At 69.8% G+C, this 87,367-nt stretch carries 77 protein-coding genes and 2 pseudogenes; 40 read left to right on the top strand and 39 right to left on the bottom strand.

The genetic code is table 11. The annotated features are described in order from the left end of the window. The 7 genes from AC559T_RS14985 to AC559T_RS14955 form a co-directional block, all read right to left on the bottom strand. The coding region (locus tag AC559T_RS14985; RefSeq protein ID WP_498869115.1) for an alpha/beta fold hydrolase at positions 1 to 692 on the bottom strand (692 nt) is incomplete at its 3' end. A gap of 8 nt (positions 693 to 700) precedes the next feature. Then, positions 701 to 1,012, bottom strand: a complete 312-nt coding sequence (locus AC559T_RS14980; protein WP_498869114.1) for an NAD(P)-binding domain-containing protein — start codon at positions 1,010 to 1,012, stop codon at positions 701 to 703. Positions 1,013 to 1,056: 44 nt separating this feature from the next. Beyond that, on the bottom strand, positions 1,057 to 1,269 hold the full coding sequence (locus AC559T_RS14975) for a carboxymuconolactone decarboxylase family protein (RefSeq protein ID WP_235013877.1): 213 nt from the start codon (positions 1,267 to 1,269) through the stop codon (positions 1,057 to 1,059). A gap of 123 nt (positions 1,270 to 1,392) precedes the next feature. Beyond that, positions 1,393 to 2,775, bottom strand: coding sequence for an MmgE/PrpD family protein (locus AC559T_RS14970; RefSeq protein ID WP_498869113.1), 1,383 nt, complete (start codon positions 2,773 to 2,775; stop codon positions 1,393 to 1,395). Further along, positions 2,775 to 3,227 (bottom strand): hypothetical protein, encoded by a 453-nt coding sequence (locus tag AC559T_RS14965; protein ID WP_498869112.1) that lies wholly within the window; start codon positions 3,225 to 3,227, stop codon positions 2,775 to 2,777. Before AC559T_RS14965 ends, AC559T_RS14970 begins: the two co-directional genes overlap by 1 nt. 58 nt (positions 3,228 to 3,285) lie before the next feature. Then, a complete protein-coding gene (locus AC559T_RS14960) occupies positions 3,286 to 4,374 on the bottom strand; it encodes a zinc-binding dehydrogenase (RefSeq protein ID WP_498869111.1) in 1,089 nt (362 codons plus the stop codon). 58 nt (positions 4,375 to 4,432) lie between these two features. Next, on the bottom strand, positions 4,433 to 5,845 hold the full coding sequence (locus tag AC559T_RS14955; protein WP_498869110.1) for an aldehyde dehydrogenase family protein: 1,413 nt from the start codon (positions 5,843 to 5,845) through the stop codon (positions 4,433 to 4,435). A gap of 424 nt (positions 5,846 to 6,269) precedes the next feature. Between AC559T_RS14955 and AC559T_RS14950 the strand changes: the two genes are divergently transcribed. After that, on the top strand, positions 6,270 to 6,860 hold the full coding sequence (locus AC559T_RS14950) for a MaoC family dehydratase (RefSeq protein WP_498869109.1): 591 nt from the start codon (positions 6,270 to 6,272) through the stop codon (positions 6,858 to 6,860). On the opposite strand, the gene AC559T_RS14945 is transcribed toward AC559T_RS14950, so the two are convergent. Beyond that, positions 6,747 to 7,787: an MBL fold metallo-hydrolase gene (locus tag AC559T_RS14945; RefSeq protein WP_112105883.1), complete on the bottom strand. Its 1,041-nt coding sequence runs from the start codon at positions 7,785 to 7,787 to the stop codon at positions 6,747 to 6,749. The two genes, AC559T_RS14950 and AC559T_RS14945, sit on opposite strands and share 114 nt — an antisense overlap. Positions 7,788 to 7,849: 62 nt before the next feature. Next, entirely contained in the window at positions 7,850 to 9,037 is a 1,188-nt protein-coding gene (locus tag AC559T_RS14940) for a CaiB/BaiF CoA transferase family protein (RefSeq protein WP_112105884.1), read from the bottom strand. Between the two features lie 482 nt (positions 9,038 to 9,519). Between AC559T_RS14940 and AC559T_RS14935 the strand changes: the two genes are divergently transcribed. The 3 genes from AC559T_RS14935 (at position 9,520) to AC559T_RS14925 (ending at position 11,694) form a co-directional block, all read left to right on the top strand. Further along, positions 9,520 to 10,455, top strand: a complete 936-nt coding sequence (locus AC559T_RS14935; RefSeq protein ID WP_306769431.1) for an NAD(P)-dependent oxidoreductase — start codon at positions 9,520 to 9,522, stop codon at positions 10,453 to 10,455. Between the two features lie 53 nt (positions 10,456 to 10,508). Beyond that, on the top strand, positions 10,509 to 10,886 hold the full coding sequence (locus AC559T_RS14930) for a carboxymuconolactone decarboxylase family protein (protein ID WP_112105886.1): 378 nt from the start codon (positions 10,509 to 10,511) through the stop codon (positions 10,884 to 10,886). Positions 10,887 to 10,959: 73 nt separating this feature from the next. After that, a complete protein-coding gene (locus AC559T_RS14925) occupies positions 10,960 to 11,694 on the top strand; it encodes a 2,3-bisphosphoglycerate-dependent phosphoglycerate mutase (RefSeq protein ID WP_498869108.1) in 735 nt (244 codons plus the stop codon). 105 nt (positions 11,695 to 11,799) lie between these two features. Here AC559T_RS14925 and AC559T_RS14920 read toward each other — a convergent pair whose 3' ends face one another. The 5 genes from AC559T_RS14920 to AC559T_RS14900 form a co-directional block, all read right to left on the bottom strand. Then, positions 11,800 to 12,969 (bottom strand): CaiB/BaiF CoA transferase family protein, encoded by a 1,170-nt coding sequence (locus tag AC559T_RS14920; RefSeq protein ID WP_498869107.1) that lies wholly within the window; start codon positions 12,967 to 12,969, stop codon positions 11,800 to 11,802. Continuing rightward, positions 12,966 to 13,952 (bottom strand): ABC transporter permease, encoded by a 987-nt coding sequence (locus tag AC559T_RS14915; protein ID WP_498869106.1) that lies wholly within the window; start codon positions 13,950 to 13,952, stop codon positions 12,966 to 12,968. The genes AC559T_RS14920 and AC559T_RS14915 overlap by 4 nt, the downstream gene beginning before the upstream one ends. Next, complete coding sequence (locus AC559T_RS14910; protein WP_498869105.1) at positions 13,949 to 14,794, bottom strand: ABC transporter ATP-binding protein; 846 nt, start codon at positions 14,792 to 14,794, stop codon at positions 13,949 to 13,951. The genes AC559T_RS14915 and AC559T_RS14910 overlap by 4 nt, the downstream gene beginning before the upstream one ends. 10 nt (positions 14,795 to 14,804) lie before the next feature. Beyond that, a complete protein-coding gene (locus tag AC559T_RS14905) occupies positions 14,805 to 15,857 on the bottom strand; it encodes an ABC transporter substrate-binding protein (protein ID WP_498869104.1) in 1,053 nt (350 codons plus the stop codon). A 508-nt stretch (positions 15,858 to 16,365) separates the two neighbouring features. Continuing rightward, positions 16,366 to 17,076 carry an IclR family transcriptional regulator gene (locus AC559T_RS14900; RefSeq protein ID WP_498869103.1) on the bottom strand — a complete coding sequence of 237 codons (711 nt, stop codon included), beginning with the start codon at positions 17,074 to 17,076 and terminating at the stop codon, positions 16,366 to 16,368. A gap of 329 nt (positions 17,077 to 17,405) precedes the next feature. Here AC559T_RS14900 and AC559T_RS14895 point away from each other — a divergent pair, with 329 nt between their 5' ends. Together AC559T_RS14895 and AC559T_RS14890 are read left to right on the top strand one after the other, a co-directional pair. Next, positions 17,406 to 18,821, top strand: coding sequence for an aldehyde dehydrogenase family protein (locus AC559T_RS14895; RefSeq protein WP_498869102.1), 1,416 nt, complete (start codon positions 17,406 to 17,408; stop codon positions 18,819 to 18,821). Positions 18,822 to 18,881: 60 nt separating this feature from the next. Beyond that, on the top strand, positions 18,882 to 19,898 hold the full coding sequence (locus tag AC559T_RS14890) for an NAD(P)-dependent alcohol dehydrogenase (RefSeq protein WP_498869101.1): 1,017 nt from the start codon (positions 18,882 to 18,884) through the stop codon (positions 19,896 to 19,898). 133 nt (positions 19,899 to 20,031) lie between these two features. Here AC559T_RS14890 and AC559T_RS14885 read toward each other — a convergent pair whose 3' ends face one another. From AC559T_RS14885 to AC559T_RS14870, 4 genes are all read right to left on the bottom strand, one after another. Beyond that, a complete protein-coding gene (locus tag AC559T_RS14885; RefSeq protein WP_498869100.1) occupies positions 20,032 to 21,153 on the bottom strand; it encodes an NAD-dependent epimerase/dehydratase family protein in 1,122 nt (373 codons plus the stop codon). Positions 21,154 to 21,292: 139 nt separating this feature from the next. After that, a complete protein-coding gene (locus AC559T_RS14880) occupies positions 21,293 to 22,882 on the bottom strand; it encodes a class I adenylate-forming enzyme family protein (protein ID WP_498869099.1) in 1,590 nt (529 codons plus the stop codon). A gap of 166 nt (positions 22,883 to 23,048) precedes the next feature. Beyond that, the gene (locus tag AC559T_RS14875; RefSeq protein ID WP_112105895.1) at positions 23,049 to 23,798 is read right to left on the bottom strand and encodes an N-acyl homoserine lactonase family protein; all 750 of its coding nucleotides are present in this window, start codon (positions 23,796 to 23,798) and stop codon (positions 23,049 to 23,051) included. After that, a complete protein-coding gene (locus AC559T_RS14870; RefSeq protein ID WP_498869098.1) occupies positions 23,795 to 25,165 on the bottom strand; it encodes an MFS transporter in 1,371 nt (456 codons plus the stop codon). The genes AC559T_RS14875 and AC559T_RS14870 overlap by 4 nt, the downstream gene beginning before the upstream one ends. Positions 25,166 to 26,048: 883 nt before the next feature. Between AC559T_RS14870 and AC559T_RS14865 the strand changes: the two genes are divergently transcribed. Next, the gene (locus tag AC559T_RS14865) at positions 26,049 to 27,230 is read left to right on the top strand and encodes an FAS1-like dehydratase domain-containing protein (RefSeq protein WP_498869097.1); all 1,182 of its coding nucleotides are present in this window, start codon (positions 26,049 to 26,051) and stop codon (positions 27,228 to 27,230) included. A 90-nt stretch (positions 27,231 to 27,320) separates the two neighbouring features. On the opposite strand, the gene AC559T_RS14860 is transcribed toward AC559T_RS14865, so the two are convergent. After that, positions 27,321 to 28,517: an acyl-CoA dehydrogenase family protein gene (locus tag AC559T_RS14860; protein WP_498869096.1), complete on the bottom strand. Its 1,197-nt coding sequence runs from the start codon at positions 28,515 to 28,517 to the stop codon at positions 27,321 to 27,323. Between the two features lie 49 nt (positions 28,518 to 28,566). Further along, entirely contained in the window at positions 28,567 to 29,517 is a 951-nt protein-coding gene (locus AC559T_RS14855) for an HpcH/HpaI aldolase/citrate lyase family protein (protein ID WP_498869095.1), read from the bottom strand. A 491-nt stretch (positions 29,518 to 30,008) separates the two neighbouring features. On the opposite strand from AC559T_RS14855, the gene AC559T_RS14850 reads away from it, so the two are divergent. Next, positions 30,009 to 31,205: a cytochrome P450 gene (locus AC559T_RS14850; RefSeq protein WP_112106738.1), complete on the top strand. Its 1,197-nt coding sequence runs from the start codon at positions 30,009 to 30,011 to the stop codon at positions 31,203 to 31,205. A gap of 303 nt (positions 31,206 to 31,508) precedes the next feature. Continuing rightward, the gene (locus tag AC559T_RS14845; protein WP_368955687.1) at positions 31,509 to 32,531 is read left to right on the top strand and encodes an NAD(P)H-dependent amine dehydrogenase family protein; all 1,023 of its coding nucleotides are present in this window, start codon (positions 31,509 to 31,511) and stop codon (positions 32,529 to 32,531) included. Between the two features lie 73 nt (positions 32,532 to 32,604). Here the strand turns inward: AC559T_RS14845 and AC559T_RS14840 are convergent, their stop codons facing one another. Beyond that, complete coding sequence (locus AC559T_RS14840) at positions 32,605 to 34,068, bottom strand: class I adenylate-forming enzyme family protein (RefSeq protein ID WP_368955688.1); 1,464 nt, start codon at positions 34,066 to 34,068, stop codon at positions 32,605 to 32,607. A 303-nt stretch (positions 34,069 to 34,371) separates the two neighbouring features. Here AC559T_RS14840 and AC559T_RS14835 point away from each other — a divergent pair, with 303 nt between their 5' ends. Next, complete coding sequence (locus tag AC559T_RS14835; protein WP_498869094.1) at positions 34,372 to 35,121, top strand: SDR family oxidoreductase; 750 nt, start codon at positions 34,372 to 34,374, stop codon at positions 35,119 to 35,121. A 21-nt stretch (positions 35,122 to 35,142) separates the two neighbouring features. Beyond that, complete coding sequence (locus tag AC559T_RS14830; protein WP_498869093.1) at positions 35,143 to 35,796, top strand: alpha/beta fold hydrolase; 654 nt, start codon at positions 35,143 to 35,145, stop codon at positions 35,794 to 35,796. Positions 35,797 to 35,831: 35 nt separating this feature from the next. On the opposite strand, the gene AC559T_RS14825 is transcribed toward AC559T_RS14830, so the two are convergent. From AC559T_RS14825 to AC559T_RS14780, 10 genes are all read right to left on the bottom strand, one after another. Then, the gene (locus AC559T_RS14825; protein WP_498869092.1) at positions 35,832 to 36,395 is read right to left on the bottom strand and encodes a DUF3558 family protein; all 564 of its coding nucleotides are present in this window, start codon (positions 36,393 to 36,395) and stop codon (positions 35,832 to 35,834) included. Between the two features lie 116 nt (positions 36,396 to 36,511). Next, positions 36,512 to 37,039: a PH domain-containing protein gene (locus AC559T_RS14820; RefSeq protein WP_235014067.1), complete on the bottom strand. Its 528-nt coding sequence runs from the start codon at positions 37,037 to 37,039 to the stop codon at positions 36,512 to 36,514. Positions 37,040 to 37,433: 394 nt separating this feature from the next. Beyond that, the gene (locus AC559T_RS14815; RefSeq protein ID WP_498869091.1) at positions 37,434 to 40,526 is read right to left on the bottom strand and encodes an ATP-binding protein; all 3,093 of its coding nucleotides are present in this window, start codon (positions 40,524 to 40,526) and stop codon (positions 37,434 to 37,436) included. A gap of 555 nt (positions 40,527 to 41,081) precedes the next feature. Further along, entirely contained in the window at positions 41,082 to 41,771 is a 690-nt protein-coding gene (locus AC559T_RS14810) for a DNA alkylation repair protein (RefSeq protein WP_071064227.1), read from the bottom strand. 94 nt (positions 41,772 to 41,865) lie between these two features. Beyond that, complete coding sequence (locus tag AC559T_RS14805) at positions 41,866 to 43,581, bottom strand: alpha-amylase family protein (RefSeq protein ID WP_498869090.1); 1,716 nt, start codon at positions 43,579 to 43,581, stop codon at positions 41,866 to 41,868. Next, a complete protein-coding gene (locus tag AC559T_RS14800) occupies positions 43,578 to 44,579 on the bottom strand; it encodes a TIGR03885 family FMN-dependent LLM class oxidoreductase (RefSeq protein ID WP_498869089.1) in 1,002 nt (333 codons plus the stop codon). Before AC559T_RS14800 ends, AC559T_RS14805 begins: the two co-directional genes overlap by 4 nt. A 173-nt stretch (positions 44,580 to 44,752) precedes the next feature. After that, a complete protein-coding gene (locus AC559T_RS14795) occupies positions 44,753 to 46,741 on the bottom strand; it encodes a pyruvate kinase (protein ID WP_498869088.1) in 1,989 nt (662 codons plus the stop codon). Positions 46,742 to 46,848: 107 nt separating this feature from the next. Next, on the bottom strand, positions 46,849 to 47,433 hold the full coding sequence (locus AC559T_RS14790; protein ID WP_083391056.1) for a SixA phosphatase family protein: 585 nt from the start codon (positions 47,431 to 47,433) through the stop codon (positions 46,849 to 46,851). Positions 47,434 to 48,486: 1,053 nt separating this feature from the next. Then, the gene (surE, locus tag AC559T_RS14785; RefSeq protein ID WP_071064231.1) at positions 48,487 to 49,251 is read right to left on the bottom strand and encodes a 5'/3'-nucleotidase SurE; all 765 of its coding nucleotides are present in this window, start codon (positions 49,249 to 49,251) and stop codon (positions 48,487 to 48,489) included. Continuing rightward, the gene (locus tag AC559T_RS14780) at positions 49,251 to 50,174 is read right to left on the bottom strand and encodes a PfkB family carbohydrate kinase (RefSeq protein WP_498869087.1); all 924 of its coding nucleotides are present in this window, start codon (positions 50,172 to 50,174) and stop codon (positions 49,251 to 49,253) included. The genes surE and AC559T_RS14780 overlap by 1 nt, the downstream gene beginning before the upstream one ends. A gap of 381 nt (positions 50,175 to 50,555) precedes the next feature. Between AC559T_RS14780 and gvpO the strand changes: the two genes are divergently transcribed. The 9 genes from gvpO (at position 50,556) to AC559T_RS14735 (ending at position 56,524) form a co-directional block, all read left to right on the top strand. Next, positions 50,556 to 50,861: a gas vesicle protein GvpO gene (gene gvpO / locus AC559T_RS14775; RefSeq protein WP_083391058.1), complete on the top strand. Its 306-nt coding sequence runs from the start codon at positions 50,556 to 50,558 to the stop codon at positions 50,859 to 50,861. A gap of 70 nt (positions 50,862 to 50,931) precedes the next feature. Continuing rightward, positions 50,932 to 51,456: a gas vesicle protein GvpJ gene (gene gvpJ / locus AC559T_RS14770; RefSeq protein ID WP_368954967.1), complete on the top strand. Its 525-nt coding sequence runs from the start codon at positions 50,932 to 50,934 to the stop codon at positions 51,454 to 51,456. Then, positions 51,431 to 52,777 carry a GvpL/GvpF family gas vesicle protein gene (locus AC559T_RS14765; protein ID WP_498869086.1) on the top strand — a complete coding sequence of 449 codons (1,347 nt, stop codon included), beginning with the start codon at positions 51,431 to 51,433 and terminating at the stop codon, positions 52,775 to 52,777. The genes gvpJ and AC559T_RS14765 overlap by 26 nt, the downstream gene beginning before the upstream one ends. Further along, entirely contained in the window at positions 52,770 to 53,042 is a 273-nt protein-coding gene (locus tag AC559T_RS14760; protein WP_498869085.1) for a gas vesicle protein, read from the top strand. Before AC559T_RS14765 ends, AC559T_RS14760 begins: the two co-directional genes overlap by 8 nt. Then, complete coding sequence (locus AC559T_RS14755) at positions 53,039 to 53,533, top strand: gas vesicle protein K (protein WP_498869084.1); 495 nt, start codon at positions 53,039 to 53,041, stop codon at positions 53,531 to 53,533. Before AC559T_RS14760 ends, AC559T_RS14755 begins: the two co-directional genes overlap by 4 nt. Then, positions 53,530 to 53,961, top strand: a complete 432-nt coding sequence (locus AC559T_RS14750) for a gas vesicle structural protein GvpA (protein ID WP_112106749.1) — start codon at positions 53,530 to 53,532, stop codon at positions 53,959 to 53,961. The genes AC559T_RS14755 and AC559T_RS14750 overlap by 4 nt, the downstream gene beginning before the upstream one ends. Before the next feature lie 3 nt (positions 53,962 to 53,964). After that, the gene (locus AC559T_RS14745; protein WP_498869083.1) at positions 53,965 to 54,816 is read left to right on the top strand and encodes a GvpL/GvpF family gas vesicle protein; all 852 of its coding nucleotides are present in this window, start codon (positions 53,965 to 53,967) and stop codon (positions 54,814 to 54,816) included. Further along, entirely contained in the window at positions 54,813 to 55,502 is a 690-nt protein-coding gene (locus AC559T_RS14740; protein ID WP_498869082.1) for a hypothetical protein, read from the top strand. Before AC559T_RS14745 ends, AC559T_RS14740 begins: the two co-directional genes overlap by 4 nt. Then, on the top strand, positions 55,499 to 56,524 hold the full coding sequence (locus tag AC559T_RS14735) for an SRPBCC family protein (RefSeq protein WP_498869081.1): 1,026 nt from the start codon (positions 55,499 to 55,501) through the stop codon (positions 56,522 to 56,524). Before AC559T_RS14740 ends, AC559T_RS14735 begins: the two co-directional genes overlap by 4 nt. Before the next feature lie 81 nt (positions 56,525 to 56,605). Here AC559T_RS14735 and AC559T_RS14730 read toward each other — a convergent pair whose 3' ends face one another. Continuing rightward, positions 56,606 to 58,081 (bottom strand): aminotransferase class I/II-fold pyridoxal phosphate-dependent enzyme, encoded by a 1,476-nt coding sequence (locus AC559T_RS14730; RefSeq protein ID WP_498869080.1) that lies wholly within the window; start codon positions 58,079 to 58,081, stop codon positions 56,606 to 56,608. Between the two features lie 907 nt (positions 58,082 to 58,988). Here AC559T_RS14730 and AC559T_RS14725 point away from each other — a divergent pair. After that, the gene (locus AC559T_RS14725) at positions 58,989 to 59,951 is read left to right on the top strand and encodes a Rieske (2Fe-2S) protein (protein WP_498869079.1); all 963 of its coding nucleotides are present in this window, start codon (positions 58,989 to 58,991) and stop codon (positions 59,949 to 59,951) included. Between the two features lie 307 nt (positions 59,952 to 60,258). After that, the gene (locus AC559T_RS14720; protein WP_020461522.1) at positions 60,259 to 60,672 is read left to right on the top strand and encodes a DUF2267 domain-containing protein; all 414 of its coding nucleotides are present in this window, start codon (positions 60,259 to 60,261) and stop codon (positions 60,670 to 60,672) included. Positions 60,673 to 60,963: 291 nt separating this feature from the next. Here the strand turns inward: AC559T_RS14720 and AC559T_RS14715 are convergent, their stop codons facing one another. The 4 genes from AC559T_RS14715 to AC559T_RS14700 form a co-directional block, all read right to left on the bottom strand. Beyond that, complete coding sequence (locus tag AC559T_RS14715; RefSeq protein WP_498869078.1) at positions 60,964 to 61,500, bottom strand: FHA domain-containing protein; 537 nt, start codon at positions 61,498 to 61,500, stop codon at positions 60,964 to 60,966. Positions 61,501 to 61,570: 70 nt separating this feature from the next. Next, positions 61,571 to 62,038: a Rieske (2Fe-2S) protein gene (locus tag AC559T_RS14710; protein ID WP_498869077.1), complete on the bottom strand. Its 468-nt coding sequence runs from the start codon at positions 62,036 to 62,038 to the stop codon at positions 61,571 to 61,573. Between the two features lie 84 nt (positions 62,039 to 62,122). Then, complete coding sequence (locus AC559T_RS14705; protein WP_112106758.1) at positions 62,123 to 62,692, bottom strand: DUF6529 family protein; 570 nt, start codon at positions 62,690 to 62,692, stop codon at positions 62,123 to 62,125. 140 nt (positions 62,693 to 62,832) lie between these two features. Next, on the bottom strand, positions 62,833 to 63,093 hold the full coding sequence (locus tag AC559T_RS14700) for a hypothetical protein (RefSeq protein WP_071064261.1): 261 nt from the start codon (positions 63,091 to 63,093) through the stop codon (positions 62,833 to 62,835). A gap of 129 nt (positions 63,094 to 63,222) precedes the next feature. Here AC559T_RS14700 and AC559T_RS14695 point away from each other — a divergent pair, with 129 nt between their 5' ends. From AC559T_RS14695 to AC559T_RS14650, 10 genes and pseudogenes are all read left to right on the top strand, one after another. Next, positions 63,223 to 66,321: an ATP-binding protein gene (locus tag AC559T_RS14695; protein ID WP_498869076.1), complete on the top strand. Its 3,099-nt coding sequence runs from the start codon at positions 63,223 to 63,225 to the stop codon at positions 66,319 to 66,321. A 131-nt stretch (positions 66,322 to 66,452) separates the two neighbouring features. Continuing rightward, on the top strand, positions 66,453 to 67,355 hold the full coding sequence (locus tag AC559T_RS14690) for a tetratricopeptide repeat protein (RefSeq protein ID WP_498869075.1): 903 nt from the start codon (positions 66,453 to 66,455) through the stop codon (positions 67,353 to 67,355). Next, positions 67,352 to 68,308, top strand: coding sequence for an MbnB/TglH/ChrH family RiPP precursor modification enzyme (locus tag AC559T_RS14685; RefSeq protein WP_498869074.1), 957 nt, complete (start codon positions 67,352 to 67,354; stop codon positions 68,306 to 68,308). The genes AC559T_RS14690 and AC559T_RS14685 overlap by 4 nt, the downstream gene beginning before the upstream one ends. Further along, positions 68,289 to 68,567: an Os1348 family NHLP clan protein gene (locus tag AC559T_RS14680; RefSeq protein ID WP_071064267.1), complete on the top strand. Its 279-nt coding sequence runs from the start codon at positions 68,289 to 68,291 to the stop codon at positions 68,565 to 68,567. The genes AC559T_RS14685 and AC559T_RS14680 overlap by 20 nt, the downstream gene beginning before the upstream one ends. Beyond that, entirely contained in the window at positions 68,564 to 69,661 is a 1,098-nt protein-coding gene (locus tag AC559T_RS14675; protein WP_498869073.1) for an MvdC/MvdD family ATP grasp protein, read from the top strand. Before AC559T_RS14680 ends, AC559T_RS14675 begins: the two co-directional genes overlap by 4 nt. Next, complete coding sequence (locus AC559T_RS14670; protein WP_498869072.1) at positions 69,658 to 72,528, top strand: cyclic nucleotide-binding domain-containing protein; 2,871 nt, start codon at positions 69,658 to 69,660, stop codon at positions 72,526 to 72,528. The genes AC559T_RS14675 and AC559T_RS14670 overlap by 4 nt, the downstream gene beginning before the upstream one ends. 80 nt (positions 72,529 to 72,608) lie before the next feature. Continuing rightward, entirely contained in the window at positions 72,609 to 72,773 is a 165-nt protein-coding gene (locus AC559T_RS14665) for a hypothetical protein (protein WP_198541332.1), read from the top strand. Continuing rightward, positions 72,770 to 73,675, top strand: a complete 906-nt coding sequence (locus tag AC559T_RS14660; RefSeq protein WP_498869071.1) for a hypothetical protein — start codon at positions 72,770 to 72,772, stop codon at positions 73,673 to 73,675. Before AC559T_RS14665 ends, AC559T_RS14660 begins: the two co-directional genes overlap by 4 nt. A gap of 52 nt (positions 73,676 to 73,727) precedes the next feature. Continuing rightward, a pseudogene (locus tag AC559T_RS14655) lies at positions 73,728 to 73,829 on the top strand (IS6 family transposase); the annotation flags it as partial. Continuing rightward, positions 73,828 to 73,905, top strand: a pseudogene (locus AC559T_RS14650) (IS6 family transposase); the annotation flags it as partial. The pseudogenes AC559T_RS14655 and AC559T_RS14650, both read left to right, overlap by 2 nt. A 353-nt stretch (positions 73,906 to 74,258) precedes the next feature. On the opposite strand, the gene AC559T_RS14645 reads toward AC559T_RS14650, so the two are convergent. Beyond that, positions 74,259 to 75,053, bottom strand: coding sequence for a recombinase zinc ribbon domain-containing protein (locus AC559T_RS14645; protein ID WP_498869070.1), 795 nt, complete (start codon positions 75,051 to 75,053; stop codon positions 74,259 to 74,261). A gap of 237 nt (positions 75,054 to 75,290) precedes the next feature. Then, positions 75,291 to 76,832 (bottom strand): helix-turn-helix domain-containing protein, encoded by a 1,542-nt coding sequence (locus tag AC559T_RS14640; RefSeq protein WP_498869069.1) that lies wholly within the window; start codon positions 76,830 to 76,832, stop codon positions 75,291 to 75,293. A gap of 195 nt (positions 76,833 to 77,027) precedes the next feature. Here AC559T_RS14640 and AC559T_RS14635 point away from each other — a divergent pair, with 195 nt between their 5' ends. From AC559T_RS14635 to AC559T_RS14600, 8 genes are all read left to right on the top strand, one after another. Then, positions 77,028 to 78,866 (top strand): SIP domain-containing protein, encoded by a 1,839-nt coding sequence (locus tag AC559T_RS14635; protein WP_498869116.1) that lies wholly within the window; start codon positions 77,028 to 77,030, stop codon positions 78,864 to 78,866. Positions 78,867 to 78,937: 71 nt separating this feature from the next. Next, positions 78,938 to 79,228, top strand: a complete 291-nt coding sequence (locus AC559T_RS14630; protein ID WP_498869068.1) for a transposase — start codon at positions 78,938 to 78,940, stop codon at positions 79,226 to 79,228. Next, positions 79,225 to 80,520 carry an ABC transporter substrate-binding protein gene (locus tag AC559T_RS14625; RefSeq protein ID WP_498869067.1) on the top strand — a complete coding sequence of 432 codons (1,296 nt, stop codon included), beginning with the start codon at positions 79,225 to 79,227 and terminating at the stop codon, positions 80,518 to 80,520. Before AC559T_RS14630 ends, AC559T_RS14625 begins: the two co-directional genes overlap by 4 nt. Then, entirely contained in the window at positions 80,517 to 81,563 is a 1,047-nt protein-coding gene (locus AC559T_RS14620) for a FecCD family ABC transporter permease (protein ID WP_498869066.1), read from the top strand. Before AC559T_RS14625 ends, AC559T_RS14620 begins: the two co-directional genes overlap by 4 nt. Before the next feature lie 176 nt (positions 81,564 to 81,739). Beyond that, positions 81,740 to 82,669 (top strand): FecCD family ABC transporter permease, encoded by a 930-nt coding sequence (locus AC559T_RS14615; RefSeq protein WP_498869065.1) that lies wholly within the window; start codon positions 81,740 to 81,742, stop codon positions 82,667 to 82,669. Next, positions 82,666 to 83,544 carry an ABC transporter ATP-binding protein gene (locus tag AC559T_RS14610; RefSeq protein ID WP_071064281.1) on the top strand — a complete coding sequence of 293 codons (879 nt, stop codon included), beginning with the start codon at positions 82,666 to 82,668 and terminating at the stop codon, positions 83,542 to 83,544. The genes AC559T_RS14615 and AC559T_RS14610 overlap by 4 nt, the downstream gene beginning before the upstream one ends. Beyond that, positions 83,544 to 85,298, top strand: a complete 1,755-nt coding sequence (locus AC559T_RS14605) for an ABC transporter ATP-binding protein (protein WP_498869064.1) — start codon at positions 83,544 to 83,546, stop codon at positions 85,296 to 85,298. Before AC559T_RS14610 ends, AC559T_RS14605 begins: the two co-directional genes overlap by 1 nt. Then, positions 85,295 to 87,034 carry an ABC transporter ATP-binding protein gene (locus tag AC559T_RS14600; RefSeq protein WP_165938835.1) on the top strand — a complete coding sequence of 580 codons (1,740 nt, stop codon included), beginning with the start codon at positions 85,295 to 85,297 and terminating at the stop codon, positions 87,032 to 87,034. The genes AC559T_RS14605 and AC559T_RS14600 overlap by 4 nt, the downstream gene beginning before the upstream one ends. Before the next feature lie 13 nt (positions 87,035 to 87,047). On the opposite strand, the gene AC559T_RS14595 is transcribed toward AC559T_RS14600, so the two are convergent. After that, on the bottom strand, positions 87,048 to 87,230 hold the full coding sequence (locus AC559T_RS14595; RefSeq protein ID WP_020460611.1) for a hypothetical protein: 183 nt from the start codon (positions 87,228 to 87,230) through the stop codon (positions 87,048 to 87,050). Between the last annotated feature and the right edge of the window lie 137 nt (positions 87,231 to 87,367).

Raw genomic sequence — 87,367 nt, 5'->3', positions numbered from 1 at the left:
GGGTGCGTCAGCATCGGCTCGTGGCATGCGGCGATAACCCGACGATGGAAGTGCGGGTCGGACTCGGCACGTGCGCGTTGACGTGCCACCTCCACTGCGGGAAGCCGACTCGGATTGCACTCGATCGTCGTACCTGGGTGCGACCAGGCCCGGCCTGTGGGGCCGATCTTGTCGAGGTAGGTCTTGATCGGCTGCGGAGTCGTCTTGGAGTTGACCCATGCGATCTGGTCGGGATCGCTCAGACCCCACCAACTGGCGTCGGATGTCGGCACGTACCAGCCCTCTCCACCCTCGGCGGCCATCGCCTTCATCTGTGCGGCTCGCTCGTCACCGATGAGATCGAAGACCGACTCGCCCTCACGTGGAAGATGTGCGTCCACCCAGACGACGGTGCGTACGCGGTCGAAGACCTGCTGCATCGCACCTGCCACAGGCATGCCGCCGTAGCTGTGGGCCACCAGGACGACGTCGCTCAGGTCCTCGTACTCGAAGACGCCGACCAAGTCGTTGATGTGTGTCTCGAGGCCAATCTCCGAGCGCAGAAGATGCGCTCGCTCACCGAGGCCGGTCAAGGTCGGCCTATACGTGGGGTAGCCGAGGTCGCGGAGTCGAGAGGCAACGTCGCGCCACGCCCAGCCACCGTGTCGGCCGCCGTGAACGAGGACGAAGCCCGTGGGCTGCTGCTTGGCCATGGGTCCTCCTAAGCGAACGTTGTAGGCAGCTCGACGTGTTGTGACAGCACAGCTGGGATGTCCTCTTCCGCCAGCTCGGCGACTCCGTCATACCCACGCACGACTGCTTCGACGTCCTGGGAAGTCGGCAACGAGGTTAAGATCAGCTCCACCCGGCTGGCGAGCTCATGCGGCGTCTCCGCCCAGGACCCGCCCCGGCCGAGACAGTCGGCGGCGGACTCCTTGCGCAGGTCGTTGACCACGAGGTCGTGGCCGGCGTTCTGCAGGCTCGCGGCCATTCCGCGGCCCATAGCGCCGAGGCTGATAAAACCGATCTCCATCTCTCTACCCTCTCGATCCCTCATACGAGTCCGGGTGCTCCGCGTCAGCCGATGAGGGCGCGCTCGCGGAGTACCTCCTCAGCAACGCTGAAGCCTTCGCCGGTGGCGGGGAGCCCGCAGTAGACAGCGGTCTGCAGTGGAATCTCCCGGATCTCGTCGACCGAGCAGCCGTTGTTGAGCGCACCCTCAATGTGGTGGCGCAGCTGGTTCGACTTTCTCAGCACGACGAGCAGCGCGATGTTGATGACGCTCCGCACCTTGCGGTCGGTACCGGGCCGCGACCAGGTCCGACCGAAGCAGACCTCAGCCGAGTAGTCCTGGGTGCAGCATTGAAGTCATTGCACTGTTTGGCGCGCCGAGGCAAGTAGCCCTCGGATACTTCATGCAGTACGTCGAGGAGGATCGAAGATCCGGAGCAGTTCCTCGACGTCGTCCAGCTCCTCGACAGCCTGGGAAAGTCGAACCAGGCGATCGACGTCGACTGTCGGCAGGGCTTCGACCCACTTGTCGCGCAAGTCGTCCCAACCAATGGGATCTCCCGCGCTGTGGCCCTTGGGCTGATCGACCCGATGTGAAAGCCTCGAGCCATCGCGCATCACAAAGGTCACACGGGCCCCGCGGCCGTTCGGCTGCTCGGTGTCCAGTTCAGCGTCAGACCGAAGCTGGATGCGTCGCCTCATCGACTGGAAGTCGGAGTCCGACAGAAGGAGCGGAAAGGGGCTCTCCCGCAACTTCAGCCCGTCCTGTACGATTGCCGCGCCAAGCATGTCCTGAAGACAGATGTTGTGCATGGCACGATTGTCGACTACGCGCAGCGCATTGGTAGGCATACCGACCTCGACCGTGTCGATCTCGGCCGCCTGAATTCGATGATCGTGCATCACCGTCATCGCTGCCTCGACCGCCGCGTGGATCGGGTAGCCCGCGTTGACGAACTTGAAGTTCGCGCCCATCACGGCGTAGTCGTGGCCGAGTCCGTCGGTCAGCGAACTCGCGCCGTCCTCAAGGCCCCACGCCGCAAGCAGCCCGTTCTCCGAGCCGAGCACGTCCTCGCATCCTTCCAGCCCGGCATTCGCCATCAGCGCGGCCGAAACGCCGGCGAAGGCGTACTGGCCGTTGCAGAACGACTTGCTGATGTGGCGCCGCTCCTGGAAGAGCGCGACCAGGCCGTTGGTCTGGAATGTCGCGAGGGCCATCGCGTTGCCGTACGCTTCCGGGCCGAGGCCGAGGATGCGGCACGCCGCGACGGTCGCACCGATCGCATGAAGAAAGTCCGCATGCATGTGAAGGCGCGACTTCACCCCGAAGACCCCACCGCACGCGCGGATGAGCCGGTTGCCGATCTCGTAGCCGAGAACGACGGCGTTGAGCAGAGTGCCGCCCGTCGCCCGCCGGTGCTCGGCAATCGCCGCCACGGCGTGGACGATCGTCGCCCCGGGATGCCCACCGACGACGTGAGCACCGTCAACCTCGTCGGCGTGCCCGGCCGTGCCGTTCGCGAGAGCCGCGTACGGCGCGGTTGTGCGGTGCTCAGTTCCGAGAATTCGGCACGCCCCCGCTCCGCCCATCGAGGCCGCGTAGCCGGTGGCTAGCTTCCCCGCTGTCCGAGTCTGTCCGAAGACCGCGCAGGCCAACTCATCCATAACGATGAGACGCCCATGTTCCCGAACGTCGGCAGGTAACGCGTCGATCGAGGTCGATGCGGCGTACTCCGCGACGATCCTCGTGAGGTTCACCAGGCCCGTGCGCCTCGTCTCGTTCATCAAATCCGCGCTTTCTGGCGCGCGAGTGTGCTCGCGTCGATCACTAAACGATAGCTTACGTCGATCTCGATGAGCGCGTCATTCTGCCCTACGTCGCGACGTCCGATGGTGACCGTCTCGAACTGGCCGGTCGCACACGCCATTGCGCGAGCCCTGCGGGTGATCATGTCACTCCTCTGTCCTCTATGCCGTAGCGACCCATCTCGCGGCCGAGACCAGAGATCTTGAAGCCGCCGTGGGGTGCCTTCATATTGATAGGCGTTCCGCCGATCCGGATCCGGCCGGTGCAGACCGGGTTCGCAACCGCTCGCGCGTGCTCTCACCATCTTCCTTAGGGGCAGCGAGATCGCGCCATTGAGCTCGTTCTTCTTCGCCTGGCCGGAATTCCGGCGGGTCCGGGCGCCGATACGGTCGGACAGCGTGCCGCCGAACAGCAGCAGGGCCGAGAACACGAGGGTGTAGCCGGTGACGACCCATGTGGGCCGGCAGGACCTGCCGTGACGACCGCGGTCACGCCGGGTCGCGCACGGTGACCACGGCACGGCCCCGGACCCGACCATGGTGCAGGGCGTCCACAGCCTCGTTGATCTGATCGAGCCCGAACCGGTCCGTCACCAGCAGGGCGGGATCGAAGCGGCCGTCGTTCGTCCAGTTCACGAAGGTCGCGAAATCGCGGATCGGATCGCAGCCGCCCCCGACCGAACCAGCCAGGCTCTTCTCACCGTTCAGCAGGTCGAAACTGTCGAGGCTGAACGGCTCGCGCGGAATGCCGACGAGAACATCGGTACCGCCGCGAACTCCTGCGCCGCGGATACCTGGACGCACGGCCGCGAGGCTCACCGGAATGTTGTTTCCGATGCCGGTGCAGTCCAGGCAGTAGTCGGCACCCGCGGTTCCGTCGTCGTGCCGGGTCAGCTGACGGATCGCCTCCACCGGGTCGGTCTCGCGGGCGTTGACGCCGTCGGTGGCGCCGAACTTCGCCGCCAGGGCGAGCTTCGCGTCGCTCACGTCGACGGCGATGACCCGTCCTGCGCCCAGAATCGCGGCGCCGGCGATGGCGCACAGCCCCACGCCACCCGCGCCCCAGACCGCGACCGACTGGCCGGCCCGGAGATCGATGCTGTTCATCACGGCGCCGGCGCCGGTCATCAGCGCGCAGCCGATGATGCTCCCGAGGTCGGGGTCGGTGTCCTCGGGCATCCGAACGACATACTGCTCGTCGACCAGGGCGTGGGTCCCCCAGGTGTGGCAGTTGTGCGACGTGGCCACCTCGCCGTCGGGGAACGTCAGCCGGGACGGCGAGGGTGGACGGCCCTCCCGGGGGCTGCGGGGGATCCAGGTGATGCACACCTGATCGCCCTCTCGCACATAGGTCACCTCTGCACCGACCGCGACAACCGTCCCGATCGACTCGTGGCCCAGCAGCATCGGGGCGGTCCGGGAAGGGCTGAAGATCCGGTCGAGCTGGCTGTGGCACACCCCGAACGCGCTCTGCTCGACCACGACCTCGAACGGGCCGGGCGGCGGCATGGTCAGTTCCCGAAACTCGAGCAGGTGGGTTCCGGGGGGTAGCACCGCTATCCGAGCACGCACCGACATGTCCTCTCCGCCCTTCTTCCCCGCCATCGCGTTCCCGGCTGGTCGCCTGCCCGCTCGCTCACCCGATCGACTGGTATTCCAGGAACTCCTCGATACCGAAACGGCCGTTCTCCCGGCCGATGCCCGAGAGCTTGAAGCCGCCGTGCGGCGCACGCGGGTTGACCGCTGAGCCGTTGATGCGGATCCGGCCCGTGCGCAGGCGGAGCGCGACCTCGCGGGCGCGCGCGGGCGAGGCGGCCCAGACACCACCGGCGAGACCGTAGTCGGAGTCGTTGGCGATCGCGACCGCCTCGTCCTCGGTGTCGTACGGGAGGATCGTCACCACCGGCCCGAAGATCTCCTCGCGGGCGATCCGCATGTCCGGTGTGCCGCTGAAGATGGTCGGCTTCACGTAGTAGCCGGTGGCCAGGCCCTCGGGCTGCTCGGGGCCGCCGGTCACCAGCGTGGCACCCTGGTCGATGCCCGACTGGATCAGTTCGCGGACGCGGTCCCGCTGGGCGCGGGTCACCACCGGCCCGAGGCTGGTCCCCTCCGCGAACGGATCGCCGAGCGCGTAGGACTCGGCGGCAGCACGCGCGGCGTCCTCGGCCTCGGCCAGCCGCGCGCGGGGCACGAGCACGCGGGTGAGGCCGCCGCACACCTGCCCGCTGTTGCGGAAGGCGTCGGCGATGCCGGCGGTGACCGCCCTGGCGATGTCGGCGTCCTCGAGGATGACGTTGGCGGACTTGCCGCCGAGCTCGAGCCCGACCCGCTTGACCGTGCGGGAGGCGATCTCCATGACGCGGCTGCCCGCGCGCACGGAGCCGGTGATCGAGACCATGTCGACCAGGCGGTGATCGGCGATGGCCTCGCCCACCACCGGACCGGTGCCGCTGACCAGGTTGACGACGCCGGCGGGCAGGCCGGCCTTCAGGGTGCCCTCGGCGAAGAAGAAGGAGCTGCGCGGGGCGATCTCGGTGCCCTTGAGAACGACGGTGCAGCCCGCCGCGATGGCAGCGCCGACCTTCATCGCGATCATCAACAGCGGCACGTTCCACGGCGTGATCGCGCCGACCACCCCGACCGGGGCCCGGTGCACGAGCGTGTCCCCGACCGCCACGTTGAAGTCGACCTCCGCCAGCGCGTCGGCCGTGCCGCGAAGGTGCTTGATCGTGGACAGCGTCTGATGACCGGTGGCGATGCTCAGCGGCTCGCCGATCTCCTGAACGATCGCCTCGGTGATCTCGTCGGCCCGGCCCTCCACGAAGTCGGCCAGGTTTCGCAGTACCTCGGCCCGCTCGTCGAGCGTCGAACGGGACCAGCCGTCGAAGGCCCGGGCGGCAGCGGCCGCCGCCCGGCCGACGTCCTCGGGCGTGCCGTCCGGAATCGTGCCGATGATCTCCTCGGTGACCGGGTTCTCGACGTTGATGACGCCAGTGCCGGAGGACGGGACCCACTCACCGTCGATGAGGATGAGGTCCTGATTGATCACGCCGCCACCCCTTTGTCGCGAAGTTCATTATTACGAACTAAAATTCGTAATTGCAATCACACTACGATGATCACATAGGGGTGTCAACGGGCCGGCTCCGCTCCCGCCGAGCCTCCACGGCCCAGCCGCCCGCCCGCAGCCACCCAGACCGACAGGGCGGCCACGAGCCGCTCGACCCCTGGGCCACCATGGCCGCCCCACAGCCGCCTTGACATGGCATCGGCTCGCTCGTAGCGTGCGTCCGCATATAAGGACATTAGTTCTTATATAAGAACGATGGACGTCCTCGGGTGGCGCGCGGCCACCGATCCGGAGCCGAGGAGACGATGCGGCCGTCCGGTGCGGGGTCATGTGCCCCGGCACAGCGAGACCCGATCCGCGGTCGTGCGGCGAGCCGCTCCTCTTCCTGCCGTTGGGAGCACAGATGCGGTTCGGGCGCTTCTACGAGGAGTTCGACCTGGGCGCCGTCTACCGGCACTGGCCAGGAAAGACGGTCACCGAGGACGACAACCATTTGTTCTGCCAGCTCACCATGAATCATCACCCCCTCCGCCCCGACGCCAGCTACGCAGCACGGACGACCCAGTTCAAGCGGGACGTCGTCGTCAGCAGCTACCTCTACTCCCTCCTCCTCGGAATGTCCGTCGCCGACGTCTCGGGGAAAGCAGTCGCGAACCTCGAGGTCCAGCCGTTACGCCACGTCGCTCCGGTCTTCCATGGCGACACCGTCCACGGCGAATCAACCGTGCTGAGCAAGGCGGAGTCCAGAAGCAGGAACGACCACGGCGTCGTGACCGTGGAGACCCGCGGCTACAACCAGGACGGAACTCTCGTCTGCGTCTATCGGCGCAGCCCCGGCGGGTCCGCTGAGACGCCGCCGCGGCTGAGCCGTGCGCAGCGATCAGTCGCACCGGCCTCTGGCGACCGTCCACCGCTCGGGCCGCCCGGCCCTACGGACCAGGCGCCCGTCCTCCGACAGCCGGGCGAGGTGGGCGTAGGTCTCGGCGAGCGCTGAGCGCAGCGACCGCGGGGTGAACGAGTCGAACGGCCGCGCCCACCGCACCGCACGGGACACATCCCAGACGGTCTCCCGCCCCTCGCGCACCGCCTGCTCGATCTCGCGCAGCCGCGACTGGTGATGCACCTCCAGCACGCCGAGCCGGTCGGAGAGACGGTCGAACGACCACTCGTGCCCGGGCAGGGCCAGCAGGTTGTCGGGAAGGTCCCGGAGGTGCCGCAACGAGTCGAGGAAGTCCAGCAGCGGGTCGGCGGCCGACCCGGGACGCAGTGCCACGTTCGGGGTCACCTTGGGCAGAACGTGGTCACCGGTGAACACCAGGCCTCGTTCACGGTCGTGGAAGCACAGATGGCCGGTGGTGTGCCCAGGTGTGTGGATCGCGATGAGGGCACCCCCGGTGCCCGGCACCGCCGCGCCGTCGAGGAGCTCGACGTCCGTCTCGATTCCGGGCAGCGCCGCCTCGAGCTCGGCGAGCTCCGACTCGAGGCCCGCCAGCCGCGTCGCAGGCACCCCGCTCACGCCCAGCCAGTCGGCGATCTCCACGACACGGGCCCGCCGTTCCGCGGCGCCCACGCGGATCTGTGCCCGTTCGGCAGGGTGCGCGGCGATCCAGGCCGTGGTGTGCTCCCGGATGCGGCGGGCGAGCCCGTAATGATCCGGATGCGCGTGGGTGACGACAGCCCCGATCACCTCGTCGAGGCTGTGACCGGCCCGGGCCAGCCCGGATCGGAAGGCGCTCCACGCCTCGTCCGAGTCCCACCCGAGATCCACCACGACGATCCCCTCGGCCGCCCGCACCGCGTAGGAGTACGAGTAGGCGAGCGGACTCGGGAACGGGACCGCCGTCGCCCACACCCCGCCCGCCACCGCGAAGCCCTCGATCCGTCGGGTCGGCGCTTCCGCGGCGGCACGCGACTCACCCACATCTCCCCCTCACGCAACAGGGTTCCCGTGGTCGCGACGCTCCCACCGGCCCACGGAACGCCTCAGATGACCCCGGCCTCCCGCAGCTTGGCGATGTCGTCGACGGACATGCCCAGCTCCGCGGTAAGGACCTCGTCGGTGTCGGCGCCGACCTCGCGCGCCCGCGACGGCTCCACCATGGGCGAGTCCGACAGGAACAGCGGACTGCCGAGCGTCATGAACGAGCCCTGCTCGTCGGTGACGGTGCGGAGCACGCCGCGCTCGCGTACGTGCGGGTCCTCGAGCAGCTCCGGCAGGGTGACGACCGGAGCGGAGGGGATGCGTGCCTCCACCAGCATCCGCGCCAGCAGGTCCTTGGGGCGGGCCCTCGTCCAGTTCTCGACGACCGCGTCGACGTCGTCTATGTGGGCGCACCGGCTGCTCATGTCCGCGAAGCGCGGGTCGTCGGTGGCGGGATTCCCCATCAGCTCACACAGCCGCCGCCAGTGCGCGTCGGTCGGGCACAGTACGGCGATCCACCCGTCGTTGGTGCGGTAGGCGTTGTACGGGGCGACGGCCAGCCCGCCGTGCCGGTTGCCCGTGCGTTCGTGGCTCTCGGTCGCGCTGCTCAGCAGCCCGGCGATGTTGGACGTCAGCGACGGGACGATGGCGTCCTGCAGGGCCACCTCGACATGCTGACCGCGGCCGGTGCGGGTGCGTTGGAACAGCGCGGCGAGCACACCCCCGAGCATGTGCGTGCCCGCGACGAAGTCGACGACCGACGGGCCGGTGCGGACCGGCGCCCCGTCGGCGAACCCCGTGGTGCTCATGATCGCGCTGCGCGCCTGGATCGTGAGATCCATCGCCGGCTCGCCGGCATACGGCCCGAACGATCCGAAGCCTGTGCCCGACGCCATGATCAGGCCCGGGTTGATCGCACTGAGCTGCTCGTAGCCGAGACCGCGCCGGTCCATCGCCCCCGGCGACAGGTTCTGGACGAGCACGTCGGCGGTCCGGACGAGGTTACGGAGTATCTCCTGCCCGGCAGGTTGTTTGAGGTCCAGCCGGATGGCGCGCTTGCCGGAGTTGAGGAACCGGAACTGGATCGGGAAGCCGTCGTGGTCGACGGTGGGCAGCCGGCGGTACGGGTCCCCCTCCGGCGCCTCGACCTTGATGACGTCCGCGCCGAGGCGCGCCATCAGCATCGAGCAATAAGGGGCAAAGTAGAACTGCCCCACACAAATCACCTTCACGCCTTCGAGCGCGGTCATCCAGGGCCTCCGTGGTCACTCGGGCGCGAGCGTCGCGGATCGCGCGCCAGTCCGGATGTGCCGCAGTGAACTGCTCGACGCGCTGAGCACCGACACCACGGCCTGTTCGCATTTACGCACAGGAGTACGCATTTACAGCCCGATGCTAGGAGCGACACATATGACTGTCAACGCCTCCGACGCGATCGCGCATCGAGGGACACACCCCCGCATCCCGCCCCGCGGGACGCCCGGGACGTTGACAGCCCCCCATACGAGACCCTACCGTGCTGTTCGCACATACAATCGATCATTCGTATATACGCACCGCGGTACCAGGCATGCAGCATCCGACACGCAAAGCGATGCGGACATCGAGGTCGGACAGGTCCCGCGAGCGGGGATCCACGGAGAACGATCTTTTGCAGAGGCGGTCCCGCCAGAGACGGCCGTCTGACGGTCGTGCCCTGGAGGGGCGCCATCGTCCCTGAAAACGGAAGGACATCTGCAACATGAAGGTGGGATTCATCGGGCTCGGCGCCATGGGCGCCGGAATGGCGCTCAACCTGCGCGCGGCCGGCTATGAACTGATTGTGCACGACCTCCACAGAGAGAGCGCCGCGGAACACGAGGCGGCCGGGGCGACCTGGGCCGACTCGGTCATCGATCTCGCCCGCCAGGTCGATGTGGTCCTCACATCACTACCGGGCCCGCAGGAAATGCAGGAACTGGGCCTCGGCGAGAACGGGCTGTGCAGCGGCCTGGGGGCGGGCACCGTCTGGTTCGACCTCACCACCAATTCGCCGACCGTGGTCCGCGAGGTGCACGAGACCTGCCGCAAGCACAGCATCGAACTGTTCGACGCGCCGGTGAGCGGCGGCCCCAAAGGCGCCCGGTCAGGCAAGCTCGCGATCTACGTCGGCGGCGATCAGGCGGCCTTCGAGCGCCACCGCGCCGTCCTCGACGCCATCGGCGACCAGGTGATCCTCGTCGGCGAGATCGGCGCGGGCAACACCGCGAAGCTGGTCCACAACTGCGCCAGCATGATGATCCGCTCGGCGATCGCCGAGGTCTTCACGATGGGAGTCAAGGCGGGTGTCGAGCCGGCGGCCCTCTGGCACGCAATGCGTCAGGGCGCGATCGGCCGGGCCCGCACGTTCGACCGCATCAGCGACCGCTACCTGCAGGGGGCTTTCGAGCCGCCCTCGTTCGCCCTGGCGTTGGCGAACAAGGACCTCCGACTGGCACTCGAGCTGGCCGACGAGTTCGACGTCCCCATGCGCGCCGCCCGTCTCGTGCAGGAGGACTTCGCCGAAGCGCTCGAGCGCGGCTGGGGCGGTCGCGACTCGCAGACACCGCTGCTCCTGCAGAACGAACGAGCGGGCGTCGAGATCAAGCTCTCGGCCAGCGAGGTGCAGGAAGTTCTCGACCGCGGCTGAGACACCGAGCCGGACCGACGCACACCCGACACCGACGCAGGAGGAAAAACAGCGTGACCGACAAGGAGAACGGCCGGCGCGTCCTGAGTGAGCTCATGGGTGCCGACTATGTCGCGGCAAAGGACAAGAAGCGCAACTCCTTCAACGAGGTGATCCAGGATTACTCAGAAGAGGTCTGCTTCGGGCGGATCTGGTCCCGCGAAGGAATCGACCGCAAGCAGCGCAGCATCATCAACGTCGCGATGCTCACCGCGTTGAACAGGCCCGCGCAGCTCGCTCACCACATCGAGGGCGCGATGACCAACGGCGCCACGGTTGCCGAGATCCAGGAGATCCTGCTGCAGACGGCGGTCTACTGCGGGCTGCCCGCGGCGGGCGAGGCCTTCCGGATCGCGGAGGAGGTCCTGCGCGAAGGCGGACACCTCGACTGAGACTGTCTCGACCGTCACCCGGGGCGCGGCGCCACGCCGCCACCGGGCCGCCCACCTGGAGGAGCCCGCCCGGATGACCGGGTCCCGCACCCTGCTGCTGCTGCGGCACGGGGAGAGCTCCTGGAACGCCGCAGACCGCTTCGCCGGCTGGGTCGACGTGCCGCTGTCCGCACTCGGCCGGGTTCAGGCCGGCCGGTGCGGCGACCTGCTCCGCGACACCGGCCTCTTCCCCGACGTCGTGCACACCTCCCTTCTGCGCCGGGCCGTGTCGACCGCGGACCTCGCGCTCGACGCCGCCGACCGGCACTGGATCCCGGTCCGGCGCAGCTGGCGGCTCAACGAGCGCCACTACGGCGCACTGCAGGGCCGTAACCGCATGCAGGTCCGCGCCGAGTACGGCGCGGACCTGCTTCGTTTCTGGCGCCGCTCGTTCCACGGAACGCCGCCGCCGATCGCCCCGGGCAGCCTCTTCGGGCAGGACGACGACGCACGGTACCGGGAGCTGGGCGTGCGCGTCCCCCGGACGGAGTCCATCGCGGACGTCCTCGACCGGCTCCGCCCGTACTACGAGTCGGAGATCGCGAACGATCTGGGTGCCGGCCGGACCGTTCTGGTCGTGGCCCACGGCAACGTCCTGCGTGCCCTGATCCGCCACCTCGGCGCCCAGGCCGGCGACCCGGCCGGCGACGACCTGAGCGAGGTGTGGCTGCCCACGGGCGCCCTGCTGCGCTACGACCTCACCGACGTCCTGCTGCCGGTCCGGTCCGGCGGTGTCCTGCTGAGCGCGTCGGGAGCGACGCAGAAATGACGGTGCCCACCGGCACAACTGCCGGTGGGCACCGTCGCGGGCGGATCGCCGTGGGGAAGCGGATCGCCGTTGGTCCGGGTCGCCATCGCCGCGATCGCGCCGCCGCTACCGGATTGCGCCGTCCCGGTGCAGCGTCTGCAGTTCGTCGTCGGTGAAGCCCCAGTCCGCCAGGGCTTCCCGGGTGTGCTCCCCGGGCCTGGGCGGGGCCGTCCGGATGGCCGCCGGGGTCCGCCCGAACCGGGGCGCCGGCGCGGGATGGGGGATTCCGTCGAGTTCCGGGAAGCCGTCACGCGCCTGGTGATGGGGATGTGCGGACACCTCCCCGAGGGACAGCACGGGCGAGTAGCAGCCGTCGACGTCGGCGAGCAGCTTGGTCCACTCGTCGCGGGTGCGGGTCGCGAAGACCGTCGCGAGCCGGCGCCGCAGTTCGGCCCAGTCGGTACGGTCGATCGTCGACACCGGCATGGTGATGCCGTCGAGGTCCACGCCGATGGCGTCGAACAGCACCCGCTGGAACTTCGGCTCGATCGCGCCGATCGCGACGTACCGGTGGTCGCTCGTCTCGTAGACGTTGTAGAACGGCGCGCCGGAGTCCACGTAGTTCGTGCCGCGTTCGTCGCTCCACGTGCCCATCATCCGACGTCCGTGGTACAGGGTCATGAGCAGCGACGCCCCGTCCACCATCGCCGCGTCGACCACCTGGCCCCGGCCCGAGCCGCGCGCCTCCAGCAGCGCGCACACGATGCCGAAGGCGAGCATCATGCCTCCGCCCGCGTAGTCACCGATCAGGTTGAGCGGGATGGCGGGCGGCCCGCCCGCGTAGCCGAGGGGGTCGAGCGCCCCGGCGAGCGCGATGTAGTTGATGTCATGGCCGGCCTTGTCCGCCAGGGGCCCGGTCTGCCCCCAGCCCGTGCCGTGCCCGTAGACGATCCGCGGGTTTCGCTGCAGGCACGCGTCCGGGCCGATCCCGAGACGTTCGGCGACGCCGGGCCGGTACCCCTCGTAGATCGCGTCCGCCCGTTCGACCAGACGCAGCACCACCTCGGGGCCGGCTCCGTGCTTGAGATCGACGACCACGGAGCGCCGTCCGCGGTTGTACAGCTCCAGGCGGTGGTCGGGCGCCTGCGGACGGACGGGGGGATCCGGCCGGTCGATGCGCAGGATCTCCGCTCCCATGTCCGCCAGGAGCATGCCAGCGAAGGGCCCGGGGCCCCGGCCCGCGATCTCAAGGACGCGCGTCCCTGCGAGCGGGCCGGAGCCGACGGGCGGGCTCATGGTGCTCCGACGTTGGTCAGGTTGCGCGGCTTCCACCGCAGCAGGCGCTTCTCCAGCAGCGTCACGAGCGCGTTGATGATGGTGGAGACCACCACAAGCACCGCGATGCCCGCGAAGACGCCGGCGGTGTAGAAGTTACCCGCCGACCGCTGGATCAGATAACCGATGCCGGTGTTGGCGCCGATGATCTCGGCGGTGACCGCCGCGACGAGCGCGTAGGGCACCGAGACACGCAGGCCCTGGATGATCCAGGTCGCGGCCGAGGGTATCCGGACCTTCAGCTGCACCGTGAGCCTGGACGCGTTCATCACCTTCAGCACGTCGATAAGGCGCTGTTCGACGTCACGCACACCTTCGTAGGTGCTGTAGAAGACGAGGAAGAAGACGATGAGGCTGACCAGCGCCACCTTGGAACCCAGGCCGAATCCGAACCACAGGATGAAAAGCGGCACCAGGGCCAGCCGCGGGACCGCGTTGAGCGCGACGATGAACGGCTGGAAGATCTCGCCGAGCATCGGGCTGCTGCCCAGCACGATGCCCACCAGAACGCCGAGCACCGCGCCGATGGCGAACCCGTACACCGTCGCGATGACAGTCGCCTGGATGCTGTCCAGCAGCACACCGTCATCGACCCAGCCGGTCAGCGCCGACCAGATCTCGGACGGCTTGCTGACGTAGAAACTGTCGATGAGCACGCCCGACTCGGTCGCGGGGTCCCCGCTCGCGGTCTCCCAGAGTGCCAGCACCCCGACCGGGAGTACCACCCGCGAGATGAGGACGATCAGCCGCTTGATGTCCATCGGGCGGCGCGGCTTGCGGGCCGCGGTGGTGGACGACTGCTCATCCAAGCCGGTGACGGTGGCCGCCACGGGGCCGCCCAGCACACCGCCCTGCGCGCCGACGCCCTGCGCGCCGACGCCCTGCGGCCCGGCCGGCACTGCGGCCTGCACTCCGGCTGTTGTCGACACCGGCGTCGGGTTCACGATGCCTCCTTGGCGGGTGAAGAGTGGTCCAGCAACTTCCACAGTCGTTCCCAGAGCTCGCCGTAGACCGGGCTGAGCCGCAGGTCGGCGAGGTCACGCGGCCGCTCCAGCGGCACGTCCTCCACGTGGACGACGCGGCCCGGGCGGGTTCCGAACACGACGACCTTGTCTGCCAGCAGAAGAGCCTCGTCCAGATCGTGCGTTACGAAGATGATGGTTTTGCGGTCCCGTTCCCAGATCCGCAGCAGCTCCTTCTGCATCGTGAACCGCAGCTGCGCGTCGAGCGCCCCGAACGGCTCGTCCATGAGCAGCGTCGAGGGGTTGTACACCAGGCCCCGCGCGAGCGAGGCACGCTTCTGCATGCCGCCCGACAGCTGCGAGGGGTACCGCTGCGCGAAGCCCTTGAGCCCCACCAGCTCGATCACCTCGGCGACCCGCTGGCGGCGCTCCTTGCGGGGCACCCGCTCGATCTCGAGGGCGATCCCGACGTTCTTCTCCAAGGTGCGCCACGGCAGAAGATTGTCGTGCTGGGTGATGAACCCGACCCCGGTGTTGACCCCGTTCAGCCGCTGACCGCGGAAGTAAACGTCACCCTCGCTTGGTGCCAGCAGCCCGGCTGACATGTTCAGCAGCGTGGTCTTGCCACATCCGCTCGGACCGATGAAGCAGACGAACGAGCCGCTCTCGATATCGAGATCGACCGACTCGAGCGCGGTGAACTCCCCGTCACCGGAGCGGAACTTTCGGCTGACCTTCTGGAAGGAGAACTCCGGGGCCTTCTCCGTCGAGGTAGCGGTCTTCCCGGGCCCTGCGCTCCCGGTCTGCGGATTCTTCGACATCATCGCCTCCTCGTCACGGCTGCGCGGCCTTCGCGGCGCTCAGGTCGTAGATGTCGTCGAAGCCGAAGGTGAGCGGCGAGTCACGGTTGAGGTTCACGAGCCGGACCTGGTTGTCGAACATCTCCTGGGTCGTCAGGGGAGACGCGTCCTTGTAGGCACCGACCGCGACCTCCCAGCCCGCGTTGAAGGCCGTCTCGTTCAGGTTGGCGAACTGCGGCAATCCCCGCACCTTGTCCCGCAGCTCATCGGTCGGGTTCTGCAGGTCCCGGTCGGCGAGCCACACGGCCTGCATGACACGCTTGGCGATCTCGGGGTTCTGCTCCAGCCAGGAGCGGGTGGTGTAGTACTCGTGCGAGGCCAGCGGAAGGATGGACGGAAGGTCGACCGCCCAGTTCAGCCACAGCCCGCCCCAGCCCTCCGCCTCGGGGAAGTTGACCCGCGGGAACGACTGGGCGAACCCGCTGACCCGGCCCTGCCGCGTGGTCGCGATCTGGGCGGAGGCGTCGTTGTTGGGAAGGATCGTCACGTCGCGATCCGGATCGACTCCGTACTCGCTGAGCATGACGCGCAGATAGGTGTTGCCGGTGGAGCCCTCCGGCGAGGAGGTAAGAGTGAGGCCGCGCAGCGCCTGGACGCGCTCTTCCGCGGACGACTCCGGTGTCACTCCGCGCTCGGCGAGAGTGTCCAGCGTCTCCTGGTTCAGCGCCAGCCCGAAGGTGATACTGGGGTTGGTGGTTCCGAGGCTGACGAGGTCGGTCTTGCCCTCGGCATAGGCGTTGTACAGCGAGCCTGCACCGGACGTACCGATGTTGGTGTCCCCGGAGATCACGGCCTGGGTGATCAGAGATGCATTGCTGGCGTTCGAGAAACTGACATCGGCGTCGAGTCCGACCTGCCTGAAGTAGTCCTGCGCAACGATGACCACGGTGGGGAGGTCGGTAAAGGTCGCCGAGGTCGACATGATCTTTACCTTCAGCGCCCCGTCCGACCCCGCGCTGTTGTCCGAGGAGCCCCCGCAGCCCGCGGCTATACTCCCGGCGACCGCGAGGACAGCGACAGCGGACACGGTCCGGCGCGGTCTCGGCGACGAAGACGACCTTCGTAAGGGAAGTAAGGACAGTCGTCGCATAGCGGGCATTTGTGGCTCCTTTGTCGCGGACGTCAGAACGTGCCTGAAGTCGCCGAAGCAGCCACGGCATGACACAGCCGTGGCTACTACTTTGGTGGGCTTTCGCGTCGATCGGGCAGCGTAAAGAGGACGTGGGTGCGGTGCGTGGGACCCCGCTCGCCGTGGTACTCGCACCACCGCGAATGGGCCCGACGGATCTCGCGATCCACGGCGGGCAGATCTTCACGCAGCAACTGGACGTATATACGACCGTGTGACCGTACTAACGATTGGCAGAAAGGTAGGGCGGCGGATCGACCCTGTCAACAGGCGGTATAGCCACACGTCCGCGGCGAGGCACCCTGGCGCGGCGCGCGACGTCCCATCACACCGGCGGGCCGCACTCCCGACACTGCCCGGCGGTATGCTGCAGCGCGACCACCCCGCCACGTCCAGTAGCAGTCTGCTACAGCGGTTCGCGCGGTGAGGCCCCCGACCGGTCGCGCCACTTCGCGATGTGGCACTTGATGAGTTCGCCGAGTTCGTCCAGCCGCGGGTCGACGTGCACGCTCTCGCCGACGAGGGTCACCGCCGCGATCGCGCGTCCGGTGGCGTGCGGCAGGACGACCGCGACTCCCGTGCGCCGGCTGGTGGCATTGACGCTGACCGCGACCCCCGACTCGCGGATGCCCGACAGCGCGGCCAGGAACCGCTCGACCTTCTCGACCTCGTCGGGCCCCCGCCGCCGCAGGTATGCCTGGAGCTCCGACGCGGGCAGCGCCGCGAGGAGCGCCCGCCCGCCGGCCGTCGTCAGGAGGCTGCGCCGGATGTTGGATCGCGCCTGGAACACGGTCATCATGTCGCTGCCCGTATGCGCGATGTACAGCAGGCTGTCGCCGGACCGGACGCCAACGAACGCGGTGAGGCCCGCCTCCCGGTGCAGGGTCTCGAGATCGGCCGTCGACACCAGGCCCGCGCGGACGTCGCCGTTGGCGATGGTCAGGCTGAAGAACGCAGGCCCCAGGTAGAGCCGGTGGTCCTGCTCCACGAGCCAGTCGGTGTCCAGCAGGCCCCGGATGAACCCGTAGACCGAACTCTTGGGCGCTTCGAGCACACGGGTCAGCTCCGCGTAGCTGATCCCCGGGCGGTAGACGACCTCCTCGAGGATGCGGGTCACCCTCGTGATCGTGCGATGACCCTCGACCACGTTCTGCACGTCCTTCCGTCACGAGCCCCGAACCGAGCCCCGCCGCAGCCGGCCACACGGGCGGTCTGCGCCACGGATGCCTGCACAGTAACCGCAGGCGCGGCGGACCGGCCGCCGCGATGGACGGCGCGGCACCCCGGTCACCGTGACGCACCGGACGGAGCGCTGGCAGGCGCATTGACCCGGGTTTCCGTGCGCTGTACCGTCGCGATCGCCAAGAGGAACAGTTGTTCGTATATACGACCACGGTAGTACATGTGACCCCGCGTCCCCGCGGTGCTCGCGCAAGGGAGACAGTCGTGATCGAAAAAAGAACGATCTTCATCGACGGTGAGTGGGTCAGCTCGGCGGGCACCGGCACCCTGACCGTCATCAACCCGGCCACCGAGGAACCGCTCGCGACGTTACCGCGTGGCCACGCCGACGACGTCGACCGCGCCGCCCAGGCCGCCGCGCGAGCGTTCGAGTCCTGGTCGCGCTCGACGGTCGACGACCGGATCGACATGCTCACGCGCATCGCCGACGTCCTCGACACGCGGGCCGAGGAGCTGGCGCGCACGATCGTGAGCGAGGTCGGCACACCGATAACGCTCGCCCGCGGCTCGCAGTCCGCCACCGCCATCAACGACCTGCGCATCGCCGCGGCGAGCCTGAAGGACATCGTGTGGGAGGAGCGGTTCGACGACACGATCGTGCGGCGCATCCCCGCGGGTGTGGCCGGGGCGATCACCCCGTGGAACGGGCCGATGCGGATGATCGCGCTCAAGGCGGGCGCGGCCATCGCCGCGGGCTGCACGATGGTGCTCAAGGGCACCGAGGTCGCGCCGCTGAGCGCCTTCCTGTTCGCCGAGGCCGCCGCCGAGGCCGGCCTACCCAGGGGCGTGTTCAACCTGGTCAGCGGGACGGGCCCGGAGATCGGCGAGGCGCTCGCGACCCATCCGCTCATCGACATCGTCTCGCTCACCGGCTCGGTGCGCGCGGGCAGCCGGGTGATGGAGCTGGCGTCCCGGTCGGTCAAGCGCGTGGCCCTGGAGCTCGGCGGCAAGTCCGCCAACATCATTCTTGCGGACGCCGACTTGGAGAAGGCCGTCGTCGACGGGCTCGGTGACGCCTTCCGCAACTCCGGCCAGGTCTGCGGCGGCCTCTCGCGCATGCTGGTCCCCCGCGGGCGGCTGGCCGAAGCCGAGGAGATCGCCGCGGCGAAGGCGACGAGCTACGTGATCGGCGACCCCCTGGACGAGGCCACGACCCTCGGGCCGGTGGTCTCCGATGCCCAGCGCGACCGCGTGCGCCGCTACATCCAGACCGGCATCGACGAGGGACTGCGGCTGGTCGCCGGCGGCCCGGAGGCGCCGGAGCACCTCGACCGGGGCTACTACGTGCAGCCGAGCGTCTTCACCGGTGACAACAGCAGCAGGCTGGCCCAGGAGGAGATCTTCGGACCGGTGGTCATCATCATCCCGTTCGACGACACCGACGAGGCCGTCGCCATCGCCAACGACTCCGACTACGGGCTCGCGGGCGCGGTCTGGGCGGCCGACCCCGCGCGGGCACGGGACGTCGGCCGACGCATCCGCACCGGACGCGTACGGATCAACGGCGCGCCCATCGACATGCGCGCCCCGCACGGTGGCCTCAAGCGGTCGGGCATCGGCCGGGAGATGGGCCGGTACGGGATCGAGGAGTACCTCGAGTACCAGTCGCTCATCAGCTGAACCCCGGACCCGGCGAGCCATCGAGAGGCAGTCATCGTGATCACCGCAAAGGCCCGGGCCATGAGCAGCCCGACGGCACCGTTCAGCACGATCACCGTCGAGCGCCGCGACGTCGGCCCGCGCGACGTGCTGATCGACATCGCCTACGCCGGGGTCTGCCACACCGACGTCCACCACGCCCGCGCGGAGTTCGGGCACACCCGCTATCCGATCGTGCCCGGTCACGAGATCGCCGGCATCGTCCGCGAGGTGGGCGCGGAGGTCGCCGGGCTGACCACCGGCGACCACGTGGGCGTCGGCTGCCTGGTCGACTCGTGCCGGGACTGCCCCGCCTGCCGCGCGGGGCAGGAGTCCTACTGCCGCCGCGGCAAGGTGCTGACCTACAACGGGGTGGGCCGCGACGGGGCAACCACCTTGGGCGGGTACAGCGAACTCGTGGTCGTCGACCAGCGGTTCGTCGCCCGCATCCCCGACGCCCTGCCGCTGGACGCCGCGGCGCCCCTGCTCTGCGCGGGCATCACCATGTACCAGCCGCTGCGGCGCTGGGGCGCGGGCCCCGGCAGGCGGGTCGGCATCCTGGGGTTCGGCGGGCTCGGGCACATCGGCGTCCAGATCTCCCACGCCCTCGGCGCGCGCACGACCGTCCTGGAACTCACCGAGGACCGCCGCGCCGACGCCGAGCGCCTCGGGGCGGACGACTACCGGACGACCGGCGATCTGGACGCGCTGCGGGACTCGTTCGACCTGATCGTGTCGACGGTCCCGACGAACTACGATCTGTCCTCCCACCTCGACCTGCTCGACCTGGACGGCACGTTCGTCAACCTCGGCGTGCCCGACGAGCCGCTGCGCATCGACCCCTACACGCTGCTGACGAACCGGCGCGTGCTGGCCGGTTCGATGAGCGGCGGCATGCCGCAGACGCAGGAGATGCTCGACTTCTGCGCCGAGAACGGCATCAGGGCCGAGGTGGAGGTCGTCGCGGCGAAGGAGCTCGACCAGGTCTACGACCGCCTCAGTGCCGGCGACGTCCGGTACCGGTTCGTGCTCGACGTCGCGACCATCGCCGACTCCTGAGTCGTACCGCCCGCCTGAGCAGTGCTGCTCAGGCGGGCGGTACGGGCTCGATGAGTACGAGCTCCATCAGTACGAGATCCACGAGTACGAGATGCACCGGTGCGAGCTACGCCGGTACGGCACGCCGCAACGGCTACGTCGTGGCCGTACCGCCCGCGTGCCACGTCTCGTCGGGGCGGCGCGGGTGGCGGTAGGCGTGGGCCGGCCGGAACGGGTCCGCGTCATCGGACCAGTCGCGGCGCACCGCGGCCCAGCGTTCCATCAGGTCGTCCTCATGGACGTAGTCGAACCGGTCACCGAGCCGCTTCTCCTCCGGACCGCCGGGCACGGGCGGGTGTTCGACCAGCCAGTCGACCGTCGCGCCGAGGGCGTCCGCCGCGGGGGTGGTGTCGGCATAGCCGAGCTCCGCCCGGCTGCGGGCGTTGCCGCGCAGCCGGTGGTCGGGCCCGTGGCGCCAGTACGGGTGGCACGGGGTCGCCAGCGGGTAGGGCATGTCGACCAGTTCCACGTCCACGCCGAGCCGGGCGGCGATGAACTCGATGCGCTGGCGCATCGTGAACAGGTTGTCGTCGGCGACCACGAACTTCTGCCCGGACGCGGCCGCGCGGTGGTCCACCGCCAGCAGCACGGCATGCACCGCATGCTCGGTGTAGAGCCTGGTCTCCATGCGGATGGCCCCGTCGGCGACGACGATGCGGCGCCTGCCGTCGAGGATCCGCCGCACGATGCACCACTCGTGCGGCGCGACCTGCCGCGGGCCGTAGACCACGGGATAGGCCAGGAGGGTCGCCGCGAACGCGCCCGCCGCGTGGGCGTCGAACAGGGCCTGTTCCGCGGCGGCCATCCTGACCGCGAGCGTGCCGTGTGCGGGGTCCTGTTCCAGGTGCTCGGCCTCTTCGGGGGGCAGGGCGGGCCGGCCCAGCGCTCCCCAGCGCGGATCGGCGGCGTGCGCGAGGGAGCCGTGGGCACCCCCGACGGCAACCACCCGGTCGGTGCAGCCGGCGAGGACCTGCGCGGTGACCGCGAGCCGCCCGTACTGAGCCACCACGAGGTCGAACTCCGCCCGGCCCAGGCCGGCGCCGAGCGTGTCCGGCCAGTGCGGGTCGGTGTGGATGTGGCGGACCTCGGCGGGCAGCTCGACCTCGTGCTGGCCGCCGTGCAGGATCGTCACGTCGAAGCCGCGGTCAAGCAGTCCGCGCACCACTCCCGGCCCGGTCGGCCCGGTGCCACCGATGACAAGCGCGGAACGCGACACAGCCTCTCCTCGCACTCAGTTCTGGCCGGCACTGTTTGGCCGGCGCTGTTTCGTCGGCACTGCTTCGGCAGGGGTGTCGTGCCGCAGCCGTACCCGGCCCCGGTGCGCGCCGACGCGGCGCGCACCGGGGCCGGGATGCTCACCGGGAAGCGGCGGCCTCGGCGGCGAACTCCGCGGCGAGCGCATGCTTGTCGATCTTCTCCGACCCGAGCACCGGCAGTTCCTCGGTCTGGAAGCGCCACCGGGTCGGGATCGCGAAGGACGCCAGGTCCGAGCGCAGGACCTCGATGACGTACTCCGCTAGGTCCGGCCGGCCCGCGGTGGCCTCGTCGACCACCACGACCGCCGCGACCTCCTCCCCCAGGTCAGCGTGCGGCAGGCCGATCACCGCCGCATCGAGAACGCCGGGCACGCCGACCAGCGCGCGCTCGACCGACAGCGGCGCGATGTTCTCGCCCCCACGCAGAATGAGGTCCTTGCTGCGGCCAGTCACCCAGAGATAGCCGTCCTCGTCGAGGTAGCCCAGGTCACCGGTGTGCAGCCACCCGTCGCCGTCGATGGGGCCGGACGCCTCCCCGTAGTAGCCGAGCATCTGCGACGCGGCGCGGAGCAGGACCTCGCCGTCCCCGCCCGGTGCCCGGTCACCGAAGGTGATCTCGACGGTGGGCAGCGGCAGACCGCAGCAGCCGGGCCGGTCACGGGTGTCGCGGCCGCTGGCCGCGGTGGCCTGCCCACCGTTCTCGGTGAGGCCGTAACCCGTGGCCACGCGTGCCTGGACGGACGGCAGCTCGTCGCGGATCCGCTGGTACAGACTGGGGTGGGCGGGGGCACCGCCCAGCGTCAGTGACCGCAGGCTGTGCAGGTCGACCGGCCGCTGCGCCTGGGCGTCGAGCAGCCGGCTGACCATGGTGGGGACGGCGCTCCAGCGGGTGACACCGTGCGCGGCGATGAGGTCCATCGCCGCGTGTGCGTCGAACTTGCCTTGCGGGAACACCAGGGTCTCGCCGACCACGACCCCCCGCACGAGGGTCTGTACGCCGCCGATGTGGAACAGCGGCCCCGTGTGCAGGGCGACGCTGGGCGCCGCGCCGTCGAGTTCCTGCGGAAGCCGCTTGGTGATTCTCAGCAGCGAGTGCAGGCCGGAGATGATCGAGCGGTGCGTGAGCACGACCGCCTTGGGGAATCCGGTGCTGCCGGAGGTGAACAGAATCAGGGCGGGCTCGTTCTCGTCGTCGCTGTCGGGACGCTCAGGCGGCGCGCCGTCGACCGCGTCGGCCATCAGCCACGGCGCGACGGGACTCCCGGCCGGCACCTTGTGCTCCAGCCGGCGGTCGGCCAGCACGGCGACGGGTGTGAGCGCCGTGAAGGCGTGCTCCATCTCCCGGGTGCTCCACCAGGCGTTGACCAGCACCGGAACGGCGCCGAGCCACCAGGTGGCCCAGAGGTTCACCACCCAGTCCGGGCTGTTCCAGCCCAGCAGCGCGACCCGGTCCCCCCGGCCCACCCCGTGCTGGCGCAGCTGGGCCGCCTTGCGACCGACCGCGGGCACGAGGTCGCCGAAGTCGAGCCGCACGTCGCCCTGCACGGCGTGGGCCCGGCCCGCCCAGCGGTCGGCATGGTCCAGCAGGGACTCCAGCCTCCGCGCCCGCGGCTCGTACATTCGGAACGGGACGCCGCCTACCTGCTCGACAGTAACATCGCGTCCCCACGAAGGGATCGGGCCGCTCATCGCCGCTTCCTCTCTCCGCCGTCCACGCGGGCCATGCGGCCGACGGGGCTCGGCAATGGTCATCTGCCCGTCTGCTCGCGTATTCGGCTCGACGGACTTGTTCGCAAACAAACTCGGACTGCCGACAGGCGCTTGACGACCTGCAACCGCCCAGGGCGGCGCGCGTTCAACGGAAGACCCGACGCTCGACCACCAGCGGGTCGTGGCTCGGGATCACCTCGCAGCCGAACCGCTCGATCCGCCGCACGCTCTCCTCGTAGGCCACGAGATCGGTGAAGAAGCCGGACGGGATGCGGTCGGCCTCCGCGTCGCCCGCCCAGTTCTCGTACAGATCGACGCAGTCACCCGCGAGCAGGTAGCGGTTCGTCTCAGCCTCGACCACGACCCCTTGTGAACCCGGCGTGTGACCGGGCAGGGCGACCACCGAGACCCCGGGCGCCAGGTCGGTGTCGCCGTCAATCGCGTCGATCCGGTCCTCGGCACGCAGCCACGCCGGGACCAGGTCGGGAACGGCCTCGAACTGGCGCCGATGCCACTCGACCGGCTTCCGCGCGAAATCGATCTCGCGGCGCTGAAGGACGATGCGGGCATTGGGGAACAGATGATTGTTGGAGCAGTGGTCCCAGTGCAGGTGGGTGTTGACGACCAGACCCACCTCATCGGGGTCGATGCCCAGCGCGCGCACCGCCGCGTCGGGCCGCTCCTCGGGCGTCTGCTCCATCCTGATCCGGTGGTGCTCCCAGGCCCGGCTCAGGTCGGCCCCGGTGTCGACGATCACCGGAGTGGCACCACCCTGGATCACGAACATGATCAGCGGGATGTCCAGGGTCTCGCCCCAGCCCCGGAGGTAGGTGAGCGCGGCCTTCTGGAGGCCGAAGACGCGGCCGACCGAGACAGCTGTGACTGTCAGCTTCACGATGTCACCCCCTGCTGCGCTGCGGGCGTCTCGATCAATTCGTCGCCGACGGTCTCCCGCAGAGCCAGTACGCACAGCAGGCTCACCAGGCAGTAGGCGGCCAGAAACAGGCCGAACACGAATCCGCCGTGGCTTCCGATGATGCTGGCGGCGACGAGCGGAGGTACCGCGCCGCCGACAACGCCCGCGAGGCTGTAGGAGAGCCCGGCCGCGGTGTAGCGGTAGCGGGTGTGGAACAGCTCAGACAGGAACGACCCCGCGACGCCGAACCCGTGACCGGCGATCAGGAAGGTCACCGCCATCCCGATCCAGAAGGCGGTAAGTGTGCCCGTGTCCAGCAGCGGAAACAGGACCAGCGCCCAGGGGATGCCGACGGTGTTGGCAGCCAGCAGGACCCGCCGACGGCCGAACCGGTCACTCAGAATGCCGCCCGAGATGATTGCGCAACCATTCACAACATTGCCGACAATGCCGGCCGTCAGCACCTCGGGTCGACTCAGGCCCAGCGTGGCAGTGCCGTAGTTGGTCAGGTATGCGATCCCGATGTAGCCGAGCGAGAAGGCCGTCACCAACGCGCCAGCTCCGAGCAGGAGCTCCTTCCACTGGTTGACCACGGCCTCCTTGAACGGCAGCCCGCGGCTACTGCGCTGACGCTTCGCCTCGGCCTCGAACGCGGGGGTCTCCTCGATCCTCAGCCGCACGTAGAGACCGACGGCGATAACCACGAAGCTGCCCAGGAACGGGAGGCGCCATCCCCAGGACGTGAAGGTCTCCTCGCTCATGTAGAGCGCCACGGCGAGGAACGTGGACAGGGCGAGGATGTTCGCGAGCGCGCCGCCGAGATTGGTGAACATGGACCAGAAGCCGCGACGGCCCTTCGGCGAATGCTCGGAGGTGAACAGCGTCGCACCCGCCCACTCGCCGCCGGCGGCGATGCCCTGCGCGACGCGGAGCAGGACGAGCAGAATGGGTGCCGCGACCCCGATGCTCCCCGCCGTGGGCAACGCGCCGATGAGCACGGTGGACACGCCCATCAGCGACATCGTGAAGATCAGAGTCCGCTTGCGCCCGAGCCGATCACCGAAGTGCCCGAACAGGATCGCCCCCAGCGGGCGGGCGACGAACGCGACGCCCTGGGTCGCGAACGACACAATGGTACCGCCATTGCCACCAAAGGCCGGGAAGAACGCGTCCGCGAAGACCAGGGCCGCCGCGGTGGCGTAAATACCGAAATCGTAGAACTCTACGACGGTTCCCAGTAAACTTGCCAGGGCGACCCTGCGCATCTTCTTTGGATCCGACCGATTTTCACTGGCGATAGACTGGTCGATGGCGGGATCCTGCGCAGGCACGTCTTGTAGCGTCATCAGGCAAACTCCGCGAGTTGTCGGGCGACCCGGATGGGCCGGATCTGACCTATCTATTCACTACCTTCGGCAGGCTCTTTCCGGGCTTCTATGGATTGCACACCAGCCGCCAGGTAAAAACCCGGCGGGCGCTCCTTTTCCCGGCGGGTGGCTCCTCACCCCGACCCATCCGCCATGTAGACGGCCCGACCCGGTAGCCGGGGCTCCTCGGCTGTTCGTCATGGACCGGGACAGGGCCCTGGCGGGGTCGTACTCAGACCACGACCGGCGCCGCGGCATCACGGTCCGCGACTCAACCGGTTCGTATATACGAACTAGCATCTCCAATCAGGAACTCTGGAGGGAAATTAGCCGCGCCACCACGGGTGGTCAATAGCCCCACGCGAGCCACCCGCTCGGACCGGACCTCCCCCCGACCGCGTTGACACCCACGCCACACGGTGGAAGTATCCGTAATGGCGACCCGACGTTCCGATTTAGGAACGAGCGAGGGGGTTGGTCGATGCCGTCCGTCGAGGCCGTCCACCGGGGCCGCGGTCGGCCGCGTTCCGGTCACGGCGCACGGCGGCTCGTCCGTTCACGCCCGCGGGCCCTGGATCCGCCCACCCACCCTGCCGGCGTGGAACACCTCGATGCCCGCGAGCCAGGCCGGGCGCCGCCTGCTACGACCCGACGGCCGGGGAGCAGCCGGCTTCGTCCCGTTTCCGCGGGCCCCGCACAGGGAGTCGCCGGCTCGACCGCCACCGCACCCGTGGGCGTGGGGTCCTCCGTCCATGGCCGCGGCGTCGCAGCGGCCACCCAGGCCCGGGTCCCCCAGCCGGTCGAAGCCCCCAGGCCACCGGACCACACCCACGCACTCCGCACGAACGCAGATTGGGAGCAGATGACGACGACACACGAGGAAAAGACCGACGGCATCGCGAGAGAACTGGCGCTGGGCACATTCACCGACGAGTTGCTCGAGGAAATGCGGGCGCTGATCGGGACGCAGCTGCGCACCGACGCCTGCGTCAACAACGAGTACGCGACCCGCCTCGCCATCCTGCGCTTCGCCGAGGGGATAGGTGACGACAACCCGCTGTGGACCGACGCCGACTATGCGGCGGGGACGCGGCACGGCGGCATCGTCGCTCCCCCCAGCTTCGTCTTCGCCTGCCTCGGCTCCGTCCAGGTGGGATGGCGCGGCCTGGGCGGGTTCCACGCCGAGACGACCATGACCTTCGAACGGCCGATCCGACTCGACGACAAGATCACAGCCACCGTGGTGTTCGACGGGTTCGACGGGCCGACCGACAGCAACTTCGGCGGCCGCCGCATCAAGGACTACCTGCGCCAGGAGTACCGCAACCAGCATGGCGAACTGGTCGCGACCTTCATCTGCTCCCGGATGCGCTTCGAGCGCGGCGAGATGCAGAAGCGGCGCGACTCCCGCAAGATCGAGCTGCCCCACCCGTGGACGGACAGCGAGCTCACCGCGATCGAGGCGGACGTCCTCGCCGAACGCCCCCGCGGCGCGGAGCCGCGCTACTGGGACGACGTTGCCGTCGGTGACGAGATCGACGTCATCACCAAGGGCCCGATCGGGCTGACCGACTTCATCGCCTACATCGCCGCGGGTGCCGCTCCCATTCCCCGGCTGTCCGCGCACGGGGTCGCGCTGCGGCGCTACCACAAGCACCCGAAATGGGCGTTCCGCGATCCGAACACACACGCCCTCGAACCGGTCTACTCGGTGCACTACAACGACTACGCGGCCCGCCTGCAGGGCGCCCAGATCGCCTACGACGTCGGCATCCAGCGCACCTGCTGGCAGATCCACTCCCTGACCAGCTGGATGGGCGACGACGGCACGCTCAAGGCCCTGCACGGCCAGTACCGCAGCCACGTATACCTCTCGGACGTGGTGCGACTGGGTGGCCGCGTGGTGGCCAAGGAGATCGACGCCGACGGCGACCATATCGTGCGTGTGGAGACCTGGGCGACCAACCAGCGGGACACGAACGTCATGCCCGGATCCGCCGTCATCGCGCTCCCGAGCCGGGAGGGGGCACCGGCCGACCGGTGAGGCGCACGCCGTCGTCGCGGGCCGGACACCGCGCCCGCCGACGGCGTGGGCCCGGGCATGGACCCGCTCGCCGCCGGACGCATCACCCGTTCAACGGAGTCTGTAGTCCTTGAGCAGGGCGCGGCTGATGATGCGCTTCTGCACCTCGGACGTCCCCTCGCCGATGAGCATGAACGGGGCCTCCCGGTAGAGGCGCTCGATCTCGTACTCCTTGGAGTACCCGTAGCCACCGTGGATCCGGAACGACTCGGTGGTCACCTCATGGCAGTACTCACTGGCGAGGTACTTGGCCATCCCGGCCTCGACGTCGTTACGCTGCCCGCTGTCCTTCTTACGCGCGGCGTTGACCATCATGAGATGACCCGCCTCGACCTTGGTCGCCATGTCCGCGAGCTTGAACGCGATCGCCTGATGATCAGCGATCTGACGGCCGAACGTCCGCCGCTGCTGAGCGTAGGCGATCGCCAGCTCGAACGCCCGGATCATGATCCCGCAGGCGCGGGCCGCGACGTTGACCCGCCCGACCTCCACCCCGTCCATCATCTGGTAGAAACCACGACCCGCCGCCCCCGGACCACCCAGAATCGAACTCGCCGGCGCCCGATGACCATCCAGGATCATCTCCGTGGTCTCGACACCCTTGTACCCGAGCTTCTCCAGCTTGCCCGGAATCGTGATACCACCGTCGGTACCAAACCCCGGCTCCTTCTCCAACAGGAACGTCGTCATGTTCCGATAGACCGACTCCGCACCCTCATCCGTCTTCACCAACGTCGCGACCAGACCGGCACGGGCACCGTTGGTCAGCCACATCTTCTGCCCCGTGATCGTGTACTCGTCGCCGTCACGGTCAGCCCGGGTCGTGATCGCCGACACATCCGAACCACACCCCGGCTCACTCATCGAGAACGCCCCACGCAGCTCACCGGTCGCCATCCGCGGCAACAACCGCTCCCGCTGCTCGTCGGTACCGTGCTGCAACACCAGATACGCCACGATGAAATGAGTGTTGATCACCCCGGACACACTCATCCACCCACGGGCGATCTCCTCCACCACCAGCGCGTACGTCAGCAACGACTCACCGAGACCGCCGTACTCCTCCGGGATCGTGATCCCGAACAGGCCCATCTCCTTCATCGCCTCGACGATCGCCTCGGGATACTCGTCCTTACGCTCAAGATCCCCCGCGTTCGGCAGAATCTCCCTGTCCACGAACGACCGCACCGCCGCGAGGATGTCGGACTGCACCTCGGTCAGCCCGTCGGTCTGCGCGATCCTGCCCATAGCGGCTCCTGTGTCCTTGAGGTCTCGACGGGGAAACAGCCAGACCGGGTCAGCCGGCCGGCGGCTCGAAACGGGCGGTACGCGCCATACCCGCGGCACGACCCTTGCCCGCGATCACCTCGGCCATCTTCCGGCTCGCCTCATCGATCATCTCGTCCCCGAGCATCACCGCGCCCCGCAGCCCACCCTCATCCGAGGTGTGCCAGGCATAGGCGTCCAGGATCAGCTCGGCGTGGTCGTAATCCTCCTGCCGGGGGGCGTACACCTCGTTCGCGGCGTCGATCTGCCCCGGATGCAGCACCCACTTACCGTCATAACCCAACGCCGCGGACTTCTTCGCCACCCCACGGAACGCCTCCACATCCCGGATCTGCAGGAACGGCCCGTCGATCGCCTGCACCCCCCGCGCCCGCGCCGCCTCCAGGATCTTGAACAGCACGTAGTGGAACGGGTCCCCCGGATAATCCGGGTTCAGCGCACCCACCACCAGGGACGGCATGTTCATCGACGCCATGAAATCCGCCGGACCAAAGATGATCGTCTCGATCCGCGGGCTGGCGAACGCGATCTCCTTCACGTTCGACAGACCCAGCGCGTTCTCGATCTGCGCCTCGATACCGATCCGCCCGACCTCGAAACCCATCACCTCCTCGATCTGCGTCAGCAACAGATCCAGCCACTGCACCTGCGCGGCGGTCTGCACCTTCGGCAGCATCACACAGTCCAGGTTCGCCCCCGCGCCCTCGACCACGGTCACGACATCACGGTAGGTCCACTTCGTCGTCAGGTCATTGACCCGCACGACCCGGGTCTTACCCGCCCAGTCACCCTCGTTCAACACCGACACGACGTTCCCCCGCGCCGACTCCTTCGCCCCCGGAGCGACCGAGTCCTCCAGATCACAGAAGATCTGGTCGGCAGGAAGCCCCTGCGCCTTACCCAACATCTTCACGTTCGAAGCCGGAACAGCCAGACACGACCGGCGAGCACGCAGAGGCATTCTGGTCAGAAACTCCTTCGTCGGGCCGGCTCTCCGAGGCGGCTGGAGAACCGGTGGTCATGGCTGGTCGGGCAGCGCCCGGGCCGGCGCGGCGAGTGGCCTCGCCACGGTAGTCCATGGCGGCTGGGCATCCATGTCGATCGTCACCGACGTGGGACGGGGCACCCGCCGGCCGGGAACAGCCGGCGGACCGCCGGCGGCACCGGCACCCGCGGCTCGCTCCACACGAAAGCAGGACATCCAAGCACCGTCGTCTCGGTGTGCGGGCAGTCACAGGGCCGACGGAGATCGCCGGGAGCGGGCACCGAGCCGGTGGTGGAGCGGCGCACGTTGTCGACGGGGCGCCCTCGGCACCGGCCGACCTGCCGTGTCGCATCCCGCCGACGGCGAGCGTGGGCGGTCGCCCCGGTACGGTCGGTAGCAGTGGTGGCAGGGCTCACACGCGCGGCGGCGCGCCGGGCGCGTCGTTCGATCGCACGGAGGAGTGGAACATGCCGTTAACCAGCCCCAGCGACGTCTACTACGATCCCTACGACGCCCAGATCGACGCCGACCCCTACCCGGTCTGGCGGCGCATGCGCGACGAGGCACCTCTCTACTACAACGAGAAGTACGACTTCTACGCCCTCAGCCGCTTCGAGGACGTCGAGCCCTGCCTGAGTGACTGGAACACCTACCGGTCCGGCCGGGGATCCATCCTGGAGCTCATCAAGGCCAACATCGAGCTGCCCTCGGGAATCATTCTCTTCGAGGACCCGCCGATCCACGACATTCACCGCAGCCTGCTCGCCCGGGTCTTCACCCCGCGGAAGATGAACGCGCTGGAGTCGAAAATCCGCGAGTTCTGCGCGCGTTCCCTCGATCCCCTTGTCGGGACCGAGCGCTTCGATTTCATCCGGGACCTCGGCGCGCAGATGCCGATGCGCACGATCGGCTTTCTCCTGGGAATCCCGGAATCCGACCAGGAGGCGATCCGGGACCGTCTCGACGAGGGCCTGCAGCTGCGCGAGGGTGAAGAGCTCTCGGTCTCGGCCGAGGACTTCAACTCCGACGAGTTCGGCGCCTACATCGACTGGCGGGCCGAGCATCCCTCCGACGACCTGATGACGGAGCTCCTGAACGCCGAGTTCGAGGACGAGACGGGCACCGTCCGCAAGCTCCATCGAGAGGAAGTTCTCACTTACGTCACGATGCTCGCCGGGGCCGGGAACGAGACGACCACGCGGCTCATCGGCTGGACCGGAAAGATTCTCGCCGAGAACCCCGACCAGCGGCGCGAACTCGTCGCGGACCGCTCGCTCATTCCGAACGCGATCGAGGAGCTGCTGCGTTTCGAGGCGCCCTCACCGGTGCAGGCGCGCCATGTCGCCCGCGACGTCGAACACCACGGCCACACCGTGCCCGAGGGCAGCATCATGGTGCTGCTGAACGGCTCGGCGAACCGGGACGAGCGCCGCTTCGCCGACCCTGACCGCTTCGACGTCCACCGCGACGTCGGCCGCCACCTCAGCTTCGGCTATGGCATCCACCACTGCCTCGGGGCCGCGCTGGCCCGGCTCGAGGGCCGGGTCGCCCTGGACGAGGTCCTCAGCCGGTTCCCGACCTGGGAGATCGACTGGGACAACGCCGTCCAGGCCCGCACCTCGACGGTCCGCGGCTGGGAGACGATGCCCGCCTTCGTCCGGTAGGCCCCGCCGCCATTGACTAGGGAATTGGCAACATTAGACTGCCTTCAACATGGATGATGATTTAGCGAAGGCAGATGATTTAGCGGCGGTATGCGCCGCTGGGTCTTTTCCGTCCTCCCCCGTGCCAGACCCGCCCGTGTCAGCGCGTGACCGGTCCCGCCGACCCCGGCCGACCCCGGCCGGAGGCTGAGGGTATGCACGCGCTCGACGGCGTCCGGATCTACGCGACCCGCGACGGCTGGCGGCGGAAGGACGACCACCACTTCGCCGTCCAGTGCGGCCACCCAGCGATCGGAGAAGAGCATGAGCATTCGAGTCGTCCAGTGGACCACCGGAGGTGTCGCGCGCAGCGCGGTGCGCGCCGTCCTCGCGCATCCGCGCCTGGAACTCGTGGGCTGTTTCGCGTGGAGCGCCGAGAAGGACGGCAAGGACGTCGGTGAGCTGTGCGGCTTACCGCCGCTCGGCGTCCAGGCCACCAGCAGCTTCGACGCGATCATCGCGCTGCGGCCCGACGTCGTGCTCTACATGCCGTTGCTGTGGGACGTCGACGACATGGTGCGGCTGCTCGAGGCCGGCATCAACGTGATCTCCACGGCGAACTTCCTCACCGGCCGGTCCTACGGCGAGAAGGACATGAACCGCCTGCACGAGGCCGCGCGGCGCGGCGGCGTGTCCCTGTACGGAACCGGGATCAACCCTGGCCTGGCCGGCGTCGTGGGCCTCACCGCGGCCGCGCTGTGCCGCGAGGTGGAGAAGATATCGATCTTCGAGGCGGCCGACTGCACCCACTACGCGTCGGCCGAGACGTGGCAGGCGCTCGGCTTCGGGTCACCGCCGGACACCCCGGGGCTGGCCGACGCGGCGAAGCAGCGCCAGCTCGTCTTCCAGGACGCGGTCGAGGTGATCGCGAAGGCCCTCGGCGCCGATCTCGACGAGGTGCGCTACGCACCCGAGTTCGGGCTGGCGACCAGGGACCTCGACCTCGGCTACATGACGATCCCGCGGGGCACCGTGTGCGGGCTGAAAGGCCGCTGGCAGGGCATCGTGCGGGGCCGGCCGCTGATCGAGCTGGGCCTGCTGTGGCGGCTGGGCAACGCCATGGAGCCCGACTGGCCGATCGAGGAGGGGTACGTCATGGAGATCCGCGGGCACCCCAACGTGCGGCTCCGCTACGAGTTCGAGTACTCCGCGGACGCCGTGGACCGCGACGCGCACACCGCCAACCCGGCGGTGAACGCCGTTCCGGCCGTGGTGGCCGCGCCCCCCGGCCTGGTCACGGCGGACGACCTCCCACTCGTGACGGCCGGATCCATCGCCGCACCGTGATCTCACCCCGGCCTCGGCGGCGCCCTCGCCGCCGAGGCCGGCACCGGGGCCGGGGCCCTTCGCCCTGGCGGGGTCAGCCGCCGCGGGCCTCGACGAGCGCGCCGCGGTTGATCTTCGTCGCCTCGCTGCGCGGGAGCGCCTCGACGATCTCGATCGTCTTGGGCACCTTGTAGGCGGCGAGCCGGCTCTTCGCGTAGGCGATGACCTCCGCGGACGACGGAGGCTGGGCCGGGTCGGCAGGCTGCACGACGGCGTGCACCCGCCGGCCCCACTCCGGGTCCCGCAGCCCGATGACGACGATGTCAGCGATCTTGGGATGGTCGATGAGCGCCGTCTCGACCTCGGCCGGGAAGACGTTCGCCCCGCCGGTGATGATCACGTCGACCCGGCGGTCCACCAGGTACAGGAAGCCGTCGGCGTCGAGGTAACCGAGGTCGCCCACGGTCTCGAAGCCGTCGTCGGTGCGGCGCAGCCGCGGCGCCTGGCCGAGGTAGGTGTAGCCGCCGTAGCTCGACCGCGGCGCGCGCAGGTAGATCTCGCCGATCTCACCGGTCGGCGCCGGTTCGCCGTCGGCGCCCAGGATCCGGACCTCGGTGCCCCGGAAGCCACGTCCCACGCTGCCCTGCCTGGACATCCACTCGTCTCCGCGCAGCGCGGTGATGCCGAGTGCCTCGGTCATCCCGTAGGCCATCACGATGCGCTCGGCGCCGATCAGCCCGGCCCACCGGTGCACCAGCGACGGCGGCATCGGCGCCGCGCCCTGCATGATCCACTCGATGCTGGACAGGTCGCGGCCGTCGACGTCCGGCAGGTCGCCGATGCGCTGCAGCATGGTCGGGGTGGCGGTGAACGTGCTGATCCGGTGACGCTCGATCACGCCGACGACCCGGGCGGCGTCGAACTTCTCCATCACCACCAGCCTGTCCCCCGCCAGCAGGTTGTACAGGGTGGAGAACCCGTTGGCGTGGTACATCGGGGCGAGTACCAGGATCACCTGCGGCCGCGGTACCGGGCTCCACTGGTCGACGAACGGCGCGGTGGCACGGGCGTCGAAGACGGCCGGCCGCGCGTTGAGAATCACCTTCGGCGTGCCCGTCGAGCCGCTGCTGCAGATGCCGTTGGTCTGCGGTGACGTCGCGTCGGGCAGGTCCGGGACGGCGAGGTCGGCCGTCGCGTCGATCCACGGGATGTCCTCGGGCCCGAGGAACACCGGCGCGTCGACGGTCTCCCGCAGCCGGGTGAACTCCCAGTCCGGCAGGTCCCAGCGCACCGGCACCGGCACGGCGCCCAGCTTCCAGGCCGCCAGCGCGCTGAACACGAACTGCGGCGAGTTGCGCAGCCCCAGCCCGAGCAGGTCGCCGGGGCCGAGCCCGCGGGCCGCGAGGGCACCGGCGAGCTGGCCCGAGCGCCGATCGAGCTCGGCCCAGGTGAACGCCGGTTCGGTGCCGTCCAGCGCGATGTGGCGTAACGCGATCTCGTCGGGGCGCTCACCGACGAGCTCTCGAATCCGCCGTGCGTAGCTGACCGTGTCGTCCACGGCGTGTCCCTCCGTAGGTCCCGCCGGCTCCCACGGAGGGACGAGTCCGAAACCGACTCCAATAATTAACCGTGTCCGGCGTCGGGCGAAACCGTTGGACGTGATCCGGCCCGTTTCACGGTCCCAGGAGCGCCGCCCGGGCCCGGGTCCGGCTGCCTCCCGCGCGTCGTCGCGGGTACGCGCCGGCGGACGTCCAGGCTGGGTGCGCGGCGGTGGCCCCGACCGGACGGAGCCGGGCCCGGGGCCCGCGGCCGGATCGGGCGAGTCGGAACTCGGCGCTCGGAACATCGCGAGAGGGTCATCATGAAGATCGTTGTGATCGGTGGCGGCGGGCTCGTCGGCTCCCGGGTCGTGGCCCGGCTGGCCGGGATCGGGCACCAGACGGTGGCCGCCTCGCCCCGGACGGGCGTCAACGCCCTCACCGGCGAGGGCCTGGCGGCCGCTCTCGACGGCGCCGCCGTGCTCGTCGACGTGTCGAACTCACCGTCGTTCGAGGACGACGCGGTGCTGCGCTTCTTCGAGACCTCGACCGCCAACCTGCTCGCCGCCGAGGCGGCCGCCGGGGTCGGGCACCACGTGGTGCTCTCGGTGATCGGCACCGAACGCCTCGCCGCCAGCGGGTACTTCCGCGTGAAGAGCGCCCAGGAGGCACTGGTCGCGGCCGGCCCGATCCCCTACTCCGTCGTCCGCGCCACCCAGTTCTTCGAGTTCGTCGGCAGCATCGCCGACGCGGGCACCGAGGCCGGCACCGTGCGCGTCCCCCCGGTGCGCATCCAGCCGATCGCGGCGGACGACGTCGCCGCCGGGGTCAGCGGCGCCGCGCTCGGGACACCGACGAACGGCGTCACGGAGATCGCGGGCCCGGAGCGGTTCCGGCTCGACGACCTCGTCCGCACGGTGCTGTCCGCCCGCGACGACCCTCGCCCCGTCGTCGCCGACCCCCGGGCACGCTACTTCGGCGCGCCGCTGGATGATGAAACCCTGGTGCCCGGCGACGACGCCGCGCTCAGCGAGACCCACCTCGTCGACTGGCTGAAGGAGTCGACTGGCTGAAGGAACGGTAGGTACCACCCGGTGACGACCTTCGCGCTCATCCCCGGCGCCGGCGGCGCCGCGTGGTACTGGCACCGCGTCATCCCGCTGCTGACGTCGCGGGGCCACCAGGCCGTCGCCGTGGACCTGCCGGGCGACGACGAGTCCGCCGGGCTGCCGGAGTACACCGCCCTCGTCCTCGACGCGGTGCGCGGGCAGGACGACGTGGTCGTCGTCGCCCAGTCGCTCGGCGGGTTCACCGCGCCGCTCGTCGCCGCGCGGACACCGGTGCGCGGCGTCGTCCTGGTGAACGCGATGGTCCCCGCGCCGGGTGAGACACCGGGCGACTGGTGGGGCAACACCGGCGCCGAGGAGGCGCGGGCGGCCGGGTACGGCACCGAGTTCGATCCAGAGGTGTACTTCCTGCACGATCTGCCGCGCCAGGTCGCGGCCGACGGTGAGGCCCACCAGCGGGCCGAGAGCGCCGCGGTGTTCGCCTCGACGTGTGACCTCGACGCCTGGCCCGACGTCCCGACCCGGGTCGCCGCCGGCGCCGACGACCGGTTCTTCCCGGTCGACTTCCAGCGGCGGGTCGCCCGGGAACGGCTGGGCGTCGAGGCGGACACGTTGCCCGGCGGGCACCTCCTCGCGCTGAGCCAGCCGCAGGCGCTCGTGGACTACCTGCTCGCCACCTGACCTCGGTCAGGCTGCCGTACCCGTGTCCCGGGTGGTCAGATCCGGTCGGAAACCGTGCGCGCCAGGTCCTCGAGTGGCCCGTTGTTTTCCGCCGGGTCGTTGCTGCGCACCAGTTTGACCGATACCCAGCGGCCGGCCTTGTTGACGAAGATCCCCCCGTCCTCGATATATGCCTCGTCGCCGACTCCCGACAACGGGCGGAGATCGTGGCCTATGCCACGCTCGGCGGTAAGATAATTCTCGGCGGTTTCCCCGACGAAAACCTCAACCTGGGCCGTTGGCCCGCTGGGTGGCGCTGTGTAGGTGCACGTCTCGGCCAGCAAAACGGGGCTGTTGAGCGACGTGCCGGCAAGTTTCTCGGCCTCCGGCCTGGACACGAGCGCGCAGGGGTTCGCTCCCACTCCGGCCGACGGCAGCGCCGGTTCCGCAGGCTTGTTTCCGCTGGTGGCCGGCGTGCGCTGTTGCCCGGGTGCGGGCGAAGGCGTCGCCTCCGCACCCGGGGTACCGCACCCGGACAAGCCGAGCGTCACGAGGACCGCGAGTAGGGGCAGCACCGCGCGGCCTCCGACGTAAATACGATTCAGCACAGGAAGATCCACGCTGGCCCCCATTTGTCGGCGCCCGCCCCCGGGAAGCAGCGGCCCGAAATCCGATAGCGACATTCGCGGGGGATCTTCGAGTTCCTCGCCCCGCGAGGCTGTCATCGACGCGGGCCTCACCCGGGTCGGAGCAGGCGGGCCATCTTGCCCTCGAACTCCTCACGGGTGAGAACGCCTGCTTCTCGCAGCTCACCGAGCCTGCGCAGCCGATCATTGAGGTCCGGATCGCCAGGCGGAACGGCGACGGGAGTCGGAGCGGGTGACGCCAGGCCAAGACGGTTCCGGATCAGATCCGCGATCTCCCTGCCGGCACGCTTGTTCACGTTCGTGATCTCCGCCTGGCTATCCGATGCGAGGACGACAATTTTTCCCAGTACCAGCCCGGCAGCCCACTCCACCGAGGAGACGTTCCTCAGCGGGAATTCCTCGCTGGCCCTCCGCTTCCGACCTTCCAAAACGAACAGCAGGCGGCGATCAGTAAGTACCACAAGTCCACCGCCCTTACCGCACGAGCCCCTGGCCAGGCGCTCGACGCGTTCACCCTCCCACAGGTGTTCCGCAAGGTATTTGATCTCTCGGCTGCTCCTGCTCCTGAGCCGCATCTTCTGTTTGGCCTGCTCGATGTCCTCACGCAGCTGCGACATGCCCGGATCCCCCTGACCGAAACGTTATGATTCCTCACCCTCCGCGACAGCGTGAGGAAAGCCGACCAGTGGGCAGCGCGGGCCCCCGTCGGCGAGTTCCGTCCCGCGGACGAGACTGGGCTCGGGTAAGGGCCCGAGCCGACGTTGGTTCATGGGGACATGGTGGCTGTCGTTCGTTCTGTCCGGCGATCTCACCGGACGCATCCGCCGTGAGGGACCGTCCGGAACCGCCGGGGGGCTTGACGGCCGTCAGCAGGAGTGTCCGGCGCGGCCGGACGCCGGGCGGGCCAACTCGTGGGGCACCGTGTCGTATTGCGTCAGGCCGAACCTCAGCGGCCTTCTGCGCCACGGCCGGCAGGTGTCGGGTCAACGCAGACGGGAGGGAACAGCCCGATCAGTCGGGCTGGACGAGACCCGCATCGGCGTGGTCCGGCTGGGAGACGCCGCCGGCGGCGAGGAGCCTGCTGGCCAGCTGGGTCCGCGCCGTCACGTGCAGCTTCCCGAACACGGCGCGCAGGTGGTGTTCGACGGTCTTCTCACTGAGGACGAGCTCCCGGGCAACCTGACGGTTGGTGAGACCCGCGGCGACCAACTTCGCGACGGCGAGCTCCAGCGTGGTCAACCGGGATGCGTCCCGTTCCCGGCGACGGCCCTCCCGAGGTGTCCATCCGCATGCGACCAGTTCGCTCTCGCAACGGTCCAGATATGGACGGGCATCCAACAGGGTGAAGGTGTCGTGGGCGGCCTGTAGCTGCCTGACCGAGTCCGCGGGGCGGCCTGCCCCGCGTAGGAAGCTGCCGTAGGAGTGGCGGAGCAGCGCCCGTTCAAAGGGCAGCTCGATCTGCTCTGCCTCTGCGAGGCCCGCGCGAAAGGCTGCGGCGGCCGCGCCCGGGTTGTCGCGGAGCGCTTCCAGGTTGCCGCGGTTGCGGGCAGCGGCTGCCATCGCGGAGCGGCGCCCTCGCCGCCTGGCCGCCCTCTCGAACCGGATCAGAACCTGCTCGGCCCGGTGGAGGTCGCCGACCTCCACCAGCGCGTCGACAAGGATGTCCTGCCATCCGGATATGCCAGGCTCGGCATCGAGGTCCAGTAGCCCGGACCGGACCGGTGGTTCGAGGACGGCGACGATCTCGGCGGACCGGCCACGGGCCCGTGCCAGGTGTGCCATAGCGATGGCCGCGCTCGCGATGAGGTGGGGAAACCCGCTTTCGGCGAAGACCTGCGTTGTCCCGACGTGTTTCTCAGCCTGTTCCCACTGGCCGCGGGCTGCGGGAACCAGGACGCCGATCTGGTGGCAGTACGGGACCAGCGCGCCGTCGTCGGAGTCGGCCATCAGCGACAGCGCGAGATCGCAGTGGATCGCGGCGTCGTCCCAGAGCCCCGCCCGGTACTCGGCCTGAGCGAGTGTGGTCGTGACCAGTACCCGGAACAGCAGCGAGCGGCCCCGGCTGGCAGCCAGGACTCCGCCGAGATCCCGGCGGGCGTCGGCGAGATTGTCGACCAGGGCGTAGATCTGTCCCCGGCCGGCGAGCACGTCCAGCTCGGCCACGGAGGCGACAGCGGGGTCCGGCAGGTCGGCGACCGACTCAAGCACCGCGTCGAGCTGCCCGCTCGCTGCCAGCCCGCTCATCCGCATCTGCCCGATGAGGTCGAACGCCGCGTGGCCGGAACTCAGCTCCAGCGCCCGCCCGGCCCACTCGGCGGACTCGGCGCCACGGAGTTTCGTCGAGTAGAGAGCGGCAAGCCATCCGGCCACCCGAGCACCAAGCAGCGGGTCGGCGTCGGTCCCGCTGTCGGGGGCACAGCGCTTCCAGGCGTTCCGCAGCAGCGTCTCGGCCTCGTCCGCATCACCGCGTTGGAAGGCGAAACGGGCCAGCAGGTAGTCGCGCCAGGCGGTCGGCCGGAAACCGCGGACCTCGGCCTCCTTCCCGAAGAGATCAGGCAGGTCACCCGTAAGCAGTTGACAGTCCGCCGCCTCCAACATCAGCTGCTCGTACTCGGCACGCGCCGGGGCGAGCCGCGCAGCGGTGGACAGATGGCCCGCGGCGGCGGCCCAGGCCCCCGCGGTCGCCTCCTCCCGGCCCAACCGGGCCAGCTCCGTGGCCAGCGCGCCGTCCGGTCCGGTGGCGGCACGGGCCAGGTGGTGCAGCCGCAGGGCCTCCTCTTCCGCGAGAGCCGCCGCACGGGTGTGCAGCTCGGCCCGCCGCGCCGGTCCCGCCTGCTCGTAGATGGCGGCGTGCACCAGGGGATGCGGGAACCGAAGGCCCCGCGCGACCGGCTGCTCCACCAGCAGCCCCGCCTCGATCGCCTGCTCCAGAGCACGCAGCGGCTCGTCCAGCCCGCCGACCGCCGCGGCCTGGGACAACGTGGGATGCGCGCCGAGAACGCTGGCGGCGGTCGCCAGCTCCCGGCCCTGGACCGGTGCCGCCGCGAGCCTCGCCACGACGAGCATCGCGAACGAGCGCGGCACCGGAAGCGGCACCTCGAGATTGTCGAAGGCCTCGGCCGGGACCTGTTCGAGCAGCGCACGGGCGTGCAGCGGATTGCCCCCCGTGTGGGCCCGCAGGCGGACGCACGCCCGCCAGGACAGCGGCCCGGTGGCGTGCGCGGAGCTCAGGGCCCGCAGCTCGGTGTCGTCCAACCCTTCGAGCAGGATCCGGACAGTCCGCTCGTCCATCAGCAGCCGGCGGAGCCCGTCCGGCAGCTGCGCGTCCACCAGATCCCGGACCATCAGCACGGCGAAAACCCGGTCGGCCCGCAGCCGCCGCAGCGCGAACGTCAGCGCCTGCAGGGACGGCCGGTCGGCCCAGTGCGCGTCGTCGACGACCAGCACGACCGGACCGGAGCGCTGCAACTCGCCGAGCAGGTCGACCAGAGCCTCGCCGGCGACCAGCGGGTCGGGCGACGGGACCCGGCCGGCGGCCGCCGGCCCGCCCGGGAAAACCGGATCCGGCCCGACGACCCTGGCCGCTTCGGCCGTCAGCTGGTCGAGCACCCCGAAACTGAGTCCCGTCTCGTCATCCTCGCCGCTCGCCCACAGCACGCATCCCACGTCCGTGTCGCCGAGGAGATGGCGGACCAGCGCCGTCTTACCGATTCCCGCCGGCCCCTCGAGCAGTGCGACCCGCGGCCGCCCACCCTGAACCTCGGCGACCGCGCGGCGTAGTTGACTCAACGCGTCCGGCCGCCCCACGAACAGCGCCCGGCCGCCATTCACCAGCCGGGCGGCCGGTGCCGCGGCGGCCGGCGGGGCGGCGGACGCCGGTTCGACCCGTCTCAACCGTCTGGCCGCCTCCGTGGCCGAGCGGTTGACGCTGCGCAGGCCGGCCATCCGTATCAATAGATTGTGGTAGGCGTCTTCCCATGCCTGCCTGTCCCGCAGATCGTCAGGCAGCGGCCTGCCAGACTCCTCAGCGATCCGGATACAGGTGTCGACGAACACCTCGACGTGATCCTGCGCGGGACGCACCGGCCGGCTTCTGCTGATCATTCCGTCGATGGTGCTGCGCTTCAGACGCAACGGAGGTACCCCGGGCCGCCGCCGCGGGGTCTTCGCACTGGCGGCCACCAAGTCACGGATCGACAGGCCCGCGGCGTCCCGCAGTGTCCGCAGCCGCTCCGCGAACTCCGGCCGCGGATCCGGTCCACCGCTCACCCAGCCCCCCACCCGAGGTGATCTCGGGGTGTCCGACGTCGCCGGACACCCCGAAAATGAACAATAACCCGCGCCGTGACCGGACAGTCGGGAGCCGTGACATGCGTCGATCGCCACACCGGTCGGTGGGCGGCATGTGCCGCATTCGTCGGCAGCGCGAGCTCCGGCCCGGGCGGTTCCGCGGAACCGCCGGCCGGCCTGCACAGTTTCGTCGTCGAGGAGGCGGTGTCCGCTGTTCTTGGACCTGTCGGCGAACGCCGGGGCGGGGATCGCGGCGGCCGGGTGGCTGCTGCTCACCCCGCTGCTGTGGTGGGGCACGTCGATCCGCTTCGAGCCCGTGTGGCTCGTCGTCGCCCGCCCGTGGCACCGGCGGCGCAGGTACGAGACGGATCAGCCGATGTTCTTCAGCGCCTCGCGACGAGACAAGGGCGACAGGGCGTCGCCGCGAGCGGTGACGAAACGGCGGACCTCCGCCGGGTCGGTCCAGGCGTACTGGCGCAGCGCCCAGCCGATCGCCTTGCGGATGAAGAAATCCCTGTCGTCGAGGTTCGCGTCGATGCAGGCGTACAGGAGGTCGAGGTCGGTCGCTGCCTTGAACGAAAGCTGGCAGATGATCGACGTGCGGCGCCGCCACAGGTCGCCGTCGCGGCTCCAGCGCAGTACCACGGGACGGATCGCGGCGGGGTCGGCGGCGAGCAGTGGGCCGACCCGGTGGGAGGCGATCTCGTCCACGTAGTCCCACCAGGCGCCGGTGACGACCATTTCCTCGTACATCTCCAGCGTCCCCGCCTGCTGGTAGGCGCGATAGGCGCGGTGACCGGTCAGGTCGATCGCCGCGTACCGCTCCTCCCGGTATGCGGCCTCCCGCCACAGCGCGAGGGCGGTCGCCGTCCAGCCGAGCGGGTCCGTCAGCGTCCGCGCGGCGAAGACGGGGCGCAGCACCCGCGTCCGGACAGGTTTCGGCACACCGCGGTAAGGCATGTCCGACTTCATGTACGCCTGCATGCCGGGCGCCCTCGCCGGATCGGCGGCACCCGCGAGCGCTGCCCGCACTTCCGCCACCAGCCAGCCATCGACCACACCGTCACCTTGCCTGTCCACGGCTCGACATACTGCCCGCCATGACCGACCAGCAGCTCGCGGCCATCCTCACCGGTTCGGCCGACGCCCCCGGTCAGGCTGCCGACTCGCCGACCGTCGGTCGCACCTGTCCATCCGTCCCGCCGCGACGAACTCGCAGCCAGCGGAAGCCGTAGCCGTCCAGGTCGAGCTCGACGGCGCCGCCGTCACCGGCGACCAGGTCACCGCCGGCCTCATCCGCTCCGGCCAGTCTCACCAGCCGGTTGCCGCGCTCGACACCGGCGAGCGCGAGGCGTATGCCGGCGGGCTCCCTGCCGAGGTTGTGCACCGCGACGACGGTCTGGCCGTTGAGATCGGTACGGTGCGCGAACACGGACGGGAGGTCGGCGCAGTCGAGCACCGTGCAGGTGCCCCAGGCGAACTCCGGGCAGCGCCGGTACTCGCGGATCATCGCGGTGAACCAGGACAACAGTGAGCCGGGGTCGTCCCGCTGGGCCGCGACGTTGACATTCGCCGGCCCGAAGTCGCCTTCGACGACGGGTCCGACCAGTCGGTCGGGCCCGGCGGTCGAGAACCCGCCATTGGGACCACCGGTCCACTGCATCGGGGTGCGCACCGCGAGGCGGCCCTCGGCGGCCAGGTTCTCGCCCATGCCGATCTCCTCGCCGTAGAAGAGGGTCGGCGTTCCGGGCAGCGAGAACAGCAGGCTGTAGACGAGGCGGAGGCGTGCCGGGTCCCCGCCGAGCATCGACGGCAGCCGCCGGCGCAGCCCGCGTCCGTACAGCTGCGTCGAGGGGTCGGGACCGAACGCGGCGAACACCTCTTCACGCTCGTCGTCGCTCAGCTTGTCAAGCGTCAGCTCGTCGTGGTTGCGCACGAAGGTCGCCCAGTGCCCGTCCTTCGGCGCGACCGGCCGCTCCCGCAGGGCCGTGGCGAGCGGGGTGGCGTCCTCGCGGGCCAGGGCCAGGTAGAGCTGCTGCATGCCGGGGAAGTCGAAGCACATCGTCAGTTCGTCGCCGTCCTCGTCCCCGAAGAACGTTCGCAGGTCCGCGTACGGCAGGTTGACCTCGCCGAGCAGGATCGCCTCGCCACTGCGCCGGGACAGGAACGCCCGCAGGTCACGAAGGTAGTCGTGGGGATTCGGCAGGTCCTCGGCGTCCAACAAGCCGGCCGTCTCCAGCAGGAAGGGGACCGCGTCGACCCGGAAACCGGAGATCCCGAGTTCCAGCCAGAAACCGATCACCCGGGCGATCTCATCGCGCACGTCGGGATTGGCGACGTCGAGGTCGGGCTGGTGCTTGTAGAACCGGTGCAGGTAGTACTGGCCGGCTTCCTCGTCGTACTGCCAGACGCTGTCCTCCTTGTCCGGGAACACCACGTCGGACGGGCCGTCCTCGGGGGGCTCGTCCCGCCACACGTAGAAGCCGCGGTAGCGCGAGTCGCGGTCGGAACGCGCCGACCGGAACCACGGGTGCTGGTCGGAGGTGTGGTTCACGACCAGGTCGGCGATCACGCGTATGCCCCGGTCGCGGGCGAGGCGCAGGAACTCGACCAGGTCGCCGTGGGTGCCCAGGCGAGGGTCCACGCCGTAGAAGTCGGTGATGTCGTAGCCGTCGTCGCGGTCGGGGGACGGGTAGAACGGCATCAGCCACAGGCAGGTGACGCCCAACTCGTGGAGATAGTCGATGCGCTGGGCCAGCCCCTGGAAGTCGCCGCAGCCGTCGCCGCCGGAGTCGAAGAAGGTCTCGACATCCAGGCAGTAGACGACCGCGTTCTTCCACCAGAGGTCGGCTGTCCTGGTCAGCCTCACGCCCGCACCGCTTCCCGCTGCGCCGCCGCCGCGCGGGGGGAGTCCGTGAGTTCCGGCAGCACCGAGCCCGCGAACACCTCGATGAACTCGTCGAGCTGCTGGCCGACGTGGTGCAGGAAGATCTCCTCGAAGCCGAGCTCGGTGTAGCGGGCGAGCCGATCGGCGTGCCAGCCCGGTTCGCTGGAGATGTTGACGGTCTCGGCGACGACGGCCGGCGGGACGTGCGCGGACACCGCGTCGAACGTGTCGACGTGGTCGATGTCCCAGCATGCCGGTGGCGGGAACACGTTGGAGCGCCACTGGTCGTGGGCGAGGCGCCTCGCCTCGTCGGCGTCGGGAGCGTAGCTGAGGTGAACCTGCAGGCGCAGGGGGCCGCGTCCGCCCGCGTCGCGGTAGGCGTCGGCGACGGCGCGCAGCCGTTCCTCCGGCCCGTTGACGGTGATCAGGCCGTCCGCCCATTCGGCGCACCAGGCCGCCGTCTCCGGGGACACGGCCGCACCGACGAGCGCCGGCGGCTCGGCGGGCAGTGTCCACAGCCGGGCCCGGTCGACGGTGACGAGGCCGTGATGGGTGACCTCCTCGCCGGCGAACAGGGCGCGCAGCACGTCGACGCACTCACGCAACCGCGCCGCCCGGATCGGCTTCGCCGGCCAGGGATCGCCGGTGATGTGCTCGTTGCTGGCCTCACCCGTACCGAGCGCGGCCCAGAACCGGCCGGGGAACATCGCGGCGACCGTCGCGATGGCCTGGGCACTTATCGCCGGGTGGTAGCGCTGGCCGGGCGCCGTGACGATGCCGAACGGCAGACCCGTCGCCTGCATCGCCGCGCCGAGCCAGGTCCAGGCGAAGCCCGACTCGCCCTGCCGGGCGCTCCACGGCGAGAAGTGGTCGGACGACATCGCCGCCCCGAAGCCGGACCGCTCGGCCAGAACGACGGCGCGCAGCAGCTCGCCGGGCGCGATCTGCTCATGGGACGCATGAATGCCGAAAAGAGTCACATCGCGCTTTTTGCCCGTCGAGTGGCTCCTAATCATCCGATGCCCGAACACCTGACGAACTGGCTTGAACACCGCCAGGAGTTCGACCCGGCCGCCGCCCGGATCAGCGCCTGGTGGGCAGCAGTACCAGCACCGCCCTGGGTTCGCGACCTGTGGGGTGGGATGGCCTGGCACTACAGATGTGTCAGGCCGATCCAGGACCGCAACGGGCGGAAGATCGGGGTCTTCTTCTGCTGGTGGCCGGCCATCCGGCGCAGGATGTCGTCAAGTGCGGTGATGGCCTCGTCGATGTGCGGGCCCTTGTTCAGCATCACGCATTCGGCACGCTGGCCCATCGCCGCGTCGGTGACCTCCGCGCGCGCCGGTGTGCCGGTCTTCGCCAGCTGGTCGAGGACCTCGGTCGCCCAGATGGTCGGCACGTGCGCGGCGGCGGCGAGCCAGAGGATCTCCTCCTGGAGCTCGGCGAGCCGCTGGTAGCCGCCCTCCACCGCGAGGTCGCCGCGGGCGATCATCACCCCGGCCCGCGGGGCCCGCAGCGCCGCCAGCAGCAGCTCCGGCAGGTTCACGAACCCTTCGGTGGTCTCGATCTTCAGGACCAGGCCGAGGTCGTCCCAGCGTCCGGCGGCGCGGATCGCCTCCTGCGCCTGCTCGACGTCAGCCCGGCTGCGCACGAACGAGATCGCGACGAGGTCGGCGATCTCGACAGCGACGACCAGGGCCGCCTGATCATCCTCGGTCAGTCCTTCATGGGGCACTCGGGTCCCGGGCAGGTTCACGCCCTTGTCCGCGCGCAGCTTCACGCTCCGGCCCGAGGCGTGCAGCACTCGGACGTCGATGCTGTCTGTGTCGACCCGCTCGATGACGCCGGAGATCTTGCCGTCGTCAAGGGAGATCGGGTCCTGAGGGCGGGCGGCGTCGAAGACGGCCGGGAAGGTACAGCCGATCGTCGGCGGGCCGGCCGGGTCGTCAGGAGAGGTCGGGGCCGGGCGGGCCGGTCGTGGCGACAGATCGCGGGTGAGCCGCAGGAGATCGCCCTGGCTCACCAGGTGGTAGGGCGCCTGGCGCGGCAGCGGTCCCACCTGGCACCGGCGCTCGCCGTGCCGGAGTTCTACGCCGGTCTCCAGATAGGTCGTCTTCCACGCCTGCACGGTGACCGTCGGCAGCCCCTGGTGGGCCGCGACGTCGGGGCCCTCGGTTCCGGAACGTTCGTGTACCGCCACCACCTGCAGGCGGCGCTGTGACGAACGGGCGTCACGCAGCCTGAGTTCGTCGCCCACCCGCACGCCGGCCAACCACCCGCCGGCGCCGATCAGCGGTACCCGTACGACCCCGTCGCGGGAGTCCATCACCGCCGTGTCGACCGCGCCCGCGGCGTCGTCACCCGTGGCATCGTCGCGTACGGCGACCAGTTCGGCGGTGGCCGGCGTGACGACGACGCCCCGCAGATCCCGCACCGGGCGCAGCCGCACCACCGCCGGCCCCGACTCGAGCGGCCCGGTGCGGATCTTCGGACCGGCCAGGTCCATTGACACCAGGCAGATCCGGTCGAGATCACGGGCGGCCGCCCGGACGTGCTCGGCCATCGCTCGCCACTCCCGCGGGCTGTCGTGCGCGGTGTTGATCCGGGCCACGTTCATCCCGCGGGCCACGAGGCGACGCACCAGGGCCGCGTCAATCGCGGCCTCGCTCGGCAGCGTCACCATGATCCGCACATCATGCTTGGGTGGCGGCGGGCCCAGCAGCGCGCCTGCGTTCACCTCGATCCGGTTCCAGCCCTCGTCGTAACCCGGGATGCCGGGCTCGACATCGACAGCATCAGCAGCGAGGGCGGCACCTGACCCGAGTGAGCCACGCAGACTGTCCATGGCAGCGTGCAGGCTGGCTGCCACGCACGGCTCGCACCGCCCGAGCGACGAAAGGCCGCGCCGCGCGAGCTCCTGCTGGACGGCCCGAATGTCGCGGCCGCGCAGCGCCAGGTAGTGGAGCATGTTGCGGGCGCTGCCCCGATGCCGCGGGTGCACCGTCTCGAGGTCAGCGCGCCGCGCCCGCTCCGCCCGGTACAGATCCGCCTGGATGGCCGCCAGTTCGTCGAGCAACAGCAACCCGGCGTCGTCGCCCTGCTGCCTGCCGTCGCCGCGCCTCGTCCCATTCGCCGAAGTCATCCGTCGCCGCTCCCCGCTTGCCACCCGCCTGCTGGGACCGCCGGGCCCCGCGGTCAGGTCGTCCACCACACATTAATCGTGGGCTTCACCAGAGGCCGTTCCCGTCTTTATCGGTCTTGACCTCGCTGTTCCGGCGTGGCGAGATACTCCACCGTCACACCGAGGGGCGGATGCCCACGCAGCAGCCACCCGTCGCCCTTGCGGGTACGGCCGTCCGCGCTCGGCCAGCCGTGCCACCCGCGTGCCTGCCAGGCCTGGAACAGGTCTCTGATCCGTTCGCCGTGCGTACACAGCACGCTGTCCTCGGCCTCGTCCGAGGCGAGCAGATCCAGCAGGCTCTCCGTGGAGCCCTCGACACCGAGCACCGCGCAGCGGCGCAGGGGCAGTGCCCGGTCCACGGCCAGCGGGGCAACCGTCTGCTCGCAGCGCAGGGCCGGGCTCGTGAGCACTCGACGGACCGGCAGGTCACGGACCACGACGCCGGCGAAGGCCTTCGCCTGGCGGATTCCACGCGCGGTGAGCGGCCGGGCGGCGTCCACCCCCGTCCAGCCGTTCTTCGGCAAGGCCAAGGCATGCCGGACGATCACCACGGTGCGGGGATGAGTCGCACCACCGGTATCGACAGCGCCGCGGCCAAGGCACGCGGGGGCGAGCGCGACGAGCCCGACCAGGGAGACGGTCGCCAGATCCATACCACACGGCTACCCGCCGTCAGGTTAAGCCCATCCGACGAACGCCCGAACAACAGGATGCGACCGCAAGACCGCCCCCGCCCAGTTCCCACACGCCCTGTCAGCGCGACGAGTTGGCCGGCTGCGCGGCGCGGCCGGGTCACCGGCACCGACCTGCTGACCCGCTTCGCCACCGGCGCCGCGCCGGTGGACGCCTTCGGGATCGGCGTCGACGCGCTGCCCGCGCACACTGGTCTCGCTCCTGACCGGCTGGCGACCTACGACGACGTCTCACAGGCAGCTATGCACGAGCAGTTCGCGCGCCGCCGCGTCTACGTCCACCTGCCCCGCCGGGCCTCGCTCGGACTCTCGCTCCTGGAGGCGACGCACCTGGGCATGCCGGTGGTCGCGCTCGCCGTCACGAGGCCTACGAGGCGGTACCGCCCGGCGACGGGGCGCTGTCCACCAACCCGGGCACACCGGGAACGCGGCACGCGCCTTCGTCGCGGACCCGCAGCTCGCCCACGCCCACGGAGCGAGGGCCCGCCAGGCCGCGCTCGACCGGTACGACCTCAACCGCTTCCTGCGGGACTGGGATGCCCTGCTCGGCGACGCCGCCACGGACCGCTGACCGACCGCCCTGCGCCGACAGCGAGTTCCCGCGCCAGCTCCACACGCAGACTGTCTCGTCCCGGACGTCTGTCTCGACGCACGGGATACGAGACTCTCGACAATGCTGCCACGACACCTGGCGCGACGCGGAATACGCTCGTGAAATGCATCAGGGAAGTCAGCGACCCGAGGAGTTTCAGCCAGATTCCGTGGCTTCGCCAGGTCGAAAAAAGGGATCCTTCCAGGTAAACCCGGTAGAACAGATGCTGATATTGCTCGGCATAGAACAGGATTTTCCGGAGGAGGACCCACCGATAGCCCGGCCTCGGTAGTCAGTCGCTCCGCCGAGGCCGGTGGGCCCGTGGTCTCCGGGCCGGGCGGCGGGGCTCCGTCACCCGCGGTGGGACAGTGCGCCGAACACCTCATCAACCCACAGGTCTCGGAGCCAGGGCATTCCGACGCTCAGGCTCCCGTGTCCCAGGCGAGCTGCGTGAGGTCGACGGCCTCGGACCCCGTGGGCCCTTCGAGGGCTGTGATCGTCGCCCAGCCCTGCCGGAGCAGGGCGACGTCGCTGCCCGGACCGGCCTCCTCCGAGGTCTCGCTGAAGGTGGTGGTGAGGTAGCCGCGTCCCCGCTCACCGATCCGGGCCTGCACCGCCCCGAAGGAAGCCAGAGCCGCGGGCCGCACGCCGCGCAGCCGCCCGGGTGGCAGGTCGGGCACATTCACGTTGAGCACGAACGGCGGGCCGCGGTATGCCAGCAGCCAGGCGATGGCGCGGCCCGCGACCAGCGCCGGCGACTTCCAGTGGACGGGCTGCGCTGCGGCGCACGAGACGGCCAGCGCGGGCAGGTCGTGGGTGACCGCCGTGAGAGCCGCCCCGACCGTGCCGGAGTGCAGCACGGCCTGCCCCGTGTTCGGTCCGTGGTTGATGCCCGCGAGCACGACGTCGGGCGCCGGACCGAAAGCACCGCGGACACCCACAAAAACGATCAGAGCGGGAGAGGCGTGGACGGACAGAGCCGTCATACCTGGGACGCCGTCGAGCACGCGTTCCTCAATCAACAGGCGGCCCTGCGACTCCAGCGCGGACAGGGATGCGCTGCTCCCGCTCCGTTCGCCGTCCGGCGCCGCCACGGTCACCTCCAGACCGCACGCCACCGCGGTCCGGACAAGGGTGCGCAGACCACCGCTGTCGATACCGTCGTCGTTGGTGATCAGCGCGCGCATCAGTGGGTGACGTCTTCGCTGGCGGGACAGATGTCCACCCGGGCCGCCAGGCGTTCGATCAGGTCCCGTTCGCCGGTGGCGAGCCCGTGCCGGGTCGTGTTCAGCGCACCGGCCGCGGCCCCGAGGCGCAGCGCCTGGTCCATGTCCGCGCCGCGCGCCAGGGCGGCCGCGACACCTGCCGTCATCGAGTCACCCGCGCCGCGGTGGTCGAGCATAGTGAACCGGGGCGTGCGGACCTCGGCCGTGCGGTCGCCGACCAGCGCCAGCGCCGGCTGCTCCGCGCGAGACACGATCACCGTCTCGGCACCGGAACGGGCCAGCTCCCCCATGACCGCCCGCAGCTCGTCCGGGTCGTCGGAGCCGGCGTGCCCGTCCCGGACGAGATCGTCGTGGCTGACCTTGAGCACCGCGACCCCGCCCTCCAGCGCCGCCGTCAGGTACTCCCCCGACAGATCCGCCACCACCCGGGCACCCGCCCCCGTGAGGTCCGCCGTCAGCCGCCGGTAGGTGTCGACGGGAAGCACGCCCTCACCGTCAGGGCCGCCGAGAACCGCCACACCGGCGTCAAGCCCTTCGACCAACGCCGTGTCGTACAGCCCGTCGAGTTCGTGGCGGGTCAGCGGCGGTGCCGGAGCCGTCGCCACGACCTCGCGCCCTCCCGCGCGCCGGTCGTGCACATAGCCCCCGTTCTCGCCACCCACCGCGACCGGCCGCACGACGACACCGCTGCGTCCCAACAGGGTCGTGAGTACCTCGCCGGTCTCCCCGCCGAACGGTGCGCACAGCCGGGCCTCGACGTCCAGAACCATCATCAGGTGCGCGATCCACACCCCCTGACCGCCGGCGTGCAGGTGGATGTCGCTCGCCCCGTCCGGGCGCGCCTCGATCGTCACCGTCAGCAGCGGCGACGGGGCGAACACCATAACCCGCGGTGATCGGGATCGCTCCCCGCCGATCTTCCGTGGTTCCGGGCGCTTCATGACGGATGCCGTCACGCCCTGACTGTTCCCGCCGGCCGGGCCCCGACACGCCCTGCCGACCACCACGCCCTGCCGACCACGGTCGGCCGACCGCGCCCGATCAGGCCAGGAGAACTCGCGGCGCGGGGCGCAGGAAAACACCCAGACCTCGGGAAAGACCCGAACCACCATCCAAGGCTAATTCGGCCAGCATCCGGAAGAGAAGTCTCATCGTGGGCCGCGGGTTTGCGGCGGCTTCCGCCGGGCAGGGCGGCCACACGTAGGAATTTTCGTCGGCCGCCGCCATGAACCCGAGGAGCGGCCGACAGACCACATGTAGGTGTCATGCCACGCGACGACTCGGCGGATGCCGGCGGGCGAACGCGACAGATGGCTGGAAATGACGGACTCGCGGCTGTCGTCAGTCGTTCACTGGCGGAGTTCGGAACTCTCGTGGGGCAGGATCCCGAGCGGGTCACCGGGGCACGCCGGACGGACTCCGGATGGTCGTTGCTGGTCGATCTCACCGAGCTGGAGCGCATCCCGTCGACGACCAGCGTGCTCGCCACCTACCGGCTCGACGTCGACGAAAGGGGCTGCCTGGTGGGTTATGAGCGGCTGCGGAGGTTCGTACGCGGCGCCACCGACTGAGCGCGTACACGGCCGATATGGATCGGTAAGCCGGAGACCCGGCACGGCGGAATTCGGAAGAACGTGAGTCATGACGGTCGATCGCGGTTCTCTTGCCGGTCCCCCGCGGTTGCGCGCGCTGAGCGGGCCGCGCTCGGACTCTCTCGCCGATGTACTGGAGAGAGTTCTCGACAAGGGAGTCGTGATCGTCGGCGACGTCGTCATCAGCGTCCTTGACGTCGAGTTGCTCACGCTCAAACTGCGGCTTTTCATCGCATCAGCCGACACCGCACGCGAAATGGGTCTGGACTGGTGGACCACCGACCCCTTCTACAGCCGTGAGGCGCGATCGCTGCAGCAGGAGAAGGAGCGGGAACTGCGCGACGAGACCATGCGGGCGCTCCATGAGGAGAACGAGGAACTGCGCTCCAGACTCGCCGTTCTCGAAAGTTCGGTGCGGGAGCGTCTCCCGTTCCGGGAGGCGGCCGCGGTCGAATCCCGGGCAGAGCCGTCCACCGGAGCCCCGGTGGAGGTGGCCGCCCGCCGCGACGAGCCGCGGCCGTTCTGGGTGCGGGACGCGGAACGGAGGCATGACGGTGGCCCCGGAAGACGCTGACTTCGGCAGCCTCGGCGAACTGGCTGTCCAGCTCGCACCTGGCGTCCTGGACGAAGCTGTGGCCGAAGCCCGCGAGGTCGCGCGTGGGCAACTCGCCCGACTCCTGGCGCGGGAGATCACCAGAGCCGCCTGCGAGCGGGGGGTGGCGAGCGCGACGTGCTCCTCGCCGGCGGGCGCGGGCCGACGGGAGCACAGTGAGCACCGCCAGGCCCACCGCGACGGCCCGGTGCCAGCCGGCCACGGCGGCCCCGGGCCAGGCAGCCGCGACGGGCAGTCGCCCGGGGGCGTCGAGCGGGCCCGGGCGCTCTACGCCTACGGGATCGTCCCCGCCGGTACCGACGTTTCGGGCCTGCCAGGCCTCGCCGAAGGAACGACTGTCTGTGCCGTCACTCGCGGCCAGGTCTCGCTCGTGGTCTCGGCCATCGACCCGGAGCTGCTGCGAGACGTCGAGGAGGACCTGTCGGAGACGGGACGTCTCGCCACCCTGGCCCGCGGCCACGATCAGGTCCTGCGGGAACTGCAGGATCTCGCGCCCGTGCTGCCGCTTCGGTTCGGAACCGTCCTCCCCGGCGAGAGCGAGGCAGCCGTCGTCCTCGACGATCCCGACACCGAGCTGCCGCGCGCCCTCGACGCGCTCCGCGACGCGCGCGAGTGGGGATTCCGGATCGACGCCGCGGGACCGACCGAACCCCCCGCGAGCGGCGTCCTCCGGTCCACCGGCGCGGACGAGTCGACCAGGGCCACGCCCGCGCCGGCCCCGCCCTGCGCGGCGGGCGTCGCGGACGCGGGGAACACCGCTCGTCCGGGTGCGGGCACCGCGTACCTCTCGGCCCGCCGGGACGAGCTGCGTGAGCAGGAGCGACGACGCGAGGAGACAGCCCGGCTGGTCGAGTGGACGCACCGGGAGCTGCTCGTCCACGCGCGTGACGTGGCCCGCCGTCCTGGCCGGCCGGACAGGGTCTTCGACTGCGCTTACCTCGTCGACCGCGGCGAAGAGGATGGATTCCTCGACACGGCGGAGCGGCTGGGTCCGCCGCTGGAGGAGGCCGGGTACGTCGCCGCGGTGACCGGGCCGTGGCCGCCCTACTCCTTCGTCCATCTGACACTGGGCGGGGACGGCGGGAGCGGCTCCGACCGCGGGTCGGGTTCCGCCGAGGCGGGCCCGGCGGAAGCGCTCCGCGCGACAGCATCCCGTGCGACAGCGACCCGCGAGGGAACAACTCGCGTTGCGGCGGGAACGGCGCCCGTCCGGTTCTCCGTCCCGACCGGGGATCGGCCGGGTGACGATCCAGAGTTCGAACCAGGTGAGGAGCGTGGCTGATCAGCGATTCGTCCCGACACCGCGGTACCGGGGCGGTGGCGTCGGTACTCGGCGACGGCCGGGGGACCGCCCGGGAGGGCGGCCCGCCCGCAACTCGGCGCAGCCGCTCGCGGACCTGCTGGACAGGCTGGTCGACACCGGCGCGGTCGTCAGCGGCGACGTGGTCGTCGCCCTCGCCGGCGTGGACCTCCTGAGGATCGATCTTCGTCTGCTCCTGGTGGGCGTCCAGACCGCACTCGAGGGAACCGGCGAGGTCTGGCCATGACGACCGCCGGGCACGGTGACGACCGGCGCCTGCGGCTCGACGCGGACCCGCAGGACGTGGGGCGCGGGCTCGGTCAGCTCGTGGTGGTCGTCCTGGAACTGCTACGCGAGGTGCTGGAACGACAGGCCATCCGCCGGATGGAGGGCGGGGGGCTGACCGCCGCGCAGATCGACGACCTCGGCCACGCGCTGCTGGAGATTCGCGCCAGCCTGGTACAGGTCCGTGAGTCGCTGGGCCTGTCGGCGCAGGAGACCGAAGCTGCCTTCGCGCGTGCCGGCCAGCTCCTGGCCGCGGACGACGACCGGGCCGCCCGCGGGCCGCAGGCCGCGGCACCGGAGTCCCGCGGGAAGTCGACCGACAAGGACATGTCCCGCCAGGAACAGGCCGGCCCGGGCAACGCCAGAACCAGATCAGCCGTCCCGGAGGCGGGTGAATCCAGGGCAACCGTCCGGAGGCCGGGCCTCCGGGAGAAGGCGAGGACAGCACCATGACCGTCGCCAGCTATCCCATGGGACGGGCGCCCAGGCCGAGCGGACTCGCCGACGTCCTCGACGTCGTACTCGACAAGGGCATCGTCATCGACGCCTACGTGCGCGTCGCCCTGGTGGGCATCGAGATCCTCACCATCGACGCGCGCATCGTGATCGCCAGCGTCGACACCTACCTCCGGTTCGCCGAAGCCGTGAACCGGCTGGACATCCAGCCCAAAGAACAGGTGGCAGGGCTGCCGGGGCTCATGCGCGAGGTCACCGAAAGCTCGTCCCGGCACCGCGTCAAGGGAGCCCTGGGCGGGATCAGGGAGACCGCCGAGGACGTCGCCGAGGCGCTGCGCGGATCGTCCTCCTCCGACCAGAACGGGCGCGGGATGCCTGCCGAGCGGTTCGCGCCCGCCGAGCGCCGCGGCGGCCGGGAGGGGTGAGCCATGCCTGTCGTGCTGTACGGAATCGTCCGGGCAGGCCATCCCCTCCCGGACCCGGACGCGGCGCTCGGCATCGGCCATCCACCCGCGCCACTGCGGCTGGTGCGTTCGGGCCCCCTCGCCGCGGTCGTCAGCGGGACGGCGGACATAGGCGAGCTCGGGGAACAGGAGGCCGTCAGACACCTGGAGATCCTCCAGCGGCTGCTCGTCGACGGCCCGGTGCTGCCGGTACGGCTGGGAACCGTCGCGCCGGACGAGGACGCCGTCCGGACGGAGGTACTCGAACCGGTCCGTGACAGCCTTCCCGAGCAGCTGGACGCGATCGACGGTCTGGTCGAGCTGCATGTCGACGTCGAAGAGGCGGAACAGACCGAGCTCGCGGAGGCGGTGGCCGCCACCTCGCTGGCCCACGCCCCGCCCCCGGAGGACCTGGACGGCCGGATCCAGCTGGGGCAACAGATCGCGGAACTCGTCGTCGCGCGCCGCACGGAACAGGCGCGGGCGATTCTGGACGAGCTGCGCCCGCTGGCACACGCGGACCGGCCACGCAGGCACCACGGGGGGCCGGAGGATCCCGCTTTCAGCTGGGCGTTCCTCGTCCCCGCCGACGCACTGGCCGACTTCGACGCCGCTGTGGAGCGGATCCGTGCGACCCGGCCGCACCTGACCGTCGAGTACGTCGGACCGCTACCCGCGGTCGACTTCGTCGAGTTCCCCGCCCGAGTACTCACCGAAGCCCGCGAGGCCGCCGCGGACGGCGGCTCCTTCGGCGGGTCGGGCCGATGGGGCTGGGGCGAGGACAGAACCGGGTCCGACCGACCGAGCAAGGCCCGGGAGAGAGAGGAGCTTCGATGATCAACGTCAAATGTGCCCTGGCACTCGCGGGAGGTTATGTCCTCGGCCGGACGAGGAAGGCCAAGGCGGCCATCGGCCTCGGGCTGTGGATCTCCGGTCGCAACTACCACGCGAAGGACGTCGTGCGCGACCAGGTGGTCCGGCTGTTGCACTCCGCGGACGGCGAACAGCTGATCAACCAGATCAAGGGGCCGGCCACGGAAGCCGGCCGGCGCGCCGCGGTGGCGGTGTACGAGGCCCAGATCGGTCGACTCTCCGATGCCCTGACCAAGCGCACGGAACGGCTGACGGCGACGCTGGGCGACTCGGAGAAGGTTGTCCGGGACTCGGAGAAGGTTGTCCGGGAGGGAGCCGAGGCCGCCGTCGGAGGCCTCGTCGGTGCCGTGACGCCCGGTAAGCTCCGTGATCGCAAAGGCGGCGGTCAGCCGTCCTCGGAGCGCACCGACGAACGTGGCCCGAGCGGCAACGGCCCGGTCGACGAGGACCACACTGAAACACAGAACGCCACCGGCCGCGACAGGACGGAAGCGGGCCGCGCGGCCGATCAGGACGACAGCGACGAGGGCGGGACGGAGCCGGCCGCCGAGCGGCGGATCCCGGACAGGTCCGCCGGACCGCGCCGGGACACCAGCCGCGAACCACTCGAGCGGGCGGCGCAGGGATCCACCGGTGGAGGTGCGCGATGACCCGGACGACGGAGCAACCAGACGGCCTGGTCGGCGCCCTCCTGCGCAGTCCAGCGAGCAAGAGGCTCGCCGACCAGGCGGGAAACCTGGCGAAGGCGGGCGGCAGCCGGCTGGCCGGGCGGGTCGGTGAGCGACTCACCTCCAGCACGGACAAACTCAACGGTCTCAGCGACTCCGGTGGGCAGATCTCGTCCCTCGCCAAGGGTGCCGGAAGACTGGCCGAGGGCCAGTCTCCACTGAAGGCGGCGGCCGGGACGATCATGTCGAACGTCAAGAACAAGGTGAAGGGGGCCTTCGGCGCGGCCAAGGGCAAGGCCGGTAGGAAGAGCGGGCCACCCAAGGCGATGAACATCGAGGAGTCGGTGGACATCGGCGTCCCGGTGTCGGTCGCCTACGACCAGTGGACGCAGTACCCCGAGTTCGCCAAGTTCATGAAAGGCGTCGAGGCGGTCGAGACCAAGAGCGAGACCGATCAGAACTGGCGGGTCAAGGTCTTCAAGTCCCGGCGCAGCTGGCAGGCGAAGGTGACCGAGCAGGTCCCCGACCGCCGGATCGTCTGGACATCCGAGGGAGCGAAGGGCTCGGTCAAGGGCGCCGTCACCTTCCACCCGCTCGCCGACGACCTGACGCGCGTGCTGCTGGCGATGGAGTACTACCCCAGCGGGTTCATGGAGAAGACCGGCAACCTGTGGCGCGCCGGTGGGCGACGGGCCCGGCTGGATCTGAAGCACTTCCGCCGCTTCGTCATGTTCAGTGGGGAGGCCACCGGCTCCTGGCGGGGCGAAATCCGGGACGGAAAGGTCGTTCGCTCCCCGGACGAAGAGCAGTCCGAACCCCGCGAAACCCGGCGATCCGAACCCCGCGACACCCGGGAGGAGGCGCGGAGCTCGGAAACCACGCAGGCCGCACAGGACAGTGACGACCAGGGCGCGGCGACGTCCGGGGAATCCGAGGAATCCGAGGTGCGGGCCGGGTCGAAGTCCGACCAGCCCGCCGGTGCCGACGAGCCTGTCCGAGCCTGAGGCGGCCTCGTGGCCGGGCGTTACGGCCGTGTTCCGGGGCAGGCCTCTTGCGCAGGGCCACATCGTCGCGGACGTCTTCCGTCAGGTTCGAGTGACCTGGATCGTGGCCAGCGCTCGGTCAGCGGCGTCGGGCACGGCCATGCCCGCTGACACACCGCTGAGCAGGTAGCGCAGCACCGGTCCGGTGATGCGCTCACCCGGCAGTACCACCGGGACACCAGGCGGGTACGGGGTGAGTTGTTCGGCCGCGACCCGGCCCACCGCCAGCTCGGGTGGGACAGCTTCGGTGGGACCGAAGAAGGCGTCGCGCGGCAGATCGACCGTCTCCAGCTCCAACTCGGTGGGGTCCGGCACCTCGACCGGCGTCGGGCGCTCGAGGTCGGGCGCGGCGTCGACAAGCCGACGCAGCGCGGCCAGCAGACGCCGCCCACTGCGGGCGTCGTCGGCGAAGGTGAACTGTGCGCAGACCCGCCGGTGATCACACATCCCCATGTCCAGCTGGGCGTGCTGGCGTAGCCAGTCCGCGGCCTGATAGCCGCTGATCTCCAGCCCCGCGGTGTCGATGACGATCTGAAGGCGGTCCAGGTCATGGGACGCCTCAGCGCCGCACAGCTCGTCGGTCATGACGTGCAGCCCCGGCAGCTGCTCGATACGAGCACGTAAACCGTCGGCGAGATCGAGAGCGGCCCGCAGCAGGGTGGAGCCCTGTTCCACCATCTGCCGGCGCCAGCCGTCCATCGCCGCGTACAGCAGGACGTTGGGGCTGGTCGTGGCCAGCAGGTCGGCGCAGGCCCGCAGATGCCGGGGGTCGATGAGGTCGCCCTGCAGGTGGAAGACCGATCCCTGTTCGAAGCCGGCGCCCATCTTGTGCACGCTGACCACACAGACGTCCGCACCGGCGTCCATCGCCCACGTGGGAAGATCGCGGTGGAAGGGCAGGTGGGCACCCCACGCCTCATCCACGATCAGTGGACGGCCACGACGATGGCAGATCCCGGCGATCGCGGAGATATCGGCACACGTGCCACAGGGCGTCGGGCTGGTCACCAGCATGCCTGCCGCGTCCGGGTAACGCTCCCAAGCTGCCTCGACATCCCCCGGTGACGGTGGATGGGCCAGGTGCCGCCCGGCGTCCCACCGCGGACGCACCCAGCGCGGCCGCAGACCGGACAGGATCAGCCCGGCGATCACCGACTTGTGCGCATCACGCCCGACGAGGAGATCGCCTCGGCCACCCGCCACGGCAAGCATCGCCGCCTTGACCGACAGCGAACTGCCGCAGGTGGAGAAGAAAGTGTGTTCGGCCCCGACCGCGTCCGCCATCAGCTCCTCAGCTTCCGCGACGAACCCACCTGAGGTCTGCCGGTCGTCAAGCCCGGACGTCGCGAGGACATCACCGCGGAACGCGTCGTCTCCCAGGACCGCGCGGACCCTGAAGTCCGCCGAAATCTTGTCCTGGGTGGGCGCTCGTTGCGGCGCGTCCCCCCGACGCTGGCAGTCAAACGCACGGCGGCGCTCAGGCTTCGCCTCGCCGCCGGCCCGAAACCCTCTGTTCACCGGTAAGCCTGCCCGGATACTCGACCGTTCACCCCGTGACGGGGGCACGATCCACGGCGAAGCGTGCACCCGACCCTGACTCGGCTGGTGCGGCTCACGGGTCCCTGATTCGGTCGTGGCGGGCGGGGAACCGTGAGGGACATGGCCCGCGACGCCTCCGGCGGCCCGGAGATCACCGCGAAAGACTTCCGGACCTGGTCGGCGACCGTGCTCGCGGCGGTCGCACTTGACCATGAGCGCGCCGCTGGCTCGCGAGAGGGCCTCCCCGAGCGCGCGCAGACGCGCCGTCACCCGGATGTGCAAGGAGGTCGGTCGACCTGGCCGCGCCAGGCTCCGGTCTCGCTGCCGCGGCTCTCGATGAACGCCTTGAACCGCTTCAGATCGGCCTTCACCCGCCGCGGGAGGTCGCCAGAGACCTCGACATACCCGGCCGTTCAACCATCCGGAAAGAGCCGCCGTCCTTGCTTCCGGCGGTCCCACCACACGTGAAGCCGCACGACTCCCTGGTTGAGCTCTGCGCTGAGACCGCCGGCGGACGAACGCCATCCCCGGCCGTCTCGTCATGTCCACCGTCTCGTCATGTCCACCGCGCCGGCGCCAGGACAGCCCAGCAGGACGACATGCGTCAGGAAGGTGGGCAAGCGCCGCCTTCGTCACCGACCGCCCGCCCGATGCCGGAGGACGCCATTGCCGCACCTCCCGCATCACGGCTGATGCGTCCGTTCTGACCCAGGTCTGTTCGAAAGCCGCCGGAAGCAAACGGGAACGTGTGCCGGGCCTTGGCACGGGTACGCGTCCGTTGCACGCCACCCGGCGCCAGCGGCTCGCCGGCAAGCGCCGATGCCGGTGGCGAGCGGCTGCTGCATCGCAGCTGGCCAGGTCGTGAAGCGTGCGAGAAGAGGTCGACATGCGCGGATCCGAACGGCTGCTCGATCGGCTTGAGCGAGAGCAGAGGCTTGATGCCCCTGCGGAGGCAGTCTCGGGCTTCTGGTCGGCGGCGCTGCGCTCCGAGCGGTTACGCGATGTGCTCAGCGGCCGGCAGCTCGGGCATCCGCTGCATCCCGCGGCGATCCTCGTCCCGGCGGGGACGCTGCTGAGCGCGACGATGCTGGACACCACTGGTGGCGCCGCCCTCCGCCCGGCCGCGCGACGGCTCGTCGGACTCGGCCTGCTGTCGGCCGGACCGGCCGCGCTCGCCGGGTGGTCGGACTGGCTCGACACGAAGGGCGCCGAGCGCCGGGTCGGGCTCGTCCACGCCGCTTCCAACGTGGTGGGACTCGCAAGCTACGCGATCTCATGGCGCCAGCGTCGTCGCGGCGCGCGTGGGCTGGCCGCCAGTCTCGCGGGTGCGGCCGCCCTCGGCCTCGGCGGCTGGTTGGGTGGTCACCTCGCCTACGCGCTGGGGGTGGGGGTGGACACCACCGCGTTCCAGCGGGGGCCGGCCGAGTGGACGGACGTGCTGGCGGCCAGCGAGGTCACCACGGAACTGCGGCAGGTCGAGATCGATGGGGTGCCGGTGCTGCTGACCAGGGTCGACGGTCAGGTCGTCGCGATCAGTGACCGCTGTACCCACCGGGGAGGCCCGCTGCACGAGGGCGAGCGCACCGGCGGCTGCGTGCGCTGCCCCTGGCACGGAAGCCAGTTCGAGTTGGCCTCCGGCGAGGTCGTCCAGGGCCCCGCCACCCGTCCGCAGCCGGTCTACGAGGTCCGCGAGACCGGCGGGCGGGTCGAACTCCGCCGCTCGGAGGTCCGGACGCTACGCGCCAACCCCGTCGGACCGTCACCCAGCCCGGAAGCACGGCTCCGGATCTCGACCGAAGGCCAGGCGGTGACCAGCGCGGCCATGCATCGCACGACCCAGCACATATGACGAACCACACCCCCCGGGTGGGAGACCCGGGCGCCCGTCGCGGTCCGGCCCTCCCGCCGGATCGGCATGCTGATGACACCTGCCCAAAGGTCTGGAACGCCTCGCAGACCGGCGCTGTCGATGCCGTCGTCGTCGGTGATCAGCGCGCGCAGGCGAGGACTGCGCCGTCCGCGAAGGCGGGACGGTTTCGCGGACGGCGCCGCGGGGAGGGCGATGACGGAAGGAGCAGCTGACGGCGCATGGCCGCCACCGAGGCCGAGATCCGGGTGTCGGGACACCCCACAGGCCCGCTCGGAGCGGGCCGCTGATGGGAGAGGTGAAGCTGTTGAAGCAGGACGAGATCGTCTCCGCCGTTCGCGGGACCGCCCGGATAGACAGCGTCGAGCACGCCGAGGCCGCCGTGCGGGCGACTCTGTCGGTACTCGGCGAGCGGTTGTCCGGCGGGGAGACCAAGGACCTGGCCTCCCAGCTCCCGTCGCCGTTCGCCCAGGCGCTGCCGCCAGCCGGCCGTGGCGAACGGTTCGGGCTCGACGAGTTCTATCGGCGCGTCGCCGAGCGGGAAGGCGAGGGCTGCGACGAGGCGCATGCCCGCCAGCATGCCCGGGCGGTGGTCGCGGCGCTGAAGGCGTCGATCAGTCCGGACGAGTTCGAGGACGTCGCTGGGCAGCTCCCCAGCGACTACGCCGACCTGTTGGGCCGCGAGCCGGTCATCCACTACTGACCACGGACCGCACGCCGCTGTGCGCTACTCGAATCGGAGAGGCCTGCCGTGCTCGCGGCGGTGCGTATCGCAGCACGCTTCCCGTCGAACTCGTGCTGTCGCACTGTGACGTCTCCGTCCGCTGCGATCGCGACGAACACCTCGCCGAGCCGGAGCGCTTGCACCCGCGGCTTCTTCTTTGGTTCTCACAAACTATGGAGAATCACGCGGTGGCCGCCCCCACTTCACGCCACGCCGTATCTACGCATAGAGACCACACGGCGATCACTGCTGACGCCCTGTCAGAGTTGATCAGGTAAGCGCGATCAGTGCGCCGACGGCGAAGGCGGCTGCCGCCAGCCACGCCAGGGTGGGGAACGCGCGAGCCCAGCGCGGTGGCGCTGCCGTCTTGACCGGGGCCGGGACGGCGGCTGGTCCGGGTCCCACCGGGCGCAGCCACCCGGCTGCCAGCGGGCCGCCGCCGGCCAACACGGTCGCCATGTCACCGACGTCGCGACCCGGTCCGGGCTGGGCTGGTGGTCTGGCCGCCGAGCGTTGCGGGACGAGCACCAGTTCCGGGCCGTCGGCCGCGCCGAGCCGCACTCGGACCTCGTCGAACTGGACGCGCACGGTCGCGGTCCGCCGCCCGTCGCACCACATGCCGTTGGTGCTGAGGTCACGCACCGTCCACCCGTCCCTACTGGGTTCGAGCTCGACGTGTCGCCGCGACACCCGGCTGTCGGCGACGACGACGTCCGCGTCCCGCCCACGCCCGACGACGGCCAGTCGTTCGCCGGGCAGTATCATCTGGGTGGAGGGCGTCCGGACACGCAGCGGTACCGGGCTCATCGGTTCCCCATTTCTTCGGTCGGCAGGTCGGGCCGGTCGGGCCGGTCAGGGCCGGTTGTTCGAGCTTCCATTAGGCGGTGAACACGGTGTCGTCCTGGACGACGACAGCCACCGGCGCCAGCGGGGCCTTCGCCGGACCGGCCACCGGTGCCCCGGTCGCCGCGTCGAACCTGCTCCCGTGGCACGGGCAGTTGATCGTGCCGCCCGCCACCGAGCCGACGGTGCAACCCTGGTGGGTGCAGACGGCCGAGAACGCGAGCACCTCGTCGGCGGCACTGCGCGTGAGCACGACGCCGACGTCGTCAAGAACCAGGCCACCGCCGGCCGGCACCTCGGCGAGGCCGGCAAGGCGCTGCCCGCCCCCCGCCCCGGCGCCGCCACCGCCGTTCGCGGCCGCCGTCGCCGGTTTCGGCTCGGCCGCGTCGCTGCCGCTCGCGACGACGTAGCCGGCGACGCCGGCGACCACAGCCACCAGGCCGGGTACGGCCCGGCGCGACAGCATCCCCGCCGGGGCCGCCGGGTGTGCCGCTTCTGACATGGTGCCCTCCGTGTTCGGTTGTCCGACGACCCACCTGAACGCCGGACGATGATCGAGATGACTCGGCTGATCGAGATGGCTCGGCTAGACGTGCGGGATGCCCGAGCGCGTGAAGAACCACAGTGACGCCGTCAGCCACAGCACGACGAGGGCGGTGAGCACGGCGGAGCCGAGCACCGGCAGTGCCCATCCGGGCAGCCCTTTCGTCCGCAGGCCGATCATCTTCGCCGCGTAGGCGCCGTAGAACGTGCATCCGGCGAGGCTGTGCAGGAACACCCGCGAGTCCGCCGTGGCGAAACCGAGTGACCAGATGCAGTGAAACGCCACCGGCAACGTGAAGATGAACGCCGCGCTACCGCTCCACCGGTGCAGGATCGCCGCCCACGCCGGAGCCGACCCGGCACCGGGCAGTCGGCCCCACATCCACAGTGCCGTGGTCAGTTGCACCACGAGCAGCAGCGCGGCGGCCGTGGTGAACCAGGCTTTCATCGGCAGCGGGCCGGAGAAACCGAGCGTGTACAACGGCCGGCCGGCCGGATCGTGCGTCTTTGCGTACACCCCGAGTGAGACGGCTACCGCGGCGCCGACGAGCAACACGCCGGCGATCCCGATACCGCCCGTCGCCGGTCGAGCCCGTTCACTGGCCGTCGTCATGATCAGCCTCCATTGACGCCCTGATTCACACGGTCCTGGTTCCCACGGTGCCGTGGGAACCAGGACAAACCTGTCGTGCCGGGGCAGCGCGAAAACATCGGGGGAACCCCTGGCACGGACAAGGCACACCGGTCGTCCGATCAGGGGATCGGCACCTCGGCGACGTGCACCACCTCGGTCCGCGACGTCAGGTACGCCGGCAGGTAGCCGAGTGCGGCGCTGGCGTCCGCGGCCTCCACCGTCCAGAAGATCGTGTGCCGGGCGTCGGCGGCCTGGCCGTTCCTGCCGCAGGAGGCGAGCGCCCGGCCGTGGCGCAACGGGCTGTCGAACCCGCGCCAGGCCGCGAACGCGAACCGGCATTCGGCCGGCTCATGTCGGTGACACAGGATGTAGGTCGCCATGAACAACAGCGTGGCGCCGGCGACGCGACCGGGTACATCAGGGAACCTCCTAGGTCCCGACCATCTCGGGCCTGTCGCACCGACGACCCGGGTACTGGATCGCTGGCCGGCAGGGACGACAATCGCCCGATGGGGGAACGGGGTTCGCTGGTCGGGCGTGACCGGGAAATGGCCGCGGTGGGCGCCGCGTTGGACCGGCTCGCCTCGGCGCGGCGCCGGCCAGGTTTCGACTGGATGGAGATCCGTGGCGAGCCCGGCATCGGTAAGAGCCGCCTGATCGGCGAACTCACCGAGCTTGCCGACGCCCGTGGCCATCTCGTACTGCGGGGCCACGGCGCCGAGCTCGAACAGGACATTCCGTTCAACGCCCTCGTCGATGCGCTCGACGACTACCTCGGCGCGGTGGATCCGGCGCGGTTGCGCCAGCTCGGCGCTGACCGGCTCGACGAGCTGGCCGCCGTGTTCCCGGCGTTGCGCTCGCTCGGGACCGTGCCGACCGGCAACACCTCCGAGATGCAGCGCTGGCAGACCTACCGGGCGGCGCGAGCGCTCCTCGAGCTGCTCGCTGCCGACCGGCCGCTGGTGCTGGCCCTGGACGACCTGCACTGGGCCGACACCGCGTCGGTCGAGCTCGTCGCTCACCTGCTCCGCCGGCCGCCGAAGGCGCGGGTGCTGCTGGTCGTCGCGGTGCGGCCCCGCCAGGTGCCGAAGGCGCTGGCCGCGGCGTTGTCGGCCGCGGAGGCGTCCGCCGTTGTCGCGGCCACCGACGGCCAGGCCGGGACGAACTCACACGCGACCGTGGGCGTTCGACTGGAGCTTGCCCCGCTGTCGCCCGAGGACAGCGACTCGCTGCTCAGTCCGGTGACCCGTGACCCGGCTGTCCGGCGTCGCTGGTATCGGGAGAGCGGCGGTAACCCGTTCTACCTCGAACAGCTTGCCCGCACCCGCACCCGCACCCCCACCCGCCCGCTGTCCGCAGCTGCCGGGCCGTCCTCCGTACCGCCGGCGTCGGCGGCCTCGACCGGCCTCGACGGACCGGACGACGTGCCGCCGGCGGTGACGGCGGCGGTCGGCGCCGAGATCGCACAGCTGCCCGAGGTCGTACGGCGGTTCGCGCAGGGCGCTGCTGTCGCCGGCGAGGTGTTCGAGCCGGACCTGGCCGCCGAGGCCGCCGCGCTCCCCGAAACCGACGCCTTCGAAGCACTCGACGCGCTGGTCGCGGCGGACGTGGTGCGACCGACCGAGATGCCGCGCCGGTTCACGTTCCGGCATCCGATCGTGCGCCACGCCATCTACATGTCCGCCGGGCCGGGCTGGCGGATCGCCGCTCACGCACGAGCGGCTGATGCGCTCGCCGCCCGAGGCGCCGCGGCCACCGCCCGAGCCCACCACGTCGAGCGTGCCGCCCGTCCCGGCGACGAGGCCGCGATCGCGCTGCTGACCAAAGCGGCCGCGGCCAGCCGGCTACGCGCGCCGGCAGCCGCCGCGCACTGGTACGCCGCCGCGCTCAGACTGTTACCGGGCGGTGAGTCGAGCCCCGGCCAAAGTGCCGACGTCGACGTGGACGCGGACGGCGGGTTGCGGCGACTGGAGCTGCTGTCCCGGCTGGCTGCCGCACTCGACGCGAGTTACCAGCCGCAGCAGGCCCGCGTGGTACTCGACGAGATCATGGGTCTGATTCCGCGGGAATTCGGTGCCGAGCGGGCTCATCTCGTCGCGCTGCGCTCGGCGGTCGACCACGTGCTGGGCCGGCACGGCGAGGCGCGTGCCCTGGTGTTGGACGCCGTGGCGAGCGCCGGACCGGGCACCCGAGAGAGCTGTCTGCTGCGGCTTCAGCTTGCCATCGACCATTTCTACACCGGTGAATACGACGGGATGCGCCGCTGGCAGCAGGAAGCGCACGCGCTCGCTGGCACGCTCGACGACGCCCCGCTGCTGGCCGCCTCGGCCGGACTGCTGGCGGGTGCCGAATACATGGTCGGTGACGTCCCGGCCGCGATCGCCGAGGCCGCCGGCGCGGCACGCCGCTACGACCTGCTCTCGGACGACCAGGTCACCCCGCACCTCGACAAGCTCGCGTGGCTGGGCTGGACCGAGGCGTTCCTCGAACGGTTCACCGACGCGCTACGCCACCTCGACCGGGTCGACGCGCTGGCGCTGCGCAACGGCCGGGGCAGCATCGGCACACTGACGGCAGTCGCACGGTCGCTGGTCCTGACATTGCGGGGACGGTTGCCGGAGGCCTCGGCGGCGGCCGAAGCCGCGGTGGAGGCGTGCCTGCTCACCCCGCACCTGCCCTTCCTGTCCTGGGCGCTGGCGGCGCGGTGTGCCGCGGCGACGCTGGCGGGGGACCTCCCCGAGGCGCTGCGGTCGGGCGCGCAGGGAGCGCGGGCGGCCAACCCGGAGACTGACGCCGTCTCCGTGATGGCCGGTTCCTATTTCGCGGAGGCGCTGGTCGAGGCCGGTGAGCCCGACCGCGCCGTCGATGAACTACTGGGTGCGGCCGGCGGCGCCGAGCTGCCGCGCATCGAAGCTCCCATTCGGCCGTACTGGTACGAGGTGCTCACGCGGGCCGAACTGGCTCGCGGGATGCCGGAGGCGGCCGCCGGCTGGGCGGTGCTCGCCGAGCGGACGGCCGCCGACGCCGGCGGTGGGCTCGCGGGACGGAAGGCCTCGGCGATGCGAGCGAGAGCAGCCGTCGAGTTCGCCAGGGGACAGTCGTCGGCCGCCGCCGCGTCGGCGCTGGCCTCAGCCGCCGAGGCCGAGCGGGCCGGCCTGCCGATCGAGCTCGGCCGGTCGCTGATCGTGGCTGGGCGGGCGCTGGCCGCCGACGGGCAGAACGCGCGGGCGGTCAGCGAGCTGCGCCGGGCCGAGGCCCGACTCGATGCATGCGGTGCCAACCGTCCCCGGGACGAGGCGGCCCGGCTGCTGCGCCAGCTCGGCGAGCGGGTGTCCCGGGGCGGTCGACCGTCGACGCGGACCCAGGCCCGGGCCGCTCAGACCCTGGCTCATCACCAGACCCAGGCGGTCGTCCTCAGCGTGGCAGCCGGCACGCTCAGCACCCGAGAACGTCAGGTCGCCGAGCTGGTCGCCGCCGGCCAGACGAACCGCCAGATCGCCGCCGCGCTGTTCGTCAGCGAGAAGACCGTCGAGAGCCATCTGACGAAGGTGCTCGCCAAGCTCGGCGTCCCCACCCGAGCCGGCGTCGGTTCCGCGCTCCGTTCCTGACCGGCCCATTCACGAACCACTGCGTGGCGCTGGCCGGCACTAGGGGTTTCCCTGATGTTCGGGTGCCTCCCCGGAACCCGAAAGTGACCTTCGTGCCACACGGCACGTCGGGTCACCAGGGAGGGGACGCCGTGTGCGTTTCGCAGGGCTCGTCGAGGCTGGCCGGTTACATGGCCGACCTGCTCGACTGCAACCGGCTTGTCGCTGGCGGCGACCGGCGGGCCGAGACCTACCTTCGCCGCGGCATCGCGTTCTGGATGGTGCGTGACCACCACCGGGCCATCGCCGACCTGAGCGCCGCGATCGAGGCGGATCTCCGACTGCCCGACGACCGGCTGGCCTACGCGCACTACCGCCGGTCGGTATGCCGGCACCAGGTGTTCGACCTGGCCGGCGCCGAGGCCGACGCGTCGGCGGCGATGGCGCTCGACCCCGTCTCGTACGTCTACACGGCACGGGCCATCGCCCGCTACTTCGACGGCGACCCGCACGGCACGCTGGCCGACGCCGAGTCGGCCCTGCTGCGCGACCCGAACGACTGGGAGGCCCGCGCGTTCCGGGCCCGGGCCCGGTTGGAGCTCGGTCTGCTGGCCGAGGCGGTCGAGGACTTCGGCTGGGTCATCGCCGACGGCCGGTGCGAGAAGTACGCCTCCGAACTGCACCTGCAGCGTGCCGAGGCGTTGCTCGCACTGGGCCGGCCCGAGGCGGCGGCGGCCGACTGCACGACCGCGATCGACGTCAGCGCGCACGAGCAGTCGCACTGGCCGTTCATCGTGCGGTCCCGCGCGCTGCGCGCCCACGGCCCCTACCTGCTGCGGGCCCGCGCCTGGCTGGCAACGGGCGACCTGCCGACGGCGCTGGCCGACTGCTTCCACGCCGCGACGATCGTGCCCGAGGACCCGGCTGTCTACGAACTGCGGGCGCAGGTCTACCAGGCCGCCGGCCTGTTGGACGAGGCGATCCACGACCTGGCGCGCGCCGCCCACCTCCATGCCGCCTACCCGGACTCGGATCTGCTGCCGGCGGCCGCATGATGATCGCCGATCTGCCCTTCCTCGGTGTCGGGCTGAACTACGAACCGCCGATGCACGACCAGTACCTCGCCCACCACGACGAGATCGACTACCTCGAACTGCCGACCGACGCGTTCCTGCTGCGGATGCAGTGGGACGACGAGGACGGCCGGACGGCCTGGCGGGACCGGGCGGTCGAGATCGCCGGCGCCTTCCCCGTCGTGGCGCACGGCATCCGGATGGGGCTGGCCGACGCCGCGCCGTACCGGACGTCCTACCTCGACCGGCTCGAGCCGTTCCTGGACCTGATCGACCCGGTGTGGTTCAGCGACCACCTCGACCAGGGGTCGGTGTCGGACGGAGCGCAGCGCACCGAGCTGATGCACGGCATTCCGATCGCCTTCACGGCGGAACAGGCGCAGGCTGTCCGCCGCAACATGCAGACCGTCACCGACCGGGTCCGGCGGCCGCTGCTCGTCGAGAACACCTGGTACGACTACATGATCAAAATTCCGGGTGCGATGGACGAACCCGAGTTCGTCCGGCAGGTGCTCGACGGCACCGACCACGGCCTGCTGCTCGACCTCACCAACACCTGGATCAACGCCCAGAACTACGGCTTCGACGTCGATGCGTGGCTGGCCGCCGCACCACTGGACCGGGTCGTCGAACTGCATGTCGCCGGCGGCGAGCTGCGCACCCGGGGCCCGAAGGCGGGCACTTGGCACGACAGCCACAGCCGTCCCGTTCCCGAGCAGGTGTGGGCGCTGGTTGCGGATGTCGTCGCCGCCGCACCGGTTCGCGCGATCACCCTCGAATGGTCCAACGACGTGCCGCCGATGCCCGAGCTGCTGGACCACCTCAGCCGGGCCCGGCAGCTTCTTCACGCCTCGCCCTTTTACCAGAACAAACATGTCGCCGCCCCGGAAGGAATATCGCATGTCACTCCAGGCAATGCAGTTCGTCATCGGTAAGGCAGCCACAGACCAGGCTTTCCGGCAGCGACTGAAGGCCGATCCACTGGAAATGGTCGTGCACATCTCCGCGCGTTATGCCTACGAGTTCACGCCGGAGGAGGTGCAGGCGCTCGCGGCGATGGACTGGGACGGCCTTGACGGCGTCGCGCAGGACCTGGACGAGCGGATCTCGCGCGTCCGGCTGGGCGGAAGCAGTTCGCTGACGAACCCGACCTGCTCCTGCACGCCCGAGTCGGGCAGCAACCCGGACAAGTGAGCCGGCCGAGTCGGCCGTTCCTGCTCCACTTCGCCGAAGCCGAACCGTCGCCGTCGCCGTCGCCGGCTCGGGCGGCGGTGGACGTGCGGGACCTGGTCGCCAGGCTGATGCCGGCGTTGGCTGACCGGACAGCGGCGGAACCGGAGCCGGTCGTGCTGCTGCTGGCCTATTCGCGCAACCCGGACACGGTGCTGCTCGAGCGTGCCCTGCTCGCCCGGGGTGTGCCGTGCCGGCTGCTCGGGGCGGACGACTTCCCCACCGACGTCACGGTGACCTGGCGCGGCGACGGGAAGCGGACGGGCGGCGACGTGTTCGGCCTCGACTCGGCGCAGGTCCGGAGCGTGTGGTTCGGGCTCGCCGGGCCGACCGGTGTACCGGCCCGGCGCCTGCCACCGTTCGAAACGGGCGAATGGGCCGACGCGCTCGCCGGCTGGTGGCGGAGCTGCCCGGCGCCGTTCGTCAACGACCCGGACGCCGGCAGCCGGGCCGGCAACAAGATCACATCATTGGAGCACGCCGCGGAGGAGGGCCTGACGGTGCCGGACACGCTGGTCACCAACGACCCGGATCAGGCCTTGGCGTTCTGCCACGCCTACGGCAGCGCCGGGGTGATAGCCAAGTCGCTGAACAGCCACTACGTCGAGCTGGACGGGCGGCGCCACAGCCTGTTCACCCGCGTCCTGAGCGCCGCCGACCTCGCCCTGCTGCCGGCGACGCTGGCCGCCGCGCCCTGCGTGTTCCAGCCGCTGCTCGACAGCCGGCTCGAACTGCGGGTGACGGTCGTCGACGAGCAGGTCTTCGCCGCCTCGACCGCTACCGCCGACCTCGCGGCGGCGGGGCTGGCGGGCAGCGGTGACGTGCGGCGGGTGCGGCGCGCCGTGCCGATGACGGCTCACTGTCTCGACGACGACGTTGCTCACCGCTGCGTGCGGCTGGTCGCCGGCCTCGGCCTGCGCTACGCGGCGCTCGACCTGATCGTGACACCGGACGGCGACCACGTGTTCCTGGACCTCAACCCGCGAGGCGGCTGGTGGTTCGCCGAGCAGCGGGCCGGTCTGCCGATCAGTGACGCGGTTGCGGGGTTGCTGTCATGACGGTCAGCACGCAGGCCCAGCAGCGGCAGGCCGCGCCGGCACCCGCGGCCACGGACACGGACACGGACACGGACACGGACACAGCGACAGTCACGGTCTGGGACCGGCTTGCCGACGCCGCCAATCCGGCCCACTACCGGCCGAAGCGGCAGAACGGGCTGGTCTGGCGCGAGCTGCGATCCGCGCGGGGCGAGGAGTACGTCGTCGTCCAGAACCCCGACGCCGCGACGTACCGCAAGATCACGATGGCCGAGTTCTACCTGTTCGAGCTGATGGACGGCAGCCGCAGCGTCCAGGACCTGGTCGTCGCCTACATGATGAAGTACCACCGGTTCGCACTGCCGCTGGTCCTTCGCCTCGTGCGCAACCTGAAGGTCGGGCAGATGCTGACCGACCCGCCCCGGTTCGTGTTCGGGCCGTTGGGCGAACAGCTGCGCCACCGGCCGGTGAGCTCGTTCGCCACCGGGTTCGCGAAGTCCTTCGTCCGGCGCGAGTTTCCGCTGCACGGGCTCGACGGCCTGGTCGGCCGCGCCTACGACCGGGGCGTGTGGGTGCTTTTCACCCGGCCGGCAAAGATCGTCATGTTCGCGGTGGCGGTGCTCGGCGTGCCGCTGCTGGCCTGGTCGCTGTCGTCGTCGGCGTCGGGGCTGGCCGACCAGTCCCTCGTCGTCACGGTTCCGACGTTGTACGGCTGCCTGCTGGTCGTCGCCGTGCTGCACGAGCTGGCGCACGCCTTCGCGGCCAAGTCCTACGGCCGGGTGGTTCGGCGCGGCGGACTATCGATCTTCTACGGCTCGCCTGGGATGTTCGTCGACACCCAGGACATGTGGATGGAGCCGCGCGGGCCGCGCATGGTCTCGGCCTGGGCCGGGCCGTTCTCCGGGTTCGTGCTCGCCGGGCTTTCCGGCATCGTCCTGGTGGCCACGCCGGACGCGCCGTGGGCGGCAGTGGTGGCGATCTTCGGCACCGCTGCCCTGGCCGTGAACCTGGCCCAGCTCACGCCGCTCATCCAGCTCGACGGCTACTACATGCTGATGGACTGGCTGGAACTGCCGAACCTGCGAGCCAGGGCGCTGGGGTTCGTAAGGGGGGAGCTCGCCGGCAAGGTCCGTCGCCGGGAGCGGTTCGACCGCACCGAACGCGTCTTGACGATCTTCGGACTGGCCGCCGCGGCGTACACCGGCTACGTGCTCGTCCTGGCAGCCGGGTTCGCCTGGGTCCGGGCGAAGACGATGGTGAGCGACGCGGTCGCCGTGCCGAGCCTTGGCCGGGTCCTTGCCGCCACGGTGGTTCTGCTCCTGACCCTTCCGCTGCTGTACGTGCTCGGGCAGCGGCTGTGGCGGGGTGGCTCGTCGCTGGTGGTGGCGAGCCGGCGGCTGCGCCGGTTGGCCGCGGAGCGCCGCTACCGGGAGCGGGTCGCGGTGCTCGCGAACGTACCGCCGGTCGCCGAGCTGGGGAAGGCGTACATCCAGTGGATGGCGCGGCGGACCACCGAGAAGGTGTTCCGGGCCGGCACCATGGTGGTCGCTCCGGACGAGGTCGCCGAGGTCTTCTGCCTGGTGCTGTCCGGCGAGGCCGAGGTCGTCGAATCGGGTGCGAATGCCGGGACGGGGCCGGGCGCGGGAAGTGCGCTGCCCACGCTCGGCCCTGGCGATTACTTCCCGCCGCCCGGATTGCCAAGGTCGCCCTTGACCGTGCGGGCGCTCACCGACGTGCACGTGTTGCGGCTGGCCGGCGCCGATTTCTCCGACCGGCTCGCTCCGCTGCTGGCCCGGCGGGCCGAGAACGACACGCGGGCCGACGAACGGGCAGAACTCGAGGGCTTCGCACTGTTCGACGGCCTCCGCACCCGTGACAAGGACACGCTGCTGGCCCACCTGCGGGCACGGAGCTGCGTGGACGGCGAGGTCGTCGTCGCCGAAGGCGACCCCGGTTCGGCCTTCTACCTGGTCCGTAGCGGGGCCGTCACACTGACACAGACCTGCGCCGACGGGCCGCCGCGAACCCTGGGCGCCGGGGACTTCTTCGGCGAGAGCGCGCTGCTGCACGACGAGCCCCACGCCGCGACGGCCACGTCGGTCGGCGAGACCAGGCTGTGGGAGCTGGACCGGACGACGTTCGACGACGTGGTGTGCCGCTATTTCGGGCTGTCCCACGCCGTACGCGCATCCGCCGAAGCGGACGAAGCGGCCCGTGCCGCCGAGGCGCTGGCGGGCACGGTGGCCGGCCGCTGGCTTGAGATCGAGGTCGGCGACCCGGCACCCGAGTTCACCCTCGACACCGCCAGCGGGCCGTCGCCGGTGTCGTTGTCGGACTACCGGGGCCAGGTGGTGATGCTCTGGTTCTCCCGCGGCTACAACTGCCCGTTCTGCCGGGAGTACATGGCCCGGTTGGCGCCGGCGGTCGGCGATTTCGAGCGGGCCGGCGTGCAGATCCTGCAGCTGGCGCCCAACCTCGTCGATTCTGCCCGCGAGTTCTGGCGCGACAAGGACCTGCCGTTCCCGTTCCTGTGCGACCCGGAGAAATCCGCCTACCGGCTGTGCGGCCTGCAGGACATCGGCGCCGGCGAAGCGCAGCGCAACTCGGTGCGGGGCTTCACGCGGGCGTTCACCACCGGCCAGGGCCGTACGACGATGCACGCACTCTGGCTTGACGTGGTGAACCCGTCGATCGGCGAACGGCTCGGCCACCACACGATGACGGCGATGCAGCAGGGCGTCTTCCTGGTCGGCCCGGACGGCGTGCTGCGCCGCAAATACGTCTTCGGCCCACTCGACGAACCGCCGTCGAACACCGAACTCCTCGAAGCGGCCGTCGAACTGGGATCGATCGAGCTGGCGACAACACAACTGGAGGCGGGCTCGTGAACTGTTGGGTGTGCAATCTTCCTGGGCACGCGGTCTGCCGATTCTGCGGCCGATGCGTCTGCAAGGACCACGCGAAAACGATGCCGTTCCTGCTCGAGGCCTTCGCCACCAGCCGTGGGCTGGAAGGGTTGGCGGTCGACGAGGCGATCTCGTGTGGCGTCTGCCGGCCGGCGCCCGAGCCGATCAGACTCGACTTTCTGGACCCCGGAGCGCCCGCGCCGCTGTCACACGAGCCGACCCGATGACGGACATCGCGTCGGAACCTCGTACCGAGGCCGACCACGACTCCGCCACGGTCGCCGCAGCGGCCGATTTCCCGGTTCCCCGGCCGCTGCTCACCATGACCGGTATCGAGTTCGTCGTGCTGTTCTTCACCGGGACCGGCCTGGCGTTTCAGTACAAGCTCACAGCGAGGTTGTGGCCGTGGGACGACCTCACACTGTTCAACAGCCGGTTCCTCGGCGCCATCTACCTGACGTCGCTGGTCGCCGTGGCCTGCCTGCTCGCCACCAGGCGCTGGTCGCCGGCTCGGGTCGTCGCCCCGATGATCGGCGTCTTCACGTTGTGCGTGATCGTCGTGTCGACTGCCTACCCGTCGAGGTTCGCCTTCTCGGACCGGCCGCTGCCGGTGATCGGCTGGTTCGTCCTCTACGTCGCGCTGCCCGTCTGCGCTTTCTGGTACACGTGGCGGCTGCGTGGGCGCGCCCGGGCGGCCGGCGTCGCGACTCCGGTGGCGTGGCGCTACTGGCTTCGGCTGTTCGCCGTCCTGATGACCGGGCAGGCCGTCGGTCTGTTGGCGGCGCCCGAGCAGGTCACCGAGTTCTGGCCGTGGACTGTCGACGCGTTCCACGGCCAGCTCTACGCGGCGACGTTCCTGGCCGGCGGCGTGGGCGCGTGGCTCGTCTCGGTCCGAGCGACACGCGCCGAACTTCTCACTGTGGGGTTGACGCAGGCGTCGTTCGGCCTGTTCGCGATCGGCGGCGCCGCACTGGTCGAGCTCGACACCGGTGTCGTCGAGTGGTCCGACCCCGGCACCACCGCCTGGCTCGCGATGATGTTGTTCTGCGCCGCGAGCGGCTTCGCCGTCATAGCCCGTTCACTCCAGACAGCTGGAGACAGCGAACGAGAGCTGAAGCAGGGGCACTGATGCATCGGCGAAGTCCGCCAGCGCCCGGCTGCCGATCGGTCATGATCGGGTCATGCGCCCACGGCGTGTCCGTCCACCGGCTCCGACGTCGGAGTTCGCCGGATTCCGCTTCCCTCCCGAGGTGATCGTCCTGGCGGTCCGCCGGTACCTACGCCTGCCATGTCGACGCGGCCCAGGAGAAGAACCGGATCGAGGCCGATCACGGCCGTTCGAAAGCCCGGCTCCGGCCGCAGCTGCGGTCCGGCAACATCACGGCGCGGCAGGGATGCCGGCCGACAGACCATCCAGCACGCCGCCGTACGTCGACACCCGGGGCCCCGGCGGCAGCCACCGGATGACGCCCACGGTTGGGGCTGCGGCCACGGCGGCCCCAACCACCATCCATCGACGCTGACGCCATCACGGCGGATCCATGTATCCGCCGTGATGACCGGGTTGGGCGCGGTACACAGCGCCCAACGGCGCCGATGTCACGCCGCGGCCCCCACTTGATCCTCGCGGCACAGATTGGACGGCGGACCGGCATGGACGACCTTCTCGGCAAGTCAATCTACAGAGAGCAACCGGCTCTTAACCGGTGGGTTCAGGGTTCGAGTCCCTGACGGCCCACCAATGTAGGCATCGCGCGAACCGCTCCCTTCGGGGGCGTTGTGGCTGGTAGGACGGCTGCGGCGCCCCTGTGGGGGGCGGGGGACGCGGCTGGTTGGGTCGGCTTCGGCTGGCTGGTGTCTCCAGTGTCTACGTTGGCGATGTCCCTTGGAGCGTCGGGTCCGAGGACCTTGAAGATCGGTATGAGCCGGTCAGGTCCCGTGACTTTGACTCCGGCGACCAAGGCTTCGATGAGGGTCTTGCGCCCGAGGTCGTCGCCTGTCCCGATGATCGTTTCGATGTGTCGGGCGACTGCGCGAAGGCTGGAGCGGGCGGGCATGACGGGTTCGTGGTCGATCTCGTTGGTGAGTTCGGCCTGCCGTTGGCGGAGCTGCTTCTGCTTGGTGCGTAGTGCTTCGAGGCGTGTGGCGAGGGTCTCGTCGTCGAGGGTACCGCGCTCGAAAGCGCCCAGGTAGCGGTCGATGGCCTGGTCGGTTTGGGTGAGTTCGGTCTCGATCGTGGTGAGTTCGGCCGTGTGGTCGGATCGGGCGTTGCGGTGGCTGCGCTGGGCTTCGGTGACGGCGTCGGCGATGAGCTGCTGGTTGTCGCGGTAGAAGCTGGCGAGGGCGGTGAGCACGGCGTAGTCAACGGCGTCGGCGTCGAGGCGGGGGGCGTCGCATTCGTTGCGGTTGTAGCGGTTGCGGGTGTGGCAGGTGTAGTAGCGGTAGGTGTGGTTGCGGCCGGTGGTGCGGGTGCCGATGAGGGCTGTGTTGCACTGGGGGCAGCGCATCCGGCCGGTGAGGGAAGGCCACCCTCGAGACCTGGCGCTGGGCCGGCCAGGCCCGCGACGCCCTCATCGACCTGCAGCGCCTGGCCGCCGGCGCCGCCGCGACTCACAAACGACTTCGGTGTCGCCCTTGGATCACCAGTCGGTCTCCCAGTAAGACAGAATCGTGGCCCGTCAAGGGTGAGGGTGCGACCGAGTCGCATGATCGCGGTGAACGGCAGCTCACATCCATGGCGTTGATCAAGCGGTGCCGATCTCACGCTCTTGGTATTCGCGCGGTGAGAGTCCGTGGAAGCGCGTGAAGGCGGCGCTGAAGGTCGGTAGGTGAGCGTAGCCAACGCGGTGGGCAACGGCGCTGGGCTTGGCGCCGCCGACGAGCAGGTCGCGAGCCACGCGCATGCGGGCCGCGTAGCGCCAGCGGGCGAAGGTCATTCCGGTCTGCTCGTGGAACGCTCGGTGGACGTCGGCGGGCAGGTCGAAGTCGGTCGATCCAGCAGAGACCCCGATGCGGCGCAGGTAGTCCGTGGCAGCTTCACGCCCACGCGGGTCGGTGGGCATCGGCACCGATAGTGCCCGCTGCGCGGCGACCTGCTCGGCGAACAGGTCGATGATGCGGGCCGGGTCATAGTCGACCGGACGCAGCAAGGTTCGGGCGCTGATGGAGCAGAACATCAGGTAGTCGTCCCACGCTCGCGGGAACTGCACCTGGATGGGTTCGGTCAGTTGGAGATCGGCGGTGCTGGCGTTTCCGAGCGGCAGCGAGATGGAGTCCTGGCGAAGCCCAGTAATGTGCTCGGCTCCCGCCGGTATCCAAGTCGCGACGCCACGCAGTCGTTCGTAACGCCTAACGCCGATGTCGAGGTAACCGCTGCCGCGATACATCCAACTGAGCACGTGACTGTCCGTGGCGTGCAAGGGTGTGCGGGCTGCGGGCAGCAGATCGGGCGCATGGGCAGCAGCACCGTCTCTCCGCATCAAGCGCACGAACTTGTCAGCCTGGCGTGCCGCGCTGGCGCGCCCGGTCAGGCCACCGGCAAGAGCGCGGGCGGCGAGCTCCCTGGCGAACTCGTGAGGGGTCGGCCCGAACTGCTGCTGGAACGCGCGCCGGAAACCGCCGCGGCTGGCGAAGCCCACTCGCGCTGCCACCTGATCGACGTCGTACCCGGCGGCCAGAAACTCGACGGCGGCGGTCAGCCGGCAGCGCAGTCGCCACTGCTCGAAGGTGAGCCCGGTATCGGCGAGGAACTCGCGCAGCAGGGTGCGCGGACTAGAGGGCACCCGGGTCGCCCATTCCTTGACGGTGAGGTCGAGCGCGGGGTCGCGGATCAGTTCCTCGGCCACTGCTCTCGCCCCGGCGGCCTTCGGCATGGTGGGGGGATCGAGCAGTGCCGAAGGAGCGGTGGCCCCGCCGCGCGGAGGTGAGGTTGGGCGTGTGCCGAGACCACGAAGGAGATCGGCTACCCCGTCAGGCGAATACCCGTGACCGGTGAACGGTGTGACCTGAAGGTTGAAGTACTGGATCAGCCAGTCCTGCCAGTCATCGGGGACGTCGAACCGCGTCGGCCTGGTCAGCGCCCAAGCCCCGACGCTAGCGTCGGGCCAGTACGGGAAAGCGACCGTGCCGGGCTCGGTGATCGTCAGAGTGCGGTTTCGGTAGCTCTGAGGCATCCAGATGCCTTCGCCGCCGGCGAGAGAAAACTCCGGTCCGCCGTCCAGAAGCACCCGCGCGCGACCGGTGCGGACCCAGATCAGCATGTCACTGGGGCGCTCCACCGGAACCATCCGTGCTCCCGGTATCGGCGGTGGAGACGAGTCAATCATGTCATAACTATATGGCGACCTGCGTACCCAAGTGCAGGTGAGGTTTACCGTACCTTATCAGTGGCTCTCTGCCGTTGGTGGCGCGCGGCCGTCTCACCCTAGACGCGATCGGAAGGGGCTTCCCTCAGCATGCCGAAGACCTCACGTGGGCTCACAGTGCACCCGTTGACCCTGCGAGAGGTCGAGGTGGTTCGAGTGGTGGACCTGACGCCAGGGATGCGGCGGGTCACGTTGAGTGGCGAGCAACTTCGTGCGTTCACCTCGGCGAACGGCTTCCCGCAGCCGGCGTTCGACTCGACGGGCTTCGACGATGACATTCGGTTGGTGTTCTGCTACCCCGATCAGGCCGAGCCGGTGCTGCCAGTACAGAAGGAGAAGGGCCTCGAGCTGCCGAGGGACCCCCGGCCGTTGTCAAGGGGCTACACAGTCCGTCGCTGGAACCCCGCGACCGGAGAACTGGACGTGGACTTCGTCAGGCACGGTATCGGTGTCGGCAGCACCTGGGCGTACCGCACCCAACCCGGCGACCGCATCCACTTCCACGGGCCGAGCGCATCGCGGGCGCTGCCGCAAGACGCGGACTGGCTTCTTGTCGCCGGCGACGACACGGCGATCCCCGCGATCGCCCGCCTGCTTGATGAGTTGCCCGATGACGCGCGGGCGCAGGTGTTCGTCGAGGTAGCCGAAGACGCTCATCGGCTGGAGCTGAGGGCTCTGCCGCGGGTTGAGGTGACCTGGTTGGTGCGCGGCGGCGCCGAGGCGGGCACGACCACGCTTCTGGTGGACGCGGTCAAGAACAGTGGCTGGTGGGACGGTCGACCGTTCGCGTGGTTCGCGGGAGAGCGCTCGGCGGTGCGGGATCTGCGTCGCCATCTGGTCGAGGACCGGGGTGTGCCCAAGGAGGACATCGAGTTCACCGGGTACTGGCGTCGTGGCGAGGTCATTGCCCTAGAGGCCGACGGAGCGGTGCCCGACCCCGAGAAGTCGATCACGCCCTTCGAGAAGCTCCATCAACTGACCGAACTGGTCCCGCCGATCGCGATCCGCACCGCCGTCGAGCTGGGCATTCCCGAGCTGATCTCGCGTGGTGTCAGCAGCGTGGCGGACTTGGCCATCAGGGCGGATGCCGACGAGCGGGCGTTGGGCAAGCTGCTGCGCTACCTCCATGCCCTGGACGTGCTGACCGAGACCGAACCGGGCCGCTACGGTCTGACGCCGGTGGGTGAAGTCCTAACCGTCGAGTTCGTCGCGGACTCCTTGCACCCGTCCGGGGTGGGAGGCCGGGAGATGCTCGGCGTCCACGGACTCACCGAGTCGATCCGCACTGGCCGGTCGTCTTACGCCTCCGTCACGGGTCAGACCTTTGCTGAGGTGCGGGCCGAGCAGGACTACGAGGACCGCTACCTGGAACGTCTGGCCGAGTTCCAGCACGCGCTGGCTATGTCGATCGCCAAATCCGACCTGCTTACTGGCGTCCGGCACCTGGTGATCCACTCCGGTGGCGCGGGCGTGCAGGCCCGCGAGTTCGTCGCCGCTCATCCTGATCTGCGGGTCACGATCTGCGCGCTGCCCGCCCAGGCCGACTGGCTACGCCGCGACCTGCCCGTCACGATCCCCGACGAGCAGCAGCGGGCACGGGCCAGCGTGGTCGAGCAGTCGGTATTCGAGCCCAGCCCCGAATCGGACGTCGTGTTCATCAGCCGCGCTTTCAAGGCGCTACCCGACGCCGACGCCGCCCACGCTCTCCGCCGAGCGTCCGAGAACCTCCTCCCGGGTGGGCGGGTGCTGCTGGTCGAGGAGGTCTTCGACACCGACGACCTCGATGAACATGACGGCGAAGCCGACCTGATCGGACTCGCGGTACATGGCTCCGGTCTACGCACCGCCGAGGAACTGGACACCGTGATCACCCGGTCAGGGCTCACCCGCACAGAGACGCACATCGTCGGCTGGGGCACCACCGTCTACGAACTCGTCCGCAACGACACCAACTGACCCTGAGGTGCCCCCTTCCTTCCGGGTAGCTGCCCCTACTGGAATTAGGGGCAGCACGGAAGATGCAATAGTTGACACAGAAGCACAGGAAATGCTCGCCTGAATTCAAGGACGAGGTGGTAAAGATGGTAATCGAGGCGTCTCGTCCGATCGCCGACGTCGCACGTGAACTCGGCATCGTCGAGGGAAAACTCGGAGTCTGGGTCGCCGCCTACCGGCGCGCCCACGCCGGCGAAGCGCCCTCACCGGCCGCCGCGGACAACGCACGGATACGCGAACTCGAACGGCGGAACCGTGAGCTGGCCATGGAGAACGCCTTCCTGAAAAAAGCCGCGGCGTACTTCGCCAAGGATCATCGGTGAGCGACACGTTCGAGTTCATCGATGCGGAGTACGCCGCCCGCACCACCACGAACACCGCCGCACCCGCACCGTCCATCACCCAGATGTGCGCCTGGCTGCAGGTCTCTCGCTCCGGGTCCTATGAATGGCGCGGCCGTCTCGCCTCCGCGACCGCGACCCGCCGCGACGAGCTCACCGGGCTGGTTCAGCGGTCGTTCACCGTCATCGACACCGCCATCACCCTAGATCACCTTAATAGTGACTGTCCGGATTTAACGGGGCACACCACCCCCACTCGAATGAAGAACAGAAGGAAGAACGCGTCCATGACCTTTACCAGACCACGACGCCGCAGCGCGGCCCTTGTCGCCGCGTTGCTGAGCACCGTGATCCTCCTCGCGGGGTGCGGCAGCGACGACAAAAATGATCAAGGTGACGCGGTCGGAGCGACCCGCACTGTGGAGGCCGACAACGGCACGGTCGAGATCCCGGCGCACCCGCAGCGGATTGCAACGCTCGGGAGACTAACCGTGTCGTTCCTCGACCTCGGCGGCGAGCCAGTGGGCGTCACGGAGGTGGACGCTTCCGTGCTCGATCTGTTGCCCGAGGAGCAGCAGGCCGCGTACAACGCGGCCAAGCTCCTCGGCTCCGGCGCCAGCGAAGCCGACCTCGAGCTGCTGGCCAGCCTCAAGCCCGACCTCATCTTGTTCTCCGCACCTGACTCCGACTTCGAGCAGATGAAGTCGCAACTGGAATCGATCGCGCCGACGATCTTCTTCGGATTCAGCTCGGACTGGAAGACCCGTCTGTCCGTGACCGCGGATGCCACTGAGCTGACGGATGCTCTCAACGAGCAGAAGACCGAGTATGAAGAGAAACTCGCCGGATTCCAGGGCAAGTACTCGAAGATCATCCAGGACACCACGTTCGGCGAAGTCAACAGAGGTTCCTGGCAAGACGCGGGAATGTTCACCCTCAACGGCTCGCAGTGCTCGGAGATAGCTCGCGCGGACATTCCGCTCGACATCCCCGATCTGGGTGAAGGGGGCGAGGAGCGATCGTTCGAGAAGATCGGCGAACTGTCTGAGTACGATGTGCTCCTGTACCCCGTGGACGCTGAGGGTCAGGTCGCGGAAGGTTTCGTCCCCGTGGCGGATTCGAACGCGTGGAAGGCCCTTCCCGCCGTGACATCCGGGAAGGCCCTGGGTGTCCACTGCTTCGGCGATGTCAGCTTCACCAGAAGCTATCGAACCTACTCTCAGTACCTGGATTCACTCGACAAGGCGCTGGCGACGCTCGCGACGGCGGGATGACGGCGCAGACCAGTGACGTCGAGGTCCGGGTGCCCGCCGCGGCGGCATCCGGACCTCGACTGCGCGTCGTCGGTCTGCTCGCAGTGCTGGTGACACTGCTCGTACTGCTGGTGCTGAGCCTGTTGGTTGGCTCGAAGGCGATTGCGCCGTCGGTGATATGGGATGCGCTGTTTCATCCGTCGGCCGACATCGATCAGTTCTCGATCCGCGACTACCGTCTGCCGCGCACGGTCGTCGGGCTCGTCGTAGGCATGGCGTTGGGGGTCGCGGGGGCGTTGATCCAGGCATTGACGCGCAATCCGCTGGCCGACACCGGTATCCTCGGCGTGGGCGCGGGTTCCTCCTTCGCGGTGACCATGGCCGTCGGCGTGCTCGGAATCCGCGATATCAGTGGCTACATGTGGTTCGCGTTCGCCGGGGCGCTGATCGTCACGATCATGGTCTTGCTCCTGGGATCGACCCGACGCGGCCAGTCGCCGGGAGTCATGGTGCTCGCCGGGGTCTGTGTCAGCGCGGTGCTCGATGGCGCCGGGTCGGCACTTCAGCTGACCAACCCGGACGCGTTCGATGCGATGCGGTCGTGGACTGCCGGTTCGATCCTGGGTCGCCCCCTCGACGTGGTGTGGCCGGTCCTGCCGTTCTTCGTCGTGGCGCTCATTCTGGCCTTTGCGGTGTCGGGTCCACTCAACGCGATGGCTCTCGGCGACGAGATCGCCGCCGCCCAGGGCGTCCGTCTGGCCCGCACCCGCGTCCTCGCGATCATCGCGATCACACTGCTCGCTGGAGGCGCGACCGCCATCGCGGGCCCCATCGGATTCGTCGGGCTCATGGTGCCGCACGTGGCCCGCTGGTTCGTCGGACCGAACCAGCGCTGGGTCTTCGCCTACAGCATCCTCCTCGCCCCGAGCCTGCTGCTGGCCTCCGACGTTCTCGGGCGAATCGTCATGCGGCCCAGCGAGATCCCCGTGGGTATCGTCACCGCCTTCATCGGCGCCCCCGTTCTCATCGCACTGGTGCGGCGGAAGAAGGCGAGCGGACTATGAGTATCGGCGTTACTTCTCGGTCCGGACTAACGCGCCATCGCTCAACAGGTGGGGCTCCCGGGGGGCGGCTGGACTTCGGGCGGCGGGTGCTGGTGCTGCGGCGATGGAGGATCGCGGTCCGGCTCGAGTGGCGCTCGGTCATCGTCTGCGCGGTGCTCGCGGTCGCGGTCGCCTGCATGGCGGTGCTCGCGCTGATGACGGGCTCGTACCAGCTCAGCCCTGGGCAGGTGGTCTCCGCGCTGGTCGGCGGGGAGACCGGGCTGGTCCACGACATCGTGGTCGAGTGGCGGGCGCCCCGGGTGGTTGCGGCGCTGGTGTTCGGTGCCGCGTTGGGGGTGAGCGGGGCGGTCTTCCAGTCGATGTTGCGCAACCCGCTCGCTGACCCCAGCATCATCGGATTCTCCCAGGGCTCCTACACCGGCGCGTTGATCGTGATCCTCCTCATCAACGGCACCTACGTGCAGTTGATAGGCGGGGCGTTGCTAGGGGGGATGGCCACCGCCATCGCCGTGTACGTGCTCGCCTACCGGCGAGGGGTGCAGGGGTTCCGGTTGATCATTGTCGGCATCGGCGTCTCGGCGATGCTCGGCTCGCTCAACACCTGGTTGATACTCAGAGCCGACCTGGAACAGGCGATTGCAGCCGCCGCGTGGGGCGCCGGATCACTCAACGGGGTGTCCTGGGATCAGGTGGCCATCGGCGGTGTGTGCATCGCTGTGCTTCTGCTGTTGGCTGCGATGTTGAGCCGGCCGATGCGGCAGATGGAGCTGGGTGATGATACCGCCGCCTCCCAAGGGGTGCGGGTCTCGCCCGCCCGCCTCGGCATGGTCGTGGTGGGGGTGGCGTTGACGGCGATTGTCACGGCTGCATCGGGGCCGATCGCGTTCATCTCCCTGGTCGCGCCGCAGATCGGACACCGCCTTGTCCGCACTGCGGGGATAACCCTCGCACCCGCCGCCTTCGTCGGCGCGCTGCTGTGTCTGGTGGCGGACTACCTCGCCCAGCACGTCGCCCCAACTCCCCTGCCGGTGGGGATCATCACCGTCATGCTCGGCGGTGGGTACCTCGGGTATCTGCTTTTCACCGAAGCCAGGAGACGCCTATGAACACCAACACCATCACCGATCTTGCGGAGGCGAGAGACGTACCCACTCCTGCTCCGCCACCCGGCGGCTCACGCCTCCGCGTGGAGTCGGCGACGATCGGTTACGACAAGCGCATCATCAGCGAGGGCTTGTCGGTGTCCATTCCGGACGAGTCGTTCACAGTCATCGTGGGCCCGAACGCGTGCGGGAAGTCCACTCTGCTGCGCGGCCTGTCGCGGCTGTTGAAGCCGTCCGCGGGTCAGGTGGTCCTCGACGGTGTAGCTATCCAGTCGTACAAGACGAAGGAGGTGGCGCGGCGGGTCGGCCTGCTGCCGCAGACCTCGATCGCCCCGGACGGGATCACCGTAGCCGACCTGGTGGCTCGGGGCCGGTATCCGTATCAGGGGTTCATCCGGCTGTGGACCGAGGCCGACGAGCGGGCCGTGGTCAGGGCGATGGACCAGACCGCGGTCACCGACCTGTCGGGCCGCTTGGTGGACGAGTTGTCGGGAGGCCAGCGACAGCGGGTGTGGGTGGCGATGGCGCTCGCGCAGCACACCAGCATCCTGCTGCTGGACGAGCCGACCACCTTCCTCGACATCACCCATCAGATCGAACTGATGGAGCTGTTCACCGACCTGCACCACGTCGGCCACACCCTGGTCGCCGTGCTGCACGACCTGAATCATGCTGCTCGCTACGCCACGCACTTGATCGCCATGAAGGACGGCGCCGTGGTCGCCGAGGGGCCACCGTCGGAGATCGTGACGGCCGAGCTGGTCGAAGAGGTGTTCGGTTTGCGCTGTCTGGTGGTGCCCGATCCGGTAGCGGGCACTCCTCAGGTGGTGCCGCTGGGCCGTGACCGCGGTGGCGAAGGCGTGCGGGAGGGCCGTTGATGCGCACCGATCCGATGGAGCTGGGGCGAGGACCGCTGACGCGGTGGCTACCGGTGCTGGGACAGGCTGCGCCTGAGCCTCCTGATGTCCGGTCATTCGAGGTCAGGGAGGGTGATCGTCCCCGACAGTTCGTGGCGCGCGTCATCTTCTCGCTGCCACGCATCACGATCCCCGCGATGCTGTTGGCGATCGTGTGGCAAGTGGGCGAGTCGGCTGTCCCGGTGGTGATGGGGCTCGCGATCGACCGGGCGCTCGTGACCAGGGATGCCGGGCAACTGGTGCTTTGGCTCGGTGTGCTGGTGGCCTTGTACGTCGCACTGACGGCGGCGGCCAGGTTCACGAATCGGCTCAACACGTATGCGGTCCAGTTGTTGCAGCACCGACTGCGCGCGACACTCTCGACCAGAGTGCTGCATTCCGACGGCAGCGCGGTGCGGGCGCCGGCGGACAATGTGGTCTCGGCCATGACCAACGACGTCTTCCGCCTGGCCAACGCTGGGCTGCTCGTGGTTCTGCCGATCTCGAGGATCGCCGCCATAATGTTCATCGCTGTCTCGTTGCTGGTGATGCACTGGCCGCTTGGGGTCATGGTGCTGCTCGGCGCGCCCGTGGCGGTCTGGTTGATGGGCCTCCTGAGTGAACGTCTCTCCCGCGACACCCGCGAATACCAGGATCTCCTCGCTGACACCGTTGGACGGGCTACCGATCTGGTCGCCGGATACCGGGTGATCAAGGGCGTGCGCGCCGAGGCCGAGGCGACCAGGCGATACCGGCAGGCCAGCCGGGAGACCCTGGTCGGCGCCGGGCGCAACGCCGGGCTACTCGGCAGGTTTCTTGTGGGCTCCGGTGCGGTAAATGGCGTGTTCGTCGCCGCGGTGACGGGGCTGGCGGGCTGGTTCGCGGTGAATGGGCAGCTGAGCGTCGGCGAGTTGATCGCCGCGGGTGGCCTCACCCAGGCGCTGCTGCCACAGATGCAGGCGATCGCGAGTTATTCCATCCCCAATCTCGCGGGCGCCCGCGCCTCAGCCGCGCGAATCATGGACGTGCTCAGGAACGCAGGCACCGCCGCATCCGGACACGATGACGCGATACGACAGCGGTGCACGCCGCCGCCTGTGCAGGACGTGTCCGCGCCGTATGTCGGCGTGCTGGATATCGGCGTGCCCAGTGCGTCAATCCGGGTAGAACCCGGTGAGCTGGTGGGGGTGCACGCCGATGATCGGATTGCCGCCCGCATCGCTGACGCGCTGCTGAACCCGTGGGCCGCCAACGACATTGAGGTGCGTCTCGACGGCCGGCCGGCGCACGAACTGACCCCAGCGGAGTACCGTTCCCTGGTCACCGCCGCACCTCATCGGGCAACGTTGTTCACCGGCACCATCCGCGACAACCTCGCCGTCACCGCCTGCCTGCCCGAGCGAATGGACAGTGCAGTGTGGGCGGCTGCCTGTGAGGACTTCGCAGCCGATCTCGACACCCCCGTCGGTGAGAACGGCAACCGCCTGTCCGGTGGCCAGCGTCAACGGGTTGCGCTCGCTCGAGCCTTCGCGACCGATACTCCGGTGCTGGTGCTGCACGACCCGACCACCGCCGTCGACTCGGTGACCGAGCAGACCATCGCCAAGCGGCTGGTCGGTATCCGTACAGATCGCTCAACCCTGCTGATCGCCTCGTCCCCGGCCCTGCTTGGCTGCTGCGACCGTGTCGTCGACCTCCTCGACAACATGCCGGTGCTTGGAAAGGCGGCGCTGTGACCGGGGGATCCGTGACGACAGAGCACGCGCTGCCGGTCGCGGGCGGACGTGAGACCGCTCGGGAGGTGTGGCGGCTCAGCCGTGAGCATCGACGCAGTCTGGCCGCCCTCGTGGTGCTGGGAATCGCAAGCACCGCCATCGACCTGATCGGACCCGTCGCGATCGGGTTCCTCATCGATCGGGTCCAGGAAGGCGCCGCCGACCTCGGTACCGTGCTGACCGTCATCGCGATCATGGCGGTCTCGGCCATTCTCGGTGCCGCTGGCACGGCGGCGACGATCGTCCTGGCTACTCGCATGTACCACACCGTCCTCGCCGGGCTGCGGGAGGAGCTGGTCTCCCGTGCCCTGACGCTGCCGCAGCATGTCGTCGAGTCTGCCGGCACCGGGGATCTGATCTCGCGGTCCAGCGACGACGTCACCGCGGTTGCCGATGCGGCCCCCGCGGTGATCCCGGCGCTTACCGTTACGTCCTTCACCATCGTCATGTCGCTGGGCGGGCTGGCCGCGGTGGAATGGCCCTACGCCGCCGCCCTTGCCGTCGTGCTGCCTGTCTACGTGCTCTCCATGCGGTGGTACCTGCGAACAGGCCCGCGGGTATACCTGGCCGAGCGTGCAGCGATGAGCGCGCGTGCCCAGCAGATTCTGGAGTCGCAGCGCGGCTACGCCACTGTGCTCGGATTCAGGCTTGCCGAGCAGCGGCACCGCGCCGTGACCACCACCTCCTGGGGCGTATCGGTGCAGGCGTTGCGGGCGCGCACCGTGCAGAGCATGCTCAACACCCGCCTGAACCTCGGCGAGTGCCTGAGCCTGGCCGCCGTGCTCGTCGTCGGCTTCGTCCTCATCGACCACGGAGCCTCGACTGTCGGGGGCGCGACCACCGCCATGCTGCTCGTGCTACGCCTGCTGAACCCGGTCAATCAGCTGCTGTTCGTCATCGACACTCTCCAGTCCGCCCTCGCGTCGCTGAACCGCATGGTCGGAGTCACCACCATCCCCGTCGCGGACGCGCCAGGCATCGCAACGAGCAGCAGCGTCCACCTCCGCGAGGTCTCCTTCCATTACGGGGTCGGCCCCCGTGTGCTCGTCGATGTCACGCTCGACATCCCCACCGGTCAGCGTGTCGCCGTCGTAGGTTCGTCGGGTGCCGGCAAGTCCACGCTGGCCACGGTGGTCGCCGGCATTCACCAGCCCGACGCCGGGACCGTGGCCCGACCGGAGCGCACGGTGATGATCACCCAGGAAGTACACGTGTTCGCGGGGACATTGCGAGACAACCTCACCCTCGCCGCACCGGATGCCACCGACGGTCAGGTAGGGGCTGCGCTGGAAGTGGCCCAGGCTGTAGGGATGCTCGACCTGCTGCCCGATGGCCTTGACACGGTGCTCGGTGGTGGCGGGTACGAGCTGACCGCCGCACAGGCACAACAGGTGGCGCTCACTCGCCTGGTGCTGGCCGACCCGGAACTGGCGATCTTCGACGAGGCCACCGCCGAGGCAGGTTCCGCGTACGCCGGACTGCTCGACCGCGCCGCCGACGCTGCGCTGACCGGACGCACTGGACTGGTGATCGCGCACCGGCTCTCGCAAGCCGCCGCCTGCGATCTGGTCGTGGTGATGGAGCACGGCCGTATCGCCGAGCGAGGAACCCATACAGAGCTGATCGCCGCCGGCGGGGTGTATGCCGCGCTTTGGTCGGCATGGCGGGCCGGGCAGGAAGCTGGAGCGAATGGGTAGGGATGATCGGACGTCAAGCCTCGTTGACCTGTCGTCCGGGGCGGGGTTGGAGGTTGAGCGGGCCGAACTCGTCCATGCAGAAGATCACGATCGGCTCGCCAGTCTCGGGGGTGACCTGGCCGTCGGCGATGGCGTAGAGATGCTCGACGCGGGCCTTCTTCGGCTCGTAGTCCGGCCAGAACAGCCCACCGCACACCTATCACTCCAGCTCAGCGCGTTAAGTGATCATCAAAGCCGAACTGGTGATCAAAATCAGGTGCTCCGCAGACATTCTCTTGTGAGGTACGCGCGGCCGCTCTCGGGCATCTCTCGCGAGTCTCGTCGATCCGCGCA

This window comes from Frankia sp. Hr75.2 (assembly GCF_949319125.1).
Lineage (GTDB): Bacteria > Actinomycetota > Actinomycetes > Frankiales > Frankiaceae > Parafrankia > Parafrankia soli.
The sequence above is the reverse complement of the archived record's forward strand: the minus strand, read 5'-3'. Positions and strand labels throughout refer to the sequence as shown.

What these genes read in the sequence shown, in the direction of transcription:
- AC559T_RS14735 (WP_498869081.1), top strand. Translation starts at nt 55,499, where the DNA reads ATGACCCGGACGACGGAGCAACCAGACGGCCTGGTCGGCGCCCTCCTG.
- AC559T_RS14890 (WP_498869101.1), top strand. Translation starts at nt 18,882, where the DNA reads ATGAGCAGCCCGACGGCACCGTTCAGCACGATCACCGTCGAGCGCCGC.
- AC559T_RS14790 (WP_083391056.1), bottom strand. Translation starts at nt 47,433, where the DNA reads ATGGATCTGGCGACCGTCTCCCTGGTCGGGCTCGTCGCGCTCGCCCCC.
- AC559T_RS14665 (WP_198541332.1), top strand. Translation starts at nt 72,609, where the DNA reads ATGCCGTTCCTGCTCGAGGCCTTCGCCACCAGCCGTGGGCTGGAAGGG.
- AC559T_RS14750 (WP_112106749.1), top strand. Translation starts at nt 53,530, where the DNA reads ATGACCGTCGCCAGCTATCCCATGGGACGGGCGCCCAGGCCGAGCGGA.
- AC559T_RS14645 (WP_498869070.1), bottom strand. Translation starts at nt 75,053, where the DNA reads ATGCGCTGCCCCCAGTGCAACACAGCCCTCATCGGCACCCGCACCACC.
- AC559T_RS14610 (WP_071064281.1), top strand. Translation starts at nt 82,666, where the DNA reads ATGAACACCAACACCATCACCGATCTTGCGGAGGCGAGAGACGTACCC.
- AC559T_RS14845 (WP_368955687.1), top strand. Translation starts at nt 31,509, where the DNA reads ATGAGCATTCGAGTCGTCCAGTGGACCACCGGAGGTGTCGCGCGCAGC.
- AC559T_RS14710 (WP_498869077.1), bottom strand. Translation starts at nt 62,038, where the DNA reads ATGTCAGAAGCGGCACACCCGGCGGCCCCGGCGGGGATGCTGTCGCGC.
- AC559T_RS14980 (WP_498869114.1), bottom strand. Translation starts at nt 1,012, where the DNA reads ATGGAGATCGGTTTTATCAGCCTCGGCGCTATGGGCCGCGGAATGGCC.
- AC559T_RS14920 (WP_498869107.1), bottom strand. Translation starts at nt 12,969, where the DNA reads ATGAGCCCGCCCGTCGGCTCCGGCCCGCTCGCAGGGACGCGCGTCCTT.
- AC559T_RS14880 (WP_498869099.1), bottom strand. Translation starts at nt 22,882, where the DNA reads ATGAGCGGCCCGATCCCTTCGTGGGGACGCGATGTTACTGTCGAGCAG.
- AC559T_RS14755 (WP_498869084.1), top strand. Translation starts at nt 53,039, where the DNA reads ATGACGACCGCCGGGCACGGTGACGACCGGCGCCTGCGGCTCGACGCG.
- AC559T_RS14925 (WP_498869108.1), top strand. Translation starts at nt 10,960, where the DNA reads ATGACCGGGTCCCGCACCCTGCTGCTGCTGCGGCACGGGGAGAGCTCC.
- AC559T_RS14835 (WP_498869094.1), top strand. Translation starts at nt 34,372, where the DNA reads ATGAAGATCGTTGTGATCGGTGGCGGCGGGCTCGTCGGCTCCCGGGTC.
- AC559T_RS14940 (WP_112105884.1), bottom strand. Translation starts at nt 9,037, where the DNA reads ATGACCGCGCTCGAAGGCGTGAAGGTGATTTGTGTGGGGCAGTTCTAC.
- AC559T_RS14960 (WP_498869111.1), bottom strand. Translation starts at nt 4,374, where the DNA reads ATGTCGGTGCGTGCTCGGATAGCGGTGCTACCCCCCGGAACCCACCTG.
- AC559T_RS14725 (WP_498869079.1), top strand. Translation starts at nt 58,989, where the DNA reads ATGCGCGGATCCGAACGGCTGCTCGATCGGCTTGAGCGAGAGCAGAGG.
- AC559T_RS14740 (WP_498869082.1), top strand. Translation starts at nt 54,813, where the DNA reads ATGATCAACGTCAAATGTGCCCTGGCACTCGCGGGAGGTTATGTCCTC.
- AC559T_RS14685 (WP_498869074.1), top strand. Translation starts at nt 67,352, where the DNA reads ATGATGATCGCCGATCTGCCCTTCCTCGGTGTCGGGCTGAACTACGAA.
- AC559T_RS14815 (WP_498869091.1), bottom strand. Translation starts at nt 40,526, where the DNA reads ATGATCAGCAGAAGCCGGCCGGTGCGTCCCGCGCAGGATCACGTCGAG.
- AC559T_RS14855 (WP_498869095.1), bottom strand. Translation starts at nt 29,517, where the DNA reads ATGCCTCTGCGTGCTCGCCGGTCGTGTCTGGCTGTTCCGGCTTCGAAC.
- AC559T_RS14605 (WP_498869064.1), top strand. Translation starts at nt 83,544, where the DNA reads ATGCGCACCGATCCGATGGAGCTGGGGCGAGGACCGCTGACGCGGTGG.
- AC559T_RS14850 (WP_112106738.1), top strand. Translation starts at nt 30,009, where the DNA reads ATGCCGTTAACCAGCCCCAGCGACGTCTACTACGATCCCTACGACGCC.
- AC559T_RS14670 (WP_498869072.1), top strand. Translation starts at nt 69,658, where the DNA reads ATGACGGTCAGCACGCAGGCCCAGCAGCGGCAGGCCGCGCCGGCACCC.
- gvpO (WP_083391058.1), top strand. Translation starts at nt 50,556, where the DNA reads ATGCCACGCGACGACTCGGCGGATGCCGGCGGGCGAACGCGACAGATG.
- AC559T_RS14705 (WP_112106758.1), bottom strand. Translation starts at nt 62,692, where the DNA reads ATGACGACGGCCAGTGAACGGGCTCGACCGGCGACGGGCGGTATCGGG.
- AC559T_RS14620 (WP_498869066.1), top strand. Translation starts at nt 80,517, where the DNA reads ATGACGGCGCAGACCAGTGACGTCGAGGTCCGGGTGCCCGCCGCGGCG.
- AC559T_RS14640 (WP_498869069.1), bottom strand. Translation starts at nt 76,832, where the DNA reads ATGGTTCCGGTGGAGCGCCCCAGTGACATGCTGATCTGGGTCCGCACC.
- AC559T_RS14910 (WP_498869105.1), bottom strand. Translation starts at nt 14,794, where the DNA reads ATGATGTCGAAGAATCCGCAGACCGGGAGCGCAGGGCCCGGGAAGACC.
- AC559T_RS14950 (WP_498869109.1), top strand. Translation starts at nt 6,270, where the DNA reads ATGCGGTTCGGGCGCTTCTACGAGGAGTTCGACCTGGGCGCCGTCTAC.
- AC559T_RS14720 (WP_020461522.1), top strand. Translation starts at nt 60,259, where the DNA reads ATGGGAGAGGTGAAGCTGTTGAAGCAGGACGAGATCGTCTCCGCCGTT.
- AC559T_RS14795 (WP_498869088.1), bottom strand. Translation starts at nt 46,741, where the DNA reads ATGACTTCGGCGAATGGGACGAGGCGCGGCGACGGCAGGCAGCAGGGC.
- AC559T_RS14715 (WP_498869078.1), bottom strand. Translation starts at nt 61,500, where the DNA reads ATGAGCCCGGTACCGCTGCGTGTCCGGACGCCCTCCACCCAGATGATA.
- surE (WP_071064231.1), bottom strand. Translation starts at nt 49,251, where the DNA reads ATGCGCGCGCTGATCACCAACGACGACGGTATCGACAGCGGTGGTCTG.
- gvpJ (WP_368954967.1), top strand. Translation starts at nt 50,932, where the DNA reads ATGACGGTCGATCGCGGTTCTCTTGCCGGTCCCCCGCGGTTGCGCGCG.
- AC559T_RS14615 (WP_498869065.1), top strand. Translation starts at nt 81,740, where the DNA reads ATGGCGGTGCTCGCGCTGATGACGGGCTCGTACCAGCTCAGCCCTGGG.
- AC559T_RS14780 (WP_498869087.1), bottom strand. Translation starts at nt 50,174, where the DNA reads ATGGTGTTCGCCCCGTCGCCGCTGCTGACGGTGACGATCGAGGCGCGC.
- AC559T_RS14700 (WP_071064261.1), bottom strand. Translation starts at nt 63,093, where the DNA reads ATGGCGACCTACATCCTGTGTCACCGACATGAGCCGGCCGAATGCCGG.
- AC559T_RS14680 (WP_071064267.1), top strand. Translation starts at nt 68,289, where the DNA reads ATGCAGTTCGTCATCGGTAAGGCAGCCACAGACCAGGCTTTCCGGCAG.
- AC559T_RS14970 (WP_498869113.1), bottom strand. Translation starts at nt 2,775, where the DNA reads ATGAACGAGACGAGGCGCACGGGCCTGGTGAACCTCACGAGGATCGTC.
- AC559T_RS14695 (WP_498869076.1), top strand. Translation starts at nt 63,223, where the DNA reads ATGGGGGAACGGGGTTCGCTGGTCGGGCGTGACCGGGAAATGGCCGCG.
- AC559T_RS14660 (WP_498869071.1), top strand. Translation starts at nt 72,770, where the DNA reads ATGACGGACATCGCGTCGGAACCTCGTACCGAGGCCGACCACGACTCC.
- AC559T_RS14765 (WP_498869086.1), top strand. Translation starts at nt 51,431, where the DNA reads ATGACGGTGGCCCCGGAAGACGCTGACTTCGGCAGCCTCGGCGAACTG.
- AC559T_RS14870 (WP_498869098.1), bottom strand. Translation starts at nt 25,165, where the DNA reads ATGACGCTACAAGACGTGCCTGCGCAGGATCCCGCCATCGACCAGTCT.
- AC559T_RS14820 (WP_235014067.1), bottom strand. Translation starts at nt 37,039, where the DNA reads ATGTCGCAGCTGCGTGAGGACATCGAGCAGGCCAAACAGAAGATGCGG.
- AC559T_RS14860 (WP_498869096.1), bottom strand. Translation starts at nt 28,517, where the DNA reads ATGGGCAGGATCGCGCAGACCGACGGGCTGACCGAGGTGCAGTCCGAC.
- AC559T_RS14745 (WP_498869083.1), top strand. Translation starts at nt 53,965, where the DNA reads ATGCCTGTCGTGCTGTACGGAATCGTCCGGGCAGGCCATCCCCTCCCG.
- AC559T_RS14865 (WP_498869097.1), top strand. Translation starts at nt 26,049, where the DNA reads ATGACGACGACACACGAGGAAAAGACCGACGGCATCGCGAGAGAACTG.